This window comes from Streptomyces sp. STR69, from assembly GCF_024519455.1.
GTDB lineage: Bacteria > Actinomycetota > Actinomycetes > Streptomycetales > Streptomycetaceae > Streptomyces.
In genome coordinates this window covers 115,344-228,043 of record NZ_JALJRY010000014.1, presented here as the reverse complement: position 1 = coordinate 228,043, position 112,700 = coordinate 115,344, and the positions used below count along the sequence as shown (strand labels likewise).

Annotated in this window: 107 protein-coding genes and 3 pseudogenes (1 of these 110 only partly in view); 50 read left to right on the top strand and 60 right to left on the bottom strand. The window is 70.7% G+C overall.

From position 1 onward, the window contains the following. Positions 1-759, bottom strand: the 5' portion of a protein-coding gene (locus tag OC490_RS26410) for a LacI family DNA-binding transcriptional regulator (RefSeq protein ID WP_262060477.1). It extends 273 nt beyond the left edge of the window; only the first 759 of its 1,032 coding nucleotides appear in the window; its start codon is at positions 757-759; its stop codon lies beyond the left edge, outside the window. A gap of 157 nt (positions 760-916) precedes the next feature. On the opposite strand from OC490_RS26410, the gene OC490_RS26405 reads away from it, so the two are divergent. Beyond that, on the top strand, positions 917-1,702 hold the full coding sequence (locus tag OC490_RS26405; protein WP_262060476.1) for a TIM barrel protein: 786 nt from the start codon (positions 917-919) through the stop codon (positions 1,700-1,702). Positions 1,703-1,739: 37 nt separating this feature from the next. Next, positions 1,740-2,756, top strand: coding sequence for a Gfo/Idh/MocA family oxidoreductase (locus tag OC490_RS26400; protein ID WP_262060475.1), 1,017 nt, complete (start codon positions 1,740-1,742; stop codon positions 2,754-2,756). Between the two features lie 2 nt (positions 2,757-2,758). Here the strand turns inward: OC490_RS26400 and OC490_RS26395 are convergent, their stop codons facing one another. Beyond that, a complete protein-coding gene (locus OC490_RS26395) occupies positions 2,759-3,631 on the bottom strand; it encodes a universal stress protein (protein WP_262060474.1) in 873 nt (290 codons plus the stop codon). A gap of 176 nt (positions 3,632-3,807) precedes the next feature. Between OC490_RS26395 and OC490_RS26390 the strand changes: the two genes are divergently transcribed. The 5 genes from OC490_RS26390 (at position 3,808) to OC490_RS26370 (ending at position 11,016) form a co-directional block, all read left to right on the top strand. After that, entirely contained in the window at positions 3,808-4,344 is a 537-nt protein-coding gene (locus OC490_RS26390) for an RICIN domain-containing protein (protein ID WP_262060473.1), read from the top strand. Between the two features lie 155 nt (positions 4,345-4,499). Then, entirely contained in the window at positions 4,500-6,176 is a 1,677-nt protein-coding gene (locus tag OC490_RS26385) for an FAD-dependent oxidoreductase (protein ID WP_262060472.1), read from the top strand. Further along, positions 6,173-7,630 carry an ATP-binding protein gene (locus tag OC490_RS26380; protein WP_262060471.1) on the top strand — a complete coding sequence of 486 codons (1,458 nt, stop codon included), beginning with the start codon at positions 6,173-6,175 and terminating at the stop codon, positions 7,628-7,630. Before OC490_RS26385 ends, OC490_RS26380 begins: the two co-directional genes overlap by 4 nt. After that, the gene (locus OC490_RS26375) at positions 7,627-7,977 is read left to right on the top strand and encodes a UBP-type zinc finger domain-containing protein (RefSeq protein WP_200709027.1); all 351 of its coding nucleotides are present in this window, start codon (positions 7,627-7,629) and stop codon (positions 7,975-7,977) included. Before OC490_RS26380 ends, OC490_RS26375 begins: the two co-directional genes overlap by 4 nt. Positions 7,978-8,052: 75 nt before the next feature. Beyond that, positions 8,053-11,016 (top strand): helix-turn-helix transcriptional regulator, encoded by a 2,964-nt coding sequence (locus tag OC490_RS26370; protein WP_262060470.1) that lies wholly within the window; start codon positions 8,053-8,055, stop codon positions 11,014-11,016. A 3-nt stretch (positions 11,017-11,019) separates the two neighbouring features. Here the strand turns inward: OC490_RS26370 and OC490_RS26365 are convergent, their stop codons facing one another. Genes OC490_RS26365 through OC490_RS26350 form a run of 4 tightly spaced genes read right to left on the bottom strand, consistent with a single transcriptional unit; the run spans position 11,020 to position 17,665 of the window. After that, the gene (locus OC490_RS26365) at positions 11,020-12,234 is read right to left on the bottom strand and encodes an SGNH/GDSL hydrolase family protein (protein ID WP_262060534.1); all 1,215 of its coding nucleotides are present in this window, start codon (positions 12,232-12,234) and stop codon (positions 11,020-11,022) included. Positions 12,235-12,278: 44 nt separating this feature from the next. Continuing rightward, complete coding sequence (locus OC490_RS26360; protein ID WP_262060469.1) at positions 12,279-14,645, bottom strand: glycoside hydrolase family 95 protein; 2,367 nt, start codon at positions 14,643-14,645, stop codon at positions 12,279-12,281. A 22-nt stretch (positions 14,646-14,667) separates the two neighbouring features. Beyond that, positions 14,668-16,452 (bottom strand): alpha-galactosidase D, encoded by a 1,785-nt coding sequence (locus OC490_RS26355; RefSeq protein ID WP_262060468.1) that lies wholly within the window; start codon positions 16,450-16,452, stop codon positions 14,668-14,670. Positions 16,453-16,492: 40 nt separating this feature from the next. Then, positions 16,493-17,665, bottom strand: coding sequence for an ROK family transcriptional regulator (locus OC490_RS26350; RefSeq protein ID WP_262060467.1), 1,173 nt, complete (start codon positions 17,663-17,665; stop codon positions 16,493-16,495). A 135-nt stretch (positions 17,666-17,800) separates the two neighbouring features. Between OC490_RS26350 and OC490_RS26345 the strand changes: the two genes are divergently transcribed. Beyond that, complete coding sequence (locus OC490_RS26345; protein ID WP_262060466.1) at positions 17,801-18,547, top strand: hypothetical protein; 747 nt, start codon at positions 17,801-17,803, stop codon at positions 18,545-18,547. 51 nt (positions 18,548-18,598) lie between these two features. Here the strand turns inward: OC490_RS26345 and OC490_RS26340 are convergent, their stop codons facing one another. Next, complete coding sequence (locus OC490_RS26340; protein WP_262060465.1) at positions 18,599-20,395, bottom strand: M4 family metallopeptidase; 1,797 nt, start codon at positions 20,393-20,395, stop codon at positions 18,599-18,601. A gap of 301 nt (positions 20,396-20,696) precedes the next feature. On the opposite strand from OC490_RS26340, the gene OC490_RS26335 reads away from it, so the two are divergent. The 7 genes from OC490_RS26335 to OC490_RS26305 all read left to right on the top strand — a co-directional run bounded on the left by OC490_RS26335 (position 20,697) and on the right by OC490_RS26305 (position 29,355). Then, positions 20,697-21,953, top strand: coding sequence for a serine hydrolase domain-containing protein (locus tag OC490_RS26335; protein WP_262060464.1), 1,257 nt, complete (start codon positions 20,697-20,699; stop codon positions 21,951-21,953). A 146-nt stretch (positions 21,954-22,099) separates the two neighbouring features. Beyond that, positions 22,100-23,440, top strand: coding sequence for a CAP domain-containing protein (locus OC490_RS26330; protein WP_262060463.1), 1,341 nt, complete (start codon positions 22,100-22,102; stop codon positions 23,438-23,440). A gap of 66 nt (positions 23,441-23,506) precedes the next feature. Further along, positions 23,507-24,184: an AIM24 family protein gene (locus OC490_RS26325; RefSeq protein WP_262060462.1), complete on the top strand. Its 678-nt coding sequence runs from the start codon at positions 23,507-23,509 to the stop codon at positions 24,182-24,184. A gap of 174 nt (positions 24,185-24,358) precedes the next feature. After that, positions 24,359-25,399 carry a tetratricopeptide repeat protein gene (locus tag OC490_RS26320; protein ID WP_262060461.1) on the top strand — a complete coding sequence of 347 codons (1,041 nt, stop codon included), beginning with the start codon at positions 24,359-24,361 and terminating at the stop codon, positions 25,397-25,399. Further along, positions 25,396-26,424 carry a polyprenyl synthetase family protein gene (locus OC490_RS26315; protein ID WP_262060460.1) on the top strand — a complete coding sequence of 343 codons (1,029 nt, stop codon included), beginning with the start codon at positions 25,396-25,398 and terminating at the stop codon, positions 26,422-26,424. The genes OC490_RS26320 and OC490_RS26315 overlap by 4 nt, the downstream gene beginning before the upstream one ends. An 82-nt stretch (positions 26,425-26,506) precedes the next feature. Next, positions 26,507-27,466, top strand: coding sequence for a threonine/serine dehydratase (locus OC490_RS26310; protein ID WP_262060459.1), 960 nt, complete (start codon positions 26,507-26,509; stop codon positions 27,464-27,466). A gap of 311 nt (positions 27,467-27,777) precedes the next feature. Beyond that, positions 27,778-29,355 carry an MFS transporter gene (locus tag OC490_RS26305; RefSeq protein WP_262060458.1) on the top strand — a complete coding sequence of 526 codons (1,578 nt, stop codon included), beginning with the start codon at positions 27,778-27,780 and terminating at the stop codon, positions 29,353-29,355. Positions 29,356-29,704: 349 nt separating this feature from the next. Here OC490_RS26305 and OC490_RS26300 read toward each other — a convergent pair whose 3' ends face one another. From OC490_RS26300 to OC490_RS26285, 4 genes are all read right to left on the bottom strand, one after another. Further along, positions 29,705-30,301: a DinB family protein gene (locus tag OC490_RS26300; RefSeq protein WP_262060533.1), complete on the bottom strand. Its 597-nt coding sequence runs from the start codon at positions 30,299-30,301 to the stop codon at positions 29,705-29,707. A 29-nt stretch (positions 30,302-30,330) separates the two neighbouring features. Continuing rightward, the gene (locus OC490_RS26295; RefSeq protein ID WP_262060457.1) at positions 30,331-30,627 is read right to left on the bottom strand and encodes an aldehyde dehydrogenase family protein; all 297 of its coding nucleotides are present in this window, start codon (positions 30,625-30,627) and stop codon (positions 30,331-30,333) included. A 42-nt stretch (positions 30,628-30,669) separates the two neighbouring features. Beyond that, a complete protein-coding gene (locus tag OC490_RS26290) occupies positions 30,670-31,704 on the bottom strand; it encodes a hypothetical protein (protein WP_262060456.1) in 1,035 nt (344 codons plus the stop codon). A gap of 65 nt (positions 31,705-31,769) precedes the next feature. Next, positions 31,770-32,606, bottom strand: a complete 837-nt coding sequence (locus OC490_RS26285) for an oxidoreductase (protein ID WP_262060455.1) — start codon at positions 32,604-32,606, stop codon at positions 31,770-31,772. A 135-nt stretch (positions 32,607-32,741) separates the two neighbouring features. Between OC490_RS26285 and OC490_RS26280 the strand changes: the two genes are divergently transcribed. The 4 genes from OC490_RS26280 to OC490_RS26265 all read left to right on the top strand — a co-directional run bounded on the left by OC490_RS26280 (position 32,742) and on the right by OC490_RS26265 (position 37,254). Further along, positions 32,742-33,419: a TetR/AcrR family transcriptional regulator gene (locus tag OC490_RS26280; protein ID WP_262060454.1), complete on the top strand. Its 678-nt coding sequence runs from the start codon at positions 32,742-32,744 to the stop codon at positions 33,417-33,419. Between the two features lie 300 nt (positions 33,420-33,719). Beyond that, a complete protein-coding gene (locus OC490_RS26275) occupies positions 33,720-35,366 on the top strand; it encodes a serine/threonine protein kinase (RefSeq protein WP_262060453.1) in 1,647 nt (548 codons plus the stop codon). Between the two features lie 106 nt (positions 35,367-35,472). After that, entirely contained in the window at positions 35,473-36,495 is a 1,023-nt protein-coding gene (locus OC490_RS26270; protein WP_262060532.1) for a hypothetical protein, read from the top strand. A gap of 111 nt (positions 36,496-36,606) precedes the next feature. Then, positions 36,607-37,254: a DUF2238 domain-containing protein gene (locus tag OC490_RS26265; protein ID WP_262060531.1), complete on the top strand. Its 648-nt coding sequence runs from the start codon at positions 36,607-36,609 to the stop codon at positions 37,252-37,254. On the opposite strand, the gene OC490_RS26260 is transcribed toward OC490_RS26265, so the two are convergent. Continuing rightward, on the bottom strand, positions 37,187-37,672 hold the full coding sequence (locus tag OC490_RS26260) for a DUF6328 family protein (protein ID WP_262060452.1): 486 nt from the start codon (positions 37,670-37,672) through the stop codon (positions 37,187-37,189). The two genes, OC490_RS26265 and OC490_RS26260, sit on opposite strands and share 68 nt — an antisense overlap. Positions 37,673-37,718: 46 nt before the next feature. Then, positions 37,719-38,702 (bottom strand): aldo/keto reductase, encoded by a 984-nt coding sequence (locus tag OC490_RS26255; protein ID WP_262060451.1) that lies wholly within the window; start codon positions 38,700-38,702, stop codon positions 37,719-37,721. Positions 38,703-38,838: 136 nt separating this feature from the next. Here OC490_RS26255 and OC490_RS26250 point away from each other — a divergent pair, with 136 nt between their 5' ends. Then, positions 38,839-40,560, top strand: a complete 1,722-nt coding sequence (locus OC490_RS26250; protein ID WP_410098989.1) for a cholesterol oxidase substrate-binding domain-containing protein — start codon at positions 38,839-38,841, stop codon at positions 40,558-40,560. Positions 40,561-40,602: 42 nt separating this feature from the next. Then, positions 40,603-41,526 carry a squalene/phytoene synthase family protein gene (locus tag OC490_RS26245; protein ID WP_262060450.1) on the top strand — a complete coding sequence of 308 codons (924 nt, stop codon included), beginning with the start codon at positions 40,603-40,605 and terminating at the stop codon, positions 41,524-41,526. Here the strand turns inward: OC490_RS26245 and OC490_RS26240 are convergent. The 6 genes from OC490_RS26240 to OC490_RS26215 all read right to left on the bottom strand — a co-directional run bounded on the left by OC490_RS26240 (position 41,523) and on the right by OC490_RS26215 (position 46,724). Next, a complete protein-coding gene (locus OC490_RS26240) occupies positions 41,523-42,110 on the bottom strand; it encodes a TetR family transcriptional regulator (RefSeq protein ID WP_262060449.1) in 588 nt (195 codons plus the stop codon). The two genes, OC490_RS26245 and OC490_RS26240, sit on opposite strands and share 4 nt — an antisense overlap. Beyond that, a complete protein-coding gene (locus OC490_RS26235; RefSeq protein ID WP_262060529.1) occupies positions 42,107-43,597 on the bottom strand; it encodes an MFS transporter in 1,491 nt (496 codons plus the stop codon). Before OC490_RS26235 ends, OC490_RS26240 begins: the two co-directional genes overlap by 4 nt. A 94-nt stretch (positions 43,598-43,691) precedes the next feature. Then, positions 43,692-44,903 carry an FAD-dependent monooxygenase gene (locus OC490_RS26230; protein WP_262060448.1) on the bottom strand — a complete coding sequence of 404 codons (1,212 nt, stop codon included), beginning with the start codon at positions 44,901-44,903 and terminating at the stop codon, positions 43,692-43,694. 132 nt (positions 44,904-45,035) lie between these two features. Further along, positions 45,036-45,404, bottom strand: a complete 369-nt coding sequence (locus tag OC490_RS26225) for a roadblock/LC7 domain-containing protein (protein WP_262060447.1) — start codon at positions 45,402-45,404, stop codon at positions 45,036-45,038. A gap of 121 nt (positions 45,405-45,525) precedes the next feature. After that, positions 45,526-46,377, bottom strand: a complete 852-nt coding sequence (locus OC490_RS26220) for a hypothetical protein (protein ID WP_262060446.1) — start codon at positions 46,375-46,377, stop codon at positions 45,526-45,528. Next, on the bottom strand, positions 46,374-46,724 hold the full coding sequence (locus OC490_RS26215) for a hypothetical protein (protein ID WP_262060445.1): 351 nt from the start codon (positions 46,722-46,724) through the stop codon (positions 46,374-46,376). The genes OC490_RS26220 and OC490_RS26215 overlap by 4 nt, the downstream gene beginning before the upstream one ends. A gap of 163 nt (positions 46,725-46,887) precedes the next feature. Between OC490_RS26215 and OC490_RS26210 the strand changes: the two genes are divergently transcribed. Further along, positions 46,888-47,253 carry a hypothetical protein gene (locus OC490_RS26210; RefSeq protein ID WP_262060444.1) on the top strand — a complete coding sequence of 122 codons (366 nt, stop codon included), beginning with the start codon at positions 46,888-46,890 and terminating at the stop codon, positions 47,251-47,253. Between the two features lie 156 nt (positions 47,254-47,409). Here OC490_RS26210 and OC490_RS26205 read toward each other — a convergent pair whose 3' ends face one another. Next, complete coding sequence (locus OC490_RS26205) at positions 47,410-48,111, bottom strand: ribonuclease H (protein WP_262060443.1); 702 nt, start codon at positions 48,109-48,111, stop codon at positions 47,410-47,412. 132 nt (positions 48,112-48,243) lie between these two features. Between OC490_RS26205 and OC490_RS26200 the strand changes: the two genes are divergently transcribed. After that, positions 48,244-49,455 carry a low temperature requirement protein A gene (locus OC490_RS26200; protein ID WP_262060442.1) on the top strand — a complete coding sequence of 404 codons (1,212 nt, stop codon included), beginning with the start codon at positions 48,244-48,246 and terminating at the stop codon, positions 49,453-49,455. Between the two features lie 13 nt (positions 49,456-49,468). Here the strand turns inward: OC490_RS26200 and OC490_RS26195 are convergent, their stop codons facing one another. After that, positions 49,469-49,936, bottom strand: a complete 468-nt coding sequence (locus OC490_RS26195; protein WP_262060441.1) for a nuclear transport factor 2 family protein — start codon at positions 49,934-49,936, stop codon at positions 49,469-49,471. 57 nt (positions 49,937-49,993) lie between these two features. Between OC490_RS26195 and OC490_RS26190 the strand changes: the two genes are divergently transcribed. Next, on the top strand, positions 49,994-50,605 hold the full coding sequence (locus tag OC490_RS26190) for a TetR/AcrR family transcriptional regulator (RefSeq protein WP_262060440.1): 612 nt from the start codon (positions 49,994-49,996) through the stop codon (positions 50,603-50,605). A gap of 16 nt (positions 50,606-50,621) precedes the next feature. Here the strand turns inward: OC490_RS26190 and OC490_RS26185 are convergent, their stop codons facing one another. Next, positions 50,622-51,416, bottom strand: coding sequence for a VOC family protein (locus tag OC490_RS26185; RefSeq protein ID WP_262060439.1), 795 nt, complete (start codon positions 51,414-51,416; stop codon positions 50,622-50,624). A 283-nt stretch (positions 51,417-51,699) separates the two neighbouring features. Here OC490_RS26185 and OC490_RS26180 point away from each other — a divergent pair, with 283 nt between their 5' ends. From OC490_RS26180 to OC490_RS26165, 4 genes are all read left to right on the top strand, one after another. Beyond that, on the top strand, positions 51,700-53,142 hold the full coding sequence (locus OC490_RS26180; RefSeq protein ID WP_262060438.1) for a family 2B encapsulin nanocompartment shell protein: 1,443 nt from the start codon (positions 51,700-51,702) through the stop codon (positions 53,140-53,142). Between the two features lie 16 nt (positions 53,143-53,158). Next, a complete protein-coding gene (locus OC490_RS26175) occupies positions 53,159-54,199 on the top strand; it encodes a family 2 encapsulin nanocompartment cargo protein terpene cyclase (RefSeq protein WP_262060437.1) in 1,041 nt (346 codons plus the stop codon). 46 nt (positions 54,200-54,245) lie between these two features. Continuing rightward, entirely contained in the window at positions 54,246-55,121 is an 876-nt protein-coding gene (locus OC490_RS26170; RefSeq protein WP_262060436.1) for a geranyl diphosphate 2-C-methyltransferase, read from the top strand. Positions 55,122-55,222: 101 nt separating this feature from the next. Next, the gene (locus tag OC490_RS26165; protein ID WP_262060435.1) at positions 55,223-56,125 is read left to right on the top strand and encodes an SGNH/GDSL hydrolase family protein; all 903 of its coding nucleotides are present in this window, start codon (positions 55,223-55,225) and stop codon (positions 56,123-56,125) included. On the opposite strand, the gene OC490_RS26160 is transcribed toward OC490_RS26165, so the two are convergent. The 8 genes and pseudogenes from OC490_RS26160 to OC490_RS26125 form a co-directional block, all read right to left on the bottom strand. After that, on the bottom strand, positions 56,079-56,747 hold the full coding sequence (locus OC490_RS26160) for a TetR/AcrR family transcriptional regulator (protein WP_262060434.1): 669 nt from the start codon (positions 56,745-56,747) through the stop codon (positions 56,079-56,081). The genes OC490_RS26165 and OC490_RS26160 overlap by 47 nt on opposite strands. Next, a complete protein-coding gene (locus OC490_RS26155; protein ID WP_262060433.1) occupies positions 56,744-58,750 on the bottom strand; it encodes a CocE/NonD family hydrolase in 2,007 nt (668 codons plus the stop codon). The genes OC490_RS26160 and OC490_RS26155 overlap by 4 nt, the downstream gene beginning before the upstream one ends. Beyond that, positions 58,747-60,477 carry a dipeptide ABC transporter ATP-binding protein gene (locus tag OC490_RS26150; RefSeq protein WP_262060432.1) on the bottom strand — a complete coding sequence of 577 codons (1,731 nt, stop codon included), beginning with the start codon at positions 60,475-60,477 and terminating at the stop codon, positions 58,747-58,749. The genes OC490_RS26155 and OC490_RS26150 overlap by 4 nt, the downstream gene beginning before the upstream one ends. Then, the gene (locus tag OC490_RS26145; protein ID WP_262060431.1) at positions 60,477-61,355 is read right to left on the bottom strand and encodes an ABC transporter permease; all 879 of its coding nucleotides are present in this window, start codon (positions 61,353-61,355) and stop codon (positions 60,477-60,479) included. The genes OC490_RS26150 and OC490_RS26145 overlap by 1 nt, the downstream gene beginning before the upstream one ends. Next, positions 61,352-62,308 (bottom strand): ABC transporter permease, encoded by a 957-nt coding sequence (locus tag OC490_RS26140; RefSeq protein ID WP_262060430.1) that lies wholly within the window; start codon positions 62,306-62,308, stop codon positions 61,352-61,354. The genes OC490_RS26145 and OC490_RS26140 overlap by 4 nt, the downstream gene beginning before the upstream one ends. A gap of 2 nt (positions 62,309-62,310) precedes the next feature. After that, the gene (locus OC490_RS26135) at positions 62,311-63,894 is read right to left on the bottom strand and encodes an ABC transporter substrate-binding protein (protein ID WP_262060429.1); all 1,584 of its coding nucleotides are present in this window, start codon (positions 63,892-63,894) and stop codon (positions 62,311-62,313) included. 186 nt (positions 63,895-64,080) lie between these two features. Next, entirely contained in the window at positions 64,081-64,221 is a 141-nt protein-coding gene (locus OC490_RS26130; protein ID WP_262060538.1) for a hypothetical protein, read from the bottom strand. 77 nt (positions 64,222-64,298) lie between these two features. Next, a pseudogene (locus OC490_RS26125) lies at positions 64,299-64,511 on the bottom strand (ABC transporter permease); the annotation flags it as partial. Between OC490_RS26125 and OC490_RS26120 the strand changes: the two are divergent. After that, entirely contained in the window at positions 64,411-64,830 is a 420-nt protein-coding gene (locus OC490_RS26120; protein WP_262060537.1) for a hypothetical protein, read from the top strand. The pseudogene OC490_RS26125 and the gene OC490_RS26120 overlap by 101 nt on opposite strands. Positions 64,831-65,021: 191 nt before the next feature. Continuing rightward, positions 65,022-67,556: a beta-L-arabinofuranosidase domain-containing protein gene (locus OC490_RS26115; protein WP_262060428.1), complete on the top strand. Its 2,535-nt coding sequence runs from the start codon at positions 65,022-65,024 to the stop codon at positions 67,554-67,556. 12 nt (positions 67,557-67,568) lie between these two features. Here OC490_RS26115 and OC490_RS26110 read toward each other — a convergent pair whose 3' ends face one another. Further along, positions 67,569-68,051, bottom strand: a complete 483-nt coding sequence (locus OC490_RS26110) for a VOC family protein (protein ID WP_262060427.1) — start codon at positions 68,049-68,051, stop codon at positions 67,569-67,571. Between the two features lie 133 nt (positions 68,052-68,184). On the opposite strand from OC490_RS26110, the gene OC490_RS26105 reads away from it, so the two are divergent. The 3 genes from OC490_RS26105 to OC490_RS26095 all read left to right on the top strand — a co-directional run bounded on the left by OC490_RS26105 (position 68,185) and on the right by OC490_RS26095 (position 70,753). Beyond that, the gene (locus OC490_RS26105) at positions 68,185-69,393 is read left to right on the top strand and encodes an epoxide hydrolase family protein (RefSeq protein WP_262060426.1); all 1,209 of its coding nucleotides are present in this window, start codon (positions 68,185-68,187) and stop codon (positions 69,391-69,393) included. A gap of 102 nt (positions 69,394-69,495) precedes the next feature. Beyond that, positions 69,496-70,149 (top strand): ATP-dependent Clp protease proteolytic subunit, encoded by a 654-nt coding sequence (locus OC490_RS26100; RefSeq protein WP_315986708.1) that lies wholly within the window; start codon positions 69,496-69,498, stop codon positions 70,147-70,149. Position 70,150: 1 nt separating this feature from the next. Next, entirely contained in the window at positions 70,151-70,753 is a 603-nt protein-coding gene (locus OC490_RS26095) for a ClpP family protease (RefSeq protein ID WP_262060425.1), read from the top strand. Positions 70,754-70,762: 9 nt separating this feature from the next. Here OC490_RS26095 and OC490_RS26090 read toward each other — a convergent pair whose 3' ends face one another. Then, complete coding sequence (locus OC490_RS26090) at positions 70,763-71,155, bottom strand: helix-turn-helix transcriptional regulator (protein WP_315986707.1); 393 nt, start codon at positions 71,153-71,155, stop codon at positions 70,763-70,765. 87 nt (positions 71,156-71,242) lie between these two features. Between OC490_RS26090 and OC490_RS26085 the strand changes: the two genes are divergently transcribed. Then, positions 71,243-72,022 (top strand): class I SAM-dependent methyltransferase, encoded by a 780-nt coding sequence (locus OC490_RS26085; protein WP_262060424.1) that lies wholly within the window; start codon positions 71,243-71,245, stop codon positions 72,020-72,022. Between the two features lie 15 nt (positions 72,023-72,037). On the opposite strand, the gene OC490_RS26080 is transcribed toward OC490_RS26085, so the two are convergent. Beyond that, a complete protein-coding gene (locus tag OC490_RS26080) occupies positions 72,038-72,490 on the bottom strand; it encodes an ATP-binding protein (protein WP_262060423.1) in 453 nt (150 codons plus the stop codon). A gap of 80 nt (positions 72,491-72,570) precedes the next feature. After that, complete coding sequence (locus OC490_RS26075) at positions 72,571-73,875, bottom strand: DUF6777 domain-containing protein (RefSeq protein ID WP_262060422.1); 1,305 nt, start codon at positions 73,873-73,875, stop codon at positions 72,571-72,573. Between the two features lie 180 nt (positions 73,876-74,055). Between OC490_RS26075 and OC490_RS26070 the strand changes: the two genes are divergently transcribed. After that, the gene (locus tag OC490_RS26070; RefSeq protein ID WP_262060421.1) at positions 74,056-75,345 is read left to right on the top strand and encodes a streptophobe family protein; all 1,290 of its coding nucleotides are present in this window, start codon (positions 74,056-74,058) and stop codon (positions 75,343-75,345) included. 31 nt (positions 75,346-75,376) lie between these two features. Continuing rightward, a complete protein-coding gene (locus tag OC490_RS26065) occupies positions 75,377-75,844 on the top strand; it encodes a nuclear transport factor 2 family protein (RefSeq protein WP_262060420.1) in 468 nt (155 codons plus the stop codon). Between the two features lies 1 nt (position 75,845). Here the strand turns inward: OC490_RS26065 and OC490_RS26060 are convergent, their stop codons facing one another. From OC490_RS26060 to OC490_RS26045, 4 genes are all read right to left on the bottom strand, one after another. Next, positions 75,846-76,799, bottom strand: a complete 954-nt coding sequence (locus tag OC490_RS26060) for a serine/threonine-protein kinase (RefSeq protein WP_262060419.1) — start codon at positions 76,797-76,799, stop codon at positions 75,846-75,848. After that, positions 76,789-77,337 carry a hypothetical protein gene (locus OC490_RS26055; protein ID WP_262060418.1) on the bottom strand — a complete coding sequence of 183 codons (549 nt, stop codon included), beginning with the start codon at positions 77,335-77,337 and terminating at the stop codon, positions 76,789-76,791. The genes OC490_RS26060 and OC490_RS26055 overlap by 11 nt, the downstream gene beginning before the upstream one ends. A gap of 9 nt (positions 77,338-77,346) precedes the next feature. Beyond that, positions 77,347-79,686, bottom strand: a complete 2,340-nt coding sequence (locus OC490_RS26050) for an FHA domain-containing protein (protein ID WP_262060417.1) — start codon at positions 79,684-79,686, stop codon at positions 77,347-77,349. A 72-nt stretch (positions 79,687-79,758) separates the two neighbouring features. Next, entirely contained in the window at positions 79,759-80,169 is a 411-nt protein-coding gene (locus tag OC490_RS26045; protein WP_262060416.1) for a hypothetical protein, read from the bottom strand. 370 nt (positions 80,170-80,539) lie between these two features. On the opposite strand from OC490_RS26045, the gene OC490_RS26040 reads away from it, so the two are divergent. Next, complete coding sequence (locus OC490_RS26040) at positions 80,540-80,929, top strand: nuclear transport factor 2 family protein (RefSeq protein WP_262060415.1); 390 nt, start codon at positions 80,540-80,542, stop codon at positions 80,927-80,929. Between the two features lie 21 nt (positions 80,930-80,950). On the opposite strand, the gene OC490_RS26035 is transcribed toward OC490_RS26040, so the two are convergent. Continuing rightward, positions 80,951-81,877, bottom strand: coding sequence for an AraC family transcriptional regulator (locus OC490_RS26035; RefSeq protein WP_262060414.1), 927 nt, complete (start codon positions 81,875-81,877; stop codon positions 80,951-80,953). A gap of 104 nt (positions 81,878-81,981) precedes the next feature. On the opposite strand from OC490_RS26035, the gene OC490_RS26030 reads away from it, so the two are divergent. Then, positions 81,982-82,968: an oxidoreductase gene (locus OC490_RS26030; RefSeq protein WP_262060413.1), complete on the top strand. Its 987-nt coding sequence runs from the start codon at positions 81,982-81,984 to the stop codon at positions 82,966-82,968. 4 nt (positions 82,969-82,972) lie between these two features. Here the strand turns inward: OC490_RS26030 and mgrA are convergent, their stop codons facing one another. After that, entirely contained in the window at positions 82,973-83,965 is a 993-nt protein-coding gene (mgrA, locus tag OC490_RS26025) for an L-glyceraldehyde 3-phosphate reductase (RefSeq protein WP_262060412.1), read from the bottom strand. A gap of 125 nt (positions 83,966-84,090) precedes the next feature. Between mgrA and OC490_RS26020 the strand changes: the two genes are divergently transcribed. After that, positions 84,091-84,981 carry a LysR substrate-binding domain-containing protein gene (locus OC490_RS26020; protein ID WP_262060411.1) on the top strand — a complete coding sequence of 297 codons (891 nt, stop codon included), beginning with the start codon at positions 84,091-84,093 and terminating at the stop codon, positions 84,979-84,981. Positions 84,982-85,008: 27 nt separating this feature from the next. Beyond that, on the top strand, positions 85,009-85,524 hold the full coding sequence (locus OC490_RS26015) for a mycothiol transferase (protein WP_262060410.1): 516 nt from the start codon (positions 85,009-85,011) through the stop codon (positions 85,522-85,524). On the opposite strand, the gene OC490_RS26010 is transcribed toward OC490_RS26015, so the two are convergent. From OC490_RS26010 to OC490_RS25995, 4 genes are all read right to left on the bottom strand, one after another. Continuing rightward, the gene (locus OC490_RS26010; protein ID WP_262060409.1) at positions 85,506-86,576 is read right to left on the bottom strand and encodes an adenosine deaminase; all 1,071 of its coding nucleotides are present in this window, start codon (positions 86,574-86,576) and stop codon (positions 85,506-85,508) included. The genes OC490_RS26015 and OC490_RS26010 overlap by 19 nt on opposite strands. Before the next feature lie 51 nt (positions 86,577-86,627). Continuing rightward, positions 86,628-87,023 (bottom strand): VOC family protein, encoded by a 396-nt coding sequence (locus tag OC490_RS26005; RefSeq protein WP_262060408.1) that lies wholly within the window; start codon positions 87,021-87,023, stop codon positions 86,628-86,630. A 95-nt stretch (positions 87,024-87,118) separates the two neighbouring features. Then, positions 87,119-88,051, bottom strand: a complete 933-nt coding sequence (locus OC490_RS26000; protein ID WP_262060407.1) for a M48 family metalloprotease — start codon at positions 88,049-88,051, stop codon at positions 87,119-87,121. Positions 88,052-88,104: 53 nt separating this feature from the next. Next, on the bottom strand, positions 88,105-88,473 hold the full coding sequence (locus OC490_RS25995; RefSeq protein WP_262060406.1) for a BlaI/MecI/CopY family transcriptional regulator: 369 nt from the start codon (positions 88,471-88,473) through the stop codon (positions 88,105-88,107). Between the two features lie 107 nt (positions 88,474-88,580). Between OC490_RS25995 and OC490_RS25990 the strand changes: the two are divergent. Both OC490_RS25990 and OC490_RS25985 read left to right on the top strand, forming a co-directional pair. Beyond that, positions 88,581-88,978, top strand: a pseudogene (locus tag OC490_RS25990) (dienelactone hydrolase family protein); the annotation flags it as partial. Between the two features lie 122 nt (positions 88,979-89,100). Beyond that, positions 89,101-89,559, top strand: coding sequence for a pyridoxamine 5'-phosphate oxidase family protein (locus tag OC490_RS25985; protein ID WP_262060405.1), 459 nt, complete (start codon positions 89,101-89,103; stop codon positions 89,557-89,559). Between the two features lie 13 nt (positions 89,560-89,572). On the opposite strand, the gene OC490_RS25980 is transcribed toward OC490_RS25985, so the two are convergent. The 9 genes and pseudogenes from OC490_RS25980 to OC490_RS25940 form a co-directional block, all read right to left on the bottom strand. Further along, positions 89,573-90,478, bottom strand: a complete 906-nt coding sequence (locus OC490_RS25980; protein WP_262060404.1) for an aldo/keto reductase — start codon at positions 90,476-90,478, stop codon at positions 89,573-89,575. 42 nt (positions 90,479-90,520) lie between these two features. Beyond that, positions 90,521-91,885, bottom strand: coding sequence for an RICIN domain-containing protein (locus OC490_RS25975; RefSeq protein ID WP_262060403.1), 1,365 nt, complete (start codon positions 91,883-91,885; stop codon positions 90,521-90,523). 140 nt (positions 91,886-92,025) lie between these two features. Further along, positions 92,026-93,081 (bottom strand): NAD-dependent epimerase/dehydratase family protein, encoded by a 1,056-nt coding sequence (locus OC490_RS25970; protein WP_262060402.1) that lies wholly within the window; start codon positions 93,079-93,081, stop codon positions 92,026-92,028. 84 nt (positions 93,082-93,165) lie between these two features. After that, a complete protein-coding gene (locus OC490_RS25965) occupies positions 93,166-93,798 on the bottom strand; it encodes an SRPBCC family protein (protein WP_262060401.1) in 633 nt (210 codons plus the stop codon). Beyond that, positions 93,795-94,169 (bottom strand): ArsR/SmtB family transcription factor, encoded by a 375-nt coding sequence (locus OC490_RS25960; protein WP_262060400.1) that lies wholly within the window; start codon positions 94,167-94,169, stop codon positions 93,795-93,797. Before OC490_RS25960 ends, OC490_RS25965 begins: the two co-directional genes overlap by 4 nt. 62 nt (positions 94,170-94,231) lie before the next feature. Continuing rightward, positions 94,232-95,560: pseudogene (locus tag OC490_RS25955) on the bottom strand (aldehyde dehydrogenase family protein); the annotation flags it as partial. A gap of 106 nt (positions 95,561-95,666) precedes the next feature. Further along, the gene (locus OC490_RS25950; RefSeq protein ID WP_262060399.1) at positions 95,667-96,863 is read right to left on the bottom strand and encodes an RNA polymerase sigma factor; all 1,197 of its coding nucleotides are present in this window, start codon (positions 96,861-96,863) and stop codon (positions 95,667-95,669) included. Then, positions 96,863-97,219, bottom strand: coding sequence for a YciI family protein (locus tag OC490_RS25945; RefSeq protein ID WP_262060398.1), 357 nt, complete (start codon positions 97,217-97,219; stop codon positions 96,863-96,865). The genes OC490_RS25950 and OC490_RS25945 overlap by 1 nt, the downstream gene beginning before the upstream one ends. Positions 97,220-97,300: 81 nt before the next feature. Then, a complete protein-coding gene (locus OC490_RS25940) occupies positions 97,301-97,777 on the bottom strand; it encodes a MarR family winged helix-turn-helix transcriptional regulator (protein ID WP_262060397.1) in 477 nt (158 codons plus the stop codon). A 111-nt stretch (positions 97,778-97,888) separates the two neighbouring features. On the opposite strand from OC490_RS25940, the gene OC490_RS25935 reads away from it, so the two are divergent. The 4 genes from OC490_RS25935 (at position 97,889) to OC490_RS25920 (ending at position 103,323) form a co-directional block, all read left to right on the top strand. Further along, positions 97,889-98,971: a substrate-binding domain-containing protein gene (locus tag OC490_RS25935; RefSeq protein ID WP_262060396.1), complete on the top strand. Its 1,083-nt coding sequence runs from the start codon at positions 97,889-97,891 to the stop codon at positions 98,969-98,971. 213 nt (positions 98,972-99,184) lie between these two features. Beyond that, complete coding sequence (locus OC490_RS25930; protein ID WP_262060395.1) at positions 99,185-100,882, top strand: purine-cytosine permease family protein; 1,698 nt, start codon at positions 99,185-99,187, stop codon at positions 100,880-100,882. A gap of 91 nt (positions 100,883-100,973) precedes the next feature. Beyond that, complete coding sequence (locus OC490_RS25925; RefSeq protein WP_262060394.1) at positions 100,974-102,011, top strand: acyl-CoA dehydrogenase family protein; 1,038 nt, start codon at positions 100,974-100,976, stop codon at positions 102,009-102,011. Between the two features lie 79 nt (positions 102,012-102,090). Continuing rightward, complete coding sequence (locus tag OC490_RS25920; RefSeq protein ID WP_262060393.1) at positions 102,091-103,323, top strand: GNAT family N-acetyltransferase; 1,233 nt, start codon at positions 102,091-102,093, stop codon at positions 103,321-103,323. Positions 103,324-103,330: 7 nt separating this feature from the next. Here OC490_RS25920 and OC490_RS25915 read toward each other — a convergent pair whose 3' ends face one another. The 5 genes from OC490_RS25915 to OC490_RS49595 all read right to left on the bottom strand — a co-directional run bounded on the left by OC490_RS25915 (position 103,331) and on the right by OC490_RS49595 (position 107,604). Beyond that, positions 103,331-104,473, bottom strand: coding sequence for an LLM class flavin-dependent oxidoreductase (locus OC490_RS25915; protein WP_262060392.1), 1,143 nt, complete (start codon positions 104,471-104,473; stop codon positions 103,331-103,333). Positions 104,474-104,508: 35 nt separating this feature from the next. Further along, entirely contained in the window at positions 104,509-105,693 is a 1,185-nt protein-coding gene (locus tag OC490_RS25910) for an SfnB family sulfur acquisition oxidoreductase (RefSeq protein ID WP_262060391.1), read from the bottom strand. 5 nt (positions 105,694-105,698) lie between these two features. Then, entirely contained in the window at positions 105,699-106,253 is a 555-nt protein-coding gene (gene ssuE, locus OC490_RS25905; protein WP_262060390.1) for an NADPH-dependent FMN reductase, read from the bottom strand. A gap of 31 nt (positions 106,254-106,284) precedes the next feature. Beyond that, a complete protein-coding gene (gene sfnG / locus OC490_RS25900) occupies positions 106,285-107,406 on the bottom strand; it encodes a dimethylsulfone monooxygenase SfnG (RefSeq protein ID WP_262060389.1) in 1,122 nt (373 codons plus the stop codon). A 120-nt stretch (positions 107,407-107,526) separates the two neighbouring features. Further along, positions 107,527-107,604: a putative leader peptide gene (locus OC490_RS49595; RefSeq protein ID WP_351520955.1), complete on the bottom strand. Its 78-nt coding sequence runs from the start codon at positions 107,602-107,604 to the stop codon at positions 107,527-107,529. Positions 107,605-107,747: 143 nt separating this feature from the next. On the opposite strand from OC490_RS49595, the gene OC490_RS25895 reads away from it, so the two are divergent. Then, on the top strand, positions 107,748-108,659 hold the full coding sequence (locus tag OC490_RS25895; protein ID WP_262060388.1) for a LysR family transcriptional regulator: 912 nt from the start codon (positions 107,748-107,750) through the stop codon (positions 108,657-108,659). A gap of 18 nt (positions 108,660-108,677) precedes the next feature. On the opposite strand, the gene OC490_RS25890 is transcribed toward OC490_RS25895, so the two are convergent. Continuing rightward, positions 108,678-108,866, bottom strand: coding sequence for a hypothetical protein (locus OC490_RS25890; protein WP_262060387.1), 189 nt, complete (start codon positions 108,864-108,866; stop codon positions 108,678-108,680). Between the two features lie 180 nt (positions 108,867-109,046). On the opposite strand from OC490_RS25890, the gene OC490_RS25885 reads away from it, so the two are divergent. Next, positions 109,047-110,420 (top strand): cryptochrome/photolyase family protein, encoded by a 1,374-nt coding sequence (locus OC490_RS25885; protein WP_262060386.1) that lies wholly within the window; start codon positions 109,047-109,049, stop codon positions 110,418-110,420. On the opposite strand, the gene OC490_RS25880 is transcribed toward OC490_RS25885, so the two are convergent. Next, the gene (locus tag OC490_RS25880; RefSeq protein ID WP_262060385.1) at positions 110,409-111,392 is read right to left on the bottom strand and encodes a MerR family transcriptional regulator; all 984 of its coding nucleotides are present in this window, start codon (positions 111,390-111,392) and stop codon (positions 110,409-110,411) included. The two genes, OC490_RS25885 and OC490_RS25880, sit on opposite strands and share 12 nt — an antisense overlap. A gap of 158 nt (positions 111,393-111,550) precedes the next feature. On the opposite strand from OC490_RS25880, the gene OC490_RS25875 reads away from it, so the two are divergent. Then, positions 111,551-112,153 (top strand): sigma-70 family RNA polymerase sigma factor, encoded by a 603-nt coding sequence (locus OC490_RS25875; RefSeq protein ID WP_262060384.1) that lies wholly within the window; start codon positions 111,551-111,553, stop codon positions 112,151-112,153. Between the two features lie 90 nt (positions 112,154-112,243). Then, positions 112,244-112,684, top strand: a complete 441-nt coding sequence (locus OC490_RS25870; protein WP_262060383.1) for an SPW repeat protein — start codon at positions 112,244-112,246, stop codon at positions 112,682-112,684. The last annotated feature ends 16 nt before the right edge of the window (positions 112,685-112,700 follow it).

Genomic DNA, 112,700 nt, shown 5'->3' with positions numbered 1-112,700 from the left:
GTTGAAGGCGAGGACCGCACTGGGACGGGGATTCTCCGCGAGCAGGGTGCGGGCGGCTCGCGCGCCGTCGTCCTCGGTGAGTCCCCCGGGCAGGACACGGACGTGTTCGTCGAGGCCGTGGCGGTGCATCGCGGTGCGGTAGCCGCGGCGGCGGTCGGCGGCGCCGGGCGCCCGGCCGCCGTCGATGTGGGCGATGGTCCGGTGGCCGAGCGCCACCAGATGGTCGACGGCCTGGCGGGCCCCCTCGTCGTCGGCGGTGCGGACGACGTCCACGGCCGGCGGAGCGGGCCGCAGCCGCCGGGCCACCGAGACGACCGGGACCTGGGTGGCGAGGTGCGCGAGGCGGGTGGCCGGGACCTCGGGGCCGAGCAGGACCAGGGCCTCGCAGCGGTCGGCGAGCAGCGCCTCCACGGCCTGCCGCTCGCCGCGCGTGGGCGCCACGGCACTGAGGGCCACCTGATAGCCGGCGGGCTCGGCAGCGGCGTAGATGCCCTCCACCAGATCGGTGTGGAAGGGATGGCGCAGCCCGAACTGCACGCCGAGCAGGCGTGAGCGGTTGCTGCGCAGCACCCTGGCCCGGGTGTCGGGCCGGTAGCCGATCTCCTCGGCGGCCTTGAGCACCCGCTCCCGGGACGCGGCGCTCGCGCCGTAGGCACCGCGCATCACGATCGAGACCAGCGCGACGGAGACTCCCGCCCGGGCCGCGACATGGGCCAGGGTGGGCCGCTTGCCGTCGGGGACCTCGGGGGTGGCCGGCACGGATTTCCTTCCGGTCGAGGGGGCGTCGCCTGCCGAGATCCTAGCTGCTCGACAGGGTTCTGCAACGTTCTAGAAGCATCCCGGGCGAAGGCTTGACACACACATCCGGTAGTGGCGTACTACTGACATCTAGAACGTTCTAGAAGGGCGAGCGATCATGTACACGTTGGCGGTCTGTGCCGAGATGGTCTTCCGGGACCTGCCGATCCACGAGCGGGCGCGGCGTATCCACGAAGCCGGTTTCCAGGTCGAGATCTGGGACTGGACCCGGCACGACCTGGACGCGCTCACGCGGACCCCGGCCGAGTTCTCGTCGATGACGGGCTACATCCGGGGCAGCCTCACCGACGAGGCGGGCGCCGCCGAACTCCTGCGCACCGCGGAGGAGTCGGTCAAGGCCGCCGATCAACTCGGTTGCCCCCGGCTGAACTTGCACGGCACGGGCCTGAACTCGGAGGGCCTGCCGGTGGTTCCGGTGCGCGGTGAACCCACGGGCCCGATGTGGATCGCCGCCCACCGCACCCTGACCCGCCTCGCCGAGCTGGGCGAGAGCGCCGGGGTCACCTTCACGCTGGAGAACCTCAACTCCGCGGTCGACCACCCGGGCGTCCCGTTCGCGACGGCCGCCGACACCCTGGCCCTGGTCAAGGCGGTGGACCGCCCCGGCCTGCGGATGAACCTGGATCTGTACCACGCGCAGATCGGCGAGGGGAACCTCGTCGAACTCGTCCGCAAGGCACACCGGTTGGGCCTGATCGGCGAGATCCAGGTGGCGGACGTACCGGGCCGCCAGGAGCCAGGCACCGGCGAGATCAGCTACCCGGCGATCGCCCGCGCCCTCGCCGACATCGGCTACGACGGCACGGTCGCGATGGAGGCCTGGGCCTCGGACGACGACAGCGAACGCGCCCTGGACCGCTTCCGCACCGCGTTCACGATCTGACCTGTCACGATCCCAACCGGACGTACGGAGAACCCGCATGACCACCCAACTCCCCCTCTCCATCGGCCTGGTGGGCGCTGGCCGCATGGGTTCCTTCCATGCCCAGACCCTCGCCCACCGACTGCCCGGCGTCCGTCTCGCCGCCGTCGCCGACCCCGCGCCGGGCGCCGCGCGGAACCTGGCCGACCGGCTCGACTGCGCCACGGCGTACACCGAGATCGCCGACCTCTTCGCGGACCCGGCTGTCGACGCGGTGGTCATCGCGACACCGGCCCGCACCCACGCCGACATGGTCGAGGCCGCGGCGCGCGCGGGCAAGGCCGTCTACTGCGAGAAGCCGATGGCGACCACCCTCTCGGACGCCGACCGCGCCATCGCTGCCGCCGCCGAGGCGGACGTGCCTCTCCAGGTCGGCTTCAACCGCCGCCACGACGCCGGGTTCCGGGCCGCGCACGACAAGGTGGCCGCGGGCGTGATCGGCACCCCGCAACTGCTGCGCTCACTCACCCGCGACCCGAAACTGGCCGACCCCACCCCCGTCCCGCCGTGGACGATCTTCCTGGAAACCCTCATCCACGACTTCGACACCCTGCGCTACCTCAACCCCGGCTCCGAACCGGTCGAGGTCTTCGCCATGGCCGACGCCCTGGTCCGCCCCGACTTCAAGGACCGCGGCCTCCTCGACACGGCCGTGGTCACGATCCGCTTCGACAACGGCGCCCTCGCCACCGCCGAGGCCAACTTCCAGGCGGTGTACGGCTATGACGTGCGCGGCGAGGTCTTCGGCTCGGCGGGCATGCTCACCATGGGCGACATCCGGCGCACCCATCTGACGTCCTACGGCGCCGACGGCATCGCGGCCGAGACGATCGCCTACGACCAGGACCTGTTCCACGAGGCCTACGTCGCCGAGCTCGCCGACTTCGCGGACAGCATCCGCACCGCGCGCACCCCGTCGGCCACCGGCGAGGACGCCCGCGCCGCGCTGACGATCGCGCTGGCGGCCATCAGGTCGGTGGAGAAGGGCGTCCCGGTACGCGTCGAGGACGTCTGAGGTCAGGGAGCCGGCACCACGGCCACCGGGCACTCCGCGTGGTGCAGCACCCCGTGCGCGACCGAGCCGATCCGCGCGCCCACCGCCGTACGGTGGGCGCGCCGCCCGACGACCATCAGCTGCGCCCGCCCCGCCACCGACAGCAATACCTGCCCCGCGCTGCCCATCTCGATGTGCTCGACGACGGGGACATCGGGGAAGCGTTCCCTCCACGGCTCCAGCGCCTCGGCGAGGGCCTTCTTCTCGTACGGTTCCAGGCCGCCGGCCTCGTCGAGGAGCTTCATGGAGCCCGGGCTGTAGGCGAACACGGGTGGCAGGGTCCACGCCCGTACGGCCCGTACGGTGGCGCCGCGTGCCGCCGCGGTCTCGAAGGCGAAGCCGAGCGCGGCGGCACTGTCCTCGGGGTCTCCGTGCTGCCCCACGACGATCTCCCGCCCGGCGGCCTCCCCGGACACCTCGTCCCCGGCGCGCACGAGCACAACGGGCCGTACGGCGTCCCCTATCACCTGCTGTCCGACGGAACCGAGCAGGAACCCCACGACGGGCCCGTGCCCGCGCGAGCCGAGCACCAGTAGTTCGGAGTCGGCAGCTGCGGCGGTCAGGGTGTCGACGGGGTCGCCCTCCAGGACGTCCGTGGTCACATCCAGGCCCGGGTGGCGTTCGGCGAGCGTCCGGGCCGCCTCGGCAGCCGCATCCCGCACCCAGCGGTCCTGGGTGTCCCGGTTCCCGGTGTCGAGAACCTCGTGCGACTCGTACCGCCAGACATGCACGACACGCAACGCCAGCCCCCGCCGTACGGCCTCCCGGCCCGCCCAGGCGAGTGCGGCGAGACTCTCCGCCGATCCGTCGACCCCTGCCGTGATCGGGCGTGTCATCCCGTGGCCTCCCTGTGGTGCGGTCACATCTGTCGGACCCAGTCTTCACCACGCTGCCGCCAGGACGGTGATCGAGAGGAGTCGCCCTCTCCGTTCCGATGAGCGGCACAGCAGGCGACAGGCCGCTCACGGCGGGTCACACTCCACCCGTCTCGAACAGCTCACCTGGGGGAAACATGACCAATGTCCGAAGGCGCGCGAGAGTGCTGCTGGCCACGCTGGCGGCCGTGGTGATCAGTTGCTGGGGCGTCGTCGACGCCCGGGCCGCCGACGCCCCGTCGTCGACCGGGCTGGCCGCTCCGGCGGTGGCCGGCTCGTATTTCAAGGTGGTCAACCGGTTCAGCGGCAAGTGCATGGACATCAGGCGGGAGGAACCCCCGTTGGGGGCCCACGTCCAGCAGTACGACTGCACCGGAACGGACAACCAGTTGTGGACGGCGGTCCCCACCGGTGACGGCTACTACTTCCTGGTGAGCAAGCAGAGCGGCCTGTGCATGGCCCAGTTCGCCGGAGTCCTCTGGATGCTCAACTGCAACGGCGTGACCAGTCAGCAGTGGAGCGCGGTGGCCGCGGGATTCGAGTGGAACGAGCTGCACCATCGAAGCAGCGGTCTGTGCGCGTACGCGACCGGCACGGGCAACCTCGCGCTGGAAGAGTTGACGCCCTGCTCCGCCGGCTCGTTCAGCCAGCACTGGCAGTTCGTCACCGTGTGACAAGGTGAGCCGCGCCGCGCTCCCGGCGCCGCCGCGGCCCCGGTATCGGGTCTACCGGAGCGAAGCGGGGCGATCGAACATACGATGGTCGGGAGCCGGCGCGGTGACAACGGCGCCGCCGTGCCGTCAAGCCGACCACTCGGGGTGGGAGACGTATGGCACAGGCCGCCGAATCCGCGCGGACCGTCATCTTGACCGTGGACGACGATCCGGGAGTTTCCCGTGCAGTCGCCCGTGACCTGCGGCGGCGCTACGGCGAGTCGTACCGGATCGTGCGCGCGGAGTCAGGTGAGTCCGCGCTCGACGCGCTGCGCGAGCTGAAGCTCCGCGGGGATCTCGTCGCCGTGATCCTGGCCGACTACCGCATGCCGCAGATGAACGGCATCGAGTTCCTGGAACAGGCCCTCGATGTGTATCCCGGCGCGCGTCGGGTGCTGCTGACCGCGTACGCGGACACGGACGCGGCGATCGACGCGATCAACGTCGTGGACCTCGACCACTATCTGCTGAAGCCGTGGGACCCGCCGGAGGAGAAGCTCTACCCGGTCCTGGACGACCTTCTGGAGGCGTGGCGCAACAGCGACTACCGGCCCGTGCCCGCCACGAAGGTGGTCGGACACCGCTGGTCGGCGCGCTCCTCGGACGTGCGGGAGTTCCTGGCCCGCAACCAGGTGCCGTACCGCTGGTACTCGGCGGACAGCCCGGAGGGACTGCGTCTGCTGTCCGCCGCCGGGGAGGACGGGCAGCGGCTGCCACTCATCATCACCGCCGACGGGTCGGTGCTGGTCGAGCCGGAGGCACCCGAGCTGGCCGCGGAGGTGGGGCTCGCGACCACACCGACGGCCGACTTCTACGACCTCGTCGTCATCGGCGGCGGCCCGGCCGGGCTCGGCGCGGCCGTCTACGGGGCCTCGGAAGGGCTGCGGACCGTCCTCGTGGAACGGTCGGCGACCGGTGGGCAGGCCGGGCAGAGTTCGCGGATCGAGAACTACCTCGGTTTCCCTGACGGCGTGTCCGGGGCCCAACTCACCGACCGGGCACGGCGGCAGGCCACCAAGTTCGGCGCCGAGATCCTCACCGCGCGCGAGGTCACGGGTCTTGAGGCCAACGGGTCGGCCCGGGTGGTGCATTTCGCGGACGGTTCGGCCGTCGCCGCGCACGCCGTGATCCTGGCGACCGGGGTGTCGTACCGGCAGCTGGAGGCGCCCGGCACGCCCGATCTGACGGGCTGCGGGGTCTACTACGGCTCGGCGCTGACCGAGGCCGCCTCCTGCCAGGGGCACGACGTGTACATCGTCGGCGGTGCCAACTCGGCGGGGCAGGCGGCGATGTACCTGGCCCGGGGCGCCAAGTCGGTGACCCTGCTGGTGCGTGGTCCGTCGCTCACCGCGTCGATGTCGTACTACCTGATCCAGCAGATCAACGAGGCCGAGAACATCGCGGTCCGCACCGGCACGGTCGTCGAGGCCGCGCACGGGTCCGACCATCTGGAGCAGCTCACCCTGCGCGACACGGAGACCGGGGCGACCGAACTCGTCGACGCGCAGTGGATGTTCGTGTTCATCGGCGCGGCCCCGCTTACCGACTGGCTGGACGGCGCGGTGCTGCGCGACGAGCGCGGGTTCATCCTGGCCGGGCCCGACCTCACCGCGGACGGAAAGCCGCCCGCGGGCTGGGAGTTGGACCGGTCGCCGTATCACCTGGAGACCAACATTCCCGGCGTGTTCGTGGCGGGCGACGCGCGCGCCGAGTCCGCGAAACGCGTCGCGTCCGCCGTTGGAGAGGGAGCCATGGCCGTGATGCTCGTCCACCGCTACCTGGAGCAGTCATGAGCGGGCAGGTGCTGCCGTGCAGCCCGCAGGAGATCGGCACGCTGTTCCTGTTCGAGAAGCTGACGCCGGAGCAGCTCGGCAGGCTGTGCTGCGACGGACAGGTGGAGCAGTTCGAGGCCGGGCCCGTCTACACCGAGGGTGATCCCGCCACCTGCTTCTACGTCATGATCGAGGGCACCGTGGTGCTGTCGCGCCGCGTCGGCGAGGACGACGTGGAGGTCGCGCGGACCTCGCAACGCGGCGTCTACACGGGCGCGATGCAGGCCTACATCGGCGACCGGGTGCAGCAGGTGTACCTCAACTCGATGCGGGTGACAGAGACTACGCGGTTCTTCGTGCTGCCCGCCGAGACGTTCGCGGCCATCATGAGCGAGTGGTTCCCGATGGCCGTTCATCTGCTGGAGGGGCTCTTCTTCGGCCAGAAGAGCAGCCAGTTGGCGATCAGCCAGCGTGAACGGCTGCTGGCGCTGGGCTCGTTGTCCGCCGGACTCACGCACGAACTGAACAACCCCGCCGCCGCTGCCGTCCGGGCCACCTCGACGCTGCGGGAGCGGGTGGCGAAGATGCGGCACAAACTGCGCGTCATCTCCTCCGGCCCGTACTCGCGCGAGGACCTGGCCAACCTCATCGACATCCAGGAGCGCACGGCCGAACGGGTCGCCAAGGCACAGACGTTGAGCCCGCTGGAGGCCTCGGACCGCGAGGACCAGCTCACGGACTGGCTCGACGACCACGGCGTCACGGAGTCCTGGCAGATCGCGCCGACGTTCGTGCAGGCCGGTCTCGACGTCGAGTGGCTCGACCAGGTCGCGGCGGCCGTGGACGAGGAGATCCTGCCGGGAGCGATCGGCTGGCTCAACTACACGGTCGAGACAGAGCTGTTGATGACGGAGATCGAGGACTCCACGACCCGTATCTCCAACCTCGTGGGCGCCGCCAAGCAGTACTCGCAGCTGGACCGCGCGCCCTACCAGGTCGCCGATGTGCACGAACTCCTCGACAGCACACTGCTGATGCTCGGCGGCAAGGTCGGCGACCGCATCAAGGTCGTCAAGGAGTACGACCGTACGCTCCCGAAGATCCCGGCCTATCCGGCGGAGCTCAACCAGGTGTGGACGAACCTGATCGACAACGCGGTGTCCGCCATGAACAGCGCCGGCGGGGAAGGCACGTTGACCGTGCGGACGGCGCTGGTGCGCGATCAGTTGATGGTGGAGTTCCGGGACACGGGGCCCGGTGTGCCGCAGGAGATCCGGAGCCGTATCTTCGATCCGTTCTTCACCACCAAGCCGGTGGGCGAGGGCACGGGTCTCGGTCTGGACATCTCCTGGCGGATCGTCGTCAACAAGCACCACGGCACGCTCCAGGTGGAGTCGGTACCGGGCGACACCCGCTTCCAGGTCCTGCTCCCCCTCACCGCCACGGACAACGAGACGCCCGAGGAGTCCGCATGAACGACATCACCGGAATCGACCCCAGCGTCCCGCCGAGCGGCGCGGGCTGCGTGGAGTGCGACGCGGCCCAGGGCTGGTGGTTCCACCTCCGGCGGTGCGCGCAGTGCGGTCACGTCGGCTGTTGCGACGACTCCCCCGCCAAGCACGCCACGGCCCACTACCAGTCCACGGGACACCCGTTCATCCAGAGCTACGAGCCGCGCGAGGACTGGTTCTGGAACTTCACCACCTCCGAGCTGTACGACTCCGGTCCCGAACTCGCCGCCCCGGTGAGCCACCCCGCGGACCAGCCGGTGCCGGGTCCCGCGGGACGCGTTCCGGCGAACTGGGCCGAGACCCTGCGCTGAGCGGAGCCGCCGGGCGGGATCGTCTCCCACCCGGCGGCCAGGTGCGTTGTCAGCGGCGCGTGCCAGGATGGGGACGTGTCGCAATCCGTAGCAGCAGCGCCGCTCATCGGCAGGGACGAGGAACTCGCCCGCCTCGCCGGTGCGCTGGAGCGCGCCCGCGCGGGCACGGCCGGGGCGGTGCTGATCGCCGGGGACGCGGGCGTCGGCAAGACCCGGGTCCTCGACGAGGTGGCGGCGCGGGCGACGGACGCCGGCATGACTGTCCTGACCGGGCACTGCGTCGACCTCGGTGACGTCGGTCTGCCCTATCTGCCGTTCACCGAGATCCTCGGAGCGCTCGCCGACGACGACCGCTTCACCGCCGCCCTGGCCGCCCATCCGGCGGTCGACCGGCTGCTCGGCGCCGGCACGGACGCGGCCCGGGACGCCGGCGGCAGACTGCGCCTCTTCGAGGGCATCGCCGGACTGCTCGCCGACCTCTCCGACATCGCTCCCCTGCTGCTGGTCCTGGAGGATCTGCACTGGGCCGACCAGTCCTCCCGCGACCTGCTCCGCTTCCTGCTCAGCCGCGGCATCCTCCAGCGCCCGGCGGGCGGGGCGCCCACCCACCGCCTCGCGGTCTTCGCGTCGTACCGCGCGGACGACCTCCACCGCCGCCATCCCCTACGGCCGCTGCTCGCCGAGCTGGTCCGGCTGCCCGCCGTGGAGCGCCTGGAGCTGCGGCCCATGGGGGACGCGGAGGTCGCCCGGCTGGTGCGCGCCCTGCGCACGGGCCCGGTGCCGGACGGCACGGTCCGCCGGATCGTCGAGCGCGCCGAGGGAAACGCCTTCTACGCCGAGGAGTTGCTCGCGGCCACCGACATGGAGGCGGGTGGCGTGCCGAGCGGTCTCGCCGACGTCCTGCTGATCCGCTTCGAGCAACTCTCCGACACCGCCCAGCAGGTGCTGCGCACCGCCGCCGTAGCAGGCCGCCGGGTCGAGTACGACCTGCTGCGGGACGCGGTCCAACTCCCCGAGGACGAGCTGGAGTCGGCGTTGCGGGAGGCCGTCGAGCGGCAGCTCCTGGTCCCTTGGCACGGCGACACGTACTCCTTCCGGCACGCCCTCGCCCGCGAAGCGGTGTACGCGGATCTGCTCCCGGGCGAGCGCTCCCGGCTGCACGGCTCGTTCGCCCGCCTCCTCGCCGGGCGCGGTCACCCCGCCGAGAGCGCGGCCGAGCGCGCCCACCACTACCGCGAGAGCCACGACCTGGCCGAGGCCCTGGCCGCCTCCCTGGAAGCCGCCGACCACGCACAGCGGGTGGGCGCGCCCGCCGAGGAGCTGCGGCATCTCGAAACCGCCCTCGATCTGTGGAGGTCGGTCGATCCGGCGGCCCGGCCCTCCGGCGAGGGCACCGACAGCGTGACCCTCACCCTGCGGGCCTCCGCTGCGGCGGCGCACGCCGGGGACGCGCACCGCGCGGTCTCCCTCACCCGGTCCGCGCTCGCCGGGATCGGTCAGGACACGGACTCCGAGCTGGCCGCCCGGGTCCGCTACACGCTGGCCGGCAATCTCATGGGCGTCGACAGCCTCACCGCCGCGTTCGCCTACAGCAGCGAGGCCCTCGCGATGATCCCCGCCGAGCCGCCCTCGCGGACCTGGGTGTGGGCGGCGGCCACCCATGTGCTGACGGCACGTCAGGTCGGTGAGGACGAGATCGCCCTGCGGGTCGCCCGGCAGGCCCTGCGCATCGCCGAGGAACTCCAACTGGTCGACGCCCGGGCCGATCTGCTGATCTCGCTGGCCACGCTCGAAAAAGGCGGCCGGCGCACGAAGGAGGGCCGCGAGCGGCTCGCCCAGGCTCGCGAGCTGGCCCGGCAGGCCGGGCACGCGCCCGTGGAGATGCGCGCGCTGTTCCATCTGGCCATCGGCAACTTCGAGTCCGGGCACCTGGAGGAGTCCCTGCCCTGGCTCACCGAAGGACTGGACCGGGCCCGTCGCGCCGGACTGCTGTCCTCGCCGTACCCGCTGGAGATGCGCTACCTCCAACTGCTGGTGCTGTACACGCTCGGCCGCTGGGACGAGTGCGAGAAAGCCGCCACGAGCGACGCGAACGTGTTGCCGCGAATGGGCGGCTTCACCATGGGACCCGCACTTTATGTGGCCCTGGCACGCGGCGACTTGAGGGCCGCCGACCGGGCGCGCGCGCTGCTGGAGGGGCCGTTCGACTGGATGGCCTCCATGGTGGCGGGCATCGCCCTGACCGACACCGGCGGCCTGCGGGACGATCCGGAGGCGGCCGTGGAGGCGATGCGCACGGCTGTCGTGGCGCTCACCGACGATTCCGGCCGGCGTCCCGACCTGACGGTCCGGCTCGCCGCCCTCGCCCTCGCCCCGGTCGCCGACCGGGCCGCGGCACTGCGGCTCACGGGCGACGAGGCAGGGGTGCGCCGCTGGACGGACACCGCGACGGAACTCGTCGAGCTGGCGCGGGCCGTGGCGCAGGAGGGCGACGGCCACCGCCCGCAGGGGCCGGAAGGAATGGCCTGGCTGGCGCGCGCCGAGGCGGAGTGGACGCGGGCGACCACGGGACCGGACGCGGCGGCCTGGGAGAAGGCGGTGACCGCGTTCGACTACGGCGATGTCTATGAACGGGCGCGCTGCCAATTCCGGTTCGCCGAAGCCCTGTTGGCAGCCGACCGACGTGAGGAGGCCGCCGCCCAGGCACGTGCGGCCCGGGAGACGGCCACCCGGCTCGGTGCCGCGCCCCTGCTCACGCGGCTGGACGCACTCGTCCGCCGTGGCCGCCTCGGCGATCCGGCGGCGGACGCCGGGGAGCGCCCCTCGCCGCTGACGGCCCGCGAGCAGGACGTGCTGCGGCTGCTCGCGCTCGGCCGCAGCAACCGTCAGATCGGCGAGGAACTGTTCATCACCGGCAAGACGGCGAGCGTCCATGTCTCCAACATCCTCGCGAAGCTGGGTGCCGCGAGCCGTACGGAGGCGGTGGCGATCGCCTACCGGCAGGGACTGATCACCCCGGAGGCGAGGACGTCCGGCTGAGGTTCACCGCCCGCAGTCGAGACCGGCGAGGTCGACCGCGTCGGCCATGGCCTGCATCCCCTTGTCGTTGGGGTGCAGGTGGTCGCCGCTGTCGAAGAAGGGCAGCATCCTTTCCTGGTCGTAGGGGCTGCGGAGGATGTGGTCGAAGTCGGTGACGCCGTCGAACTCCCCGCTGTCCCTGATGAATTGGTTCACCTCCACACGTACCGCCTCGCCCGCCGGATCCCATTCGGACCAGCCCTCGAACGGCCCGACCGTGGCACCGACGACACACTTCCCGGCCGCGTGTGCCCGGTCGACGATCTCGCGGTAGCCGGCGATCAGGTCCTGGGCGGTGACGCCGCTGTGGGCCTTGATGTCGTTGACGCCTTCGAACAGGAACACCGTGCGGACACCGGGCTGCGACAGGACGTCCCGCTGCAGCCGCCTGAGGGCGCTCTGCCCGGCGCCGTCCGCGAGCACCTTGTTGCCGGAGATCCCTTCGTTCGCGACTCCCCTGACGGCCGTGCCGGCCCGCTGGAGCCGTCGGGCCAGGTAGTCGGGCCAGCGCCGGTTCTGGTCCGTCGTGCTCGCCCAGCCGTCCGTGATGGAGTCGCCCAGGGCGACCACGGCCCCCGTGTCCGCGCCCGTCCGTACGGTGACGGCGTCGAGGTAGTACCAGGCGCCGACGGTGTCGGTCCAGGCGGTGCCGCTCTCCTCGGACGTGTGGTCGCCCTGGGTCGCGTACGACGTCTGCATGGCGAGTCCGTGACCGGTCGCCGGGCCCGCCGCGTCCGGGCTGTGGATGCTGACCACCAGGTTGGTGGCGGCCGGCAGTGCCCCGGTCAGCGGGTCGCTGTAGGCGGTCGCCCCGGCGGGGACGGTGATCGTCCGTCCGCCGCCGAAGGTGAGCCGCCGGTTGGAACGGGGCACCAGCGTGGCGCCCTCCTTCTGCACGCCCGCGTAGACGCTGTCGAAGGTCACCGGCCGGTCGCCGAAGGCGTTGGAGAGCCGGATCCGCAGCTCACCGCCCGCGACACTGGTGTGCACGACCATGCGGTAGCCGCGGCCGGCCACTCCGTCGCCCATGCGGTCTGCGCTCGCTCCCCAGGTGACGACGGTGTGCGAGCCACCCGGGGCCGTCGCCGCCGTCGCCGCTGCCGCTGCCGCTGCCGCTGCCGCAGGGACAGTGGGCTCCGACCTTGCCTCCGCGGGCACGGTCTGGAGAGCCACCGCCATCATCAGGAGAGCCGGCCCACGGCGCAACCATGCCCGTCGGCCCGTCACCGGGCGAAGTCCCGCAGGGTGACGGACGCGCCCGGTGTCAGCCGCACCGTCCGGGTGGTGGCGCCGAAGGCCACTGTCGTGGTCCGGCCGTTGATACTGCGGATCTTCACCTCGGTCGGCTTCCCGTTCTTCCAGTGGAGGTCCACGACGAAGCCGCCGCGGGCGCCGACACCGGTGACGGATCCGGACTCGGCCCATGCGTCGGGGAGGGCCGGGAGGAGTTCCAGATGGCCGGGGCGGGAGTAGAGGAGCATCTCGATCATCGCGGCGGGGGTGCCGAAGTTGGCCTCGATCTGGAAGATGCCGCGGCCCACGTCGACCTGGTAGATGTCGAAGAGGTTGGAGGCGGTGCCGTTGCTGCCGTTGGTGGACGGGCGGAGGTTGTTGACGATCAGCTGGTAGGCGTTGTCGGCGTTCTTGAGCCGCGACCAGCACAGGCTGCGCCAGGCGTTGGCCCAGCCGAAGCTCTCCATGCCGCGGGCGGTGAGCAGGGCGGTGGCGCCGTCGACGATGTCCTTCGGGGTGGAGCCGTCGGGGCGGATGCGGTCGCCCGGGAAGAGTCCGATGAGCGGGGACAGGTGCCGGTGTGTGGTCTCCCCGAGGTTGTCCGGGGACATCCACTCCTCCAGCCAGCCCGTCTTGGGGCTGACCACCGGGAGATACAGCTTCTTGCGGAGCCCGGCGATCGTGCCCGCGTAGCCGGTGTCCTTCTTCAACTCGGCTGCCGCGACGCAGTAGTTGCCGAACAACGCCCACACCAGTTCCTGGGCGTAGGTGATGCCCTTCGCGTCGAGCGGACCCTGCTCGGGCGACCAGTCGCTGTCGGCGATCAGCACCTCCTTCGAGCTGCCGGGCAGCGTCGTGGTGAGCAGTCGCGCCTCCCAGAACTCGACGGCGCCCTTGAGGAGCGGGTAGATCTTCGCGAGGTGGGCGCGTGAGCCCGTGAACTCGTAGTGCTCCCAGAGGGTGTTGCTCAGCCAGGCGTTTCCGGCCGGGTGCCACCACCAACCTCCGCCGCCGTAGGGGTTGGTGGAGATGGCGACGGTCCAACCGGCGTTCTTTCCGCTGGAGTTGCGGTAGCGGTTGCGGGGGTCGTTGAAGAGTCTGCGCGTGACGTCGGTCCAGTCGGGGAGCTGGGCGACGCAGTAGTCGGTGAACGCGTCGAAGCACTGGGAGAGTCCGGCGCGGTCGGCCATCCAGTAGTTCATCTGGATGTTGATGTCGGTGTGGTAATCGCCCATCCAGTCGGGGTCGTTGCCGTCGAGCCAGTTCCCCTGGAGGCCCATCGGCAGGCTCCCCCGGGAGCCGGCGATCATCAGATAGCGGCCGAACTGGAGGTAGGCGGCTTCGAGTTCGGGGTCGGCCACGCCGTCGCGGGCTCGGGCCTGGAGCCGCTCCCAGGTGTCCAGGGCGCGCTGGTCGGCGGACGAGGTACCGAGCGCGATGCCCAACTGCCCGAACAGCGCTCCGTGATCGGCGACATGGGTGTGCAGCAGGGTGGCCGCCGTGTGCTTGGCGGCTGCGGCGACCTTGGTGCGGGCCAGCTGCTGCGGGTCGAGGGACGGATCGCGGTAGTGGGCCGCCGCGTTGGGCGCGTAGTTGGTGCCGCCGCTGACTACGACGGTGACGTCCTTGCAGCCGGTGAACGCGACGCGTGAGCCGTTCACCGTGACGCTGCCGCCGGTGCCGTACGCCGTGACGGCGGCGCCGTAGCGCAGGCCGTTGGCCAGGGTGCCGCCGAACGAGCGGGCGTCCGCGGCCGGTTCGCCGTGCGTGCCCGCGAGGTCGACGGTGCCGGTGTAGCGTCCGCCGCCGTTCTGGGTGAAGTGCAGGACGATCACGTCGTCGGGTCGGCTGGCGAACAGCTGCCGCTGGTACGTCACTCCGGAGCGGACGTACGAGGTGGTGGCCACGCCCTGTTCCAGGTCGAGGGTGCGGCGGTAGCCGGAGACCGCGCCCAGGTCGTGGTCGGGGATGTCGACGGTGAGTCGGGCCAGCAGCGTGAGGGAGCCGAAGTCGGCGCGGCCGTAGGGGAATTGACCGTCCGAGTCGAGGGTGTCGTTGAGGCCGCCGGTCCACATGGTGGCGTCGGTGACGAGGAGGACCTCGTGGCCGGGGTCGTTGCTCGCGAGGGCACCAAGCCGGCCGTTGCCGACGGGGAGGCCCTGTTCGATCATCGAGTTGTCGTCGGCGGGCGCCTGCCACCACAGGGTGTTGCGTGAAGTGCCGCCGCTGTATGTGGTGTTGGCGGGTCGCTCCGGCGTCGCCGAGGCGGTGAAGGCGGGCAGGCCGACGAGGGCGCCGGTGGCCGCGGCGAGGGCGAGGACGTTGCGTCTGGGCAGGTCGAACGGTGCACTGGACATGGGGATCTCCGAAAAGGTCGGCTCAGGAGGAGGACTTGGGCACGTCGATCCGGTCGATGTCCGGTGCGTAGCTCGAACCGCTGTCGAAGGTGATGGTGTTGGCGCCCGCCTTCAGGGCCACCGGCACGCTGACCGTCCCGACGGTCCCCCAGTCGCCGGTGGACGGGAACTTGTGGCTGGTGGCGCCGTTGCCGTTCGCGGAGATGGCCACCGAGCGGGAGTCGCCGCTGACGTAGGCGATCTTCACCTGGTAGGTGCCGGCCTTGGCGGCGACGACGTTGTTGATGGTGAGCTTGCCGCCGAGGTAGAGGTTGCCGACCTTGTGCGCACCCGAACAGGCCGAGCAGTCCGCGATGTTGGCGTTGCCGCTGAGGGTGTTGGTGGTGGCCTCGGCCTCGTAGGCGGTCGAGGTGACGGCGCTGCCGTGCGGGGTGACGGTGAAGAGGCGGGAACCGTGGGCGGGCAGGGCCTGGGTCACCTTGTTGGTGTAGGAGCCCAGGTCCTCGTGGTTCCAGAGGTCACGGACGTCGGCCTTGCCGGTGAAGCCGAGGGTCGTCCAGTTCGCGGAGACGGCGGCGGGGGCACTGGCGAGGTTGAACAGGGCGACGGTGTAAGTGCCGTTGGGGTTCTTGGCGGCCCACACCTGCTGGGCGTCGGACGGGGTGACGGGACGGGCGGGCGGCGCGTCGCTCTGGTCTACGGCGATGACCTCACGGTTGGTGAGGAAGGAGAGGCCGTAGTCGTCGAGCCGGGTGAGGTCGTCGCCGGTGAACAGCGGGGACTTGGCGACGGCCCAGAGGGTGGCGTAGCTCTGGCGTTCCGCCTTGGTCAGGCCGTCCATCGCGCCGTTGCCGACGTCGAGGGAGTCGAGGTCGTTCCAGCCGCCGGGGCCCGCCTGGCCGGTCCAGGCCGGGGCGTCGTCCCAGCGGTCGTCGACCGAATTCTCCCAGCTGACAAGGGTGTTGCAGTAGCACTCGACGTCGGTGTCGATGCGCCAGCCGTTGGAGTACTTCTTCCAGTCGGCGGCGTGGCCGTAGTCGAGGGACCAGGAGAGTTCCAGGTGGATCGGGCGTCCGGTGGCGGTGATGGCCTTGTTCCAGGCGGCCACGTCGGCAACGTTGTCGTATTGATCACCGCTCTTGCCCGAACCGGGGCCGACACCGTCCAGCTTGAGGAAGTCGTAGCCCCAGCCGGCGATCAACTGGGCCTGCGAGTCGATGTACTTCTGGGCGCAGGGCCGCGAGAAGTCGATCTTGTACGCGCTGTCCCAGCCGTTGGTGGTGCGCAGGTCGCTGTAGACGATGTCGGCGGTGGTGCAGCCGTCCGCGTTCCAGACGGGCGTCTTCCCGTCGCCGTAGGCCCCCTTCTCCAGGCCCGCGGGCAGGTAGATGCCGGCCTTGAGGCCCTTCGAGTGGATGCGGTCGGCGACGGCCTTCATGCCGCTGGGGAAGCGGACCGGGTCGGCCTTCTGGCGTCCGTACTGGTCGAATCCGGACTTCCAGGTCTTGTCCATCCACCAGCCGGCGTCGATGTTGACGTGGTCGTAGCCGTACTTCTTCAGCTTGCTGGCGAGCGCGTCCGTCTGCTTGTCGACGTTCGCCTCGGTGAGGTAGCTGTAGTCGCCGTCCGGGTTGAGGCCGGGGTACTTGGACGACTGCATGCTCCAACTCGACCAGCCCATATAGGGCTTGGCGGCGACGGCCGGCGCGGTGTCCGCGTGCGCGGTGGGGAGGTGGGTGGCGAAGCCGGCGGTGAGGGCCAGGACCACCATGGCTCTCAGGGCGCGAACAGGCGTGAGGGAGTACATCGTTGGGCTCCTCGTGCGGGTCGGAGGGTGATCGTGCGGGCTAGTCGGCGGCTCGGATGAAGGACTGGATCGCGGTGGCGGCGGCCCCGCGCGCCCACTCGTCGAAGGGCAGGGGGCGGGTGCGTACGTCGCAGCGGGCGGCGGAGCCGAAGGCGGCCTCGGCGAAGGAGTCGCGGATCTGCTCGGCGAACAGGTCGTAGGCGGCGAGCCCTTCACCGGAGATGATCACGCGTTCGGGGCCGAGCAGGTTGGCCACGGTCGCGATGCCCCGGCCGATGGCCTCCCCGGCCCGCGCGTAGACCTCGCGGGCTCCGGCGTCGCCCCGGTGGGCGAGGGCCACGGCCTCGGAGGTGTCGGCGACCTGTACGCCCGTCACCTCGCGGACGCGGGCGACGATCGCGGCGTCCCCGGCGATCGCCTCGACGCAGCCGCGGTTGCCGCAGTGGCAGCGGGGCCCGGCGGGATCGACGACGACATGGCCGATCTCCCCGGCGACGCCGTGGGCGCCGGCGACGACCCGGCCGTGTACGACCAGCCCGCAGCCGATGCCCGCGCCGACGGTCACCACGGCGAAGTCCGTGAGACCGGCGCCGGCGCCGAACCACTGCTCGGCGACGGTCAGCGCGCGCACGTCGTTGTCGACCGTGACCGGCAACCCCGTGGTCATGGCGGCCAGTTCGGCGAGCGGTACGTCCCGCCACTCCAGGAACGGCGAGTAGCGGACGACGCCTTCGCCGCGGTCCACGTCGCCGGAGACCGCGAGGCCGAGACCGACCACCTGGATGCCCAACTCGTCCGCCTCGCTGCGGAGTTCCTGGGCCAGGTCCGAGATCGAGGCCAGCACCGCCCTGGGGTCGCGGTCGGTCAGCGGCACATGGCGGGCGACCCGGATGCGGCAGCACAGATCGGTGAGCACGCCGATGATCTCGTCGCCGGCCACCTTGACCCCGATGAACAGCGCGCGCCCGCCGTCGACCCGGACGAGGTTCGCGGGCCGCCCCAGCGCCGGGGGCGCGTCCTCGTCGGCGCCCTCCGCCAGGTACCCCGCCTCGATCAGCGGCCGGACCGCCTTGGTCACGGCCGCCGCCGACAGCCCGGCCCGGCGGGCCACCTCAAGCCGGGTGAGGGGGCCGTGGGACAGCACGGTCGTGAACACCTGTGAGGCGGCCGGCGTGTGGGCCGGAAACGACTCGGTGTGGGGGATCGAGCGCATGGCCGGAACCTAGATGCCTTCTTTTCCGTCGTCAATGAAAGAAGCAGGATTCGTCCGGTCCAAGTTGACGACAGGTCTAACGGAGCTGCCCGAGGCCGGACCCGCGTTGTCAGTGGCGGGCGGCACAATCGCCGTATGACGACGATCGACTGGTCCGAGCTGACCCACGCCTACGGCAGCGCCGAGGACATCCCCGGCCTGTTCGCGCGCCTCGGCGGCTCCGAGGACGAAGCGGTGTGGCAGGAGTTGTGGGGTTCGCTGTGCCACCAGGGGTCGGTGTACGACGCGAGTTGGGCGGCGATGCCCGTGCTCGTCGACATCGCGCTGGAGCGGGCACCGGGCGGGCCGATACAGGCGGTCACCATGGCCGGGCTGATCACCACCGACCCGGACGAGGAGTGCCACCAGCGCTATGCGCGCGAGATAGGCCAACTGCTCGGCGTCGCACGCCGGTTGCGCGCCGACCCGACGCAGGACGCGCACACCTTCGTCTATCTGCAGATGGCCGTGCTCGCCTTCGAGGGCGGCGGCGAGGTGTGGGCCGAGGCCCTGGAGGGCGTGAACAGCGAGGAGTACGACCTCGAATGCCCCGAGTGCGAGGAGGGCCTGTACGTCGCGTTCGGCTCGTACGGCGTCTTCACCTCGGCCGGCGACTACGTGACCGGCGCGGGCAAGGAGGCGGACACCGAGGGGCGGACGGAGTTGATACCGGCCACGCCCGACGCGCTCGACGGCACCGGTGCGCGACTGCACGGCGAGGCGGTCGAGTTCGGGCAGACGGAGGTCGCGACCGCGTTGACGTATGTGTTCGGGAAGGCGAGTTGCCCTTCCTGCGAGGCCGTGTTCACGGTGTCCGAGGAGGTCGAGAAGCAGTGGATCTGAGGCGGCCCGGCCTCCGGGTGCCCCGCTCGTGGCGGGACACCCGGAGGGTCGTCAGTGCCTGGCCGCGGGGGTGTTGGCGACCGTGACGTTCACGGCGGCCCAGGCCTTGTCGACGGTCTGGTACGCCGTGCTGTTCGCGCCGTAGAGGTCCGCCGCCGCCTTCAGCGTGGCGAGGCGCGCGTCGTGGAAGTCGGTGGTGGACACCATGTAGCGGGTGAGCGCGCGGTAGAAGATCGCGGTGGCCTTGGCACGTCCGATGCCGGTGACCGTGGACCCGTCGTAGGTGGGCGAGTCGTAGGCGAAGCCGCCGATCGTCTTGCGTCCGCTGCCCTCGGCGAGGAGGTAGTACGCGTGCGAGGAGACACCCGAACCCGCGTGCACCTCGGCGTCGTAGGTCTGGGGCGACCAGTAGTCGATGGTGCCTTCGAGCTTGTCGAGGGAAGGGTGATCGAGGCGGCGCAGGAACTTCTGGGCGAGGCCGAGTTTCTCGCCGATGAGGTAGTTCGGCGGGTTCTTCGCGTTGTTGGCGCTGAACTCGACGTTGGAGCCGAAGATGTCCGCCAGGGACTCGTTCAGGGAGCCCGCCTCGCCGTACTGGTTGCCGTCCGCGTCGACGCGGGTCGGCTCCAGCTCGGCGGTGGCGTCCACGACACCGTGGGTCAGCTCGTGCCCCGTGACGTCGAGGACGACGAGCGGCTTCTTGAACATGTCGCCGTCACCGTCGCCGTAGAGCATGCAGTCGCAGGTCGAGTCCCAGAAGGCGTTGGCCACCTTGTTGCCGAAGTGGACCATGCCGCGCGCGGCCTTGCCGTCGTTCGCTATGCCCTTGCGGCCGAAGGTCTTCTTGTAGAAGTCGAGGGTCTTGGTGATGCCGTACTGGGCGTCGACGGCGGCGCTGTCGCGGTGCGAGACGGTGCCGTTGCCCCACTTGTCGGTGGTGCTGGTGAACGCCTTGCCGCGCGCGAAGCTCTCCAGTTCCTGCCCCTTGGCGTCGCGGGTCTCGGTGCCCCAGCGCGTCGGGTCCTTGAGGAGGTAACTGGTGCGTGCCGTGCGGGTGGTGGTCAGCGGCACCTTGCCGACGAAGAGGGAGGTGCCGGTGCCCGTGGCGGTGACCGGGTAGTGGGCCGCGCGCGCCGCAGTGGCCGCGGTGAGCGCGGTCGGCTGTGCGGCGGTGCCGGTGGCGGGGTTCAGGGGCTCGCCGCGCTCGCGCAGGGTGTCGAGCAGTTCGGGTGAGAGGAACTCGTCGCTGTCGGGGGTGTTGCTGCGGACCGTGCCGGTGACGGCGTCGATGACGACGGTGCGGGTGCCGGTGGCCTCGGCGGTGTCGCTGTCGCTGACGGGGACCTGGTAGGCGAGGGCGGCCCGGCCGTCGCGGGCGTCGACCACGAGGCGGGCGGTGCCCGCGTCGCCCTTCGCGACGGCCGCGGCCTTCGTCTCGGCCTCCGCCGCCGTCAGTTCGGGGCGGGTGGTGGCGGGTTCGACGCTGCGGTCGGCCGCCCTGGTGACTCCGGTGTAGGCGAGCCGGTGGGAGAGGTGGACGACGAGGTCGCCGCCGAGGACCGGCATGCCCTGGTGCGTACGGATGAACCGGACATGACGTGCGCCCTCGGGGTCGATCATCACGTCCTTGGCCCGGAGTCCGTCGCCCGGGACGACACCGGTCGCCGCCGCGTGCGCGAAGGCGGCGGCACGCGCGGCGGTGACGACCGACGCGGCGGTGGTGCCGGTGGCCGCCACCGCGTGGTCCGTCCCCGTGGCCGGTCCCGCGAAGGCCGTTCCGGCCAGTCCGGTGGCGGCCGTCGTCACGGCGACGGCGACCGCCAGGCCGCGTATGTGGGATCCACGCATGGGTGAGGGCTCCTCGCTTCGAGGCGGCCGGGATCGCCAACCGCCTTGAGACCGGGCGCGGTTGACAGCGCCCAGGGGGCTGGTCGGGCCCCGAGGCGAAACCCTTACGGATCAGTCATGTGCATGTAAAGCCGAAATCAACGGTTTTCGTGGCTTTCATGGCAATACTTTGCAAATCCGCGTCGCCCAGTGATCAGCGAGTGACCAACTGTGCGACACCTGTGGAGATGTGACGGGCTGCGAGAAGGTTGCCTCGCGCGACTGTGACGGATCTCGCATACAGAGAACGGGAGAGAACCGGATGGTCTCAAGAACGCTGCGCGGAGCCACGGTGTCCGCAGCCGCGCTGGTGACGCTCACGGCGGTACCCGCCCACGCCGCGACCCACGAGCCGGACACCACGGACAGCCGAGCGGTCGCACTCCCGGCGCCCGACATGGCGGGTCTCCGTGCCGTGCTGCGCACCCTGACGACACAGGGCGCACCCGGGGCGATCGCCCGCATCGACGACCGCGGCTCCGTCCGCACGGCCGCCGCAGGCATCGACGACCGCGCGACACACCGGGCCATCGACAACGCCGACCGCTTCCGGATCGGCAGCGTCACCAAGTCGTTCTCCGCCGTCGTCCTGCTCCAACTCGTCGACGCGCACAAACTCGACCTGGACGCCTCGGTCGACCGCTACCTGCCCGGCCTGCTGCCGGACAAGCGGATCACCGTGCGGCACCTGCTGAGCCATCGCAGCGGCCTGTACGACTACACGAACTCCATGTTCGCCAACTCGGTATCCGGTTTCGAGGCCGTACGCGACAAGGTCTTCACCTACCGGCAGCTGGTGCGGCTGTCCCTGAAGCACCCGCGCACCAACGCGCCGGGCGCCGCCTATTCGTACTCGAACACCAACTTCGTGGTCGCCGGGATGCTCATCGAGAAGCTGACCGGCCACTCCGTGGGGACCGAGTACCGCAACCGCATCATCAAGCCGCTCAAGCTGCGCGACACCTTCTACGTCCACCCGGAGACGAAGATCCCGGGCCGCCACGCCCACGGTTACCTCACCCAGGACCGCGCGGGCACGCAACCGGTCGACGCGACCGACCAGACGGTGTCCTGGGCCCAGAGCGCGGGCGCGCTCATCTCCACCACCCACGACCTGAACACCTTCTTCTCCGCCCTGCTCTCCGGCAGGCTCACCTCCGCCGCCGCGCTCGCGCAGATGGAGCGGTGGACTCCGGTCAACAGCACGACGCGGTACGGCCTCGGGCTGCGCCGGCGCGACCTGTCCTGCGGCGTCTCCGTGTACGGCCACACGGGCGCGGTGCAGGGTTTCTACACCTACTCCTTCACCTCGGAGGACGGCCGCCGCAGTCTCACCGCGCTGGCCAACACCTCCAACAACGGCACGGTGCTGAACACGATGGCGGGCACCCTGGAGTCGGCGTTCTGCGGCAAGCGCACCAGGACGATCGAGGGTTCACCGCTCACCGGCCGGGGCTCCTACGTGACCGAACGGCACATGGCCTACGAGGACATCGCGCCGGGCATCGCCCGCGACTGAGTGCACGCGAGGACGGGGCCCGGGAAGCGCCGCCGCCCGGGCCCCGTCGCGCCCTGCGGGAACCCTCCCGCCCCGGTGGGACGTTGAGTGGGGGACGAACTCCCCCACCGGGTACTCCCCCGGGCACGAACAGCGAGGGCGGTGCCATGGACGAGCTGGTGCCGGGCGGCAATCTGCCTCTCCCGGGCGGTGCCATGACCCTGCGGGTGCCCGGCCCGTTCGACGTGTCGGCGTTGATCACGGACGAGAGCGGCAAGGTCGGCGGTGACGCGGACTTCGTGTTCTACAACCAGCCGACCGTGACCGGAGCCCGCCTCCAGGGCGACACCCTGACCGTCGACCCGGCCCGCCTCCGCGCCGGCGCCGCCCGGGTCACCGTCGTCGTCAGCCCCGCCGACCCCGGCACACCACTGGGCCGCCTGCCGGCACCCACCCTGCATGTCGCGGACGCGGGCAGCCGTCCGCTCGCCCGTTTCACCCCGGCCCGCCCCCAGCGGGAGACCGTCCTGCTCCTCGCCGAGCTCTACCGTCGCGGCACGGACTGGAAGCTGCGTGCACTGGGGCAGGGCTACGCCGACGGACTCGCGGGCATCGCACGGGACTTCGGCGTGGACATCGTCGAGGACACACCTCCTGCCGCCGTGCGATCGGCGTCCGTGCCCGCTCCCCGCTCGGCGCCCCGCCCCGGCCTGCCCAACTCCCCGGCACCTGACCCCACCGGCTTCGTGACCCTGGTCAACTCCGCGCGTGCCAAGGCCGGTTGCCCGCCGGTGTCCCCGGACTCCCGCCTCACCTCCGCCGCACAGGCCCATGTCTCCGACATGGCCGCCGCAGGGCACCTCAGCACCGAGAGCCGCGACGGCACCTCCGTGTACCAGCGCGTGACCCACGCCGGATACACCTATCTCACCGTCGGCGAGCACCTGGTCTCGGGTCCGCGCACCCCCGCGGAGTTCGTCGACTACTGTCTCCGCACCGAACAGGCCCGACACACGCTGCTGGAGCAGGCCTTCACCCACGTGGGACCGGCCCAAGCCGTCGATCCCCGCTCCGGTGACGTCTACTGGACGGCGTTGTGGGCAACGCCGATCACCACGGGCAACCTGGCCCAGACAGCGGCGAAAGTCGTCGAGTCGACCAACGCGGAGCGGGCCAGGGCCGGGCTGCCTCCCCTGGCCGTGGACCCATTGCTCGCCGCCGCCGCGCAGGCGCACAGCACGGACATGGTGGCCCGGGCCTTCTATTCGCACACCTCCCCCGACGGCTCCCAGCCCTGGGACCGGGCCGCCGCCGCGGGCTCACGCAGGCGCACGATCGGCGAGAACATCGCCTGCGGTCAGCGCTCCCCCGCCGAGGTCGTGGAGGGCTGGATGAACAGCCCCGGCCACCGTGCCAACATCCTCAAGCCGGACTTCACCCACATAGGCATCGGCTTCGCGGGCGGCGGACAGATGGGGACGTACTGGACGCAACTCTTCGGCGCCTGACCGTCCGACGAGGTCACCCCCTCCACGATCTTGGCGGAATGAGATCTTCCGGGTCAGGATGCCCGCATGAAGGGTGATCTGTTTTCCAGTGAGCACATGGTGCAGCCGGCCACCGCGCCGGGCATGACCGTCGAGAATGCCAAGTGCATCAGGTATGCGGTCAACGGCGAGATGCTCGCCCGCCAGGGGGCGATGATCGCCTACCGCGGCAACCTCCAGTTCGAGCGCAAGGGCCAGGGCGTTGGCGGCATGCTCAAGCGTGTGGTCACCGGTGAGGGCCTGCCGCTGATGGCGGTGCGCGGCCAGGGCGAGGCGTGGTTCGCGCACGAGGCGCAGAACTGTTTCGTGGTCGAGATCGACCCCGGTGACGAGTTCACCGTCAACGGCCGCAACGTCCTGTGTTTCGACGCCTCGTTGTCGTACGCGATCAAGACGGTGAAGGGCTCCGGCATCGCCGGCGGCGGCCTGTTCAACAGTGTCTTCAGCGGGCAGGGCAAGCTGGGTCTGGTCTGCGAGGGCAACCCGCTGGTCATACCCGTCTCGCCGCAGTACCCGGTGTTCGTCGACACGGACGCGGTGGTCGGCTGGTCGGCCAACCTCCAGACCTCGCTGCACCGTTCGCAGTCCATCGGGTCGATGCTGCGGGGCGGCTCGGGCGAGGCCGTCCAACTCATGCTCCAGGGCGAGGGGTTCGTCGTCGTACGGCCCAGCGAGGTGACTCCGCAGAAGGCGCAGCAGCACTGAGGTCCGGCGAGTGATCTGCGCCTCACAGGCAACCTCGCCGACCGCATCGACGTCTTGATCCGCAACAGCAGATGACGCCCTGGCCCCCACGGCCAGGGCTGATTTTCGACGCTCTATACACCGCATGTATACACACAGTGTCTACATGCGGTGTATACAAACCGAAAGGCATCGATGTACGGCAAGGCATTCGCTCCGGAGTACCAGGGCGCCCTCACCGCCCTGTCCGTGAACTCCTCACTGGTCGACGTACTGGCCGCCGGCACCGAGCAGTTGGCGGCGGCCGAGCGGTCGGGGCAGCGCGGCGAGGCGGCCCGCTCGGGGCTCGCGGTCGCCGAGGCGCACCGGCGGCTCGGGCAGGTGCGGGAGGCGGACCGGGCGTGGAAGGCGAGTTACCGCGCGGCCCGCGAGGGCGGGGACACGGCCGCGATGGCCTGGGCCCTGTGGAGCGGCGGAACCCTGGCCCGGCAGCGCGGCGCCTTCCCGCTGGCCTGGCGGCTGTTGGGGCTCGCGGCCGAACTCGGCGAGCGCGGCGGCGACATCGTCGTACGGGGATACTCACTGGCGGGCCTCGCCGAGACCGGCCGTATCCAGGGTGACTACGAGGCCGTGGCGCGGCTGCACGAACAGTTGCTGGCCGAGGCCCGCAAGCGCGGCGAGGCCCGGCACACGGTGTGGGCGCTGGAGGGCATCGCACAGATCCATCGCAACAGGGGTTCCTACGACACGGCGTACGCGATGTTCGAGGAGGCGGCCACGATCGCGGCGGGCGCCGACGACCGGCGCGGGCACGCCTGGGCGCTGCGTGGACTCGCCGACATCGTCTCGGTGCGTGACCGGGACCCCGAGCGGGCACTCGGCCTGCTGTCCGAGGCCGAGGAGAGCTGTCGTGCGATGAATCTCTCCAGCGCGCTCGCGTACAACCACAAGATGCGCGGCAACGTCCTGTACCGCGACGGGCGTTACGCCGAGGCGCGGGACCTCTACGAGCAGGCGCTCGCCGAGTTCCGCGCGATGAGCGAGCCGCGCGGCGAGGCGCTCTCACGGCTGGGCCTGGCCAAGTCCCTGGCCCGCCTGGGCCGCGACAGTGCCGAGACAGCGGCCGAACTGGCCGATCTGGCACGGGTGTTGGAGCACATAGGGCTGCGGCACGCGCGCGAGATGGTGGCACGGGCGCAGGACGAGCTGGGCGTCGCGGTGGAGGTCGTACGGTGACGGCGCTCCCCTCAGTCGTAGCGGCACCGACCGCACCCCAAGTCCTCGACCGCTGCCGGGAGTTGGTGCACCCCGCGCTGAAGGAGACGGTCGGGCGGCTGCATCCGTGGCTGGGCGAGTTGGCGGCCTACTCGTTCGGCTGGTGCGAGGTGGGCGGTACGCCCGTCGTCGCGCCGGGCGGCAAGGGCGTACGGCAGGCCCTCGCCGTACTCGGCGCGGAAGTCACCGGTGCGCCTGCGCGGGCCGGGATCGCCGCTGCCGTGACAGTGGAACTGGTGCACACCTTCTCGCTGCTGCACGACGACATCATGGACGGCGACGAGACCCGGCGCCGCCGCCCCACGGTGTGGAAGACATACGGCACGGGACCGGCCGTTCTCGCGGGCGACGCCCTGTTCGCGCTGGCCGTGGAGACGCTCGCTGCGGCCCCGGGCGGCGCGGGCGGGTTGCGCCTGCTGTCCACGGCGCTCGGTGACCTGGTGCACGGACAGGCGGACGACCTGCTGTTCGCGGCGCGTCCCTGGACGGGGCCGGAGCGGGTGCGTCCCGACGAGTACCGGGCGATGGCCGGGGGCAAGACCGGTGCACTGCTGGGTTGTTCGGCCGCGCTCGGTGCCGTACTCGGCGGGGCGCCCCCTGCGACAGTCGCCGCGCTGGACCGGGCGGGACGGCATCTGGGCATCGCCTTCCAGCTGGTCGACGACGTCCTGGGGATCTGGGGCGACCCGGCGGTTACCGGCAAGCCCGTGCACGGCGATCTGCGGGAGCGCAAGAAGACCTTCCCGGTGCTGACCGCGCTCTCCGCCCCCGGCGCTGAGTACCTCGCCGCACTGCTGGAATCGGGTGCCGAACCCGCCGTGACTGCCGGGCTGATCGAGGAGGCCGGTGGCCGTACGGCGACGCTGGCGGAGGCCCGTCGGCACATTGCCGCCGTGGAGACGGCTCTCGCCGGCGTTCCCCTGGAGACCGGGCCGGCCGACGAGCTGCGGTCCCTGTTGGAGTTCCTGGTGCGCCGCGATCTCTGAAACGTGTTGACCTGCACGTCCTTTCCGGGTCAGGGTCGAGACGGCACGGGTCACCTGTCCCCGTGCCGGGAGGATGACTGCCTTGATCGGCATCTCGGACATCGAAGCCGCCGCCGAGCGGATCGCCGGACACGTCGTACGCACCCCGACCGTGGAGAGCCCCGGGCTCTCGGAGTTGCTCGGTGTCCCGGTCACGACGAAGCTGGAGCTGTTGCAGCGCACGGGTTCCTTCAAGGCGCGCGGTGCCACGGCGAAGCTGTTGTCGCTCGGGGAGGACGAGTTGGCGGCCGGCGTGGTGGCGGTCAGCGGCGGCAACCACGGGATCGCGCTCGCGGTCATGGCGGCGGCGCTGGACGTGAAGGCCACGGTGGTGATGCCGCGTTCGGCTCCGGCCCGGTCCGTCGCGCTGGTGGAGGCGGCGGGCGCGTCGCTGCGGCTGACCGACGACATGCCGAGCGCGTTCGCGCTGGTGAACCGGTTGCGGGACGAGGGGCTGACCCTGGTCCACCCGTTCGACGACCCGGTGGTGATCGCCGGACAGGGCACCGTGGGGCTGGAGTTGGCGGACGACGCCGGTGAACTCACCGACGTACTGGTCAGCATCGGCGGCGGTGGGCTGATCGCCGGGGTCGCCGCCGCGCTGCACGCCCGGCGGCCCGGGATCCGGGTCTGGGGTGTGGAGACCGAGGGCGCCGAGGCCATGTCCGCGGCGCTCACGGCCGGTGGCCCGGTGTCGGTCGTACCGTCGTCGATCGTGACCACGCTCAGCGCGCCGGCCGTGTCGCAGCTGACATACGACCACGTGTCGGCCCTGGTCACCGAGGTGCTGACCGTTTCCGACCAGGACGCAGTGCGGGGCTGTCTCGACCTCGCCGAGCACGGCAAGGTGTGGACCGAGCCCGCCGCGGGCTGTCTGCTGCCCGCCGCCCGGCAGGTCCTTGAGCGGGTCGGCGACGGCGCGCGGCTCGGCCTCGTGGTGTGCGGGGGCAACGCGACGGCCGGGGAGATCGCGGACTGGTCGGAGCGCTTCGGCCTGCGCTGACCTGCCGTTGACGGCCTAAGCGATGCCGCCTTCCCGCGTGAAGGGTCCCGTTCTCGACCCCACGCGCGAAGGCTTGTCGCACATCTAGCCATACCGACTAGTCGGTACTACGCTCCGCCGAACGGAAGGACCCCCACCCTCCCGCCGCTCACCCCGTCCCCAGCAGCCTCAAAGGGAGTCGTATGTCTTCCGCTTCCGCACCGCTTGACACGAGTAACCCCAGTACCGATGCGCCCGGCGCCGGCTCTCACGGCTCACTCACCGGGCTGTACCGCCGTGACCTGGCGGCGTATCCGGCCACCGGGCGACGCATGTCGTATCTGGCGATCGTGGTGGTCACGACCGTCGTGCTCTACTACATGCTCTACATCCAGTACGCGGTGGCGACGTCGATCATCACGCACTTCGACATGACCTACCGCTACTTCGTGTGGGTCTCGGTCATCGGCAACGCCTTCGGGGCCTTCGCCTCCCTCGTGGCCGGCCTCGCGGACCGCTGGGGACGGGCGAACCTCGTGGTCTACGGACTGCTGATCGCCGCGCTCCTGGTCTTCTTCGGACTGCCCAACGCGGCTGACAAGACGACGTACTTGGTGCTGTTCGCCGTCGTCAGTGTCATCGAGGGCATCGTGCTGGTCGCGACCCCGGCGCTGATACGGGACTTCTCACCGCAGCTCGGCCGCGCCACCGCGATGGGCTACTGGACGATGGGCCCGGTCATCGGCAGCCTGGTCGTCACCTCGGTGACCAGCAGCACCCTCGACTCCGCCGGCTGGCAGGACGAGCTGCGCTACTCCGGGGCGGCCGGGCTGATCGTGTTCGTCGTCGCCCTGTTCGCCCTGCGCGAGCTGTCGCCGGGGCTGCGCGACCAGATCATGGTGAGCCTGCGGGACCGGGCCCTGGTCGAAGCACGCGCCAAGGGACTGGACACCGAGGCGGTACGGCGCGGCGAGTGGCGGCAGATGCTGCGCCTGGACATCCTCGGCTCCGCCTTCGCCATCGCGGTGTTCCTGCTCCTCTACTACGCCGCCGTCGGCAACTTCGTCGTCTACTTCTCGACCACCTTCGGCTACAGCGAGCAGCGCACCAACGGCCTGGCCAACTGGTACTGGGCCGCGAACGCCCTCGCGCTGATCGTGGCCGGCCTGCTCTCGGACCGGCTGCTGGTGCGCAAGCCCTTCATGATCGTCGGCGCGATCGGCGCCGTCGTGGCGACCGCGGTCTTCGCCTCACGGGCCACCCACGCGACGACCGGCTACTACACCTTCGCCTGGCTGTTCGTCGCGATCGGCGTGTTCAGCGGAATCGCCTACGCCCCCTGGATGGCGAGCTTCACCGAGACCGTGGAGAAGCGCAATCCGGCCGCGACCGCGGCGGGCCTCGCGGTCTGGGGCTGGACGGTACGGATCGTGGTCGCCGTGTCGGCGGCGTTCATCCCGGTGCTGGTCACCTCGGTCACCCCGCTCGTCGAACACGGCGCCGAGGTCGCGGCGGCACAGAAGCAGGCCGCCCCCGCGCTGGCCGTCGTCGGCGCGCACCCCCAACTCTTCGCCGAACTGGGCAAGTACACGCCGACCACCACGCCCGCCGACCTCGCCGCCCGCGCGGTCAAGGAGGTCGGCCCCGCCGACCTGGCCGTCGTACAGAAGGCACAGCCTCAGCTCAAGGTGCTCAAGGAGTACGGGCCGAAGGTGCAGAAGGCCGCTAAGGACGGCCCCGGCGAGTGGCGCACCTGGTGGTGGATCTGTGTCGGCGGCCAAGTCCTCTTCCTGCCCTTCGTGTTCGTGATGGCAGGCCGCTGGAGCCCGAAGAAGGCCCGCGAGGACGCGCAGGCCCACCAGGACGCCGTCGATCGCGAACTGGCGGCGCTCGCCGTGAGCGAAGCCTGACGGAGGCCGACCGAAGCACCGACCGACGCTGCGGCGTGAGCGTGACAGCTCCGCCGCAGCGGATCGGTGACTGCGGCGGACCTGGTGCGGAACGGGACGTTCGGCCACCCCGCCACGACCGGAGCGCACCACCGGCCGAGTGCGTACCCTCGCGTGCGCCAGGGCAGACAAGCTCAACCCGGTTGCGCCGCCTGGCCGTTCGGGACGGTCCGACGGGCGAGTTGGGCGAACCGGCCTCCGGCATCTCCGACGCTCGCGGGTGACCCGACGGGCGTGACGCAGGGGTGGCAGGCGGCAGACGCATGGGAGGTTCCTCGGGAGGGCCCGTTTCACGGTCAGTTGGGGCGAGTCAGCTGTCGGCTTCCCGCGCCACGCGCTCCAGTCGGCTCCGGTACTCCTCCCACCACGCCTGATCCTCCGGTGGCAGGTTGTCCTTGCCCTGCACATATCCGACGGATCCGTCGAGGAGTTCCCGCACGATGTCGGCGTGACCGGCGTGCCGTTGAGTATCGGAGAGCACGCGCACGACGATGTGGTGCAGCGTCACCTCCCGGCGTTCCTCCGGCCACCACGGGACATGACCGATCGCGTCGAGTGGCAGCGTCGCGATCGTGCTGTCGGAGTGCTCCCATGCCTGGCGGTACAGCCCGACGATCAGTTCCCGCGATTCGTCCGTCGTGGCCCACATGTCCGAATTGGCCTCCGACTCCTCGGTGTACCACCAGAACGGCGGCTCCCCGTCGAAGAACGGCCGCCCGAACGTGTCGCCGAGGTACCCCAGCTCGATGCCGGCGACATGCTTGACCAGCCCCAGCAGATTCGTGCCCGTGGGAGTCAGCGGACGGCGGATGTCGTACTCCGACAGACCATCGAGCTTCCACACCAGGGCGTCACGCGCCTCTTGCAAGTACCTGAGAAGGTCCGCTTTCGGGTTCGGTTCAATCATGTCGGGCAGTTTTCCACCCGGCACTGACATCACTTGGTGCAGTGGTCCGGCAGGGCGACGCCGACCGTCTTGAGCTGGGTGTACTCGTAGAGGGCCGCGATGCCCTTCTCCCGGCCGATGCCGCTCGTCCTGTAGCCGCCGAACGGTGTCCCGACGCCCATCACGCCCCCGTTGACTGCGACTTGGCCGGCCTCGATGCGATGGGCCAGGGCCATCCCCCGGGCGGCGTCCCCGCACCACACGGCGCCGGCCAGGCCGTACTCGGTGGCGTTGGCGAGGGTGACGGCCTCGTCCTCGGTGTCGAAGAGCCACTTCAGTGTGCGCATCGGCTGTCTGCCCTCAACTCGCAACGTGATGGCCGGGCACAACTAGCGCGCGGTTGAACGGGAGTTGCGCACCCGCCCGCGCACGATCTCGGCCAGCCGGGCGGCCTGCTCGTCCGCGGCCTGGGGTCCGTTGCCGGTCAGCAGGGAGTGGTCGGCGTCCCAGATCACCTTGGCGGCCGAGGGGTTGAGGGTGAGGTTGACGTCGTAGCCGGCCTCCTTGAGTGCCACGTCGACGTAGTAGATCAGGCGCGTTCGTTCGCCGGGCACCTTGGGGTACTGGAACGCGAGCATCGCCTTCTCGCCGTACTTGGGCACGGTGGTGATCCGCGCGCCCTTGAAGGCGTGCTCCGGATCGGTCGTGACCTTCCCGTCGCCGTCGACCCGGTAGCACGCCGAGGTGAGGGCGATCGGGGCGTGGCAGATGAGGGAGATCGGGACGTCGACCTCGCGCAGTGTGTGGAGCAGCTCCCCCATCCACGGGTTGTCGTGGAAGTCGACCATCGGGGGGTGTCCGCCGGGCATGTGCACGAAGGCCAGGTCCGCCAGCGAGAAGTCGGACGCGGGATCACGGTGCCGTTCGATGAGCTGCTGGATGGACAGGTACTCGCGCTGCGGCAGTGCGTCTAAGCCGGCGACGACATCGCCTCGGACGGAGATGGCCTCCGCGTCGGTCCTGGGAAGCGGATCCGAGACCAGGATGCGGCCCAGAAGCCGGTGGGCGAGGGCGAGTTCGGTCTCGCGGCGCTCGAGGAGGTCCGGGTTCCTCTCGCGCAGCTTCTCGGGGCCGAGCCGCTCGACTCCGATCTGCATGGTGGTACGGGCGGTGGCAGGGCCCAGGTTGGCGCCCGCGTGGAAGTTGAGAGCGAGTCCGTTGACGTCGAGCTGCGGCAGTTGGCCGTCCGGTGTGGCCAGGATGAAGTCGTATTCGCCCTCGAACTCCGCCATGACGGCGGCGAGTTCGACGAGGAAGAACCCGGTCGGTATCCCGGGGTGGCCGGCGGGCTCGCTCAGGGGGAGCAGCCGTGCCGAGGACAGGACGATCAGGGCCTTGGGCCGAGGGCTGGTGGATTCGGGCACGGTCTTTCCTTCGCTTGTGAACTGGTGGTGGATTCTTCGGAGTTGCCGGTGTCAGAGCGGGGCGTTCACGCCGGTACGCCGGACGAGCGTTTGATGAGCGCGTCGAAGGTGCGGTCCGGCAGCAGCCTGCTGAGGAAGATCAGGGGGCGCGCTCCGAACCCGACGCGATAGCGGGTACGCGGACGCCGGGCGGTCGCCGCCGTAGTCACGGCCTTGCCGATGACGGTGGCGGGTGAGGTCATGCGGGCGCCGGGCCGCGAGCTCCGCTCAAGGGACTCGGCCATCGCGTCGGCCTGCTCGGCGTACGGCCCGTGGCCGGAGGCGGCACGCAGTTTGCCGGCCGCGATCGCGCCCCACTCGGTCCGGACGGAGCCGGGCTCGATGAGGACGACGTCGATGCCGAACCGCTTGGTTTCCAGGCGCAGCGCGTCGCTGAGACCTTCGACGGCGTACTTGCCGGCGTGGTACCAGGCCCCCATGGGCGTGGCGAACCGGCCGCCCATGGAGCTGATGTTCACGATGGTGCCGCTTCGCTGGGCGCGCATGTGCGGAAGGACCAGCTGGGTCAGCCGCGCCAGGCCGAACACATTCACCTCGATCTGTGCGCGGGCCTCCTCCATGGGTACGTCCTCCAGCGCGCCGTAGGAGCCGTAGCCCGCGTTGTTGACGAGAACGTCGATGCGTCCCTCTGCCGTGATGATCTCGGCGACCGCCTTCTCGGCCGAGGCCTCGCTGGTGACGTCGAGCGCGAGCGTGCGTACGCCCGACGCCGCCAGGCCGCTCATCCGCTCGGTGCGCCGGGCCGCGCCGTAGACGACGAAGCCGGCCGCCTGAAGCTGTCGGGCGGCGGACTCGCCGATGCCCGAGGAGGCACCGGTGACCAGGGCTATCTTCTTCGTCATTGCTGACTCCCGCTCTCAGAATTTGTAGGACCTGACACTCGACCGACCCGACCCGCTTAACAGACCGGCGGCCTCTTCGAGCATAAGAGACCTCCGGTCTCTACACAAGGGACCGGAGGTCTGTAACATGTGGGCATGAACACGTTCCAGCGCGCCAGAAGCGAGGAGCAGCGCGAGGTACGCCGCCGGAGCATCCTGGAGACAGCGGCGACCATGCTCAGCGAGATGCCGGTATCGGCCCTGAGCCTCAATGAACTCAGCCGCCGCGTGGGACTGGCGAAGTCCAACGTCATGCGCTATTTCGAGTCGCGAGAGGCGGTCCTCCTGGACCTCCTGGAGAGCCTGACCCGCGACTTTCTGACCGAGGTGGTCGATCAGCTGCCCGCCTGCGTCGACCGGACGGCTTCCGCGATCGAGAGAGCGGAGTCGGTGGCATCGGGCCTGGCCGCGTCGTTCGCGTCCCGGAAGATGCTCTGCGAACTGCTCAGCGCCCAGGCCGGCATCCTTGAGCACAATGTCTCCGCCGAGGTGGCCGCGAGGTACAAGCGGGGTGCCCACGACGGACTCACCGGTCTGGCGGGCATGCTGCGGGAGATCCTGCCGGAGCTCGGCGACCAGGAGGCCGCCGAGGCGGCCAGCATGACGATCGTTCTCGTCGGAGCGCTGTGGACGCACAGCCATCCGGCGCCGGCCGTGCGCAACGCCTACGCCAACGACCCGAGTCTCGTATTCCTCCGCACCCCCTTCGCCGCGACCCTTGAGCGGTCGATCACGGTCTTCCTGATCGGCCTGCTGACCACTTCCGACCGCTGACCCGACGGCCGATCTGAACTCCCGGGAACAGCAAGGTAGCGGCGGGAAGTCCCCTAGCGCAGGGATCGGCCCGGCCGGGGCAAGAGGGCCTGGTCAGGGCGCCAACGCCGGGAAAGTTGCCCGTTACCGGTGGTTACCGCCAGGTCGGGGCAGGGATATTCCCGTCAACATTTCCTCGCACCCCTGCCCTCCGCGATTGAATAAAAGGCAAGAACCGTCGGCCATTGGGATTCCTTTGAACCAGCCCATCACAACCGCCGTACTTCTGGGAAAGGTGAGAGCCAGGGGTTTCAGCGAGGGATGGCCATGGTCGAGACACACGTCTCCGTACACGAGTCAGTCGCCGGCAGATACCGACCCATGGAGGTCGTGCATCGCGAGACGAACCGTGTCACCTGGTACGGCGAGGACATGGCCGCCGAACGCCCGTGCCTCCTCACGCAGGTGACACTGCCCGGCGCGCTGGACGAGGAGAGTGCCCGCCGGACCACCGCCGCCATCATGCGCACCTCCGAGATCATGGTGCTGCTCAGTCCCACCCGGGTCGCCCAGGTCATGGACGCCGTCGAGGACGCCGGCACCCTGTGGACCGTCACCGACTGGATCGACGGCACACCGCTCGGCCAACTCCTCGCCCAACAGGGCACGTTCCACTATGTACGGGCGGCCCGCATCGGCCTCGAACTGCTCGACATCCTGGAGGCGGCGCACAACGAGGGCATCACCCACGGCGAACTCAGCCCCGGCCAGGTGTTCGTGCGGGACCGGGGCACCGTCGTCCTGACCGGCTTCGGACTCGCCGGCGCCACCCTCGTCCCCCGGCTCACCGAGCCCTCGTACGCCTCCCCCGAACAGGCCCGCGACGAGCGCATCGGACCGGCCGCCGACCTGTGGGCGCTGGGCGCCATCCTCTACACACTGGTCGAGGGACACCCGCCGTTCCGGGACCGGGGCCGCCCCGAGGCGACCCTGAAGGGCGTGGACCGGCTCCCCATGCGCAGCCCGTCGCGCGCGGGACCGCTGGCGCAGGTCATCCTGGGGCTGCTGCGCAAGAACTCCCGCGAGCGGATGACCCGCCCGGTGGTCCGCGAGGCTCTCACCCGCATCCTGCACGAGGACCCGTACGCGGACCGCGAGCCCGTCCCGCTGCCCCGGCTGCGGCGGGCCTACGACACGTTCCGCGGCGCGGGCACCACCTGGAGCGGGCGGGGCATGGCCGTCGGGACCGCCCTGGCCGTCGGCACCGTCGCGGTCGCCGTCCTCGCCGCCACCCACCAACTCCCCGGCACCAAGACCTCGTCGGCCACCTCCCCCTCCTCGCCCCTCCCGTCCGCCTCCGCCGCGGCCACCACCCCCGGCGAGAACGTCGACGGCCATGCCTACAGCCCCTCCGCCACGCCCTCACCGACATCCCCGACCTCCCCCGCGGCGTCCGCCTCAGCCTCGGCCGGCGCGTCCCCGTCCCCCACCGCCTCCGTGCTGCCCGCCGGCTTCCGGGTGTTCAAGGCACCGGAGGGCTTCTCCGTCGCGCTCCCCAAGGGCTGGAAGGTGCTGGACACCCAGCGGGAGACCGACGTCGCCTATCGCGTCACCTTCGGTGCCTCGGGCGACCCGCGCACCCTGGCCGTGACGTACAGCACTCAGGCGGGCCCGGACCCGGTCGCCATCTGGCGCGACGACGTCCTGCCGGGGCTGAAGCAGACCGCGGGATTCCAGCAGATCGGCGACATCAGGGCCACGACGTACCAGGGGGACAAGGCGGCCGACCTGGAGTGGTTCTCCGGGACCGGCGACGCCAAGGTGCGCACGCTCGGGCGCGGTTTCCTGCTCGGCGGCGGGCGCAGTTTCTCGCTACGGTGGACGACGCCCGCCGACGAGTGGAACGACGCGGCCAACCGCCAGGCGCTGCAGACCTTCTTCAAGACCTTCCGGCCGGAGGCGAACTGACGGCGACGCGAGGGCCGGGCACTCAAACCAGCGGCAATGGGTGGATATAGGCTGCCTGTTCGCACCATGCCTCATCTCAAGCCCAGGAGAGTCCGCCTTGACCGTAGTGATCGACCAGGCCGAGACGTCCTTCACCGCCCTCGACGACGCCGGCCTCGTCGCCCGGGACGCGCACGAGTTCGGAGCCTACGCCCGCACCGGCGGCTGGGCCTTCGGCCTCAAGGTGGCACGCAGCGTGCGGCCCGGCGGGCAGGGCGCGGACGAGACGCCGAAGGTGTCCGCGAAGGAGTTCGCCGAGCTCGCCGACTGCTCCCCCGAGCGGGTCATGCGCTACTACAAGGCCTGGGACCGGGCCGCGGACGACGGTCTCGTCCCGCACTTCGAGGAGCTGGCCCCCGGCCAGGAGGTCGAACTCCCGGACGCGGACGTGTGGTTGAACTACTACGTCTCCCGCTCCAGCGCCACCTCCGAGCGCGGCACCGCCATCTCCGAGGCCGCCGAGGCCGAGGGCATCCGCCCCACCAAGGCACTCGAGGTCGCCGAGAACCCGACCGCGCTGCGCGCCGCGATCCTCGCCGACCCGTCCACCGCGCGGGCGGCCCGGCAGGCGCTGCTCGACCGGGTGCGCGAAGACCCCGAGCTGCAGGCCGAGTTGGCCCGCGACGTGGTCCGCACCGACGACCTGAAGAAGGCCGTCGCGACGGAGAGCCGCTCGGCGGACCGGATCGGCTACGTCCGCCAGATCGCCGAGTCGGGCCAGATCAAGACCCCCGCCGGACAGACCGTGGACGCGCCCCTCGACGTACGCCAGGAGGCCGAGCGGCATCTGTCGCTGCTCGACGAGCTGGAGGACGGCGAGGACACCGGCGAGTGGGCCACCGAGGCCTACGACACCATGAAGAACCTGGTCGTCGAGACGGTGGAGGCGGACCCCGAACTGCGTGTCCAGGAGCGGCGGACGAAGTTCTACAGCAGCCTCCAGAAGGCGACGAAGGCGTTCGAGGAGCTGACCTTCGACGACGCCCAGGACTTCTACGAGGACGACATGGTCCAGCGTCTTGAGGAACTCCAGCAGGCCATCGACAGCTGCCTCACCGCGCTGCGCAAGACCACTACGCCGGCTGAGTAGCCGTACTCATGTAGCGGCTTCGGCCCTCCGACACGATGGGGCTCCCCACGACAAGGGAGCCCCATCGTGTCCGTCGTTCCTTCCGCGCCCCGGCGCCGACTGCCGGCCCTGATGGTCGCGCTGGTGGTCGCGGGCCTGGCCGTCTCGGCCTGGCATCCGCACGACCGCACGACCTGGTTCCTGGAGACCGTGTGGGTCTTCGTGGGACTGCCGGTGATCGTCCTGACCTGGCGGCGCTTCCCCCTCACCGGCCTCCTGTGCTGTCTGCTCGCCGCGCACGCGCTGGTCCTCGCCGTGGGCGGCCACTACACCTACGCGCAGGTGCCGATCGGCGACTGGGTCCGGGACACGTTCGGACTCAGCCGGAATCCCTACGACCGCTTCGGGCACCTCATGCAGGGCTTCGTACCGGCGCTCCTGGTACGGGAGTTGCTCATCCGCACCTCCCCCCTGCGGGGCAGCCGCTGGCCGGCGCCGCTCACGGTGTGCGCGTGCCTAGCCTTCAGCGCCCTCTTCGAGCTGTTCGAGTGGGCGGCGGCCGTGATCGGCGGACACAGCGCGGACGCGTTCCTGGCCACGCAGGGGGATGTGTGGGACACCCAGTGGGACATGTTCTGCGCGCTGATCGGCGCCACGGTCTCGGTGCTGGTCCTGAGCCGGGTGCACGACCGGCAGATGGCGCGGCTCGGGGTCATCGGGTCGTATCGCGCTGCCGTGCCCACAGCGGCAGTACGAACCAGCACAGCAGGTACCAGGTGACGACCCCCGCGACCAGCCAGGGCACATACGCGTCCTGGGTGGCGACCCGGAGAACCAGCAGCAGCGCGGCGGTCATGGTCGCGAGCAGCAGGACGAGGCCGACGAAGGTCAGCCGGGACGCCCAGCGCACGGCCCGGGGTTTCACGCTCCGGCCGGAGACCAGGCGGTGCAGGGAGACCGGGCCGATCAGCGCTCCGGTGGCGGTGGCGCCGAGGACGACGGTCACGACGTAGAGGATCTGGTTCGCGTGCTCCAGCTGGTCGTACTTCGGGGTGAAGACGACTGTGAGGAGGAACCCGAAGAGGATCTGTACGCCGGTCTGCGCGACCCGGACCTCCTGGATGAGCTCGCCCCACATCCGGTCCGCGCGCTCCTCGTCGGACTCGTCGCGTCCCGTCCGCCGGTCTTCCTGGGTCATGCGGTCCGTGTAACCGGACCGCCGACCCTTCAAACAGCGCCGGGGGCTACCAGCGGCCCTCCACCTGGTCCTTGATCCGGTGGTCGTAGAGGTCCCGGATCGCGGTGAGCGTGGTCTCGGACAGGGCGGGCAGCTCGGCCGCCGCCGCGTTGGCGCGGGCCTGTTCGGGTGAGCGGGCGCCGGGGATCACCGTGGTGACACCGGGCTGGTCGATGATCCAGCGCAGGGCGAGCTGGGCCGGGGTGTATCCCTCGGGGGCGAGGGCGGAGAACTCGGCGGCGGCCTCGACGCCCGTCGAGTAGTCGACGCCGGAGAAGGTCTCGCCCTGGTCGAAGGCCTCGCCGTGCCGGTTGTAGGTGCGGTGGTCGTTCTCCGGGAAGAACGTGTCCTTGGTGTACTTGCCGGACAGCAGGCCGGAGGCGAGGGGCACGCGCGCGATGATGCCGACGCCCGCCTCCTGCGCTGCAGGGAGGACCTGGAGCAGGGGCTTCATGCGGAACGCGTTGAGGATGATCTGCACGCTGGTCACGTTCGGCCGGGCGATCGCGGTGAGGGCTTCCTCGCAGGTCTCGACGCTGACGCCGTACCGGGCGATGCGCTCCTCGGCGACCAGGGTGTCGAGGGCGTCGAACACCTCGTCCGAGGAGTAGACCGGCGTGGGCGGGCAGTGCAGCTGCACGAGGTCGATGCGGTCGACGCCGAGGTTGCGGCGCGAACGGTCGTTCCACGCGCGGAAGTTGTCGAGGACGTAGTTCTCGGGGATCTGGTCGACTCGGCGGCCCATCTTCGTCGCGACCAGGACATGCAGATCGGGCCGACCGGCGAGGAAGGCGGCGATGGTCTGCTCGCTGCGCCCGTCGCCGTACACGTCGGCCGTGTCGAAGAAGGTCACTCCCGACTCCGCCGCCGCCTCCAGCACGGCGAGGGCCTCCTTGTCGTCGACGTCTCCCCAGTCGGCGCCCAGCTGCCAGGTGCCGAGCCCGACGACGGATGCCTGCTGCTGCGACCTGCCGATTACACGTTCGTCCATGTCATCAGTCTGTCATCCGGCACCGACATACGCGGAACGGGCTCCTCCGGGCCGCCGACTGTGAATCGTTCACTCACACGGGTGAACCGCTTCGACAGGCTGCCTACTCGTGTCAACTCCCGCCTAGCGTGTGCGCGTGACCGATCATGTGGCGAACAACCTCCAACCGGGGAACGGCAGTTCCGCTCCCTGGACCCGTCGGGGCTTCCTCCTCTCGGCGGCGGCCCTGGCCGCCGTACCCGTCCTCCTGACGGCCGATCCGGCCCTCGCCGCGGCCGAGCTGCCCGACTTCCCGGCCGAGGTCGACCTCTACCGCTCGGCGTACCGCAACTGGGTCGGCGAGATCACCGCCGACGGGCTGTGGGCCTGTGCGCCGACCGACACCGACCAGGTGGTGTCGGTCGTCAACTGGGCCTGGCAGCACGGCTGGCGGGTCCGCGCCCGCGGCTCCTCGCACGGCTGGTCACCGCTCACGATCGAGTCCGGTACGACCTCCGAGGCACCGGTGCTGCTGGTCGACACCGCCCCGCACCTCACCGGCCTGACCCTGGACTCCGCCTCGACCGTCCGGGCCGGCACCGGTGTCACCCTGGAGGCGCTGCTCACCTACCTGGAGGGGCACGGCCTCGGTCTCACCGCCTCGCCCGCTCCCGGCGATCTGACGCTCGGCGGTGCCCTGGCCATCGACGCGCACGGCACGGCCGTACCGGCGAAGGGCGAGGAGCGGACGGCCGGGCACACGTTCGGGTCGCTCAGCAATCTGGTGCTGTCGCTGACGGCGGTGGTGTGGGACGCGGACACCGGCGCGTACGTCCTGCGGACCTACACCCGTGACGAGGCGGACTGCGCGGCGCTGCTCACCCATCTGGGGCGTGCGCTGGTCACCGAGGTCGTGCTGCGGGTGGGGGCGAACGCCAATCTGCGCTGCGTCAGCCGTACGGACATCCCGGCGACCGAGCTGTTCGCGGCGCCCGGGTCCGGCGGGCGTACCTTCGCGAGTTTCCTGGACGAGGCGGGGCGGGCCGAGGCGATCTGGTTCGCGTTCACCGAGTTCCCCTGGCTGAAGGTGTGGGGTGTCGCGCCGACGAAGCCGTTGCCGTCGCGGCGCGTCTCGTCGCCGTACAACTATCCGTTCTCCGACAATGTCCCGACGCTGGTCGCGGATCTCGTCGGGCGGATCCTGTCCGACGGCGCGTGGTATCTGGCGCCAGTGCTCGGCAACGCCCAACTCGACGTCGCCGCACTGGGGTTGACGGCGACGCTGTCGGCGGACATCTGGGGGCCGTCGAAGAACACGCTGCTCTACGTCAGACCGACGACACTGCGGGAGACCGCCAACGGCTATGCGGTGCTCACCAGCCGGGCCCAAGTGCAGGGCGTGGTGCACGAGTTCACGGAGTTCTACCGGGAACGGCTCGCCGCGTACGCCGCGCTCGGCCGGTTCCCCGTCAACGGCACCGTAGAGATCCGGGTGACCGGCCTCGACCACCCCGCGGACGCCGAACTCACCGGGGCCCGCGCCCCGTTGCTGTCCGCGCTGCAGCCGAGTGCCGAGCATCCCGAGTGGGACACGGCGGTCTGGCTGGACGTCCTGACGCTGCCGGGGACGCCGTACGCGGAGGAGTTCCTGCGGGAGTTGGAGCAGTTCCTGTTCCGCTCGTACGACGGCACCCGGGTCGAGTGGTCGAAGGGCTGGGCGTACACCGAGCAGGCCGCGTGGAGCGACGAGGAGGTGCTGGGGACAGCGGTCCCGGGCTCGTTCGGGGAATCGGTGTGGGGGCAGGCGGCCGGGACCTTCGACCGGCTCGACCCGCACGGGGTGTTCGGGAACGCCTTCCTGGACCGGCTGTTCGGCTAGCAGTCACTAGGCTGTGTCCGGGATCTTGACACAGGGAGAGTTGTGACCGGTTGGCCGACCGCGCTGACGAAGGCGGGCATCACCGACCCGCGGCTACGGAGCGCCTACGACGCCCAGCACGGGATCGTCCGCAGATACGCGCTGCACGAGTACGTGGCGGTGAGGCTGTTGCTGCCGGCGGAGCTGCATCCGCCGGTCGTCGCCGCGGTGGCCTACATGCACACGACCGACGAACTGATCGACACCGGCGACGCGGACGCGCGTACGGCGGCCCTCGCCGCCTGGGACGCCGAGACCTCGGCAGCCCTGGAGAGCGGCGAACCACCCGACCAGGACACCCTGTTGGCGCTCTGGGACACCGCTCGCCGTCACCCTCACATGGCGTCCCGGGTGCGGGCCTTCCTCGACGGCGCTCCCGTCGAGGCGAGTTGGACCGGCTTCGAGACGGAGGCCGACTTCCAGGCGTACGTGGACAGTTACTCGCTGCCCGCCCTGATGCTGACCGCGTCCCTGCTCGCGCCGGCCGACTCCGAGGCGTACGAGTCGTACGTCAGAGGCTGCCGGGATCTCATCGACGGCTGGCAGCGCAGCGATTTCCTCGCCGACCTCCGCGAGGACGCCGAGAGCGACCGCATCGGCATCCCTCGGGACGAACTCGCCCGGCACGGGCTGAGGTTCGAGAATCTGCGGAGCAAGTCGGAGGCGTGCGTGCCCGCGCTGGACCGCGTGGTCCGGGCGCAGGCCGACCTCGCGGAGGCCACGCTCGCGGGCTGCCGTGCGCTTCCCACTCTCGTCGCGGCGGAACACCGGCCGTTCCTCGACGCCTTGATCGCCGTCCAGGAACTGCGCCTCGGCGCGGTGCGACGCGCAGGGGGCAGGGTCCTGCTTCATGACACGGGGCCGTCGGCGTTCGCCACGCTGCGGGTCCTGGCCCGGCAGTACCGAAGGGCACGCCGATACGCCTAGGACTCCAAGTGGGCCTGCACAGTGGGCCCGTACCGGTCCACGATGGTGTCCGTCGGCGTCTCGCGCAGCCGGGTGCCGCGGGCGATGCCGTACATCACGCCGAGGCCGAGGATGGTGGAGACGGCCAGTTCGGCGCGCAGGGCCGCGTCGGGGCCGGGGAGCCGTCCGGCGAGGCGGTCGACCACCTGGGCGCGGAAGTTGACGCGCAGGATGTCCCCGTGGTCGCCCTGCAGCGGCGCGAACGCGATGCGCAGCAGCGGGTCGGCGCCCCGCTCGCGCTGGCTGACCAGGACGTGCCGGACCATGTGGTGGCCGAGTTCGTCGAGCGGGGCGTCCAGCAGGGCCTCCGCGTCCGTCTCGAAGGACATCACGCGGGCGAAGAGGGCTTCCTTGTTGCCGAAGTACTTGAGGATCAACGGGGCGCTGACACCGGCGCGTTCGGCCACGGTCTTGAGGGTGATGTCGGCGTGCGCGTTCCGGGCGAGAAGGTAGCGGGCCGCCCTGAGGATGGCCGCCTTGGTCGCCTCGGCGTCCCGGCGTGCGGGCGGGGACGCGGTGGGTGGAGTGGTGCTCACGGCACTCATGCTCCCTCCAACGCCTCGTCCCGCGCGCCCTCGGCGCGGTCCCGGGTGGTCCGCGTGTCGTCGGGGGTGGGGTCGCCCGGGATGGTCAGTGCCGCCGCGCTCGCGACCAGGGCGATCACGCCCGCGATGCCGAAAGCCATCAGGTATCCGTGCAGCGTGGGCAGGGGGAGCCCGCCGACGAGGCTGGTGTGGTGCACCAGGACGGCGGCCACCACGGCGCTGGAGACGGCCTGGCCGATGGTCCGCATCAGGACGTTGACGCCGTTCGCGGACGCGGTCTGGCCCGCCGGGACGGCGCGCAGGATGAGCGTGGGCAGCGCCGAGTAGGCGAAGGTGGTGCCGGTGGCCACGACCGTCGCGCCCAGGATGATCGTCCACAGGTCACGGCTGTCGGCGATGCGCACCACGTAGCCGAGCGCGATGATCGCGGCCCCGAGGGCGAGCGTGATCCGCGGGCCGCGCGCCGCCGAGATCCGGGCCGAGACGGGTGAAAGCAGCAGCATGGTGATGCCGCCGGGCAGCAGGCACAGGCCGGTCTGGACGATGGACAGTCCGAGCCCGTACCCGGTGGCCTTGGGCGCCTGCACCAGTTGGGCGGTGACCAGGGAGTTGGCGTAGAACGCGAAGCCGGTCAGCAGAGCCGCCACGTGGGACAGGCCCACCCGGGGCCGGGACACCAGCCGCAGGTCCACCAGGGGCTGTTCGACGCGCAGTTGCTGCCACCACCACAGGCCGAACACGACGACCGTGGCGAGGAACAGCGCCAGGATCCGCGGACTCCCCCACCCCCACTGTCCGCCCTGGGACACCCCGAGGAGGAGACACACCAGTCCCACGGCCAGTCCCAGGGTGCCGAGCACGTCGAAGCGGCCCGGCTCCCGGACGGGCGACTCGCGCACCGCCCACCAGATCCCCGCCACGCCGAGCGCGCCGAGCGCGCTGGTCGCCCAGAACATGACGTGCCAGTCGGCGTACTGGACGATCAGTGCGGCCAGCGGCAGTCCGAGGGCGGCGCCGATGCCGACCGTGGAGCTCATCAGTGCCACCGCGCTGCCCCGGCGCTCCGGGGGCAGTTCGTCGCGCAGGATGCTGATCGACAGGGGGACGACGGCGGCCGCGGCGCCTTGCAGGGCGCGGGCGGTGATCAGTACGCGGATGTCGGAGGACAGGGCGCACATGACCGAGCCGACGGTCATCAGGGTCAGGGCACCGATCAGGACCCGCCGTTTGCCGTACATGTCGCCGGCCCGGCCCAGTACGGGGGTGAGGACGGCGCCGGAGAGCAGGGTCGCGGTGACCATCCAGGAGACGGCGCCCGCGGAGGAGTGCGTCAGCCGGGGCAGGGACGGCAGAAGCGGGACGACCACGGTCTGCATGACCGCCATCAGGATCCCGCCGAAGGCCAGCACCGGCACGGTGAGCCGGTCCCGCAAGGGGGTCCGCCCGGTGGCACCGGGCGGGTCGGGTATCGGCACGGGCTGGCCCATGGGCACTCCAGCGGACATGTAAAAGAAGGTGAATGGCTATTCACCCTATCCGGTGAATAGCCATTCACCCAATGTGCCGGGGAGGCCCGGCGCCCTACTTGCGGGAGGCGAGCGCCCGCGCGTGGACGGTGCGCGCCACCCTGGGGCCGAGCCAGCGCTTGAACCGGCGCAGCGCCTCCAGCCGTCCGGCCGCCTTGTCGATGCCGTAGTAGACCTGCGGCGGGACGTACGGCAGCAGCGGCGAGTGGCGCTGGCCGAGCAGGGCGAACATGCGGTGCGGGGGCAGGTGGATGTAGCGCTGGAGGTTCTCGTACCACTGGGCGCTGTAGCGGGCCGCGCTCTGGATGGACAACAGGGCGGATTTACGGCGCTGTTCGTAGGCGGCGAGGGCCTGTGGGAGTTCGGTGTGATCGCGCAGGGCGTCGGCGAGCGCGATGGCGTCCTCCAGGGCGAGGGTGGTGCCGGCGCCGATCGAGTAGTGGGTGGTGTGGGCGGCGTCGCCGAGCAGGACGAGGTTGTCGCGGTGCCAGGTGCGGTTGGTGAGGGTGCGGAAGTTGAGCCACTGGGCGCTGCCGTCGGCGGAGGCCCGGCCGATCAGGGAGTGGCCGTCGAGGAGGTCGGCGAAGAGCTTCTCCAGGAGGGCGAGTCCGTCGACCTCGGCGGCGGTGTCGAGGCCGAGGCCGGTCCAGGTCTCGGGGGCGCACTCGATGACGCAGGTGCTGCCCTCGGGGCCGAACGCGTAGCCGTAGCACCAGATCCAGCCGTGGTCGGTCTCCACGAAGGCGAAGGTGAAGGAGCCGAAGACCTTGCTGGTGCCGAGCCAGATGTACTGGTTGCGGCCGGGCTTGAGTTCGGCGCCGAAGTGGTCGGCGTGGCGGGTGCGCAGCGCGCTGTTCACGCCGTCGGCGGCCACGATCAGATCCGCGTCGGGCAGGTCGTCGGCGGTGATGTCGTGATCGAACTCCAGCCGTACGCCCAGGGATCTGGCCCGTTCGGCGAGGATCTTGAGGAGGCGGTGGCGGCCGATGCCGTGGCCCTCGTCGCCGGGCTGGGTGGTCGTGAGGTCCCGGATGCGGGCGACGCCGTCGCTCCAGCGCACCGAGTGCTCGTCGACGGCCTGCGCCGACTCGGGGTCGTACGCCCGGAGTTGGTCGAGCAGTCCGCGCCAGTACGTGACGCCCCAGCCGTAGGTCGAGCCCTCGGGGTTGCGCTCGTAGACGGTGATGTCGTGGGACGGGTCCTGCCGCTTCAGCAGGATCGAGAGATACAGGCCGGCGGGCCCGCCTCCGACACAGGCGACCTTCACGCGCACACCCCTGGGTTTTACTCAAAGTGGTCAAGTGGATCCGCAGAGTAGCAGGATGGGGCGGCACGGAATTCGCGTCACCCCCGCACAGGACCGATGAGAGGACCGGGACGGCTCAGACGTCCCTGCCGATCAGACGTCCTTGTCGAGGTGGCGGCGGAGTTCCGCCGTGAGTGCCGGGATCTCACGGCGGAAGGCCGCTTCGTCGAGGCCGTCGTCGGCCACCACGGCGAGCAGCGCGCGGTCTCCGACGGCCGTCACGATGACGTGGCCCGTGCTGCCCCGCGCGGTGATCTCGCGGAGGTGTCCCGCGCCGCCGTGGTCGGCGAGCCGGTGGCCGAGTGCGAGGCCCGCCGCCGCGAGCGCGGCCATGGACTCGGGGTGGGTCTTGTTCGCGTCGCTGGCCACGACGAGCCCGTCACTGGTGGCCAGGGTGGATTCGGTGACTCCCATTACGTTGTCCCGCAGGGCGATGAGGAGGTCGGTCACGGGGTCACTCATGGCGTCTTCTTCCTGTTGCGTGCAGGCGGTGGGACAACGAGGCGGGAGGGGATCCGGTCACGTCGGGCCCGGTGCGTCCGCGGGGCGTCTCGGCGCGGGCGGACGGGGCAGGGCGGGTCGTTCAGTCGTGGGGCCGGGGCTCAGGTGCGGCATTCCGACCGGGGCGGCGGCGCGGGAGCGGTACGGAGTCGGGTGCGGCGGACGCCCCGGCTTGGGGCGCGGTGGGTGCGCCGCGTGCCGCCGTGCTGGGCCTGTTGTCAGGCGAGGGTGTGTGCGGTTGGACGAGACCGCGGTCCAGCAGGTGTCTCAGGTCCATCATCACGGCGAAGAGACCTCGGCCGAGGGCGAAGGCGATGTCCCTCGCCGTGCCGCGTCCGTCCGCGTGGGCCAGAACCTCGTGGTGCCGGGCGGGAAGCCCGCCGACGGTCCCGGGCAGACCCGCGGCGGACACCGACCGGACGCGGGTGCGGGCGAGAGCGGCGACCGAACCGGGCTCCCCGGCAAGGAGGTTGATCCGCCGGGACACCTCGTCGAGGAGTCGCTCGGGGGTGACACCGTCGTTGCGGTACAGCGCCGGTACGGGATCGGCGACCTCCCAACTGCCGGGTACGGCGAGGGAGAGCGCGAAGGCCGCGTCGAACAGGGCGCTCAGGCTGATGACTTCGAGCTCCCCGGCGCCGACCAGCCCGCGCTCCACGAGCTCGGCGGCGAGGTGTTCGTGGGTGGTGTCGGAGGCCCGGACCGCCGACCACGCCTCCTCACTGATCCGGCCCGACCTGAGCAACAGGCCCTCGATACCCGGTGCGCCGGGCGTCTCCATGGCCACCACGAGCCCGTCGCGCACGTGGATGGAGCCGCCCGGGGTGCCGGTGACGCGCACGGTGCAGGAACGCGCCCGGTCCCGGAGAGCCGACAACAGCGCCGGAACGTTGCGGGAGTCGGCGAGCGGTTCCTCGGTGCCGGCCTGGGTCATGCCAGCAACTCGTCGGCGTACCGGTGCAGTTCGAGCAACGCCCAGGTGAGGTTGGTGCGTTCGCGGTCGACGGTCGCGCACAGCAACAAGGGGTCGCCCCGCCGCGCGAGTTGGAGCGTCACGAGATGACGGCTGGAGGTGGTCACGATGACGCTCTCCAACTCCCCCGACGCACCGGCCCGGATGAGGCGGGTACGGGCGATCTCCGCTATTTCGCAGGAATCCTGACTGCCACTCACCTCACCCGACTCCGCATAGGAGAGGCCGGTGACGGCATCGACCAGCATGGCTCCGCTGATACCGGGCGCGCTCAGGGCGCGGTCCAGCGCGGCGTCGAGCGATGACAAAGGCCCCCCCTTCAGTCACTCTGGCGAGCAGACTACTTTATTTGCCAACTATCGCAACACTGACCAAAGATGGTGTTGTCTGTTACCCGCACGGTTCGCATTGAGACCGTTTTCATGGCGAGACGCACCGTCTTGCCGGCTCGTGAGGGAAACGAGGCACCACGTGAACATTGAGGCGACGCTCAAGGAAGCGATGACTATCGACGGGGCCCTGGGGGTGTCCCTTGTCGACTACGAGAGCGGCATGACGCTGGGGGCGCTGGGCGGCGGTCCGCATCTGGACCTGGAGGTCGCGGGGGCGGGCAACACCGAGGTCGTGCGGGCGAAGCAGCGCACGCTGAAGTCCATCAACGTGGACGACCGGATCGAGGACATCCTGATCACCCTCGGAAAGCAGTACCACCTGATCCGACCGCTGACGAGCACACGCGGCTCGCTCTTCCTGTATCTCGCGCTGGACCGGGAGCGCAGCAATCTGGCGCTGGCGAGGCACAACCTGAAGCGCCTTGAGTCGAGTTTGGAGATATGAGCGCGTCGCGGCATATGACAATCGAATAGTCGCGCCCTCGGGACGGTCTCGGCGCGTCCATATCCGCCGAGACCGGCCCGACTATGACGTCCGACCTTTGCGGAGGCTGAATTCCCGGACGGCGCACGGCGGTTAAAGCGGACGGACCATAATTGTCTAGTCCACTTTCTCGGTACGGCACTCCGGGTGGCCCCAGCCCTGGCCGTTCTTGCTGATCGGTTCACCGGCCGCATAGGCGCGCCCGCACAGACAGCGGCCGGGAAACTTCGCCTTGATGGTGCGTGCCGACGAACCGCCGCTCTTGCGGGGCGACTTGGCACCGCCGGCGGGCCGCGCGGACTTCTTCGGGGTGTCGGGCGAAGCGGGCGGTTCCGGGGAGCCGAGTTCGCTGCCCGCGGGCTCCTGGACGATGGCTGCCTGGCTTGCGGCACGGTCGGCGAAGTCGTTCAGCGGGTCGCCGTCGACCTGGTGGGCGGGAACGTAGCGGAACTCGACCGAGCGGCCGTCGAGCAGTTCGTCGATGCGGACGACCAGTTCCTGGTTGGCGACCGGCTTGCCGCCGGACGTCTTCCAGCCGTTGCGCTTCCAGCCGGGCAACCAGGTGGTGACCGCCTTCATGGCGTACTGCGAGTCCATCCGGATCTCCAGCGGCACGTCCGGTGCGGTCGCCGTCAACAGGCGCTCCAGCGCGGTCAGTTCGGCGACGTTGTTGGTGGCCCTGCCGAGCGGTCCCGCCTCCCAGCGGGCCGGGCTCTCCTCGTCGTCCGACACGACCCAGGCCCAGGCCGCGGGCCCGGGATTTCCTTTCGAAGCCCCGTCGCAGGCGGCCACCACACGTTCACGCATGCGCCCGATCATGCCATGACCGCACCACACGCTCCGCGCCGCCCCGGACCCGCAGAACGCCCGGGCCGGTGTCGCGGACCACCCCGCGACCCGGCCGCGCGCCCCGTCCGGCAATCGGACCGCTCGGCCCTCTACGCTGCGCGCATGACCTCGCGACACGAGCAGCGGGTCCGGCTGCGCCACCTGTTGTGGCTGCCTCCGCGCCCTCACGGTGAACAGCCGCGCGAGCGGGTGGTCGGGCCGCTCGAACTCTTCTACGACCTCGTCGTGGTCGTGCTCGTCGCCCAGGCCGCCCACCACCTGGCCGGGGATCTCGACTGGCACGGAGTGGGCCTGTTCGCCGCGGTGTTCGCGCTGGTGTGGATCGCGTGGCTCAACGGCAGCCTGCACCACGAGCTGCACGGGCACGAGGACGCCCGGGGCCGGAGCATGTTCCTGCTGCAGATCCTGGTGCTCGTGCCGCTGGGCGCGTTCATCCCGGAGGCGGGCGACGCCCGCGGTGCCGCGTTCGCCGTGGACGCGGGGGTGCTGTTCGCGGTCCTGGCGCTGCTGTGGCTGCTGGCCTCGCGGGGCGACACTCCCGAATTCCGGCGCCCCAGCGTGCTGTTCGTGACGGGGACGGTCCTGTGCTCGGTCGTGCTGGCCGTGAGCGCCGCGCTGCCCGCGGACGCCCGGGTGCTGACGTGGGGTGTGCTCGCAGTCGTCTACCTGGCGGGGTTCGTGTTCGTGCTCGGCAGGGCGATTCCGGAGCGGGTGGTCGGGTTCAGCGTGACCGACGCGCTCGCCGAGCGGTTCGGGCTGCTCATCATCATCGTGCTCGGCGAGAACGTGACCGGCGTGGTCGACGGACTGTCCCACGAGCCGACCAACGCGCTCACCCTCGCCGTCGGCCTGGTCGCCGTCGTGGTCGGCTTCGGCGGCTGGTGGACGTACTTCGACTTCGCCGGACACCGGCTGCCGCGGCCCACGCGGGCGAGCGCCCTCCAGTGGATGATGATCCATCTGCCGCTCACGGCCGCGGTGGCCGCCATGGGCGCCGCGATGGTGAGCCTGGTCGAGCACGCCCACGACGGCCGGACTCCGGCGGCCACAGCCTGGGTGCTCTGCGGGGGCACGGCCGTCGTGCTCTGCGCGACGATGGTGCTCGCGTCGTCCCTGCGCGTGTGGAGTGAGGACCTGGGCCTCTACCGGCCGCTGGCCCGGACCTGTGTCGCCATGGCCGTCGTGTGCGTGGCCCTGGGCGCCCTGCGTCCGGCTCCGCTCCTCCTGGGTCTGGCCCTCGTGGTCGTGCTCGGCGTGCCCTGGGGACTGGCCGTGGCGCACCGCGTGTCCCACGAAGGGGAACCGGCCGTGTGACCGCGCGGGGGTGTCAGGGCGTCGAGGGGCGGGTCTCGGTCCAGTCGACCATCAGCCGGCGCTCGGCGAAGTACCAGTCGCCGTCCCGCTTGGTGAACTCGTCGAGGTAGCGGATGGACGCGATCATGAGCGTGCGCTGCCCCGACTCGTCCACCGAGACATGGTGGGCCAGGCAGTAGCTCTCGCCGCTCGCCCGGTCCCCGTCCAGGGTGATCGTGCTCTGGCCGTTGAAGTGCGTGGTGGCCCGGTAGGCGTTGAGGTTGTCGAAGACCGGGGCCAGGGACTCGCGGCCGTGCAGCTCCTGTGTCGGCTCCGTCGCGGTGGCGTCCATGAACACCAGGAAGCGGGTGTCCTCGGTGAACAGGGCCATCTGCCCCTTGGCGTCCCGCCGGTCCGCGCAGTGCGCGTAGGCGTCGACCAGCTCGCGGACGGCCAGCCGGTCGGCGGCCTCCTGGGGTGAGATCGCGGTGTGCGAGGCCATGACCGTTCCTTTCGCCGCACTATTTGACATGTGTATAAAATCACTCGTCATGGCAGAGTGCAATGTGAACCCCAGGAGGGCGGAGCGCTGAACCAGCGGATCGATCCACGCGTCACCCGCACGACGCGGGCCTTCGAGGAGGCCGTCGTGGAGCTCGCCTCGCAGCGGTCCGTCTCCCGGATCTCCGTCGCCGAGCTGGCCGACCGCGCCGGGGTCACCCGCGCCACGTTCTACAACCGCTACAGCTCCCCGCTGGACCTGCTCATCCAGGTCCTCCAGGCCGATCTGGACCGCGGCCACCGCCGGGAGGCCGAGGCCCGCGCAGAGGGCGGGCACTCGGCCGCCGCACTGCTCAGGCTGGCCACGGCGGGGGTCGCCGACCACGTCGAGCGGTATCTGCCGGTCTACCGGCACGCCCTCGCGGATCCGGCGGACAGCGGTGTGTACGACGCGCTCGTGCGCCACTTCGGCGACTACACGCTGTCCTTCATGGCCGACGGCGACCGCCCGGGGCTTCCCGAGGCCAATCACCGGGTCGTCGCGCAGTTCCTGGCCCACGGCTTCGCGGGCGCGATCAGGGCATGGCTGGAGGACCCGGCGGTCACCAAGGACGACATGGTCGACGCGGCCGTGGCCTGCGCCCCCGCCTGGTGGACGGCCGCCGACTGACGGACGACCTGCCCGGTCAGACGTCCGTCATCTGCGGCATCTCGCCCTGGGTCGTGCTCATGTCGATCACCGAGAACGAGGCGCCCTGCGGGTCGCTGAGGGCCGCGAACCGCCCGAAGGGGCTGTCCATGGGGCCGAAGCGGAGGATCCCGCCGAGCTTGGTGGCCGTGGCGACGGCGTCGTCGCAGTTGTCCACGGCGAAGTACACGTTGACGTACGACGGGATCTCGGGCGGGAACTCGTCGCCCATCTTCATCCGGCCCAGGACCGGGTTCCCGCCGAGGTTGTAGACGCGGAAGTCGACGGCGGTGTCGTCCACCTGCTGTGCCGTGTACGGGAAGACCGCCGGGAAGAACCCGTCCGCCTTCGCGGGCTCGCGGGTGAAGACCTCGGCCCATGCGTATGCGCCGGCCACGCCCGACACCTCGAAGCCCTCGTGGATACCGCCCTGCCAGACACCGAACACGGCGCCGCTGGGCTCACGGGCCAGGCACATCGTGCCGAACTCGCCGACCTGCATCGGCTCCATCAGCACCTCGCCGCCGTTCTCCCGGATCTTCGTCGCGGTGGCCGCCGCGTCCGGCGAGGCGAGATAGAGGCACCACTGCGACTGCCCCTCCTGGCCGGGCATCGGCGGTACGACGGCCGCGACGGCCTTTCCGTCGACGTAGGCCTGTGTGTAGTTGCCGTACTCCGACGACGACTCGCCGAAGGTCCAGCCGAGGACGTCGCCGTAGAAACTCTTGGCTCCCTCGACGTCGCCGAACATCGCGTCGGCCCAACAGGGGGTTCCCTCAGGTTGTACGGCCATGGTTGCGGCCCTCTCCGGTAGGTCGGGTTGGCTGGATCGAGTTGTCCGAAATCTCACGCTAGTCACCCGGGGAGTGGGGCGCGCGCCGAACTCCGGAATCGGCTGCCCGCGCCCCGCACGCCGGGGTGCGGGCACGAGTCCTCGCCGTCCCCGACTCGAACGGCGGGTTTACGACCTCCGGGACGTGAAGCCGCCCCTTTCGCGCGGTTACCGGCCCTGGGCAGGACTGTTTGGCTTGTAAACCGACGACGCGCTCACCCCTGTTCACCTCCCGGGAGGGAATGTGTCCACACCGGAAAGCGTCAACGGACCGGCCACCGACGACTCCGCCCCCGAGCCACCCGGCAACGGACCACTCACCAGCCTCAGTACGGTCGCGGCCCGGCAACTCGCCACGACCACCAAGTCCGAACCGCAGATGCAGGCCATCACCTCGCGCTGGCTGCTGAAGATGCTGCCCTGGGTGGACGTCAAGGGCGGCGCCTACCGGGTCAACCGGCGGCTCCAGCTCAGCGTCGGCCGCGGCCGGGTGCGGTTCGAGCAGAACGGCGCCGACAACGTCAAGGTCATCCCCCAGACGCTCACCGAACTGCCCGTGCTGCGCGGGTACTCCGACCCGGAGGTCCTGAAGGAGATCGCCGGCCGGTTCCGCGTCCGGGAGGTACGGGCGGGCCAGGTCCTGTTCGAGGCCGGACAACCCGTCACCGAGGCCTACCTGGTCGCCCACGGCCGCTTCACCCGCTACGCCGCAGGACCCTACGACGAGGAGGAGATCCTCGGAGTCGTCACGGACGGCGACCAGATGGGGGACGAGGCCATAGGGCAGTCCGACCCGCTGTGGCTGAGTTCCGTCCGCGCCGAGACCGCGGGCGTACTGCTCGTCCTGCCCTGGGACGTCGTATCCGAATTCACCGATCGCGTACCGTCGTTGGCCGCCCATCTGGAGGCGTACGCCGAGCGGCAGCGGCTGCCGATGAACCGCAAGGGCGAGGCCGATGTGCCGGTGCAGGCCGGCCATGTGGGCGAGCCGACGCTGCCCGGTGGCTTCGTCGACTACGAACTCGCCCCGCGCGAGTACGAGTTGTCCCTCACCCAGACCGTGCTGCGGGTGCACACCAGGGTCGCCGATCTCTACAACGATCCGATGGACCAGACCCAACAGCAACTACGGCTCACCATCGAGGAGATCCGCGAGCGGCAGGAGTGGGAGCTGGTCAACAACCGGGAGTTCGGGCTGCTGCCCAGCATCGACTACACCCAGCGCATCAGCACCTTCACCGGTCCGCCGACCCCGGACGACCTCGACGAACTGCTCGCCATGCGACGCAAGACCAAGCTGTTCCTCGCCCATCCGAAGGCGATCGCGGCCTTCTTCCGGCAGTGCAACAGGCGCGGTCTCGTGCCGGGCACGGCGAACATCGACGGACACGAGATCCCCGCCTGGCGCGGGGTGCCGTTCTTCCCGTGCAGCAAGATCCCGATCTCACCGCAGCACACCAGCAGCATCATCGCGCTGCGCACCGGTGAGGCCGACCAGGGTGTCGTCGGCCTGTTCCAGACCGGTATCCCCGAGGAGTACCAGCCCGGTCTGAACGTCCGCTTCATGGGCATCGACTCGGCCGCGATCATCCGCTACCTCGTCACCGCGTACTACTCGATGGCCATCCTGGTCCCCGACGCGGCGGGAATCCTGGAGAACGTGCAGATCGGCCGGACCGCCGAGTGACGGCCTGGAGAAGCTCATGACCACATCCCTTTCGCTGCCGGGTCCGCCGAACCTGACCGGCACCATGCGGGCCCGGCGCACCGGGGCGATCCCCGGACTCACCTACCGGCCGGCCGCGCCCGCCGACCCGGAGAAGGCCGCGGAGCTCGACCGCAGACTGGAGACCTGGGCGCGCGGCCTCGACCTGTTCCCGGCCGCGTGGGACGGGGACTTCGCCGGGTTCCAGCTCGGCCGGGCCGTGGTGCTCCAGCATCCGGGGGCGGCCGACCTGGAACGCCTGACCGCCGCCGGCAAGCTGCTGCTCGCCGAGAACATCGTCGACAGCTGCTACTGCGAGGAGGACGAGGGCAAGGGTGGCGCGCACCGCGGCCTCGGCGGCCGGCTGATCATGGCCCAGTCGGCGCTGGACCCCTACCACGGCACCCCCGAGCTGGAGGCGGAGTGGCGGCAGGGCATGCAGGCGGACGGCCCGCTGCGCTCGTACCACTTCGCGATCCAGGACTACGCCCTCCTCGCCACCCCCAGCCAGACCGACCGGATCGTGCACGACCTCGCGCGGCTGCACCTCGGCTATCTCGCCGAGGCCGCGTGGGCCGAGATCCGGTACAAGCCCCGGGTGTGGGAGTACCTGGTGATGCGGCAGTTCAACAACTTCCGGCCCTGTCTGTCGATCGTGGACGCGGTCGACGGCTACGAACTGCCCGAGCAGATCTACGCCCGGCCCGAGATCCAGCGGGTCACGGCCCTGGCCTGCAACGCCACCACCATCGTCAACGACCTCTACTCCTTCACCAAGGAACTCGCGAGCGACCCGGACCACCTCAACCTCCCGCAGGTCGTCGCCGCCAACGAGCGGTGCGGGTTGAAGGCCGCCTATCTGAAGTCGGTCGAGATCCACAACCGGATCATGGACGCCTTCGACGAGGAGTCCGCGGCGCTGTCCGCCGCCTCACCCCTCGTCGGGCGCTACACCGAGGGCCTGGCCGCCTGGGTGTCCGGCAACCACGAGTGGCACGCGACCAACACCCACCGCTACCGCCTGCCCAACTACTGGTAAGAGTCCGGTCCCTGACGTCTCGTCAGACGCACGCTAGGAGTCACCGTTGACCACCACCGACGCCGGCACCACAGCAGCACCGGTGCCGACCCAGTCCACGTACCAGAGCCGTGTCGCGGACTACTGGAACGCCGAAGAGAACCCGGTCAACCTCGACCTCGGACAGATCGACGACCTGTACCACCACCACTACGGAATCGGGGGCGCCGACGATTCCGTGCTCGACGAGCCCGACCCCGTCCGGCGCCGCGAACGGCTCACCGCAGAACTGCACCGCCTGGAGCACGCCCAGGCCGAAATGCTCGCCTCCCACCTCGGCCAACTCACCCCGGACGATCGGGTGTTCGACGCCGGCTGCGGTCGCGGCGGGGGCAGTGTGGTGGCGCATCTGCGCTACGGCTGCCGGGCCGACGGGGTCACGATCTCCGCCAAGCAGGCCGAGTTCGCCAACGCGCAGGCCCGTGCCCGGGGCATCGACGGCAAGGTGCGCTACCACCACCGCAACATGCTCGACACCGGCTTCCCCACAGGGGAGTTCGCCGCGTCCTGGAACAACGAGTCCACCATGTACGTCGAGTTGGACCTGCTGTTCGCCGAGCACGCCCGGCTGCTGCGCCGCGGCGGACGCTATGTGGTGATCACCGGCTGCTACAACGACACCTACGGCCGGGCCTCGCGCGAGGTGTCCCTCATCAACGCCCACTACATCTGCGACATCCACCCCAGGTCGGAGTACTTCCGGGCGATGGCCCGCAACCGGCTGGTGCCCGTCCACGTCCAAGACCTCACCGAGGACACGATCCCCTACTGGGCCCTGCGCAGCCGGGCCGACCATCTGGTCACGGGCATCGAGGACACCTTCCTGACCGCCTACCGCAACGGCAGTTTCCAGTATCTGCTGATCGCGGCCGACCGGGTCTGAGGCTCAGCACCCATCGCCGTACAGTCGTGCGTCTTCCTCCTGCCGCCCGGCTGTGCTTGCCTGAGGGGCTGTTTGCCGGTGCCCGGGGCGGGAGTCGCCGTATGCGGAAGCCGTGGATCGTGGGTGTGCTGCTGGCCGGAGTGCTGCTCGGCGCGTGCACGGACCCGGCGTCCGGACCCGAGGTCGCCCCACCGACCCCTTCGGTGCCGACCGCCACACACCGGCAGGCCCCCGCGGCCCCGGTGAAGTCGGCGCCGGGTGTGCTGTATCTCGGGGACTCCCTGGCGATGGAGAGTCAGCGGGTGCTCGGGCAGGAACTTCGCGGCACGCTGGACGCGACGTACACGAGTGCCCCGTACTCGGGCACCACGCTGTGCGACTACCTGGAGGGCACCGGGGCGAGTTCCCTGGTGCCGGACGCCGACAAGGCGGCGGCCCTGGTGCGCGCGCTGCACCCGGACTTCGTGGTGCTGCAGTTCTGGGGCAACGCGTGGGGCTACACGCCCTGCATGGACGGCATCACCTACGCCGCCGACCGGCAGACGTATCTACGGCGGTACGCGGCCGACATCAGGAAGCTCACCGCGCAGATCGCGACCGCCGGAGGCACCCAACGGCCCACGATCGTCTGGGTGTTGCAGGGGCCGGACCCGATCACCCCCGAGCGCGTCCGGGCGGTGAACGCGCTCTACGAGACGTCGGCCGGGTCCGCCGGTGACATCGTCGCCGACGCCGGCCGGACCGTGAGCGCGGCCGGCGCCCGCTACATCTGGACCCAGTACGTCCCGTGCACCGCGTACGAGCGCGCCCACCCCGACTACTGCACCCAGCCGGGCAACGGCCGTACGGCCCTGCACCGGGACGACGACTACCTGCACTTCTGCCTGGCGCCGACGACCTCGACACCGAGACCGTGTCCGGTCCGCTCCCCCGGCATCCTGCGCGTGGCCCGGGAGATCACCCGCGTGATCGGCTCCCGAGCTCAGTCTCGATCAGGCGGTTGAGGTGGCGGCGGGCGTCCTCGGTGCTCAACGGGGGTGCCTGGCGCAGCCGTTGCAGGGCGAGGCCGTCGGCGAGGGCGGCGAAGCGGACGGTGAAGCCGTCGAGGTCGTCGGAGCCGAACTCGCCGTCGGCGACGCCCCGTTCGGCCAGCGCGCGGATCTGCTGGTGCCAGCTCTCGTACCGCCGGGCCTGACCGCCGCTGAAGGCCACGTCGGTACCCTGCTCGCCCGCGTTCCAGTAGTCGAACCACATCCGCCAGTGCCGGTCGGTGTCCTCGGTGAACAGCGCGTCGACCAGCAGCCGCAGCGCCTGAGCCCCACTGGTCGCCTGCTCGGCGGCCTCGTTCAACTCGGCGTAGTAGCGCTCGATGTGCAGGACCATCGCCTCGGAGAGGATCTCCTGCACACTGCCGAAGTGGTAGGTGACGGTACCGACGGAGACCCCGGCGGCAGCGGCCACGTCCCGCACGCCGACCGAGGCGTAGCCGCGTTCCGCTATCAGCGGGACGGCCGCCTCGACAATGAGCCGGCGCCGCACCTCGGTGGGCTGCCGGGTACGGTCTGCCGCGGCGACGGCACGACGCGGGGACTTGGCGGCCGACTGAGGCTGCTTGGCGGCCGTCATCCCGACGTCCTCGGGGTGGTGCGGTGCCATGCGCGCTTGGCCACTGTCTCTCCGTTCGCCCGTGCTTCGACGCGACTGTCCATGACGAAGTCCGCGGCCGTGGCGCGCAGCTCCGTCCGCGCCATGATCTCAGCGTCCCACTCGTCCCCGCGCCGCAACCGGATGCGCCACTCCGACACGGCGTGCGCGGACAGCGGGTCGTCACTCCGGATGCGGTAGGTCTCCCGCGCGCCCTCCTCGTAGCGCAGCCCGTCCGGATACGTCCGTGAGCCCCCGTAGTTGGGGTCGACCTCCAGCGTCCACTCCCCCTTGGCCACGTCGTGCGTGACCAGCCGCTCGGGGGTCGGCTCGGCGGGCCGGTCATAGGTCACGTCGAGCGGGACCGCCTGCTCGGGCTCCTCGAAGCGGATCGGCGGCTCCGATCCCCTTTCGCGCACGGGCAGTTGGACGGCGCTCCCGGCCGGAACGACCCGCAGCTCGCCGCGCCCACCGTGCGGCCACACCCACGGCCAGTACGTGTCGGAGACGGCGACCCGGATCCGATGCCCGGGAGGGACCGCGTAACCGATGCCGGTCAGCTCGAACTCGACGTCCTCGTACGTCCCCGGGGTCCACTCGACGGCCCGGTCCCGGCCGTGCCTGCTCAGGAGGTTGAGCACGCCACGGGTGACGAGCGTGGACGAGCCGTCCGGGGCCACATCGCAGAGCCGGGCGACGACATGGGCGCGCGGGGTGGCGCTGTCGAGGCGGAGCCTGACGCGCGGACGGCCAAGGATCTCGACGCGCTCGGTGAGCGGGTCGGAGTCGAAGCACACCGAACGGCCGTCCTCCTCGCGCTGGTCCGGCGGCAGGTCGCTCGCGTTCCCGAAAGGGAAGAAGCGCCCGGCGTCGAGCCCGGTGTGCTGCGGGGACCGCACGAGGACGGGCTCAGCGCCTGCGCCGAGGGGCCTTGAGTCCCAACTCACCTTCTGACTCGGCCACTTGGCATCCCCCACCCAACGGCCGGGCAGTACGTCGTACGATGTCGCCGGCGGGACCGGGTCGGTGATCCACGCCCGGAGCAGTGGCTCCCCCATCACTCCCGTGTCGATGCCCTTGAGGTGCTGGTCCCACCAGCGGAGGGTCTCCTGGAGGAAGCCGATCGCGGGCCCTGGCGGCAGTCCCCGGTCGGGGTACTGGTGCGACCAGGGGCCGACGATCCCCCGGACGCGGTCGCCAGGCAGGTGCTCGACGAGCCGCAACACGGTGTCCCGGTACGGGTCGTTCCAGCCGCCGACCGCGAGGACGGCCGCGTCGATCGCGGTGTAGTCCTCGCAGACGCTGCCGTGCTTCCAGTAGTCGTCGCGCTGTTGATGGTCGAGCCAGGTGTGCAGGAAGGGTTCGAGGGCGTCGAGGCGTTCGCGCCACATGGGCAGCCAGCGGTCCGCGCCTACGCTCGCCGGGTCCGGCGGGCGGGCGGCGAAGGCGAGCATGGTGCCGGCCCAGGCGAGCATGTCGATGCCGAGGACGGCGCCGCCCGTGTAGTGGACGTCGTTGTCGTAGCGGTCGTCGGTCGAGCAGACGGTGACGATCGCCTTGAGCGGTTCGGGAGCGAGCGCGGCGATCTGGAGGGCGTTGAAGCCACCCCAGGAGATGCCGAACATGCCGACCTTGCCGGTGCACCAGGGCTGCGCCGCAAGCCAGTTGACGACGTCGACACCGTCGGCGAGTTCCTGGGCGTCGTACTCGTCGCCGGGCAGGCCCTCGCTGTCGCCGTGCCCACGGATGTCGACGCGGACGGAGGCGTAACCATGCCCCGCGTACCAGGGGTGGCGCTGGGCGTCGCGGGGCGCGGTCCAGTCGCTCTTGCGGTACGGGAGGTATTCGAGCAGCGCGGGCACGGGGTCCGACTCGGCGTCATCGGGCCGCCAGACGCGGGCATGCAGCCGGGTCCTTCCGTCCCGGGTGGGGATCCAGACGTCCTCGCGGACGACCCGGCGCTCGAACTGCTCGCGGTACTTCACAACGCTCCTTCTGCCACGGGGGCGTTGAGGGGGCGCCAACGCCGGACGCGGTGACCGTCGTCCCCGTGGTCGGTCCAGATGCCGTCCCCGTCCGCCGCGTCGGCCCAGTCGGCGGTGTCGTCGACGTAGGGCTGCGCGTCAGGGTCGGGTTCGAGGGCAGCGGCCATCAGTTGGCGGGTGTAGGGGTGGCGGGGGTCGGCGAACACCGCTTCCGTCGGGCCCTCTTCGACGACCACTCCGTGGCGCAGTACGACAACCCGGTCCGCGATACCCCGTACGACCGCCAGGTCGTGGCTGATGAACAGGCAGGCGAGATCGCGTTCGCGCCGGAGGTCGTCGAGGAGGCGGAGCACGTCTGCCTGGACGGAGACGTCCAGGGCGGTGGTGATCTCGTCGGCGATGAGGACGTCCGGCTCACCCGCCAACGCCCTTGCGATACCGATGCGTTGACGCTGACCGCCGGAGAGCTGTGCGGGGAGGCGGTCGGCGAGGGCGGGGTCGAGGCGTACGTCCGCGATGAGTTGTCGGGCCCGATCAGCGGCCTCCGCGCGATCGGTCGCCGTGCCGAAGAACCGCAGGGGGTGGCGGACCGCGTCGCCCACGGAACGGCGGGGGGTGAGTGAGGTGTCCGCGTTCTGGAAGACGAGTTGCACGCGTCGCCGCAGGGACAGCGGCCGTTGCTGGGCCGGCAGGGCCAGGTCGCCGTCCTCGTGGCGCATGGTGCCGCCGGACGGGGTGCGCAGTCCGGCCAGGGTCCACGCGAGGGTGGACTTGCCGCTGCCCGACTCCCCTACGAGCGCGAGGACTTCGCCGCGCCGGACGTCGAAGGAGACGCCGTGCACGGCACGCGTACTGCCGTAGTCGATGGTGACGTCCTGCGTGGAGACGGCCACGGGCGCGTCGGCGGGCACCTCGGCCTTGGGCCTGACCTCCCGCTCCCCCGCCTCGCCGACGACCGCGAGCCCGGCGTCGTCGAGGCGCGGCACGCTCGCCAACAGGCGGCGGGTGTACGGGTCTTGGGGCTGGGCGAAGAGCTGCCTGGTGGACGCCGATTCCACCACCCGGCCCGAGCGCAGGACGGTCACCTCGTCCGCCATGTGCGCGACGACTCCGAGGTCATGGCTCACCAGCACTGCGGCGAGGCCGAGTTCGTCGCGCAGGGCGGCGATCAGGTCGAGGACGCTGCGCTGGGTGACGACGTCCAGGCCGGTCGTCGGTTCGTCGAGGACCAGGACCCTGGGGCGGGCCGCGATGGCCATGGCGATGGCGACGCGCTGCTGCTGGCCGCCGGAGAGTTCGTGCGGGTAGCGCCGGGCCAGGTCGGCGGGGTGCGGCAGCCGGACCTGTTCGAGGAGTTCCACGACGGGGACATCGCCGCCGGCCTCCGCGATCTGGCGTCCGATGCGCATGGAGGGCGTGAGGGCGTGGCCGGCGTTCTGGCCGACCATCGCGACCGTGCCGCCGCGCAGCCGTCGCAACTCCCTTGCGGGCAGGGCGAAGACGTCGGCTCCGCCCACCTCGACGGAACCGCCGGTGATGCGCGACCCGTGCCGCAGATGCCCGAGGAGGGTCGCGGCGACGGTCGACTTGCCGCTGCCCGACTCACCGACCAGCGCGTGGGTGCGCCCCTCGGCGACCTCAAGGGACACCTCGTGCACGACGGGCACGTCCCGGCCGCCCGAACGATAGGCCACGGACAGGGAGTTGACGGAAACGATGGGGGTCATCAGGAGCCCTCCCTGATCCGGTCGACGCCCCACGCCTTGGACAGGCCGTCGGCCGCGAGGTTGAGCCCGACCACAAGGGTGGCCAGGGCGATGATGGGCGCGATGCTCGCCATCGGGACGACGGTGATGGCGGTGCGGTTCTCGGCGACCATCAGTCCCCAGTCCGGAGTCGGCGGGTCGGCGCCGAAACCGAGGAAGGACAGCGAGGAGATCAGCAGGACGACCCAGGAGGCCCGCATCGCGAACTCCACGCACACCACGTCCGTGATGTTCGGCAGGATCTCCCGGCGCAGGATCGACCAGGTGCTCTCGCCTCGGGCGCGGGCCGCGGTCACGTAGTCGGCGGGGACGACCGCGAGGGCGGCGCCGCGCACGACACGGACGACCTGCGGGACGTAGACGATCGCGACGGCGAGGACGATGACCGCCGGGCCGGTGCCGAGGGCGGTCACGACGACGAGCAGGGCGAGGATCGACGGTACGGACAGCACCGCGTCCAGGACCCGGCCCAGTACGTCGTCGAACCAGCCGCCGCGCAGGGCCGCCGCGCAGCCGATGACCGTGCCGAGGGCGACGGTGAGGAGGGTGGCGGCGACGGAGACGCCGAGGGCGTACCGGCCGCCGTAGAGGACGCGGGCGAGGACGTCGCGGCCGTACTGGTCGGTGCCGGCCCAGTGGCTCCAACTGGAGCCGAGCAGGGCGTGGTTGGCGTCGTTGGCGATCGGGTCGTAGGAGGTGAGGAGCGGGGCCAGCAGGGCGATCAGGACGTGTACGGCGACGATCGCGAGGCCGACGAGCGCCGTGCGGGAGGTGCTCAGGGTGCGCCAGGCGCGGGTACCGCGTGCGGCCAGGGTCGGTGCGGTGGCGAGCGTGGTCATCGGGTCCTCCCTCGGGTGCGGAGCCTGGGGTTGAGGGCCATGGTGGCCAGGTCGGCGGCGAGGTTGCAGACGACGTAGACGACCGCGCTGATCAGGGCGATGGCCTGGATGGTGGGCAGGTCGCGGTTCTGCACGGAGGAGAGCATCAGTTTGCCGATGCCCGGGTAGTTGAAGACGTTCTCGACGACCGCGACCCCGCCGACCAGCCACGCCACGTTGAGCGCGATGACGTGCAGGGTGGGCAGCAGGGCGCTCGGCAGGGCGTGCCGGGTGACGACCCGCCAGGTGGAGAGGCCCTTGAGGCGGGCGGTGGTGACGTACTCGGTGGCCATCACGTCGATGACCGAGGTGCGGGCCATGCGGACGATGTACGCGGCCATCACCACGGCGAGGGCGAGGGCGGGAAGCCATACGGCGGGCAGGAGTTGGCCGATCGTGGCGTCGGGGCCGTAGAGGACGACTGCCGGGAACCACGGGAGGGCGACCGAGAAGCACAGGACCAGGACGGTCGCCACGACGAACTCGGGGACGCTCATGCCGACGAGGCTGACGGTGGAGATGAGGTGGTCGGGCCAGCGGTCTCGGTAGAGGCCCGCGAGGATGCCGAGGACGATCGAGCCGGTGACCGCGAAGAGGACCGTGACGAGGGCGATCAGCGCGGAGTTGGCGAGGTACGTCCCCACTTCGCTGCCTACGGCTTTGCCGGAGACGAGGGAGGTGCCGAAGTCGCCGTGGAGCGCGCCGCCCACCCAGTCGAAGTACCGCTCCCAGGCGGGCTTGTCGAGTTTCAGTTTCTCCCGCAGGGCGGCCACCGCGTCCGGGGTCGCGTCCTTGCCGAGGATCTGGGTGGCGACGTCGCCGGGCAGGGCCTGGACGGCGAGGAAGACGAGGACGGAGGAGAGGAAGAGAGTGCCAACTGCCGCCGCGATACGGCGGGTGATGAAGGAGAGCATGGTCAGGCTCCCTTCAGGCCGATGCCCAGGTAGTCGAACTCGAAGCCGTGCTCGGCGTATCCGCGTACCTTGCGGGAGATGCCGACGAGCCGGTCGGCGAACATCGGGGTCATCGCCCCGCCCTTCTCGATCACCAACGTCTGTGCCTCGCCGTACAGTTCGCGCCGCTTGGTGTCGTCCAGCTCGGCGCGGGCCCGGTCGAGGACCGTGTCGAATTCCTTGTCGGACCAGGCGGTCTCGTTGTACGAGGAGCCGCTGCGGAAGATCTGCGTGAAGAGCTGGTCGACGGGCCGGCCCGTGAACCAGTAGGTCGCCATCAGCGGCTTCTTCATCCAGATCTGCGTGTAATAGGAGTCCGCGGAGGCCGTCTTGACCTTGATACGGATGCCGGCCCGCTTCGCGGAGTCCTGGTAGGCGAGCGCCATCGGCGTGAACAGCGGGTCGTAGGAGGAGGTGTAGAGGTCCATCGCCAGGCCCTCGTGGCCCGCCTGCTTGAGCAGGTACTTCGCCCGCTCCGGGTCGTGCTTCGGGTGCGCGGAGATGTACGCCGGGTCGCTGGGCGGCACCGGGTTGTCCCAGCCCGCCGTGCCCGCGCCCTGGAGAGCGACCTGCACGACGTGTTCGGGGTCGTAGGCGAGCTTCATGGCCTGGCGGACGCGGACGTCGGTGAAGGGCTTCTCGGTGGTGAGCATCGGGAGGACGTACCACTGGGCGTTCTTCACGCGGGCGATGGTCGCGCGGTCGGAGGCGGCGACCACACGGGCGGTCGCGAAGTCGAGGTTGGTCTGTGAGAGCAGGTCGACCTGCCCTGCCAGCAAGGCGTTTGAGCGGGCGGACATGTCGGCGACCGAGTAGAAGGCGATCGCGTCGAGGACCGGGCGGCCCGCCCAGTGGTCGGCGTACGCGGTGACGCGGCCGGGGCCCGCCGGGGCGAACGACTCCAGCTTGAAGGGGCCGGTGCCGATGCCGGTGCGGCCGATGGACTTCGCGCTGCCGTCGGGGACGACGTAGCAGTTGTAGTGCGTCAGCAGGCTCGGGAACTCGGCGTTCGGGGTCTTGAGGGGGACGACGAGGGTGTGGGCGTCGGGCGTGCCCAGCTTCGCCGGGTCGATGAGCGGGGCGAGGACCGCGGCCTGCGGGGACGCCGTCGCTTTGTCGAGGATGTGGCGCAGGGTGTAGGCGGCGTCGGCGGAGGTGAAGGCGCGGCCGTTGTGGAAGGTGACGCCCTGGCGGAGGTGGAAGGTCCAGGTGCGGGCCTTGGCGTCGGGTTCCCAGGACACGGCGAGGTCGGGGGCCAGCTCGCCGTTCGTACCGATGCGGACGAGCCGGTTGTAGAGGGCGCCCAGGTATTCGTACGCCGACAGGGAGCTCGCGGGGTCGAGGGTCTCGGCGTCGGAGGCGGGCGGCCGGGCGATGCGCAGGGTGCCGCCGCGGTCGGGGGCGCCCTTCGCGGCGGCGGCCGGCAGGACGGGGGCGGCCTCCGCCCCGGCACAGCCGGTCAGCAGCCAGGACCCGCCGAGTGCCGCCGCCGAGGCGAGGCCCGCGGTGAGCACCGACCGGCGGCCCGGGTGGTGGATGTCGGACATGTACCGACCGTCCTTGTCGCTATTCGTTCAGCTATTCGTTCAGCGGAACGATTGAGTGAAGTGCGTGAACGATAACGAGGCGATGGTTTCCCGCCAACCCTTTGGGCGCGGAAATTAACGTCCGAAACGCACTGGTTACCGGGAGGCGTCGCGCAGGGGGCGCCAGGACGGGCCGAGGGTGGTCGCTCAGCCGGTGGTCTCGCGGGCCCAGGGCAGCAGTGCCCGCTCAGCGAGGACGACGGCGTGGAAGAGCAGCACGCTGATGGCGCTGAGCAGGGCCATCGCGGCGAACGCGAGAGGGGTGTCGGCGTTGCCGCCGGAGGCCACGATGACTTAGCCCAGGCCCCCTGGTCGCCGCCCGCGAACTCGCCGACGACCGCGCCCACGACGGCGAGGGTCACGCCGAGGCGCAGGCCGATGAAGACCTGGGGCAGGGCCCAGGGGATACGGAGCTTGCGGTAGGTCTGCCAGCGGGACGCGGTGCGGGAGTGGGCCGGCTCGGTCAGTTCCAGGGGGATGGAAGTCAGTCCTGCCATCGTCGACACGACCACCGGGAACCAGGCGAGCAGGGCCACCATGAACACCTTCGGGGCCGTGCCGAAACCCAGCCAGACCACGAGGAGCGGTGCCACCGCGATCTTGGGTACGGCGTTGACGGCGACGCTCGACGCGCTCACCCGGGACGAGTTGTGCGCCGAGTTGCAGCGTACGCACCGCGAGCATCCGTCGACCGTCGTCCTCGTCACCCACTCCGTCGACGAGGCGGTCATGCCGGCCGATCGGGTGGTGGTGCTGACGCCCCGCCCCGGCCGGATCCGTACGGTCCTCGACATCACCCTGCCCCGGCCGCGCACCCGCGCCAGGGCCGAGCAGGCAGAGCAACTGGCCCGGCGGGCCGCCGAGTTGCACGCACTGCTGCTGGACAGCGACACCTGATCCCCGGATCCCTTCCCGCCCTCACCGTCAACTGCCGTCCCTCCACGCCCTGTTGACATCACACAGCGGGCGCCTAGCGTGTCCAGCGCACAGCATGTCGCACGACATTCGGGATCTCGAACCGGAGTGGAGCGGTGGAGGGACACCGCCGCACCGACTCCCAACTCCTCGACATGCGAAGGACATTGGTGATGACCCCACCCCTCGGCAGACGTCAGCTGCTCGCCGCCGCAGGTGCCACCTCGGCCGCCCTCGCCCTCACCGGCACGGACGGCACGGCGTACGCCGCCACGGACCGCGCCACCGCCGAACCCACCGCGGTCCGCCCCTTCCCGCTCACCGCCGTGACCCTGCTGGACAGCCCGTTCCGGGACAACCAGCGCCGCAACTCGGCCTATCTGCGCTTCGTCGACCTCGACCGGCTGCTGCACACGTTCCGTACCAACGTCCGCCTGCCCAGCACCGCGCAGCCCTGCGGCGGCTGGGAGGGACCCGACGTGGAACTGCGCGGCCACTCCACCGGCCATCTGCTCTCCGGACTCGCGCTCGCGTACGCCAACACCGGCGACACGGTCCTGCGCGACAAGGGCCGGACCCTGGTCGCCGAGCTGGCGAAGTGCCAGGCGGCCTCGCCCGCCGCCGGGTTCCGCACCGGCTATCTGTCCGCGTTCCCGGAGAGCTTCTTCGACCGGCTGGAGGCCGGGACCGGGGTGTGGGCGCCGTACTACACGATCCACAAGATCATGGCGGGACTGGTCGAGCAGTACCGGCTGGCCGGGAACGAGCAGGCCCTCGACGTGGTGCTCCGGCAGGCACGCTGGGTCGAAGCGCGCACCGCGGGACTGTCGTACGAGCGGATGCAGCGGGTGCTGGAGACCGAGTTCGGCGGGATGAACGACGTGCTCGCCGATCTGCACGCCCTCACCGGCAACACCACCTGGCTCGATGTCGCCGAACGCTTCACCCACGCCCGGGTGTTCGACCCCTTGGCCCAGGGCGAGGACCGGCTCGCCGGACTGCACGCCAACACACAGATACCGAAGATGGTCGGCGCGCTGCGGCTGTGGGAGGAGGGGCTGCCCGAGCGGTACCGCACGATCGCCGCCAACTTCTGGGAGATCGTCACCGGCCACCACTCGTACGTCATCGGCGGCAACAGCAACGGCGAGGCCTTCCACGAACCGGACGTCGTGGCAGGGCAGTTGTCGGACAACACCTGTGAGAACTGCAACAGCTACAACATGCTCAAGCTGACCCGGCTGCTGCACCTCCACGCCCCGGACCGCGTCGCGCTGCTCGACTTCTACGAACGGGTCCTGTTCAACCAGCTGTTGGGCGAGCAGGACCCGGACTCCGAGCACGGCTTCAACATCTACTACACCGGTCTGGCGCCGGGTTCGTTCAAGCGCCAGCCGTCCTTCATGGGCGCGGATCCGGACGTGTACTCCACGGACTACGACAACTTCTCCTGCGACCACGGCACCGGCATGGAGACACAGGCCAAGTTCGCCGACACGGTCTACACGCACGACGAACACGCCCTGCTGGTCAACCTGTTCGTGCCGTCCCAGGTCGTCTGGCGCGAGCGGGGCATCACCTGGCGGCAGACCACCGGCTTCCCCGACCGCCCCAGCACCACCCTGACGGTCGTCGCGGGCCGGGCCGCGCACCGGCTCCGTGTCCGTATCCCGTCCTGGGCCTCCGGAGCCCGCGCCACCCTCAACGGCCGTGCCCTGCCCGACCGTCCGAAGCCCGGCACCTGGCTCACCCTGGAGCGGACCTGGCGCGCCGGCGACCGGGTCGAGGTGTCGCTGCCGATGCGTACGGTCGTGCAGCCGACCCCCGACGACCCCGATGTGCAGGCCGTGCTGCACGGTCCGGTGGTACTGGCCGGGGCGTTCGGCGACCGGGCCGATCCCTGGCTGTCACGCCTGGACGCCGACTCCGTGCGTCAGGAGTCCTCGGACCCGCTGCGCTTCACCGCCCGCGCGGACGACACGGACGTGACCCTGCTGCCGATCGCCCGCGTCCACCACCAGCACTACTCGGTGTACTGGCTGACCGGCGAACCCCCGCCCCCACCTCCGGAGTTCGCCGCCTGGCACCGCTTCGACGAGACCTCGGGCACGGCGGCGGCCGACGCTACGGGCAACGGACGTACGGCCCAACTGGTCGGCGGGGCCGCATGGTTGACGGACGGCCGCCTAGGTGGCGCGGTCGCCCTGGACGGTGTGGACGGTCATGTCACCCTCGCCGAGGACCTGTTGGCGGGCGCCGCCGCCTACTCGCTCGCCACGTGGGTACGGCTGGACGGTCGACCCGGCACCTGGAGCCGGATCTTCGACCTCGGCACCGGCGTCACCGCCAACATGTTCCTGACCCCGCTGAGCGGCGACGGCACCCTGCGGTACGCGATCACCGCGGGCGGGGCGGGCGCCGAGCAGCGCATCGACGCCGAGCCGCTGCCCACCGACCGCTGGGTGCATGTGGCGGTGGCCTACGGCGAGGGGTCCGCCGTCCTGTACGTGGACGGCGTGGAAGCCGGCCGCAACGCCGCCGTCACCGTGGAGCCGCGCCGCTTCGGCAACCACATCCGGGCCGGATACGTCGGCCGGTCGCAGTACGCCGACCCGTATCTGAAGGGCGCGGTCGACGACTTCCGGGTCTACGGCAGGGCGCTGAGCGCCACCGAGGTGGCGACGCTGGCGCAGCCACCGTCGACGTGACCGACCCGCGTGTCACTCCCCCGCGAAGGCCTTCTCCAGCGCGGCGATGTCGAACTTGCCCATCGCCATGAAGGCCTTCGTCGCGCGGGACGCCTTCTCCGGGTCCGAGTCGTTGATCATGTCGATGAGGTGCGCGGGGACGACCTGCCAGGACAGGCCGTACCTGTCCTTGAGCCAGCCGCAGGGGCCGGGCTCGCCGCCGCCGTCGAGGAGCTTGGTCCAGTAGTAGTCGATCTCCTCCTGGTCGGCGCAGAAGATCTGGAAGGAGACCGACTCGTTGAACGTGAACTGCGGGCCGCCGTTGAGCGCGACGAACTTCTGGCCGTTGGCCATGAACTCCACCGCCAGCACCGAGCCGACGGGGCCCGCGCCACCCTCCACGTTGCGGCCGACGCGTCCGATGCTGGAGTTCTTGAAGATCGAGACGTAGTGCTCGGCGGCCTCCTCGGCCTGTCCGTCGAACCAGAGGCATGTGGTGAAACCGTCGGTGGTCATGAGCTCCTCCATGGGCTCCGGGGGCATCGAACACGGTCATCTGTATCGACCGATCCTCGCCGCGAAACTCATCGGTCGCACGGCCGGATAATCCGGGTGGCCGATCCACCGTCCAGAACTAGGCTCCGTTTCCATGACGTCCTCGCAGGCAGACAGCGTCCACCCGTTCCGCATCGACATCCCGCAGGCCCACCTCGACGATCTGCACGCCCGGCTCGACCGCACCCGCTGGCCCGACGACTTGCCCGGCACGGGCTGGGCGTACGGCGTGCCGGACGGCTATCTGCGGGAGCTGGTGCGGTACTGGCGGCACGAGTACGACTGGCGGGCGGCCGAGGCCGAGCTGAACGCATGGCTGCAGTTCACGACCACCATCGACGGGTCCAACGTCCACTTCGCGCACATCCGCTCCCCGGAACCGGACGCCACCCCGCTGATCATCACGCACGGCTGGCCGGGGTCGATCGTCGAATTCGTCGACATCGTGGGCCTGTTGACCGATCCGGCGGCCCACGGCGGCGACCCCGCCGACGCCTTCCACGTGGTCGTGCCGAGCATCCCCGGCTTCGGCCTGTCCGGGCCCCCTGCGGACACCGGCTGGGAGGCGGGCCGCATCGCCGACGCGTGGGTGGAACTCATGCGCCGCCTCGGCTACGAGCGGTTCGGCGCGCAGGGCGGCGACTGGGGCGCGGCGATCTCCCGCGAGCTGGGCCGTGCCCACCCCGACCGGGTCATCGGCGTCCATCTCAACCTGTTGCCGGGTGCGCAGGCCCTCACCGAGCCCACCCCCGAGGAACTGGACCCGCTGAGCCCCGAGGAGCGGGCGGACGCTCTGGAATCCTGGCGCCGCTGGACCGCGTGGTCGCGCGAGGGCACCGGATACGCCGTCCTGCACGCCACCCGCCCGCAGACCCTGGCGTATGCCCTCACGGACTCGCCGGTCGGCCAACTCGCCTGGATCGTCGAGAAGTTCAGGAAGTGGACCGACTCGGAGGAGCTGCCGGAGGAGGCCGTGGACCGGGACCGGCTGCTCACCGACGTGATGCTGTACTGGCTGACGGGGACCGCCGGTTCGGCCGCCCGCATCTACTACGAGCGGGCCCACGCCACCGGCGCCCGGGCCGCCGCGCCCACCCTCCCGTCCACCACCCCCACCGCGCTCGCCGTCTTCCCCGCCGAGATCCAGATCCCACTGCGCCACAAGGCCGAACGGACCGAGAACATCGTCCGCTGGACCAAACTCGACCGGGGCGGCCACTTCGCCGCCATGGAGGAACCGGACCTGCTGGCCGAGGACGTGCGGGCCTTCTTCCGGCAGCTGCGCGAGAAGGCCGCGGAGTGAGCGCTCTGCCCACGGCGAATCTGCTACCAGCCTAGAAACCCGCAGTTCGGGGGGTCCCCGGTCGACAGTGGAGACACCACACAGCCTCGACAAGGAGTGCCGATGTCTTCACTCACGGCCGGCTTCGCGCCGGCCCTCATGCCTCGTGCCGAGGAGGGCGACACCCCGCCCTCCCGCTTCGACGACCACCTCGCCGCGCAGCTCCTCGCCCAGCGGATCGTCCTCCTCGGCACCCAGGTCGACGAGGTCTCCGCGAACCGCGTCTGCGCCCAACTCCTGCTCCTGTCGGCGGAGGACCCGCGCACGGACATCAGCCTGTACGTCAACAGCCCCGGCGGCTCGGTGACGGCGGGCCTCGCGATCTACGACACGATGCAGCTGATCCCGAACGACGTCTCGACGCTGGCGATGGGCTTCGCGGCGAGCATGGGCCAGTTCCTGCTGACCGTCGGCGCGCCCGGCAAGCGGTACGCCCTCCCCCACGCACGCGTCATGATGCACCAGCCCTCGGCGGGCATCGGCGGCACCACCGCCGACATCGAGATCCAGGCGGAGAACCTGGAGCACACGAAGAAGACCATCGAACGCCTCACCGCCCAGCACACCGGCCAGAGCGAGGAGACCATCTCCCGCGACGGCGACCGCGACCGCTGGTTCACGGCCGAACAGGCCCAGGAGTACGGCATGGTGGACCAGGTCGTCGCCTCACTGGCCGACGTGCGCCCGGCCGCCTCGAAGCGACGGATGGGGCTCTGACATGGGTACGTACACGATTCCGAACGTCGTCGAGCGGACCCCGCAGGGCGAGCGGTCCTACGACGTGTTCAGCCGGCTGCTGTCCGAGCGGATCATCTTCCTCGGCACCGAGATCGACGACGGCGTCGCCAACGTCGTCATCGCACAACTCCTCCATCTGGAGTCGGCGTCCCCGGAGAGCGAGATCGCGATCTACATCAACTCCCCCGGCGGCTCGTTCACTTCACTCATGGCGATCTACGACACCATGACGTACGTACAGGCCCCGATCTCGACGTTCTGCGTCGGCCAGGCCGCCTCCACGGCGGCCGTGCTGCTCGCGGGCGGCGACCCCGGACGCCGGTTCGTGCTGGAGCACGCGCGGGTGCTGCTGGGCCAGCCGGCGAGCGGCGGGCAGCGCGGCATGGTCTCCGATCTCGCGCTCCAGGCAAAGGAGATGGTGCGGATCCGCTCCCAGGTCGAGGAGGTGCTGTCGCGGCACACGCACCACGACATCGCGACGCTGCGCGCCGACATGGACCGCGACAAGGTGTTCACCGCGCCGGAGGCCGTGGCGTACGGCCTCGCCGACGAGGTGGTCAGCCGACGCCTCGTCGCGGTCTGAGCGACACCGTCAGGCGGCGACCAGGCACAGCTGCCCGTTGTACGGCGAACTCACCCGGCCCTGACGCCTGTTGCGGTGCTGGGTGAATTCGTTCCGGGTCAGCGACAGCAGGTCACCGAGGTCGAGACCGAGAGCGTGGGCGGCGGCTGCGAGGACCTCCGAGGAGGCCTCCTTGCGGCCCCGCTCCACCTCCGAGAGGTACGGCATGGAGATCCGGGCGGCGTCGGCCACGTCCTTCAAGGTGCGTTCCTGGGCGAGGCGTTCGCGTCGTAGGACGTCACCGACCAGGTCGCGCCACAAAGGTTCCTTGGGCGCGGGAACCGCCGGCTCCGGTAGGTGAGGGGCCGGCTCGTGCGGGCGCAGGGGGATCACGCGGGCGTGGTTCGGCGCTTGATTGCTCACCCCCTCAGACTAAAAGGCTTGGACGCGAGGGCAAGGGATCAGCATTCTGCCCTGGGTGGAATCTCCGATCCGAAGGGTGCGGGAAGGGTGCTGCGCGACACGTTCGACGGGGCTGCCGAGCGGTACGACCGGGCCCGGCCCCGGTATCCGCGCCCTCTCGTGGCGGAACTGGCCCGGGTAGCGGACCTCGGGCCGGACAGCCGGGTGCTGGAGGTCGCCCCCGGCACCGGTCAACTCACCGTCCCGCTGGCCGAGTTCGGCTGCCGGCTGACCGGCGTCGAGCTGGGGCCGTCCCTGGCGGCGGTGGCCCGGCGCAACTTGAGCGCGTTCCCGCGGGTGACCGTGGAGGTGGCGGACTTCGAGCGGTGGGAACTGCCGGACGAGCCCTTCGACCTGGTGGTCGTCGCGACGGCGTTCCACTGGTTCGACTCCCGGGACTTCATGGCGAAGGCGGCGTCCGCCCTGCGTCCCGGCGGGCGGCTCGCGGTCGTCACCACCCACCATGTGGCGGGCGGCACCCAGGAGTTCTTCGACCGGATGCAGCGCTGCTACGAACGCTGGGACCCGGCCACCCTGCCCGGCTTCCGGAGTCCCACCGAGGACGAATCGGCCACGGACACCGGGGAGTTCGAGCGCTCCGAGCACTTCGATGACGTCACGGTGTGGTGCGGTGCGCAGGAGATCACGTACACGACCGACGAGTACCTCGACGTCGTGCTCACCTACTCGGGCCATCTCGCCATGGAGGAGCCCGCGCGCCAGGGCCTCCTGGCCTGCCTCCGGGAACTGCTGGAGACCCGGCACGGCGGCCGGGTCACCAAGCGGTACTTCCACGAGTTGATCACGGCCACCCGGGCCGCGACCTGACGGCGCCCGGCCGTCCTAGCCGCTCAGCTCCACGACGGCACGCACCTGCTTGCCGACCGGTACGCGTTCGACGGTCACCCGGGCGGCCAGGGCGTGCACGATCTCCAGGCCGTGTCTGCCGATCCGCTCGGGGTCGCGGGCGAAGAGGCGGGGCAGGGCGACACTGCTGTCACAGACCGACACCGTCACCGCGGCGTCCGTGCCCTCCAGCTCCAGGATGTACGGGCCGTTGCTGTGCCGGTCCGCGTTGGTGACCAACTCGCTCACCACCAGCAGCAGTTCGCCCTCGGACCGGTCGTCGATCGTGGCGCACCACTCGGTTCTGAGCTGTTCGAGGAACTGGTGCGTGAAGTGCCGTGCCGCGGCGATGCAGCCCGGTTCCCCGGTGTAGTGCACCGCCCGCCTCAGCGGTTCCACGGGCACGTCGAAACGAGTCGGTATCACTACCCCGTCCCGGTGGTCGATCATGCGTGTCTCTCTCGAAGGCGGGCGGCGGCCTGTTGCTGTCGCACCAGTGCTCGTACCCAGCCCCACGCCGGGCAGTCCCCCTAGGAGAGTGACGGTGAACTCGTTCCCGGGGAAACCGGCGCGCTGAAGCTCGACAGCGAAGCCGAGGCGGAGTTCGACGCGGACGTCGTCGTCGCACTTGAGGCGACCGATTCGGGCGCGGAGGACGAGGCCGACGAGGCTGCCGAGGACTCGGTCGACGGCGGCTCGGAGGACGGCGATTCCGAACTCGGGGACGACGAGGACGGAGCGGACGGCGACGAGGAGGACGAGGACGGGGAGCTCGACGTCGGCGGGCACGGGCTGGTGGACGGACCGGGCGTGCCCGGCGTGCCCGGCGTACCCGGAGTGCCGGGGGCCGTGGAGGCGCACGCCGACGGGGAGTCGGAGGACGGCGAGGTCGGCGGGGACACGGTCACCGAGGGGCTGGCCGGGTTCAGCGGCGGCGGGGTCCGGTGGTCGTGCCGGCCCGTGTCGCCGTGGTGGCGGCCGAACCAGTGCCCGTTGTGGGGGTCGTAGATCACGAAGATGTTGATGATCTGCGGTGCGGGCGTGACCACGACCACGTTCTGCGGCCGGTACGACGACCAGGTGTCGCCGGTCTGCTTCGGGGTGGTCTGCTGGGCGACGGGCGGGGACAGCGGGTTGCCGCAGGCGCAGCGGACGCGGGGCACCCCATGGCTGTCGACGAGGACGGCGGTGCCGGCCTGGAGCACGGCCTGATAGCTGGTGGCGACGCCGTCGCGGTAGCCGTGGTTGGTGACGCGGGTGTCCATGCGCAGCTGCACGGGGGTCAGGGAGCGCAGATAGGCGGGGACTCCGGCGGGCTGGACGCCGACGACGGACGCGAACGCCTTGTTCTTCGACGGGTTCGCCTGGAGCGCCTTGATCTGCTTCTCCACGTCACAGCTGGCGACGTTCTGGGTGCCGCCGTAGAGGCCGGGGGCGCCGCCGTCGACACCGCGCACGGCGTTCGCCGGTTCGGAGGCGGTGGGTGAGGCGGAGACGGGCGGGGCGGAGCTCTGGGTGGCGCTGGACCCCGTGAACGGGGCGGGACCGGTCTTCGCCGCGGCCTGCAGAAAGACCTCGCCCTTGCTCGCCGTACCGGACGAGCCGCCGTTGGAGCGGGTGAAGACGAGGGCCAGCACCACGGCGGCCACCACGGCGGTGGTCAGGATCGCGACGCGTGGCGCCGACTTCCACCAGGGGCGGTGCGGCTCCGGCGCTCCGGCGCCGCCGCTGCCCGTGGGCTGCGAGGGCGGGCCCGAAGGCGGCTGGGAGGGTCCCGACAGCGGGCCGGAGGGCGGTCCGGTGGGGCGGCCTGAAGACGGAGGTTCGACGCTCACGAGCTCTTCTTCCCGACGCGGCTCTGGCGGCGCTTCACCGATGCGCGAAGCTTTGCACCGATTCACACCGCTTTATCCACAACACACCCATTGTGTGCTCCGGTCCCGGTCCGCCCGCAAGCCGACGCGGACGGCCCTCCCGGCGGGCGCGCTCCTCCGGCGCTGCTTAGCGTGGCAGGTGTGACCTCCCGAACCCCCTCTGACCAGGCAGTCGCCCGCCACGGCTGGGTCCAGGCCCTGAGCACGGTGCTGGCCGGGCTGCTCACCATGGGCGTGGTCGCCGCGCTGGGCCTGTCGGCAGCGGGCGCGACGGACCTCCCGGACGGCGCGTTCCCCCGGGTCGTCACGGCGACCGTGGTGACGGCCGTGGGTGGCACGGTGAAACTCTCCGGCAACGCGGGCGCACTGGCCGACACGAAGGCGGGCCTGACGGTCATCCCCCTCTCGGTGACCCTGGCCGGCGCCCTGGCAACCGCTGCCGCGTTCCTACGGCCCCTGCGGCACCGCGCGGTCGCCTCGGCCGCGGAGCTGGCCGGCTGGGCCGCCCGAATCTCCGTGCTGTGGCTGCTCGGCCTGATCGGACTGGCCCTGGGCGCACGCCAGAAGTTCTCGATCTCCCTCGGCAGCGGGACGCTCGGCGACATCGGCGACCTGATCGGTGCCTCGCCCGAGGTCGGCTTCGAGGCGGACGTACCGCAGACGGTGCTGTTCGGTCTGCTGTGGCTGGCCGGGGTTCTGGTGCTGGCCCTCCTGGTGTCGCCGGGCGCGCCCCTCCCCGCCGGGTTGCTGCGCTTCCACGCCTCCGTCCGCCCGGCCGCGTACGCCGTGGTGGCGCTGCTCCTCACCTACGTCGCGCTCGGCGTCCTCATCGCCCTGCTGACCGCGGCGACACGCGGCCATGCCGTGCAGACCTTCGCCCTGATCCTGCTCGGCATGCCGAACCTCGTCTGGCTCACCCTCACGATCGGCCTGGGCGCCACCTGGAACGGCCGGGTCGACGGCCCCTTCGGCCTGCCCATGCCCCACCTGCTGGACGAGGTCCTGCGCACCCCGGACATCTCCACCCTGAACCTCAACTCCATCGCCGCCTACGACGGCAGGGTGTGGTGGCTCCTGGTGGTGAACGCGGTCCTGCTCCTGTCCGCCGCGTTCCTGATGGCCGTCCGCTCACCGGCCCGCACCCGCGCCTGGCAGCACGCCGTCCACCTGGCGGTCGCCTTCGCCCTAGCGGTCCTGATGATCTGCCTCGTCGGACGGATCTCCGCCCACTACGGCCTCTCCCTCCTCGGCATCGGCGACGTGGGCGGCGGACTCTCCGGAGACCTGTTCCTGAAGCCCGAGTTGTGGTCGGCGGTGGGGTTGGCGGCGCTGTGGGGGTTGGTCGCGGGCTTCCTGGGGGCACTTCTGGCGAAGCCGGTTCGCCGGCACGGCGAGGTCGAAATTCCCGAGCAGTCGAAGCGCCCGGCATGAGAGTGTGCGCCCAGCCGACGAAAGGGCAGACATGGCGCTGGCTCTCGAAGACCGCCTGGCCATAACGGAGTTGATCGCACTGCACGGCCACTTGGTCGACGAGGGCGAACTCGACCGACTGGCCGAGGTGTTCACCCCGGACATCGAGTACGACCTCGCGGACTTCGGTCAGGACACGGTCATCGGTCTCGCCCGACTCGTGGACGCGTCCTTGGCGTCGGGCCCCGCGAACCCCGTCGCGCATCTCGTCACGAACGTGGTGATCGAGGACTCGACGGAGGAACGGGTCCGGGTCCGTTCAAAGGGCCTGGGGATCCGGACGGACGGCTCGTGCGGTTCGGTGACGTACGAGGACACGGTGGTGCGCACGGGGGCCGGCTGGCGGATCTCGCACCGCAGGGTGTCGGCGCGGCGAGTGCCATTGAAGGGGACGCGCAGCGTCCCTTCAGGGGCGCGAGGAACTGCGCGCCCAGCCACGACCGACCCGCAGCCGACATAAGTCAGTTGCCGCCCCTGAACACCGGCGCGGCCCACGTCGGCGGCGCAGCCACCCCCACATCCACCTCGGTCGCCGCATGCCCGGACACCCCACCCCGCAACTCCGTGACAAACGCCAGACACGACTCGTACCGATCATCGGGACTCTTGGCCAGCGCCTTCGCGAACACGGCGTCAACATGCCCCGGCAGATCGGGCCGGGACTCGGTGACCGCCGGAGGCATGTCGTACTGGTGCGCCCACAGCAACGCCATGTCGTCGTCCCGCCGGAACGGCGGACGCCCCGCGAGGCTCTCGTAGGCCACGCAGGCGAGCCCGTACACATCACAGCGCCCGTCAACGGGTCGGCCCGAGATCTGCTCGGGAGCGACGTAGTCAAGTGTGCCGACGAACTGCCCGACCGTCGTGAAACCGGTCAACGACAGCGACTTCTTCGTCAGACCGAAGTCGGTGAGATACACGTGCTCGGGATGGTCGTCGTCGGTGCCGCGTGCCACCAGGATGTTGCCGGGCTTCACGTCCCGGTGGACCAGCCCGTGTTCATGGGCGGCGTCCAGCGCGGACGCGACCTGACCGACGATGCGCACGGCCGTCGAGAGCCCCAACGGGCCTGCCCGGTCCAGCAGATGGCGCAGGTCGCTGCCGGAGACGTAGCGCATGGCGATGTACAGGACGCCGTCCGTCTCGCCCGCCTCGAAGACCGGCACGATGTGCGGGTGGTCGATCGCGGCGGCGACCCGGGACTCGTGGGTGAATCGTTTGCGGAAGGTGTCGTTGCGGGCTAGTTCGGGGGCGAGCAGTTTGAGGGCGACCGTGCGGTCCAGGCGCAGGTCGTGGGCGCGGTAGACGACCGCCATGCCGCCGCGGCCGATCTCGTCCTCGATGCGGTAACCGGCGATCTGCTTGCCGATCAGTTCGGAGGGCCGCCCGGAGAAGCGGCTCGCGTCACGGGCCATCGGGGCTCACGACCTGGGTGGGGGCGTGGCCGGGGTCGGCCGGTTCGGCGCGGGGTCCGTCGTCGGTGGCGTAGGTACTGAGCCGGATGCCGTCGCCGTGGACCCAGCGCTCGTGGTCGGCGTCGTAGAGCCAGACGGAGGCTCCGTCGACCACCACCCCGATCCGCAGGCCCTTGGTGCGGGCCTCGAAGGAGGCGCCGTCGAGGCCGCCGCCCGCGAGCTCCTCCACCGCGCTCCGGTAGCGGGCGAGGGCCTGTTCCGCGCGGGCGAGGAGCGGGCGCGGGTCGGCGGTCCGGGCCTGCGGGGCGCCGGCGGCGGGCGGGTCCTGGGAGACGGAGATGAGGTGGCGGCCGTCGACCCAGGCCGACCAGCCGTTGGAGCACAGGGTGTGGGCCCAGTCGCCGCGCCGTTCGAGGAGCTGCACGGGGAGCAGCGCGTCGAGGGGCACGGTGGGGCGGGCGGGGTCCGGGGCCTCCCAGGCGGGCATCCCGTGCTCGGGGACGACATGCGTGGGCCGGAAGCCGGGGGTGGTCGTCATCGTGGCGCCCTATTTCCGCATCACGGCGGGTTCGTGCCGGCGCAGCAGCCGGGACACCAGGAAGCCGAAGAGCAGGGACAGCACGATCAGCATGCCCATGTTGAGCAGCCAGGCCCCGGCCGAGTGCCGGAACAGCGGATCGCCGGTCAGTTCGCCCGGCACGATCCGGGCCAGCCCGATGGTGCCGGCCATGCCGCCGAGCGCCCACCGCGAGGGCACGAGCCAGGAGAGCTGTTCCAGGCCGGGTACGCCGTGCAGTTTCAACAGGGCGCCGCAGAACACCACTTGGACGATGGCGAGCAGCACGAGCAGCGGCATCGTCACCTCCTCCTTACGCACCATTGCGGAGACCAGCAGGCCGAGCATCATCGCCGTGAAGGCCAACAGGGCGACGGCCACGGTGATCTCGATCAGGGGTGGCATCAACACCCCTTTTCCACGGGGTGCGTTGAGGTCGACGCCGAACAGCCCGACCAGGGTGAGCACCACGGCCTGTGCCACGGTGATCGCGCCCAGCACGACGACCTTGGAGAGCAGGTACGCCGATCTGGACAGGCCGACGGCTCTCTCGCGCCGGTAGATCGCGCGTTCCTTGACGAGTTCGCGCACGGCGTTGGCCGCGCCGGTCAGCACACCACCGACGCAGAGGATGAGCAGCGCGTTCATCGCCGTCTCCTGCGTCAGCTTGCTCCCGGCGAGCGCGCGGGCCATCGCGCCCATCACGAACGGCAACGCGATCATGATGGCGAGGAAGGTCCGGTCGGCGGCGAGGGCGGCGGCGTAACGCCGTACCAGCGTGCCGAGTTGCGCGCTGCGACTGCGGGGCCGGGGCGGTGGGGCCACGGCGACCGGACCGGAGCCGAGCAGGTGGGGCTGTGCGGTGGAGTTGCGGATGTACTGGCGTTGGAAGGGGGACTCCTTGAACTCCCCCGCCCAGTCCCGGTCCTGATCACGCTCGAAGGACTCGAAGGCCTCCGGCCAGTGCTCGAAACCGAAGAACGCGAGGGCGTCCCCGGGCGGCCCGTAGTAGGCGACCTTGCCGCCGGGCGCGAGCACCAGGAGCCTGTCGCAGACGTCGAGGCTGAGGACGCTGTGGGTGACGACGATGACGGTGCGGCCGTCGTCGGCGAGGCCGCGCAGCATGTGCATCACCGAGCGGTCCATGCCGGGGTCGAGGCCGGAGGTCGGTTCGTCGAGGAAGAGCAGCGACGGCTTGGTCAGCAGCTCCAGGGCCACGCTGACCCGCTTGCGCTGGCCGCCGGAGAGGCTGTGCACGGGCTGCTCGGCCCTCTGCTGCAGGCCCAGTTCGCGGACGACCTCCTCGACCCGGGCCTGCCGCTCGGCCTTCGCCGTGTCCTGCGGGAAGCGCAGCTCTGCCGCGTAGGACAGGGCGCTGTGCACGGTCAGCTGGGCGTGCAGGATGTCGTCCTGCGGGACCAGTCCGATGCGCTGGCGCAGTTCGGCGTAGTCGCGGTACAGGTCGCGGCCGTCGTAGAGGACGGTGCCGCGGTCGGCGGGGCGCTGACCGGTGAGCGCGTTCAGGAGGGTGGACTTGCCGGCGCCGCTGGGGCCGACGACGGCGAGCAGGCATTTCTCGCCGACCGGGAACGACACCTGGTCGAGGAGGACCTTGCGGCCGTGGTCGACGGCGACCGTGAGGTCCTGGACGTCGAGGGAGACCTCGCCGGTGTCGACGTACTCCTGCAGCTGGTCACCGACGAGACAGAACGCGGAGTGTCCGATGCCGACGATGTCCCCCGGACCCATGGGGGCGCGGGCGACGGGCTGGCCGTTGAGGTAGGTGCCGTTGTGGCTGCCGAGGTCGACGATCTCGTACGTCCCGTCCGCGAGGGCGCGCAGTTCGGCGTGGCGGCGGGAGACGATCAGGTCGTCGACGACGAGGTCGTTGTCGGCGGCCCGGCCGATGCGGACCGTGCGCGCGGGCAGCGGCCGTACGGTGGTCGGCTGCCGGAAGGTGCCGGTGAAGGCGGGCATGGACACGGCCGAGGGGCGTTCCGGGGCGGGGGCCGGGCGGTCGGCCAGGGTGACGCACGGGCCGTCGGCCGCACTGCCGAAGCGGATCACGCTGCCGGGGCCGACACCCCACTCGTGGACACGGCGGCCGTCGGCGTAGGTGCCGTTCGTGCTGTGTTCGTCCTCCAGCGTCCAGTGGTCGGCGTCGGGCCGCAGTACCGCGTGGTGCCAGGAGACCCGGGCGTCGTCGATGACGATGTCGCTCAGTGGATCGCGGCCCACGTGGTAGTCGCGGCTCGGGGTCATGACCGTGGAGCCCGACTCCGTCTCCAGGAGGAGTTCGGGCGCGGTGGGCGCCATCGGCCGCTCTGGCATGCCCCGAATTCTACCGATTGGTTCACCTGGGCGCCCGGCCAGCGGTCAGGGGTGTGCGACGGGCGACACGTGTCATGCGACAGGGACGACCAGTGCGGGAACGGTTCGCTGCATACGGAGGGCGTCCACCGATTCGGCGAGCAGCTCGTACTCGGTGGTCTCGTCACTGATGGCGATCTGCACCAGCCTGCCGGCCGCCAACTCGTAGGCGACCTGCTCCTGGTGGCCGACGTCGCGGGCCCAGATACGTAACGCCTTGGGCACGTCGGGCGCCGTGTCGGCGACCGGTACCAGCGCTCCCCGGGGGAAGCGCGGGTTCTCCGGCTGCGGGTCGAGCCGGTCGGCCATCCACACCGCGCGGTCCCGTAACCACCACAGGGCGAGCGCCAGTGTGGGAGCACGGTATGTGCCCAGGGGCACACCGACGCGCTGTCCGCCGCAGGTACCGTACGCGGTGACATGGCACAGGAATTCGTCGTGCACGATCACTCCCCCGTCGCGTGTCTCGATTGCCGGTCGGGCCTCGCTTTCCATGCGGCTCTGGCTGGCGGCTCGGGTGGCTCAGGTGGTGCGCACGATGGCGGATTCGCATCGTGAAGTTGTGCTCTAGCAGACGAGTATGTTCACTCCTGAAACACTGTCACCACGACTTTTTGGCCAGTCTCTTGGCATATTCACAGTCTCTTGTGGCCGAAAAGCTTCGGGGTCCCTTTTGTGGTGATCCCCGGCCGTCATTACCCGAGGGGTAATCGACGCTCCGCGCGGGCCCCGGCATGGTGGAGTCACCGGGTCGGCACGCATCGAGATCCGGGCCCTGACCAGTACGAACGACCTCGACGGAGGCTGATTCACCATGTCCGAGAACACCGATCGATACGAGAATGCCGTCGCCCGCTACTTCGAGGCCTGGAACGCGGGCGACCCGGAGGCACTGACGAAGGCGGTGGCCACCGCCTGGTCCGTCGAGGGTACTTATACCGACCCATTGGCGGCAGTCACCGGCCACACGGAGATCGCCGGACTGATCGCCGGGGCGCACGCGCAGTTCCCGGGGTTCGCCTTCCGTCCCCTCGGGACGGTGGACGGGCACCACGACACCGCGCGGTTCGCGTGGGAACTGGTGAGCGAGAGCGACGGCTCGGCGCCCGTCGCCGGCTTCGACGTGATCACGCTGGACGCGGACGGCCGTATCCGCTCCGTGCTCGGTTTCCTGGACCGGGTGCCGGCCGGGGCGACCGGGTGACCCTACGGCTCCAAGAGCGGCTCAGCTGCCGGCCAGGGCCTCTTCGCGGTACCGCCTCGGCGCCACCCCGACCGCGCGCTTGAAGGCGTTGCTGAAGGCGCTCTCGGAGGTGTAGCCGACGGACCGGGCGAGCGCGCCGACCGGGGCGGTGTCCTGGCGGAGGGCCCGGGCGGCCAGGTTCATGCGCCAGTTCAGCAGATACGTCAGGGGCGGCACTCCGGCCGCCTCCTTGAACCGTACGGCGAACGTGGTGCGGGACATCGCCGCCGCCCGGGCCAGCTCCTCCAACTGCCAGGGGTGGGCCGGGTCGCCGTGCATCAGGCGCAGGGCGGGGGCGAGCCGTTCGTCGGCGAGGGCGCGCAGCCAGCCGGGCGGCAGCCCGTCCGCCTCGGCCAGGCACACTCGCAGCACCTGAACGAACATCAGCTGCGCGAGGTGCGCCGAGACGAACTCCACCCCGGCCCTGCGCGTCCGCATCTCGGCCGCCAACTGCCCGATGAGCCACCGCAGTACACCCGCCTCGGGCGAGTCGGCCCGGACGTGCACCAGCTCAGGCAGCGCCCGGCGCAGCAGGTCGCCGCGATCACGGCTCAGGTCGATGTGCCCGGACACGCAGGCGACGTCCACCGCATCCCCCTGCCCAAGGCGGCCCATCCGGGTCTCCGGGTCCATGACGACGTCGTCGGAGTCGGTCGGCTCGACACCGGGCCGGCTGCACAGCGTGTACGGCTGTCCGCCGTCGGAGATCACGACGTCACCCTCGGCGAGCCGCAGCGGTTCGCCGCCGTCCCGGACCAGCAGGCAGCCGCCCTGAAGCACGGCGTTCACCTTCAGCCGGTCGCGCCCGCGCAGCTGGATGGCCCAGTCGCCGCCGGCCGTGAACCCGCCGGAGAACACACTGCGGGCATCGGCGACAGCGAGGGCGTCGGACAGGGGATCCGCGGTCACGCTCGAACTATCACGCAAGTAATGCGGATTCTCAAGTATTCATCGTACGGATCGGTCGACCTACGGTGGTCTCACCAGCTCAAGCTGACAAGGAGAGCGCAGACATGACCACCACCGCACAGCAGCCCCTGAACTCCGGCTTCGGCGCCGCGTCCACCGCCGAGGAGGTGATCAAGGGCATCGACCTCACCGGCGAGGTCGCGATCGTCACGGGCGGCTACTCCGGGATCGGTCTGGAGACGGCCCGGGTGCTGCGCGCCGCCGGCGCCGACATCGTCGTACCGGCGAGGGACGTGGAGCGGGCGCGGACGGCGCTGCAGGCCGTCCCCGGAGCCGAGGTCGAGTACCTGGACCTGCTGGACCCGGCGTCCATCGACACCTTCGCGGAGAAGTTCCTCGCCTCCGGGCGCCCGCTGCACCTCCTGGTCAACAACGCCGGGATCATGGCGACCCCGCTGGCGCGGGACGCGCGCGGCTACGAGGCCCAGTTCGCCATCAACCACCTGGGGCACTTCCAGCTCACCACCCGGCTGTGGCCGGCTCTGGTAGCGGCGAAGGGCGCGCGGGTCGTCGTCCTCTCCTCGCGGGGCATCCGCTTCGCCGGCGTCGACTTCGACGACCTGAACTTCGAGCACCGGACCTACGAGCCGTTCCTCGCCTACGGCCAGGCGAAGACGGCCAACGCCCTCTTCGCCGTCGAGGCGGACCGGCGCGGCAAGGAGCTCGGCATCCGTGCCTTCGCCGTGCACCCGGGCCTGATCATCGACACCGGGCTGGTCAAGCACATCGACCCGGCGATGCTCCGGGCCGCGGGCGCGCTCGACAGCGCGGGCGAGCCGATCCGCGACCCGGAACGCCAGATGAAGACCGTGCAGCAGGGCGCGGCCACCTCCGTCTGGTGCGCGACCAGCCCGCGGCTCGACGGTCTCGGCGGGGTCTACTGCGAGAACGTCGACATCACCCCGCTGGTGACCCCCGAGAACGAGGCCGCCTGGGCCACCGGGGACACGATCCCGGGGGTGCTCCCCCGCGCCGTGGACCCGGAGGCGGCGACCCGTCTCTGGGAGGTCAGCGAGCGGCTTGTCGCGTAACCGCCTACGGCCTGACGATCGCGTCGATGCGGGCCAGTTCGTCGGCGTCGAAGTCCAGGTTGCGGGTGGCCGCGACGCTGTCCTCGATCTGCTGCGGGCTGCTCGCACCGACCAGGGCCGAGGTGACCCGCCCGCCGCGCAGCACCCACGCCAGGGCCAGCTGGGCGAGGGTCTGACCGCGTCCCTTGGCGATGTCGTCGAGGGCGCGCAGCTGACCGACCAGGTCCTCGGTGACCGCGTCCGAGTTCAGGAACGGGCTGTCGCTCGCCGCCCGGGAACCCTCCGGGATGCCGTCGAGGTAGCGGGAGCTGAGCAGCCCCTGCTCCAGCGGGGAGAACACGATGGAGCCGACCTGCAACTGGTCGAGGGCGTCGAGCAGCCCCTCGTCCTCGGGGCGGCGGTCGAGCATCGAGTAGCGCGGCTGGTGGATGAGCAGCGGGGTGCCCAGCTCGCCGAGGATGCGGGCGGCCTCCCTGGTCTGCTCCGCCGAGTAGTTGGAGATGCCGACGTAGAGCGCCTTGCCCTGCTGGACCGCCGAGTGCAGGGCGCCCATCGTCTCCTCAAGGGGAGTCTCCGGGTCGGGGCGGTGCGAGTAGAAAACGTCGACGTAGTCCAGGCCCATACGCGTGAGGCTCTGGTCGAGCGAGGACAGCAGGTACTTGCGCGAACCCCACTCGCCGTAGGGGCCGGGCCACATCAGATAGCCGGCCTTGGTGGAGATCACCAGCTCGTCGCGGTACGCCCCGAAGTCCGCCTTCAGCGCCTCGCCGAGGGCGGACTCGGCGGCGCCGGGGGGCGGGCCGTAGTTGTTCGCCAGGTCGAAGTGGGTGACGCCGAGGTCGAAGGCGCGGCGCAGGATCGCGCGCTGCGTGTCGACCGGGCGGTCGGGCCCGAAGTTGTGCCACAGGCCGAGCGAGATCGCGGGGAGCTTCAGACCGCTGCGTCCGGTGCGCCGGTAGGGCAGGTCCGTGTAGCGGTCGGGGTGTGCGGTGTACAACGCGACTCCAGAGGGGTTGGCACACGGGATACCGGTTCCAGGTAACCGTCGCCCACTCTGTCCGACCTGCGGGCAGTGGTCCAACAGAAGAATCCGATGGAATTCAGCGGCTACGCTTCTCAATCATGGAGCTGCGTCATCTTCAGCATTTCATCGCCGTCGCCGAGGACCACCACTTCACCCGGGCGGCGGAGCGGTTGATGGTGTCCCAGTCCGGTCTGTCGGCGTCGATCCGTGCCCTGGAGCGGGAGTTGCAGACCCCGCTGTTCGTCCGCACCACCCGCCGGGTCACGCTCACGGAGGCCGGCCGGGCGCTGCTCGGGGAGGCGGAACGGATCCTGGCGCAGGTGCGCTCGGCGCACGAGGCGGTGGCCGCGGTGCAGGGCGTGCTGCGCGGCACGCTCTCCCTGGGCACCGAGCAGTGCATCGCAGGGGTGCATGTGGCGGGGTTGCTCGCCGCGTTCCGGCGCCGGCATCCCGACGTGGAGATCCGGCTGCGGCAGGCGGGTTCCGGGGCGCTGGCGGAGGAGGTCGCGGCCGGGCGCCTCGACCTGGCCTTCGCCTACCGGACCCAGGCGGACACCGACCAGCTGCGCTCGGTCTCGCTCACCAGCGAGCCGATGACCGTGCTGTGCCATCCCAGCCACCGGCTCGCCCGGATCGGCGCGGCGGTCACTCCGGACGACCTCGGCGGCGAGGTCTTCGTCGACTTCCACCCGGACTGGGCCTCGCGCCGCACCACGGACGCCGTCTTCGCCGCGGCGGGCGTACGGCGGACGGTCGCGCTGGAGGTCAACGACGTGCACAGCCTCCTCGATCTGATCGACGAGAACCTCGGCATCGCGGTGGTCCCCCAGCACTTCCGTCACAAGCGAGAGCCCCTCACCGCACTGCCCCTCAAGGGAACCGGCGAGGAGGTGTACGAGACGGTGGCCCTGTTGCCGCCTCCGCAGGCCACCAGTCCGGCGGCCCGCGCCCTGATGGCCCTGCTCGAAACCGGGACTCCGGCCGCATGAGCGACGGCGATGCGCGATGGTGGTCGGATGCATGCCAACGACATCCTCATTGACGCCTACGGCCGCGTCCAGGAAGAAGTCCATGCCGCCCTCGACGGCCTGACACCGGACCAACTGCACGCGCGCGTGGCCGCCGACGCCAACTCCATCGCCTGGCTGATCTGGCATCTCACCCGAGTCCAGGACGACCATGTCGCCGACGCCGCAGGCCTCGACCAGGTGTGGCTGACCCAGGGCTGGGAGAAGCGCTTCGGACTCGATCTGCCGGCCCGGGACACCGGATACGGCCACACCTCCACCCAGGTCGGCAAGGTGCGCGTCGAGTCGGCCGGCCAGCTGACCGGGTACTACGACGCCGTGCACGAGCAGACCTTGGAGTATCTGCGCGGGCTGGCCCCGGAGGACTACGAGCGGATCGTGGACGAGCGCTGGGACCCGCCGGTCACCCTGGGCGTACGGCTGGTCAGCGTCCTGTCCGACGATCTGGAGCACGTCGGACAGGCCGCGTATGTGCGGGGGCTGCTTCAGAGCGCGGAGGCGTAACCCGGCAGGACGACGTCCTCGATGAGGGCCTTGCGCTCGTCGTACGGGATGAACGCGCTCTTGAGGGCGTTCACCGTGACCGTGCGCAGGTCCTCGACCGTCCAGCCCGCCTCCTCGACCAGGAGGGACATCTCGCGCGTCATCGTCGTACCGGACACCAGTCGGTTGTCGGTGTTGAGGGTGACGCGGAAGCCCAGGTCCTTCAGGGCGGTGATCGGGTGCTCGGCGATCGAACCGGCCGCGCCCGTCTGGAGGTTGGAGGTCGGGCACATCTCCAGGGCGATACGGCGGTCCCGGACCCAGCCCGCGAGGCGGCCGAGCTTGCCGTCGACGATGTCCTCGGTGATGCGGACGCCGTGGCCGATGCGCTGGGCGCCGCACACCTGGAGGGCCTGGTGGATGCTGGGCAGGCCGTGCGCCTCGCCGGCGTGGATGGTGAACGGGACGCTCTCGCGGCGCAGGTGCTCGAACGCGGCGAGGTGGTCGGCGGGCGGGAAGCCGTCCTCGGCACCGGCGATGTCGAAGCCGACGACACCGGCGTCCCGGAAGGCCACCGCGAGGTCGGCCGCCTCGGCGACCCGATCGAACATCCGCATCCCGCACAGCAGCGTCCGCACCTGGACCGGGGTTCCGGCTGCCGCGGCCTTGGCCATTCCGGCCGCGAGCCCCTCCTGGACGGTCTCGACGACCTCGCTCATCGTGAGCCCGCCGTTGGTGTTCAGCTCGGGGGCGTAGCGCACCTCGCCGTAGACGACACCGTCGGCGGCCAGGTCCAGGACGTACTCCTCGGCGACGCGCAGCAGGCCCTCGCGGTTCTGCAGCACGGCGAGCGTGTGCTCGAAGGTGGCGATGTAGCGCACCAGGTCTCCGGAGTTGGCGGCGTCGAAGTACCAGGCGGCGAGCTCGTCCGGGTCGGTGGTGGGCAGAGTGTGCCCGACCGTCTCCGCGAGCTCCACCACGGTGGCGGGGCGCAGGCCGCCGTCGAGGTGGTCGTGCAGCACGGCCTTGGGGAGCCGGCGGAGGGTGTCGGCGTCTATGCGCGTAGATGACATGTGCGGTCGTTCCTCGGTCGTTCGGTGAGCGGGGTCGGGCGGTACCGGAGTTCAGGCGGCGGGCTGGAGCAGGTCCCAGCGGTTGCCGTACAGGTCCTGGAAAACGGCGACCGAGCCGTACGGCTCGTGGCGCGGTTCCTCCAGGAAGGTCACGCCCGCGGCGAGCATCCGTGCGTGGTCGCGGGCGAAGTCGTCGGTGTGCAGGAAGAACCCGACGCGCCCGCCGGTCTGGTCACCGATCCGGCCGCGCTGGTCCTCGCCCTTGGCGCGGGCGAGCAGCAGGCCGGTACCGGGTCCGTCGGCGCCGGGCGGCGCCACGACGACCCAGCGGGAGCCGTCGGGGCGGGCCTCGTCCTCGACGAGCCGGAAGCCCAGGGCTTCGGTGTAGAAGCGGATCGCCTCGTCGTAGTCGTCGACGACGAGGGTGACCAGGGCGATACGGCTCATCGGGGGGTCTCCGTGCGGTTCCGTTCGACGGGATATTGACGGGTGAGGTTATACGTAAAACGTGGCTCGCGCCAGTCGCCCGCCGGACCCGTCCCTCACCCGGCCTCCTCGCCCTGCGCCACCTCAACCCGGTGGTGGACGTCGATCATCTCGGTGGCCGCGGCGGCGAAGGAGAGCGCCGCGCAGGTGATCAGCAGGGCGGCGAGTCCGCAGGCGGCGGTGCGGTGGGTGCGGCGCGGGGCCGCGAGGAGGGCCTTGACGCGCTGCGGGACCGGGCCGTTCGTGGCGCCGGGGACGAAGTCCGGGCGACGGGAGCGGGCCGACTGTCCGGCGAGGGCGGCGCGGGCGATGGCACGGGCGATCAGGCGCCGGTCACCGACCGCGGTGGCGGCGGCCTCGTCGGCCGCTCGTTCGGCCGCGAGCCGGATCGCGTCGCGGACCGGTCCGAGCGCGGGATGGCAGCGGGCGGCGAGTTCTGCGGCCACGAGGAAGTAGTGGTGGCCGCCCGCGTTGTGGGCCCGCTCGTGCGCGAACAGCGCCTCGCGTTCGGCGGCGTCGAGGCTGCGCAGCATCCCGGTGGAGACGACGATGCGGTGCGGTCGCCCCGGCAGGGCGTACGCGTCCGGGTGCGGGGAGTCGACCACGCACAGGTCGCCCGCGACGGGCCCGCGCCCGGCCTGGGTACGGGCGACGCGCAAGGCACGGGACTGGCGCAGCGCCCACCGGCCCAGCGACCAGGCGCACACGACCAGGGCACCGGCGGACAGCACGGCCGCCGGCGGGACGAGGCCGCCGTAGGAGGTGCGCAGTGGGTGGATCAGTTCGCCGAGCGACGCGAACAGCGGCAGCCGGAGCAGACCGGTCAAGGCCAACGCGCCGAGTGCGGCGAGGGTGCAGCCGGCCGCGATCACCGCGGAGCCGGTGAGCAGCCACAGGGCCGTGACCGGCGTGAGCCGCTCCAGGGCGCGCCGGGCCGGTGGCCGTAGCGCGAACGGCAGCACGAGCGGGAGGAGCAGCAGGGCGATCATCGGTCACCGGATTTCATCGCACCCAGGATTCCACGTCCCACTGCGCCGCACTACTACTCACCGGATTCGAGGAGGTCGCGCAGCACGCGTTCGTCGTCGGGGCTGAGCTGGGCGACGAAGCGGGCGAGGACGGTCTCCCGGTCGCCGTCCCGGTCGAGTTCGGTGTGCATACGGCGGGCGGTGAGGCCCTGCGCGTCCTGGACCGGGAAGTAGGCGTAGCCGCGGCCCTGGCGCAGGCGGTCGACGACGCCCTTGTCGTGCAGCCGGGTCAGGATCGTCGTCACCGTGGTGCGGGCCAGGCCCGTGCCGAGGCTCAGCTGCACCTCTCCCGGGGTCTGCGGGTCGCCGGCGGCCCAGAGGGCGGCCATGACGGTGGCCTCCAGCTCACCCGCCGGTCGGCGTTCGTCCTTCGCGTCGGCCATGGGAACGATCCTCACCCCGTCCTCGTCTATACAGTCCAGCAGACCGTCTACAGAATTGTAGTCACCAAGGTGCCGTATCGTCACGGCGCCCGTGTGCCCGTTCCCGCGTGCCCCTTGCGGAAGAGGTCGCCCCGGCCCGGCAGAACGTCGCCTTTCCCGGCGCCGCGGGCACCGCCCGCGGCTACCTCGCGCTGCCGCCGTCCGGGAGCGGGCCGGGCGTGATCGTCATCCAGGAGCGGTGGGGTCTGACCGACCACATCGCCGACGTGGCCGACCGGCTCGCCCCGAGGTCACCTTGGACACGGTCGGCGCGGTCGGCTTCTGCATGGGCGGCGGCTTCGTCCTGTACCTGGCGGCGGCCGACCCGAGGGTGAGCGCGGCGGTGCCGTTCTAGGGCGTGATCCAGGGCGAGTTCCCCGACTGCTCCGGGCCGAAGGCTCAAATCCTCGGCCACTACGGCGAGTCGGACGAGAGCACCCCCACGAAGAGCATCGCCGCCCTGCGCCCGGGCGAGCACGGTGCCCTTCCTGCACGCCCAACTGGGCCGACGCCACGGCGCCCTCGGTCCGAGGTCCTACGACCCCGGCCCGAGGCGCCGCGCGGGCGCCGCCGGTAGCGTCCCCGGGCATGAAGATCACCGTGCCGCCACGCGGCCCCGAGGAGCGCAGGCGCGACGTCCTGGCGCGGCTGGAACGGGAGTTGGACATCTGGGTGGCCTCGGCCGACGCCGACGGGCTGCCCTGTCTGGTCCCGCTGTGGTTCGTCTGGGACGGGCAGGCCGTCTGGTTGTGCACCCGGCCCACCAACCCCACCGGCCGCAATCTGAGCGACGGTCGGCGGACCCGGCTGGCCTTCGCGGACACCCGGGACGTCGTGCTCATCGACGGCGAGGCCACGGCCTTCACCGCCGAGGACGTCCCGGCCGCCGCTGCCGACGCCTTCCACGCGAAGTACGGCTGGGATCCCCGGGAGGACCGCGCGTCCTACTCCTTCTTCCGGATACCGCCGCTGGCCGTCCAGGCGTGGCACGAGGTGCACGAGCTGCGCCAACGCCATCTGATGCGGGACGGCGTCTGGCTGGTGTGAGCCCTGCCCTGGCTCAACCGGCCTTGCTGTGCAGCTCGTTGAGCCCGGCGAGTTCGTCGTCGGTCAGGCGGATCGCGCCGGCCGCCACGTTCTCGGCGAGGTGGTCGGGGTTGCCCGTGCCGGGGATGGCGAGGACGTGCGGGCCCTGGGCCAGGGTCCAGGCCAGGCGGATCTGGGCGGCGCTGGTGTCATGGGCGTCCGCGGCGGCCAGGACCTCGTCGTCGTGGGCGGTGGTCGCGCTCCTCGCCCCGCCCGCGCCCGCGATGGCGAAGAACGGCACGAACGCGATGCCCTGTTCGCCGCAGATCCGCAGCATGTCGTCGGTCTCGGCACTGTACGAGTCGAGCGCGAACCGGTTCTGCACGCTCACCACCGGGGCGATCCCCTGCGCCTCGGAGAGGTGGCGGGGTTCGACGTCGGAGAGCGCGAGGTGCCGGACCAGGCCCTCCTCCTGGAGTTCGGCGAGCGCGCCGAAGTGTTCGGCGATGGAGTCCTGCCCCATCCGGCGCAGATAGACCACGTCCAGCTGGTCGCGCCCGAGCTGGCGCAGGTTCTCCTCGACATGCCCGCGCAGGTCGTCGGGGCGTGCCGAACTGCTCCATTCCCCCGAGTAGTTGCGGAAGGGCCCAACCTTCGTGGCGATCACGAGGTCGTCCGGGTAGGGGGCGAGCGCGGTGTTGATGAGTTCGTTGGCCGACCGCAGCGACGAGAAGTAGAAGGCGGCCGTGTCGATGTGGTTCACACCGAGCTCAACTGCCTTGCGCAGCACGGCGATCGAGCGGTCGCGGTCGCTCGGTGTGCCGTGGTTGAAGGCGGCGCTGCCCGTCAGCCGCATCGCGCCGAAGCCGAGGCGGTTGACGGTCAGGTCGCCGAGTTCCCAGGTGCCCGCGGCTGCGGCGGTGATCTTCGCTGAGGTCATCAGCGGAGTTTCGCACACACGCGCGCCGCAGCCGCCCGCACTTTACGGATACGTGTAGCTGTTCAGGCTGTTCACGGCCGACGCGGGGTTGCCGAGGTCGTAGCGGTCCACGGCGAGGAAGTTGGGCTTCTTGCGGGCGGCCGGCTGGCAGAACCGCTGGGCCCGGTCGAGGACCTTGGTGTTGTCGGTCTGCGCCGTCCCGGCGATGGTGGCGTCCCGGAAGTGGTTCATGACGAACAGCGGGCGGAACCCCGAATACGTCTGCGTCAGCGGGACGTTGAGGTCGCTGCCGTACCAGCGGCTGTAGCAGGACCAGTCGGAGGAGCTCGCGCCGGAGCCCATGGACCAGTAGTTCTCGACGGTCCACTCGCGCTGGTACATCACACCGAAGCTGTCCCGGGTCAGTCCGGCGGACTGGTCGGAGGCACGGCTGTGGTCGGTGAAGATCAGCAGGCGGTGGTTGGCGGCGATCAGGTCGGCCATCTTCGGCCAGCCGTTCTGCTGCACACCGGTCTGGTCGGGGCGGTACAGCACGTCGTACAGGCCGTTGACGCGGGCGAGTTCACTGCGCAGGACGCCCGGGTCGACGTAGTCCTCCAGGAAGACGGTGACGAACTGGTCGGGGTGCGCCTTGAGGAAGTCCACCATGCGCTGGAGGTCGACGTTCAGGGCGACCGGGCTGCTGACCAGGGTGCAGCTGTCGTGGCAGAGGATGGCGCCGTCGGAGGTCTGGTGGATGTCCAGCATGAACCCCCTTACGCCGTCGGAGAGTTGCTGGTTGATGCCGCGGGCCTGGTTGGGGAAGAAGTTCACGAAGGGCGGGGCGAAACCGCCGTCGACTCCGTTGGCGTAGGCGTTGTGCGCGGTGAGGAACGTGACCTGGTCCAGGGTGCGTTGGTCCTGGGCGGGGATCGGTTTGGTGGGTGAGGTGATCGGGGTCAGGTACCAGGAGGCGAGGCTGCCGGAGGAGCCGATGGCGAGCTGGGCCGGGTAGTTGGCGCCGGAGGGCTTGGCGGCCACGGTCAGGTAGCTTGCGGTGCCAGGCACTTGGAGGGTGTATTGGTCACCGCCGGTCGCGGTGATCTGCCAGGCGGCGTCGGCGCTCGTGCAGGCGACGGTTTTCGCCTGGGCACCCGAGCGGCCGAGGCAGCTGCCTGCCGTGTCGGTGCTCTCCAGGACGTACGAGGATCCGCTCGCCTTGAGGTTCCACTGCTGGTGGTCCTCGTTGCCCTTGGGGTTGTGCTGCTCCACCGCTCCCCCCTTGTCGGCCGCGTTGAGCCCGGTGGTGGCGCTCTGGACGTAGTAGGTGCCGGGGGCCGGGACCGCGTCGGCGGCGCCGGCCGGTGGAGAGACGAGCGTCGCGGCCAGCGCTGCCGTGACGGCCAGCAGGGCGTGGGGGGTTCGCATGGGTGCCCTTCGGTTGAGCGTTGAGGTGGTCAGGCTCATGACACCGGAAAGGTGATCGGGCCACACCCAAGCGCCTTTGGTCTGAACCAGTCAAGAGGGGGGAACGGTCTGCCGAGTGAACGGCGAAGAACGGGCGACGGTCAGCTCGATTCCCTCAACTGCCGCCACGCCAGGTAGTGATCGACCAGAGTCTCCTCCAACGGCCGGTAGTGGATGCCCAGTTCTTCCACTCCGCGCCGGTTGTCCACCGTGAACCTGATCCCGAGGTGCTTGCGGATGTAGTCCTGGGTGAGCCCGAACGCGGGCCCCAGGATGCGTACCGGCCAGTGCGGGAGGCCGTGTCCGGGCAGCCGGTAGTTGCGCGGGAAGCGCTGCCGCAGGGCTCGTGACATGTCGAGGAAGGACGCCATCCGGGTCGCGGCGACGATGTAACGGCCGTGCGCGTCGGGGCGTTCGGCCGCCGCGATGTGCGCGCTCGCCACGTCCCGCACGTCGACGACGGTGAAGCTGAAGTCGGGTGCCCCGTAGAAGAAGTAGCCCTTGAAGAGTTCGTCGAGGAGGAACAGGCTGCCGGAGTCCGAGGCCGGGGTCAGTGAAGGCCCCAGGATCAGGCCGGGGTTGACGGAGACCATGCGCCAGCGGTCCTGTGCGTGTGCCGCGTCCCAGGCGGCACGTTCGGCGACCGTCTTGGCGTAGTGGTACGGGTTGTTCTCGACCGTGCTGGTGGTGTTGACGTAGTCCTCGGAAAGGATCTCGTCCTTCATCGCCCGTACGTCGGCGTAGTCCCCGAAGATCGCGCCGACCGTCGAGGTGAACACCAACTTCTCGACGGTGGGCGTGCGTTCGATGCCGGCGAGGACGTTGCGGGTGCCGGTGAGCGCGGGTTCGACGACGTCCCTCCGACCGTCCTTGATCTTCTCCGGCATCAGGAACGGCGAGGCCACATGGAACACGACCCGGCAGCCGTCCATCGCCGCGTCGAAGGAGCCCTCCGCCAGCAGATCGGCCTCGAACAGCTCAAGCGCGCCCGGGAATTGGGCCTGCATCGCCCGCAGCGGCGCGACCTTCGCCTCGTTGCCGAGGGACCGCACGGTGGTGTGCACACGGTAGCCGCGCTCCAGCAGCTGCCGGACCAGATGGCTGCCGACGAATCCGCTGCCGCCGGTCACCAACACCGTCTCGCCGCCGACACTCATCCCTGGCTCCGATCACCCGTGACGTCCAGCGCGCACGCTACAACGGTGATCGGTCCCGGGTCAGCGCTTCGGTCGCTGTGACTCTCAACTCCCGGTTCCCGTATAGGCGGCTGTGGTCCGGTCGGCGGACGCGCGGGCCACCGCCTCGTCCTCGCCACTCGCGACGTCGGCCGCGTACCAGGCCTCGCTGCTCGCCGTCACGAAGCGGCGGCCCTCCTCGGAGGCCAGCCAGGCCATGGCGTCCTCCGGCTTCACGGGACTGGTGCCGGACAGGTTGCCGTCGAGCCCCAGGAGGATCGAGTCCCAGCCGACGCCGACCGCGCCGGGCCCGAACTCCGCCCACTTCGTGTCGTCGACATGGGCGATGTGCTCCAACTCGAAGCGCGTCCCGTCGCCCTCGGGCGTCAACCGCAGCTCGATCCAGCTGACTTCACCGCCGAACTCCCAGGTGGCGAAGAAGCTGTTGGGCGGGTCGCAGCGCTCGACGGTGCCGCCGGCGTTGCCCTGCAACTGGTACTTGCCGCCCGGCCGCAGTTCGCCGGTGACCGGCAGGAACCAGCGCGGGATGCGCTCGGGGTTGGTGCAGGCGTCCCAGACGTCCTCGGGCGGTGAGTCGTAGGACTGGCCGATGGTGATCACGCGGGCCTCGCCGGCCCGGAAGTCGCGGCGGCCGACGCGGCGGCTCACGGAGTTGATCTGCTGGGTCACGTCGATCATGGGGTGCTCCTCGACTCGTCGGGGCTGTCGTCGGCGGCGCCGCGGAGCCGGCGCTCACGCTTGCCCCGGGCCAACTCGGTTGCCAGGGCGTCCAGATGCGGGGTCCAGTAGCGGCGGAACCGGTCGAGCCAGGCGTCGATGTCCCGCAGCGGCTCGGAGTTCACGGCGTACAGGCGGCGGGTGCCGTCCGGCCGTACCGTCGCGAATCCGTTCTCCCGCAGCACCTTCAGATGTTGGGAGACCGCGGGCTGCGATATCCCGAACTCCCGCCGGACGACATCGCTGACCGTCCCGGCGGGCTGCTCACCCTCGGCGAGCAGTTCCAGGATGCGGCGGCGCACGGGGTCTCCGAGCACATCGAAAGCGTGCATGAGCGCCAAAATATCACCGGTCGCTTATATAAGCGACCGGTGATACATGCGGGGGTGGCAGGTCAGGCCAGAGGCTTCTCCAGCAGGGCCTTGCGGTGGCTGAACGTCTCGATGGAGTAGCGGCCGTGGTAGTTGCCCATGCCGCTCTCCCCCACGCCGCCGAACGGCAGGTCGGAGACGGTGAGATGGGCGAGCGGGAGGCCGTAGCCGACGGCGCCGGAGGAGGTCTCGGCGGCGATCCGGGCGCGGGTGTCGTCGGAGTCGGTGAACACGTACAGGGCGAGGGGCTTGTCGCGGTCGTTGATGAAGTCGATGGCCGCGTCGATCCCGGGGACGGTGACGATCGGCAGGATCGGGCCGAAGATCTCCTCCGCCATGACGGGCGCCTTCGGGTCCACGTCGGCGAGCACGGTCGGCGCGATGTACTTGTCGCCGCGGTCGCTGCGCCCGCCGACGACGACCCGGCCGGAGTCGAGCAGCCCGGCGAGCCGGTCGAAGTGCCGCTCGTTGACGATCCGGCCGTACTCGCCGGAGGTCTGCGGGTCGGCGCCGTAGACCTTCTCGACCGCGGTCAGCAGCAGGGGTTCGAGCGCGGCGGCGGTCTCCGGGTCGGTCAGCACATAGTCGGGGGCGACACAGGTCTGTCCGGCGTTGAGGAACTTGCCACGCGCCAACCGGTCGGCGACGACGGCGAGATCGGCGTCGCGGTCGACGAACGCCGGTGATTTGCCGCCGAGTTCGAGGGCGACCGGGGTCAAGTGCTCGGCGGCGGCACGCAGGACGATGCGGCCGACGGCGCCGTTGCCGGTGTAGAAGATGTGGTCGAAGTGCTCGGCGAGCAGGGCCGTGGTCTCGGGGATGGCGCCCTCGACGACGGCGACCGCGTCGGTGTCGAGGTAGGCGGGCAGCAGCCGGGCGATGGCGGCGGAGGTGGCCGGGGCCAGCTCGCTGGGCTTGACGACCACCGCGTTGCCCGAGGCCAGCGCGCCGACGACCGGGGTCAGAAGCAACTGCACCGGGTAGTTCCAGGGGGCGATCACGAGGACGACGCCGAGCGGGTCGTACTGCGTCCAGGCGGTCGCGTCCGTGCCGAGGTGGGCCGGTACGGGGGCGGACTCGGGGCGCAGCCACTCTTCGAGGTGGTCGAGGGTGTGGTCGATCTCGCGGATCGTGAAGCCGATCTCGGTGCGCTGGGACTCGGCGGCGCTCTTGCCGAGGTCGGCGTGGAGGGCGGCGGCGAGGTCGTCGCCGTGCTCGGTGAGCAGGTCGCGGAGGCGGCGGAGCTGGGCGGTGCGCCACTCGACAGGCTTGGTGCGGCCGGTGCGGAAGGTGGCGCGCAGCCGGGCCACGATATCGGCGGGCTGCTCGGGACTGGGCTGGTTCACGGTGCCTCGCTGCTGGTGCGTGGGAGTTCTCTACGGTCAGGTGTATATAGCAACCATTCATACACCGGAGAAAATTCCGGTGGGAACATGGTCACTCCCCACGTGACGGCTGTCACATCCGCACGAGTTCCCGGCAGCGGCGTTCCAGGTAACCGCGCTCGGCCGCGCTCTCCGTCCGGGCGAGGGCCGCCTCGTACGCCGTTACCGCCTCCGAGTGGCGGCCCAGGCGCCGCAGCAGATCGGCGCGCACCGCGTGCAGCACGTGGTAGTCGTCGAGGTCCAGCGCGTCCACGAGGTCGAGGGCCTTGCGGGGGCCGTCCACCTCGGCGACGGCGACGGCCCGGTTGAGGGCGACGACCGGGCTCGGCGCGACGGCCATGAGCTGGTCGTAGAGCTGGAGGATCTGTCCCCAGTCCGTCGCGTCCGCCGTCCACGCGTCGCTGTGCACGGCGTTGATCGCTGCCTGGATCTGGTACGGCCCGGGGTTGTTCAGCCGCAGGCACCGCCGGACGAGTGACTGGCCGTCGGCGATCAGCTCGCGGCCCCACCGGTCGCGGTCCTGCTCGGGCAGCGGCACCAGCTCGCCGTTCGCGCCCTCCCGGGCGGCCCGGCGCGACTCGACGAGCAGCATCAGCGCGAGCAGTCCGGTGACCTCGGGCTCGTCCGGCATCAGCTCGGAGAGGAGGCAGCCGAGGCGCAGGGCTTCGGCGCACAGTTCGGGCGAGTCGGTGTAGCCCTCGTTGAAGATCAGGTAGACGACGGCCAGCACGCCCTTGAGCCGGTCGGGGAGGTCGGCGTCGCGGGGCACCCGGTACGGGATTCCCGCGTCGCGGATCTTGGCCTTGGCGCGGACGAGACGCTGGGCCATCGTCGGCTCCGGCACCAGGAAGGCGCGGGCGATCCGGGCGGTGGTGAGCCCGCCGAGCAGCCGCAGGGTGAGCGCGACCTGCGCCTGGGTGGCGAGTGCCGGGTGGCAGCAGGTGAAGATCAGACGGAGCCGGTCGTCGCGCACGGGTCCCTCCTCGGCGGGCGCGTCGGACGCGTACAGCAGGGCGGCCTCGCTGTGCCGGGCCTCCCGGGAGGACTCCCGGCGCAGCCGGTCGATCGCGCGGTTGCGTGCGGTCGTGATGATCCACCCGGCCGGACTCGGCGGCACACCGGTCTCCGGCCATTTCTGCACGGCCGTGGTGAAGGCGTCCTGGACCGCTTCCTCGGCGAGGTCGATATCGCCGAGGAAGCGGACCAGGACGGAGACCGCGCGCCCGTACTCGGTACGGAAGACGGCCTCGATGTCGGTGTCGAAAGCCATCAGCCCTCGGACGTATTCATGAAGGGGCGCACCTCGATGGGCAGGGTGGTGGCCCAGGTCGCCCGCTTGCCCCACTCCAGGGCCGCGTCCAGGTCGGCCGCCTTGATCAGGCAGAGTCCGCCCAGATACTCCTTGCCCTCGGCGTACGGGCCGTCGGTGATCAGCACGTCGCCGTCCTTGGGGCGCAGCACGGTGGCCGTCTCCGGGCCGTGCAGTCCGCCGGCGAAGACCCAGGCACCGGCGGCCTGGAGTTCGTCGTGGAAGATCTCCAGCTTGCGGACGATCTCCGCCATCTCCTCGGGCGAGGGCATCTGTCCGTCGGTCGGCGTGATCACACTGAGCAGGTAGTGCTGCATAACGTCCTCCATGGCGCAGGGGGTTCTCGGGGTACTTCCACCTCCTACACGAACGCCATGCTCCCGGATCGACACCGCGTCTCAGGAAACCGGCAGGATTTTCTCCGCGTGCTCGTCACCGTTCTCTTCCGCTGGCTCCTGGTCCAGCACCGCCGTGAGCCTCGCGAGCAGTCGTACGAGGTCGCCGTGGTCGTCGATCGCGTCGAGCAGCCGGGTCTGGTCGGTGAGGAGGCGGTGCGCGGCGCGCTGGTGGAGGGTGCGGCCCCGGGCGGTGAGGTGGAGCAGGACGCGGCGGCGGTCGGCCCGGTCGGGGCGGCGGTGGACGAGGTTGTCGGCGACCATCCGGTCCACCAGCTTGGTCAGGCTCGGTGCTGGCATCAGGACCTGGTCGGCGATCTCGGTCATCGGATGTCCCCTGCCGTCCGCGATGATCGACAGGACCCGCCACTGCTCGACCGAACACTCCTCCTCGGCCAGCACGACGGCCATGCGCCGGCCCAGGCGCCGCTCGGCGTGCGCGAGCAGATGGGCGAGGCCCGGCGACGGTACGGACGACATTGCCGCTGTCCTTCCGGTAGGTCTACTGTGCGGTTCAGATTACGAGCCTCTGCGAGGGCGCCGGGGCCGGGACCGGTTTCCGTGCCCTCATGCCCTCACGGAGGTGGTCTGGTGCGTTCCCTGCCGCCCGGGCGGATCAGCGGCCCGATCAGGACTCTGGTCGTGGCACTGGTCGTCCCGCTGCGGGGTCCCGCGGGCGTCTTCGGTCCGTCCTGCGAACTGGCCGCGCAGCTCGCCGTGGAGGAACTCAACGCCGCCGGCGGGGTGTTGGGCCGCGAGGTCCGGCTGATCGTGGTGGACGGCGGCGCCCCGGCGGAGCAAGTGGCCGCCGAGGTCGAGGTGTTGGTGTCGATGCGCGCGGTCGACGCGGTGGTCGGCTGGCACACCTCGGCGGTCCGCAAGGCGCTGGTGCCGCGCATCGCGGGCCGGGTGCCGTACATCTACACCGCGCAGTACGAGGGCGGCGAGCGCACCCCCGGCGTGTTCCTGACCGGCGAGACCGACGCGGCCCAACTCCTGCCCGCCATGCGCCTGTTGACGGAGGAGACCGGCGCGCGCCGCTGGTGCACGGTGGGCAACGACTACGTGTGGCCGCGCGTCACCGCACGGGCGGCCCGCCGCTACGCCCGGGAGTGCGGCGGCCGGGTGCGCGACGAGATCTTCGTCCCTCTCGGCACTTACGAGTTCGGCCCGGTCCTGCGCCGCGTCGAGCAGTGCGAGGCGGACGCCGTACTGATGCTGCTCGTCGGCGACGACGCTGCGCGCTTCAACAGGGTGTTCGCCGCACGCGGGTTGCACCAGCGGTGTCTGCGGCTGAGCACGCACATGGACGAGAACATCCTGCTGGCCACGGGCGCGGAGGCCACCGAGGGCCTGTGGGCGGCGGCCGGCTACTTCGAGACCCTCGCCACCGCCGAAAGCCTTGATTTCAGCGGGCGTTACGCGGCTCGCTTCGGCGTGGAGGCACCTGTCGTGGGCAGCCTCGGAGAGTCGTGCTTCGAAGGCGTACGACTGCTGGCGGCACTGGCGGAGCGGGCACGGTCGCTCGATGTGGGCGCCATGTGCGCGGTGGGCGGCACGGTTTCGTACGAGGGCCCGAGAGGCGTACTGCGTCTGCACGGCAACCACCTCCGCCAACGGCTGTATCTGGCGCGGGCGGACGCCTTCGACTTCGACATCGTCGCCCAACTCTGACCTCCCCCACCTGCCAGGACCCAGGCTACCTTCCCGCAGAAATAGTTTCCACAGGAAGTATCAATTAAATCTACGCGCGTCGCCAAAAGAATTTTGAAAGCTCCCTCATTTAAAGCGGGCGAAACGGCCGGGAAACAATTCGGCGTGACTCTTCCGTCCAACTCCCCCGGGCCGTCCGGGAGATGACCCACACCCGTGGAAGAGGGAAGTGTCGTGACGGAGATCGTCGACAAAGAGGCGCCGGCAACGGCTGCCGGACGGACCTACAACGACTGGGCGCAGAACGACACGCTGGAGGACTACTCGCTGCGCTACGCGCCGAAGTCCTTCCGTCGCTGGACGCCGTACGTGGTGGCCACCACCGCTCTCGGCGGCATCGCGTACCTCGCCGACTTCGCCATCGGCGGCTCGATCGCGATCTCGAACGGCTTCTCCAGCGCCATGGTGGCGATCCTGGCGGCGGCGGTGACGATCTTCCTCACCGGCATCCCGATCTCGTACTACTCGGCCAAGTACTCCATCGACATGGACCTGTTGACCCGGGGCGCCGGCTTCGGCTACCTCGGCTCGACCCTCACGTCGGTCATCTACGCCAGCTTCACCTTCATCTTCTTCGCCCTCGAAGGCTCGATCATGGCCCAGGCGTTGGACCTGGGCCTGCACATCCCGCTGGCCGTCGGCTACTTGATCTGCTCGCTGATCATCCTGCCGCTGGTGATCTACGGCATGACCGCGCTCTCCAAGATGCAGGTGTGGACGCAGCCGGTGTGGCTGGTGCTGATGGTCGCGCCGTTCGTGTCCATCGCGATCCAGGAGCCGGGCAAGTTCTCGCAGTTCACCCACTTCGCGGGCAACTCCCCCACCGGTTCGAGCATCAGCATGCTCGGAGTCGGCGCGGGCGCCGGTGTGGCACTGTCGCTGATCGCGCAGATCGGTGAGCAGGTCGACTATCTGCGCTTCATGCCCGACAAGACCCCGCAGAACGCCAAGAAGTGGTGGGGCGCGGTGCTCTCCGCCGGTCCCGGCTGGGTGATCCTCGGTGCGGCGAAGCAGATGGGCGGCGCGTTCCTGGCCTTCTACATCGCCGGCAGCGTCGGCCTGGCCAAGGCCAACGAGCCCATCCAGCAGTACGTGCACGGCTTCAAGACCTTCGCCGCTCCAGTCGCCCTGGGCCTCGCCACGTTCTTCGTGATCCTCTCCCAGATAAAGATCAACTCGACGAACGCGTACTCCGGTTCGCTGTCCTGGTCGAACTTCTTCTCCCGTCTGACACACCGTCACCCGGGCCGCGTGGTCTACATCTTCCTCAACGTGGGCATCGCCCTGGCCCTGATGGAGGGCGGCGTCTTCGGCTTCCTCAACACGGTCCTCGGCTTCTACTCCAACGTGGCGATCGCCTGGATCGGCGCGGTCGTCGCTGACCTCGTCATCAACAAGCCGCTCAAACTCAGCCCGTCCTACATCGAGTTCAAGCGCGCCCACCTGTACAACTTCAACCCGGTCGGCTTCGGCTCGATGCTCATCGCCTCCGCCGTCTCGATCGCCGCGTACTTCGAGGCGTTCGGCGACTACGGCAAGGCGTACTCCCCCTTCATCGCCCTGTTCCTGGCGATGGTCCTCTCGCCCCTGTTCGCGTACCTCACCAAGGGCAAGTACTACATCGCCCGCCTCGACGATCTGGACGAGCCGCTGCTCGGCCCCGACGGCCTGCCCTCGGCCGTGGAACTCACCTGCACGGTCTGCGCGACGGCCTTCGAGCGCCCCGATGTGGCGAACTGCCCCTTCCACTCCGGCCCGATCTGCTCCCTCTGCTGCAGCCTGGACAAGGACTGCCACGACTCCTGCAAGACCGGCCCCGGCGCGACCGGCCCGGTCGACCTCGCGATGCCGGCCGTACGCTCGGCCGACTGACCACCGCGTCCCCACCGCTCCGGCCCGCGTCCTGCGACACGGGCCGGAGCGTCGCGCGTGACCGGCCCGGCCGATCGGGAGAATCACCCGCATGACCTCCCACGATCTCGTCGCCCGCGCCCACCGGCTGGCGGACGGCCTCCTCGCCCCGCACGCCGAACAGGTCGACCAGGAGGGCGTACCGGCGAGCCACATCGAGGCCGTCAAACGCTCCGGCCTCCTGGGCCTGAGCGCCCCCGTGGCCTACGGCGGCTCGGCGGCACCCGGCGCGGTGGCGAGGGAGACGGCGGAGATCCTGGCCGGGGCATGCTGCTCCACGTGGTTCGTGCAGACGCAGCACCACACGCCCGTCATGACGTTGGCGAAGAGCGAACTGCCGGTACGGGAACGCCTGTTGGGACCGCTCTCGCGAGGCGAGCTGATGTCCGGGGTGGCGTACGCGCATCTGCGGGCGTATCCCCGCGTCCCCGTCCGGGTGTCGCGGGAGCGGGGCGGCTGGCGGTTCGACGGGACGGTTCCCTGGTACACGGGCTGGGGCCTGAACGACGTGATGCTGCTGGCGGGGGTGACGGACGCGGACGAGGCGTTGTTCGCGTTCACGGACGCGCGGGAGCAACCCGGCCTTCGCCCATCAACTCCGATGCGGCTGGCGGCACTTACCGCTTCCCGGACCGTGTCGCTGGAGCTGGACGGCCTGTGGCTCCCCGAGGAGGCGGTGGCCGTGCGCGCGCCGTACGCGGTGTGGGCGAAGGACGACCGCCCGAAGCCGACGAACGCGTCCCCGGCGGTGTTCGGAGTCGCGGCGGCGGCACTCGCCCTGCTGGACGACGACACCGCCGACCCGCTCCGCACCCGCCTCGACGAGGTACGCGAACAGGCCTACGCCCTGGCCGAACACCCGGTACCGCACGAGCACCTGGCCGAGCGGCTGGCCCTCAGGACACAGGCGTACGAAGTGCTGATGACGGCCACGACGGCGGCCGTGGTGGCCGGCGGCGGCAGATCCCTGTCCTTGACGAACAGGGCCCAACGCCTCGCGCGCGAGGCCCTGTTCCTGCTGGTTCAGGGCCAGACGGCGGAGTCGAGAGCCGCCCACCTGAAGGCACTGTCCGACTCGAAATTCGTTTGACCCGGTCGCGGAGCGACGCTGCACTGTGGCGGGGCATCACGGGACGTGGTGCCGGCATCCCCGGGAGGCAGCGACAGTGGTGGAGATCCGTCCCACGACCGACGAGGACCTCGACGTGTTCGTCGACACACTCCATGCCGCCTTCGGACTCTTCCCGGAAACCCCGACCGACGGGGGCGGTCTCTGGTGGTCCGCGCTCGAAATGGACCGCTGTCTGCTCGCCACGACAGCGGACGGCCGGCCCATCGGGACCGCCGGCGCACACTCCTTCGAGCTCACTCTGCCCGGCGAGACCGTCGTCCCGGTCGGCGGGGTGACCGCCGTCGGCGTCCTGGCCTCGCACCGACGTCAGGGTGTGCTCAGCGCGATGATGCGGCACCAGCTCACCGAGCAGCGGTCCCGCGGGGAGTCCCTCTCCGTGCTGCTGGCCTCCGAGGCCCTGATCTACCGCAGGTTCGGCTACGGACCGGCGACCTACACCCAGCGCCTGACGGTGCCGCGCCACCGGGCCGCCCTCGCCCCGCCCCGGGCGCGCGACACGGCCGGCGGCCCGGCTTCCGACTCGGCTTCCGGCTCGGTCGAGTTGCTGCCCCGCGCCAAGTGCGGCGAGATCCTGGAGGAGGTCTACGACCGCTACCGCCGCGCACAGCCCGGCGCACTGTCCAGGCCGCACCGCTGGTGGGCCCTGCGCGCGGGACAGCCCCCGATCTCTCCTAAGCCTCGCTACGTCGCCGTCCACCGTGACGCCGACGGGGTCCCGGACGGCTACGCCAGCTATGCGCTCGGTGAATCCCAGACCCTGACCGTGGACGAGACCATCGCCACCGACGACGCCGTCTTCACGGCGCTGGCCCGGTTCGTGCTCGGCCACGACCTGGTCGGTCAGGTCGTGTTCAAGCACTTCCCGCCCGGCCATCCGCTGCGCTGGCAGCTCACGGACTTCCGCGCCGGAGAGGTGAGCGGTGACACCGACTGGCTCTGGGTGCGGCTGCTGGACGTCCCGCGTGCGCTGACCGCGCGCGGCTGGTCGACGGACGGGGAGCTCGTCCTCGCCGTCGACGACCCGTTCCTCGACGAGCACGGCCGCTATCTGCTGACCGTCCGGGACGGCAAGGCCGAGTGCGTCCCGACGGGCCGGGAGCCCGACCTGTCCCTGGACATCACCGACCTGGGCTCGGTCTATCTCGGCGGCACCGCTCCGAGCACGCTGGTTCGAGCCGGACACATCCTGGCCCACCGCCCGGGCGCGGCAGCCCTCGCCGACGCGCTCTTCCGGGCCGATCGCTCCCCGCACTGCCTGCACTGGTTCTGACCACGGCTCAGCCTGCGAACGGCACCTGTGCCCCAGCAGGCTGCTGCCCGCCGACCGGGTGCCGCCAGATTCCCTCTGCGGCCAGCCTCGGCAGCACCCCTTCCCCGAACCAGTACGCCTCCTCCAGATGCGGATATCCAGAGAGCACGAACTCCTCGATCCCCAGCGCCGCATACTCCTTGATCCGCTCGGCGACCGCTTCATGGCTGCCGACCAACGCCGTTCCCGCCCCGCCACGGACCAACCCGATCCCGGCCCACAGGTTGGGGTGGATCTCCAGCCCGTCCCGGCTGCCCCCGTGCAGGGCCAGCATCCGCTGCTGCCCTTCGGACTCACTTCTCGCGAGCCCCGCCTGCACGGACTTCACGGTGTCCGAGTCGAACCCTTCGAGCAGCCGGTCCGCCTCGGCCCAGGCCTCCGCCGACGTGTCACGCGTGATCACATGCAGCCGGATACCGAACCGAAGCGTCCGCCCCTCCTTCGCCGCCAGCCCCCTGATCCACGCGATCTTCTCGGCGACCTGGGCCGGCGGCTCGCCCCACGTCAGGTACACGTCCACGTACTTGGCCGCGATCTCGCCCGCGATCGGCGACGATCCCCCGAAGTACACCTCGGGCACCGGCTCCGGCAGCCGCGCCAGCTTCGCGTCCTCGACCCGCAGGTGCTCCCCGGCCAGGTCGACGGTCTTGCCGTCCCACAACTCCCGTACGATCTGGAGGAATTCGCCGGTACGGCGGTAACGGTCGTCCTTGTCGAGGAAGTCCCCGTAGGCCCGCTGCTCGTGGCTCTCGCCCCCGGTGACGACGTTGAGCAACAGCCGTCCGCCGGACTGCCGTTGGAACGTCGACGCCATCTGCGCGGCGAGCGTCGGGGAGACGAATCCGGGCCGGAACGCGACCAGGAACTTCAGGCGTTCGGTGTGCTGGCTGACCATCGCGGTGGTCAGCCACGCGTCCTCGCACCAGGCGCCGGTGGGCGTGAGCGCGCCCACGAATCCCAGGTCCTCCGCCGCGCGGGCGATCTGGCTCAGATAGGCGACCGTCGGCGGCCGGTCCCGTCCGGAGGCGGTGGCGGGGGTGCCGTGACCGCCGCCGACGACATGGCGGCTGTCCCCGTTGGTGGGGAGGAACCAGTGGAAGGTGAGGGACACGGTGGGGTCTCCGATCCGGGCTGTCCTGCAGGGGGTTAGAGGAGGCCGTGGCGTGGTGGCCTGGTGCCGTTGAGCACGTATCTGCCGATGTGCTGGATCTTCCAGCGCGCCGGGTCGTGCAGCGTGTGGGTGCGGGCGTCCCGCCAATGGCGGTGCAGGTTGAGCGAGTTGAGGGCGGAGCGGGTTCCGGACACCTCGAACAGGGCGCCCGCCACCTCCACGGCCGTCTGCGCCGCGTGCACCTTGGCCGCCGCGACCGCGATGGAGGCCTCCGCCGCCGAGTCGTCGGTCAGGTTGGCGCGTGCCGCGTCCACCGCCCGGGCCGCCTGGATCAGCAGGGCCTCGGACGCCCTTACCTGGATGGCGAGTTCACCGAACCGCTGGATCAGCAGCGGGTCCTCGGCTGCGGTCTCCACCCCGCTCTCGAACCACGGGCGGCTCTTCGTCCGCACGAACTCGGCCGCTTCGGCCAGCGCTCCGCCGGCGATTCCGGCGTCGATGGCCGCGTGCAGCAACTGGGCCACGGCACCGTGGAGTTGGGGGCCCTCGAAGGTGAGATGGTGGGGCAGGACCCGGTCGGCGGGAACGGCGACCGCCGCCAGCCGGACCGTGCCGCTGGCCGTCGTGCGCTGGCCCATTCCGTCCCAGTCGTCGACGACCGTGACGCCCTCGGCGTCGCTCGGGACGTAGGCGACGTGCAGGTTGTCGTTCTCGGCGCGGGCGAGGACGGGGATCCAGTCGGCGAAGAGGGCTCCGGTGGAGTAGTGCTTGACACCGGTCAGCTCGTAGGAGCCGTCGGGCTGAAGTGTCAGCCGGGTGCGGATGTCCTGGACGTGTTTGGTGCCCGCCTCCGACTGCGCGTTGCCGAAGCGGCGGCCGGCGAGCAGTTCGGTGAAGAAGAACTTCCGCTGGTCCGGGGTGCCCTGACGGCGGATCACATTGACGTAGGCGAAGTGGCTCTGCGGGATCTGGGCGAGGCTGCCGTCGGCGGAGCCGAGCAGACGGAAGATCTCGGCGAGGGTCTCCGAGCTCACGTCGGCGCCGCCGTACTCCGCGGGTACGGTGACGGCGAGCAGCCCGGAGTCGGAGAGCCGGTCCAACTCGGCGCGCGGGAGCCTGCGTTCGCTGTCGCGGGCGGAGGCTCCGGCGCGGAACTCGTCGGCGAGTGCGCTGGCCAGGACGAGGGCCTCGGCGTCGTCGGCGATCACATGGGCGGTCATGGTGGTCAGCTCGCCGCTGCCAGGAGCGGGGTGCGGCCGAGGGCCGCGGAGAACTGGTCCACCACCTGGGTGAGCGCCTCGGTGGTGCCCGGGGCGACGGTGAGCGAGCCGTCCTCGTGGGCGGTGATGTCCTTGTCGAGGGTGAACCAGCCCTGGACTATGTGCGCGGCACCCATGGAGTTCAGCACCGGGCGGAGCGCGTAGTCGATGGCCAGCACATGTGCGGTGGACCCACCGGTGGCGAGCGGCAGCACGGTCTTGCCGGTGAGGGCGTACTGCGGGAGCAGGTCGAGCAGCGCCTTGAGGACTCCGGAGTAGGAGGCCTTGTAGACGGGGGTGCCGACGACCACTCCGTCGGCGAGGGCGAACAGTTCGGTCGCCTCGACGATCGCCGGGTGGCGGAAGTCCGCGCCGAGCAGGGCCTCGGCGGGGATGGTGCGGACGTCGAGCGGGATCACCTCGTGCCCCTGGGCGATCAGCCGCTTGTCCAGGTGGCGCAGGAGCCGGTTGGTACGGGAGGAGACGGAGGGGCTGCCGGAGACGGACAGGACGGTGGCCATGGGTCCTCTTTCTGGTCTGCTGCGTGGGCGATCAGGCGTGCACGGAGACGGACTCGACCTCGGCGTCGGGGAGTTGGGCCTCCAGTTCGCGCACGAGGGGCAGTACCCGCTTGCCGAAGTACTCGACCTCCTCGTGGTAGTGCAGGAAGCCCAGCAGGAGAAGGTCGACGCCCAACTTCCGGTAGGCGACGATCCGTTCGGCGATCTGCTCCGGGGTGCCGATGAGCCCCGTACGGAAGCCGTCGTTGTACTGCACCAGGTCCTCGAAGGTGGAGTCCTGCCACATGCCCTTGCCGTCGGCCGAGGACTGTCCGGCCTGCTTCACCGCGGTCCCGAAACCTTCCACGGCCTCGCGGTCGGCCTTGGCGACGATCTCGCGGAGGGTGTCGCGGGCCTCGGCCTCGGTGTCCCGGGCGATGAGGAAGCCGTTGAGGCCGAACTTCGGTGCGGTGCGGCCGACTTGGGCCGCCGAGTGGCGTACGTCGGCGATCTGCTCGGTGACGCCGTCGAAGTCCTTGCCGTTGGAGAAGTACCAGTCGGAGACGCGTCCGGCCATCGCCCGGGCGGCGGTGGAGTTGCCGCCCTGGAAGATCTCGGGGTGCGGTCGCTCAAGGGTGTTGAGGGGCTTGGGCTTGAGGGAGAAGTCGCGCAACCGGTAGAAGTCTCCGGCGAGTTCGGTGTGGTCCTCGGTCCAGATCTGGCGCAGCGCCCGGATGAACTCCTCGGAGCGGCGGTAGCGCTCGTCGTGCTCCAGCCAGGGTTCGCCAAGTGCGGTGAACTCGCCCTTGAACCAGCCGGACACGACGTTGACCGCGAAGCGGCCGTTGGACAAGTGGTCGGCGGTGGCGCCGAGTTTGGCGAGAACGCCCGGGTGCCACAGGCCGGGGTGGACGGCGGCGATGACCTTCAGGCGCTGGGTGGCGAGGAGGAGGGCGAGACTGAAGCTGGTCGACTCGTGCTGGAACTCGGCGCCGTAGCTGGCCATGTACCGGACCTGGCTGAGCGCGTACTCGAAGCCGTTGTTCTCGGCGAGGACCGCGAGTTCGCGGTTGTACTCGTAGCTCCAGTCGGTGCGTTGCTCGATCTTGCTGGTGACGAGTCCCCCACTGACGTTGGGGACCCAATAGGCAAATTTCACGGGCGCTGTGGGCATGGCGAACTCCTGTTGCGGAATTTGTTTCCGGGCACGCCGAATCCGGCCGGAGCGATATCCGGCGAATGTCGGGCGGAGACGGAAGGAGAGCGGCGGATCGGGAGTGAGAAAAAAGGGGGATCAGGCCGCGGTGCAACAGGAGGCACTGGAGACGCGCGCGAGGTCGACGTGGCGTCGCCGCGTGAGGTCCAGTCGCATCTTCATGCCGTCGATCGTGGCAGCCGTCCGCGAGGACCGTCAAGGAAAACCCGACCGGTCTCGTATCGCGGACCATTGAATTTCACGAAGGTGTGACAGGGAAACCCTTGAACGGCCCCGGAAATCGGCCGCATTCTGCGGGCATGCGGACCGAACAGCTGGAATACATCGCGGCCGTGACCCGGCTCGGCTCCCTGCGTCGGGCTGCCGAGGAACTCCGCCTGTCGCAGCCCGCGTTGAGCGAGACCGTAAGGAATCTCGAACGCGAACTCGGAGTCGACCTCCTGGAGCGCAAACGGACCGGCGCGACGATGAGCGCGGCGGGCCGGGAGCTGCTGCCGAAGATCGTCGATGTGCTGGACGCGGTGGACCGGCTGCGGGCCGCGGCGGGCGAGCGGCACCGGATCAGTCGCATGGTGCGGGTGGGCACGGTGAACGCGGCGACCGTGCCGCTGCTGCTGCCCGTAGTCCGGGAGTTCCGCGCCTCGCATCCGCTCACCCAGGTCGAGGTGGTCGGCGCGCAGCAGACGGACATCCATCGGGCGCTGGCGGAGGGCGGTTTCGATCTCGGGCTGGTCAATCACCTCGACGGTGACGACATGCCGGCCGACTTCGAGTCCACCGAGCTGCTGTCCGGGCTGCCGGTGGTGTGCGTACATCCCGACAGCCCGCTGGCGGCCCGGCCGACCGTCACTGCGGACGACCTGCTCACCGAGCCGCTGATCGGTATGCGCTCCGGCTATGTGATGCACCGCTATGTCCACCGCCTGCTTCATGGGCGGGGACCGGCTTTCGCGTACTCGACGGATGGCGCCGAGATGGGCAAGCTCATGGTCGCGGAGGGCCTGGGGGTGACGGTCCTGCCCGACTTCAGCGTGATCGGGGATCCGCTGGAGCGGCTGGGCGCGATCACCTACCGGCCGATCGCCGACGACACCGCCCGGGTGCTGCTGATGCTGCGCCGCCGACGCGCGGAGTCCGTGCCGCAGGCGGCCGGTGATCTGTACGAGGCGTTCGTGCGCCGGGCGCGCGAGCTGGGCGGAACACAGCCTTGAGGCAGGTACGCCGTTCGGTCAGTCCTCGTCACCCACCGGGACCACCACGAGGAACGCGTCGGACTTCAGATCCATGACGACCCTGGCGGGCTGGCCCTCGGCGCGGCGCCGGGCCGCGAACTCCTCGGCGGGCCATGATCCGCGCGGGGCTCCCGCCGGAAACCGCTCCAACACCCTGGCGACCATGTCCGCAGACACCTCCAGCATCCACCTTCGGCTCCCCACCGGGACCGTCGTAACCGTGCGTCTGCCCCCGATCGGCGTGGACATGCACATCACCGCGGCGCCGAGGGGACGTAGCCCGGTCGAGTGACAGCCGCATCCGTCGGGCGTGCCCGGCCGGAAGCACCTCACGGCCGCCTTTCCCCGTCTCCCGGAGTGCGCACCATGAACGTCTCGGTCGTCCTGTTCACCTCGGACCTGCGTCTGCACGACCATCCCGCGCTGCGGGCCGCCGAAGGGGCCCGCCAGGTGGTGCCCCTGTTCGTGCGCGACCGGGGTGTGGCGGACGCCGGGTTCACCGCGCCCAACCGGCTGGCGTTCCTCGCAGACTGTCTGCGCGATCTCGACGCGGGCCTGCGCGAGCGGGGCGGCCGGCTTGTGGTCCGCTCCGGTGACGTCGTCGACGAGGTGTGCAAGGTGGCCGCCGAGACCGACGCGGACGAGGTGCACATGGCGGCCGACGTCAGCGGCTACGCGCAGCTGCGCGAGCAGCGGCTGCGGCGGGCGCTGGAGGCGGAGGGGCGGCGGCTGCACGTCCACGACACCGTGACCACGGCCGTCGCCCCCGGTACGGTGACCCCCGCCTCCTCGGACCACTTCGCGGTCTTCACGCCGTACTTCCGGCAGTGGTCCGGGGTCCAGCTGCGCGCCCCGCTCGCCGCGCCGCGCACCGTGCGGGTCCCGGAGGGTGTCGGTTCCGAGGAGTTGCCTTCCCGCGCCGGTGTCGCGGGCCTCTCGCCGGGCCTGGCGACCGGCGGGGAGACGGAAGGCCGCAGGGAGTCGAGCCGTTGGCTGCGCAGCGGGATCGCCGCGTACGAGGACATCCACGACGACCTCGCCGGGGACGCCACCTCCCGCCTCTCCCCGCACCTGCACTTCGGCACCCTCTCCCCCGTCGAACTCGTCCACCGGGCACGGCGGTTGGCCGGACCGGGCGCCGAGGCGTTCGTACGGCAGCTCGCCTGGCGGGACTTCCACCGCCAGGTCCTGGCGGCCAGGCCGGGGGCCGCGAGCTCCGACTACCGTACAAAACACGACCGTTGGCGGTCCGAGGTCACGGCCCGCGCGGACATCGCGGCCTGGAAGGAGGGCCGTACCGGCTATCCGCTGATCGACGCGGCGATGCGCCAACTGCGCCACGAGGGCTGGATGCACAACCGGGGACGGCTGCTGACGGCGAGCTTCCTCACCAAGACGCTCTACGTGGACTGGCGGATCGGCGCCCGGCACTTCCTCGACCTGCTGGTCGACGGCGATGTGGCGAACAACCAGCTCAACTGGCAGTGGATGGCGGGCACCGGCACCGACTCGCGCCCCAACCGCGTGCTCAATCCCGTGACTCAGGCGAAGCGGCACGACCCGGACGGCGTGTACGTCCGCCGCTGGGTGCCCGAACTCGCCGAGCTGGAGGGGCCGTTGGTGCACGAGCCGTGGAAACTCAAGGGACTTGAGCGGGTCGCGATCGGCGACTATCCCGATCCGATCGTCGAACTCGCCGACGGGCTGGCGCGGTTCCGGCGGGGTCGGTCAGGTGACTGAGGTCCCGTACGCCCCCGCCAGAAGGTCCACTGCATCGGTGAGCGTCGCCGGCCGTACGACGCCCCGCGCCGAAGTGCCGGACCAGCCCGGGCCGGCCAGCACCACCGATGGGTGTCGCCGGGCGCCCCGCAGTCCCCAGCTGAGGTCGGCGAGGTGGCGGGCCAGCGGCGGGCTCGCCGTGGAGCGTGCCTGTGCCCACAGGACGACGGCCGCCGGTCCCAGCCTCCGCACCGCCGCGGTGAGTGCCTCGGCGGGTACGGCGGCGCCGAACATCCTTGTGGGCACGGCGAGTTCACCCAGCGCGGCGTTGAGTGCCTCGATCGGCAGGGTGTGCTGTTCGCCGGGTACGCAGGCCAGGACGACGGGCGGGGCGTTCGTCTGCCCGCCTGAAGCCGGAGTGTGCCGGCGCAGCGCGGTGGAGACCTGCCAGGACAGCAGATGCTCGACCTCGACGTAACGGTCCCCGGACGAGGCCCACTTGCGTCCCACCGCGTGCAGGGTGGGCACCATCACCTCCTGCCAGGAGACGACGACCCCGTACCGGTCGACGGCGTCGGCGAGTTGGCGTTCGACGGCCGGTGCGTCGAGCCGGACGGCGGCACGGGCGAGGCCCCGGCACTCCTGGCGCACATCGCCGAGCGGCAGAGGGCCGGCCGCCCGCGAGCGGCCGGAGGTCCGCGCCGGGCGCTGCGCGTGCGCGCCGACCGCCTGCCCGGCCGCGTGGGCGGCTTCGGCCGGGGGCACACCCGACGAGGTCAGCCGGCACATCTCCTCCAGCAGCGCCACGTCACGTGGGGTCCAGCGCCGGTGCCGCCCCTCGGCACGGACGGCGGGCCCGATGCCGTAGCGGCGCTCCCAGGACCTCAGCGTGGTGGGTGCCACGCCGAGTCGGCGGGCCAACGCGCCGGTGGTCAGGGGGAGTTCGGCGGCGGACCGGTTGGCCGCGTCCCGGTCGGCGGGCAACTCGCTCATGTCGTGACTATACGACGCAGAATCGATGCGAGTTGATGGCCTTGATCCCCGGCTCCCAGGATGGACGAACCGGGGCATGTCCCGGCAGACATGCCTCACCGCCATGGCGCCGAGTACTCGACGCGGGCGGTCGCCGTCCGACGTGAGGAGCCGTCGTCATGGGCCCGCAGCACAGCGCCGTCCGTCCGAGCCCGGTGGCGGAGACGCGCACCGACGAGGAACTGGCCAGGGGGCTGGTGGCGGGCGACGAGACCTGTCTGGCCGCCGTGTACCACCGCTGGTCGCCTCTCGTACACACACTGGCCCGGCGCTCGCTGGGGGACGCCAAGGAGGCCGAGGACGTGACGCAGCTGGTGTTTCTCGGGGTGTGGCACGGGCGGCTCGGCTTCCGCCCCGAGCGAGGCACGATCGGCGGCTGGATCGTCGGCATCACGAAACGCAGGATCGCCGATGCGCTGTCCGCCAGGACCCGCCGACTGCACCTCGTGGCCGCCGCCGGGGCCGCCCTGCCCCTCGCCGATCCCGCCGGCCACGGGCCCGACGCCGTTCTCGACCGCGTCCTCGTCCTGCGTGAACTGGCCCGACTGCCCGCACCCCAGCAGCGGGTGCTGCGGCTGACGTACTACGAGGACCTCACCCAGACCCAGATCGCGCGGCGCACCGGCTGGCCGCTGGGCACGGTCAAGAGCCATGCCCGACGCGGGCTGTACCGGCTGCGCCGCAGTCTCCGGCACGACGAACAGGCTGACCACTACACATAAAGGGCGAATAAGAGCAGAATGGAGAGAAGCGGCTCTTACCGCACACCGCACCAGACGCGGTCAGGCCAGCCAAGTCAAAGGAGACGAGTCATGGCCAACGTCTCGCACACCAGAGGTGACATAGCGAGCCACCCTGATGTCTCCGAAATGCAGGCGCGCTACGCCCGCATGCTCGGTGGACGCGATGTGGCGCTCGTGGACGGACCGGTGTTCCTGCTCGGTCTGTACTGCGCCGTATCCCCGTGGATACTCCACTACACGACGAGCCAGCCGGCGCTCGTGCCGCACAACCTGATCGTCGGCATCGCGATCGGCCTGCTGGCCCTCGGGTTCACCAGGGCGCCGGAGCGCATGTACGGCCTCAGCTGGGCGATGAGCGCCCTGGGTGTCTGGATGATCGTCTCGCCGTGGATCGTCGGCAGCAGCCCCGACAAGGGCGTCATCCTGAACAACGTCATCATCGGCGGACTGGCCGTGCTCTTGGGCATCGTGTGTGCCGCCACGTCGGCGCGGAGCACTCCCAAGCCGTAGCGAGCCCGGAAGACCG

Bases quoted from the DNA above. Each gene is read 5' to 3' on its own strand.
- OC490_RS26320 (WP_262060461.1), top strand. From the start codon at position 24,359: ATGTACGGCAAGGCATTCGCTCCGGAGTACCAGGGCGCCCTCACCGCC.
- OC490_RS25940 (WP_262060397.1), bottom strand. From the start codon at position 97,777: ATGTCGTCCGTACCGTCGCCGGGCCTCGCCCATCTGCTCGCGCACGCC.
- OC490_RS26185 (WP_262060439.1), bottom strand. From the start codon at position 51,416: ATGGCCGTACAACCTGAGGGAACCCCCTGTTGGGCCGACGCGATGTTC.
- OC490_RS26305 (WP_262060458.1), top strand. From the start codon at position 27,778: ATGTCGTATCTGGCGATCGTGGTGGTCACGACCGTCGTGCTCTACTAC.
- OC490_RS26055 (WP_262060418.1), bottom strand. From the start codon at position 77,337: ATGACGACCACCCCCGGCTTCCGGCCCACGCATGTCGTCCCCGAGCAC.
- OC490_RS26340 (WP_262060465.1), bottom strand. From the start codon at position 20,395: ATGCGTGGATCCCACATACGCGGCCTGGCGGTCGCCGTCGCCGTGACG.
- OC490_RS26135 (WP_262060429.1), bottom strand. From the start codon at position 63,894: ATGTCCGACATCCACCACCCGGGCCGCCGGTCGGTGCTCACCGCGGGC.
- OC490_RS26120 (WP_262060537.1), top strand. From the start codon at position 64,411: ATGGAAGTCAGTCCTGCCATCGTCGACACGACCACCGGGAACCAGGCG.
- OC490_RS26065 (WP_262060420.1), top strand. From the start codon at position 75,377: ATGGCGCTGGCTCTCGAAGACCGCCTGGCCATAACGGAGTTGATCGCA.
- OC490_RS25970 (WP_262060402.1), bottom strand. From the start codon at position 93,081: ATGAGTGTCGGCGGCGAGACGGTGTTGGTGACCGGCGGCAGCGGATTC.
- OC490_RS26375 (WP_200709027.1), top strand. From the start codon at position 7,627: ATGAACGACATCACCGGAATCGACCCCAGCGTCCCGCCGAGCGGCGCG.
- OC490_RS26110 (WP_262060427.1), bottom strand. From the start codon at position 68,051: ATGACCACCGACGGTTTCACCACATGCCTCTGGTTCGACGGACAGGCC.
- OC490_RS26105 (WP_262060426.1), top strand. From the start codon at position 68,185: ATGACGTCCTCGCAGGCAGACAGCGTCCACCCGTTCCGCATCGACATC.
- OC490_RS26060 (WP_262060419.1), bottom strand. From the start codon at position 76,799: ATGGCCCGTGACGCGAGCCGCTTCTCCGGGCGGCCCTCCGAACTGATC.
- OC490_RS25945 (WP_262060398.1), bottom strand. From the start codon at position 97,219: ATGCAGCACTACCTGCTCAGTGTGATCACGCCGACCGACGGACAGATG.
- OC490_RS26265 (WP_262060531.1), top strand. From the start codon at position 36,607: ATGGTCGCGCTGGTGGTCGCGGGCCTGGCCGTCTCGGCCTGGCATCCG.
- OC490_RS26145 (WP_262060431.1), bottom strand. From the start codon at position 61,355: ATGACCACGCTCGCCACCGCACCGACCCTGGCCGCACGCGGTACCCGC.
- OC490_RS26335 (WP_262060464.1), top strand. From the start codon at position 20,697: ATGGTCTCAAGAACGCTGCGCGGAGCCACGGTGTCCGCAGCCGCGCTG.
- OC490_RS25885 (WP_262060386.1), top strand. From the start codon at position 109,047: ATGAACGTCTCGGTCGTCCTGTTCACCTCGGACCTGCGTCTGCACGAC.
- OC490_RS25965 (WP_262060401.1), bottom strand. From the start codon at position 93,798: ATGATCGACGTGACCCAGCAGATCAACTCCGTGAGCCGCCGCGTCGGC.
- OC490_RS25985 (WP_262060405.1), top strand. From the start codon at position 89,101: ATGAAGATCACCGTGCCGCCACGCGGCCCCGAGGAGCGCAGGCGCGAC.
- OC490_RS26195 (WP_262060441.1), bottom strand. From the start codon at position 49,936: ATGGCCTCGCACACCGCGATCTCACCCCAGGAGGCCGCCGACCGGCTG.
- OC490_RS26360 (WP_262060469.1), bottom strand. From the start codon at position 14,645: ATGTCCAGTGCACCGTTCGACCTGCCCAGACGCAACGTCCTCGCCCTC.
- ssuE (WP_262060390.1), bottom strand. From the start codon at position 106,253: ATGGCCACCGTCCTGTCCGTCTCCGGCAGCCCCTCCGTCTCCTCCCGT.
- OC490_RS25870 (WP_262060383.1), top strand. From the start codon at position 112,244: ATGGCCAACGTCTCGCACACCAGAGGTGACATAGCGAGCCACCCTGAT.
- OC490_RS26115 (WP_262060428.1), top strand. From the start codon at position 65,022: ATGACCCCACCCCTCGGCAGACGTCAGCTGCTCGCCGCCGCAGGTGCC.
- OC490_RS26175 (WP_262060437.1), top strand. From the start codon at position 53,159: ATGACCACATCCCTTTCGCTGCCGGGTCCGCCGAACCTGACCGGCACC.
- OC490_RS26350 (WP_262060467.1), bottom strand. From the start codon at position 17,665: ATGCGCTCGATCCCCCACACCGAGTCGTTTCCGGCCCACACGCCGGCC.
- OC490_RS25890 (WP_262060387.1), bottom strand. From the start codon at position 108,866: ATGCTGGAGGTGTCTGCGGACATGGTCGCCAGGGTGTTGGAGCGGTTT.
- OC490_RS26380 (WP_262060471.1), top strand. From the start codon at position 6,173: ATGAGCGGGCAGGTGCTGCCGTGCAGCCCGCAGGAGATCGGCACGCTG.
- OC490_RS26160 (WP_262060434.1), bottom strand. From the start codon at position 56,747: ATGACGGCCGCCAAGCAGCCTCAGTCGGCCGCCAAGTCCCCGCGTCGT.
- OC490_RS26400 (WP_262060475.1), top strand. From the start codon at position 1,740: ATGACCACCCAACTCCCCCTCTCCATCGGCCTGGTGGGCGCTGGCCGC.
- OC490_RS26345 (WP_262060466.1), top strand. From the start codon at position 17,801: ATGACGACGATCGACTGGTCCGAGCTGACCCACGCCTACGGCAGCGCC.
- OC490_RS26165 (WP_262060435.1), top strand. From the start codon at position 55,223: ATGCGGAAGCCGTGGATCGTGGGTGTGCTGCTGGCCGGAGTGCTGCTC.
- OC490_RS26005 (WP_262060408.1), bottom strand. From the start codon at position 87,023: ATGAGCCGTATCGCCCTGGTCACCCTCGTCGTCGACGACTACGACGAG.
- OC490_RS25995 (WP_262060406.1), bottom strand. From the start codon at position 88,473: ATGGCCGACGCGAAGGACGAACGCCGACCGGCGGGTGAGCTGGAGGCC.
- OC490_RS26275 (WP_262060453.1), top strand. From the start codon at position 33,720: ATGGCCATGGTCGAGACACACGTCTCCGTACACGAGTCAGTCGCCGGC.
- OC490_RS26000 (WP_262060407.1), bottom strand. From the start codon at position 88,051: ATGATCGCCCTGCTGCTCCTCCCGCTCGTGCTGCCGTTCGCGCTACGG.
- OC490_RS26150 (WP_262060432.1), bottom strand. From the start codon at position 60,477: ATGACCCCCATCGTTTCCGTCAACTCCCTGTCCGTGGCCTATCGTTCG.
- OC490_RS26050 (WP_262060417.1), bottom strand. From the start codon at position 79,686: ATGCCAGAGCGGCCGATGGCGCCCACCGCGCCCGAACTCCTCCTGGAG.
- sfnG (WP_262060389.1), bottom strand. From the start codon at position 107,406: ATGCCCACAGCGCCCGTGAAATTTGCCTATTGGGTCCCCAACGTCAGT.
- OC490_RS25880 (WP_262060385.1), bottom strand. From the start codon at position 111,392: ATGAGCGAGTTGCCCGCCGACCGGGACGCGGCCAACCGGTCCGCCGCC.
- OC490_RS25910 (WP_262060391.1), bottom strand. From the start codon at position 105,693: ATGACCGCCCATGTGATCGCCGACGACGCCGAGGCCCTCGTCCTGGCC.
- OC490_RS26020 (WP_262060411.1), top strand. From the start codon at position 84,091: ATGGAGCTGCGTCATCTTCAGCATTTCATCGCCGTCGCCGAGGACCAC.
- OC490_RS25980 (WP_262060404.1), bottom strand. From the start codon at position 90,478: ATGACCTCAGCGAAGATCACCGCCGCAGCCGCGGGCACCTGGGAACTC.
- OC490_RS26225 (WP_262060447.1), bottom strand. From the start codon at position 45,404: ATGAGTGACCCCGTGACCGACCTCCTCATCGCCCTGCGGGACAACGTA.
- OC490_RS49595 (WP_351520955.1), bottom strand. From the start codon at position 107,604: ATGCGACTGGACCTCACGCGGCGACGCCACGTCGACCTCGCGCGCGTC.
- OC490_RS25950 (WP_262060399.1), bottom strand. From the start codon at position 96,863: ATGGCTTTCGACACCGACATCGAGGCCGTCTTCCGTACCGAGTACGGG.
- OC490_RS26200 (WP_262060442.1), top strand. From the start codon at position 48,244: ATGACCTCGCGACACGAGCAGCGGGTCCGGCTGCGCCACCTGTTGTGG.
- OC490_RS26010 (WP_262060409.1), bottom strand. From the start codon at position 86,576: ATGTCATCTACGCGCATAGACGCCGACACCCTCCGCCGGCTCCCCAAG.
- OC490_RS26325 (WP_262060462.1), top strand. From the start codon at position 23,507: ATGAAGGGTGATCTGTTTTCCAGTGAGCACATGGTGCAGCCGGCCACC.
- OC490_RS26030 (WP_262060413.1), top strand. From the start codon at position 81,982: ATGACCACCACCGCACAGCAGCCCCTGAACTCCGGCTTCGGCGCCGCG.
- OC490_RS26235 (WP_262060529.1), bottom strand. From the start codon at position 43,597: ATGGGCCAGCCCGTGCCGATACCCGACCCGCCCGGTGCCACCGGGCGG.
- OC490_RS26365 (WP_262060534.1), bottom strand. From the start codon at position 12,234: ATGGCGGTGGCTCTCCAGACCGTGCCCGCGGAGGCAAGGTCGGAGCCC.
- OC490_RS25895 (WP_262060388.1), top strand. From the start codon at position 107,748: ATGCGGACCGAACAGCTGGAATACATCGCGGCCGTGACCCGGCTCGGC.
- OC490_RS26240 (WP_262060449.1), bottom strand. From the start codon at position 42,110: ATGAGTGCCGTGAGCACCACTCCACCCACCGCGTCCCCGCCCGCACGC.
- OC490_RS26300 (WP_262060533.1), bottom strand. From the start codon at position 30,301: ATGATTGAACCGAACCCGAAAGCGGACCTTCTCAGGTACTTGCAAGAG.
- OC490_RS26080 (WP_262060423.1), bottom strand. From the start codon at position 72,490: ATGATCGACCACCGGGACGGGGTAGTGATACCGACTCGTTTCGACGTG.
- OC490_RS26280 (WP_262060454.1), top strand. From the start codon at position 32,742: ATGAACACGTTCCAGCGCGCCAGAAGCGAGGAGCAGCGCGAGGTACGC.
- OC490_RS26140 (WP_262060430.1), bottom strand. From the start codon at position 62,308: ATGCTCTCCTTCATCACCCGCCGTATCGCGGCGGCAGTTGGCACTCTC.
- OC490_RS25875 (WP_262060384.1), top strand. From the start codon at position 111,551: ATGGGCCCGCAGCACAGCGCCGTCCGTCCGAGCCCGGTGGCGGAGACG.
- OC490_RS26395 (WP_262060474.1), bottom strand. From the start codon at position 3,631: ATGACACGCCCGATCACGGCAGGGGTCGACGGATCGGCGGAGAGTCTC.
- OC490_RS26260 (WP_262060452.1), bottom strand. From the start codon at position 37,672: ATGACCCAGGAAGACCGGCGGACGGGACGCGACGAGTCCGACGAGGAG.
- OC490_RS26255 (WP_262060451.1), bottom strand. From the start codon at position 38,702: ATGGACGAACGTGTAATCGGCAGGTCGCAGCAGCAGGCATCCGTCGTC.
- OC490_RS25960 (WP_262060400.1), bottom strand. From the start codon at position 94,169: ATGCACGCTTTCGATGTGCTCGGAGACCCCGTGCGCCGCCGCATCCTG.
- OC490_RS25925 (WP_262060394.1), top strand. From the start codon at position 100,974: ATGACCTCCCACGATCTCGTCGCCCGCGCCCACCGGCTGGCGGACGGC.
- OC490_RS26205 (WP_262060443.1), bottom strand. From the start codon at position 48,111: ATGATCGGGCGCATGCGTGAACGTGTGGTGGCCGCCTGCGACGGGGCT.
- OC490_RS25975 (WP_262060403.1), bottom strand. From the start codon at position 91,885: ATGCGAACCCCCCACGCCCTGCTGGCCGTCACGGCAGCGCTGGCCGCG.
- OC490_RS26220 (WP_262060446.1), bottom strand. From the start codon at position 46,377: ATGACCCAGGCCGGCACCGAGGAACCGCTCGCCGACTCCCGCAACGTT.
- OC490_RS26040 (WP_262060415.1), top strand. From the start codon at position 80,540: ATGTCCGAGAACACCGATCGATACGAGAATGCCGTCGCCCGCTACTTC.
- OC490_RS26405 (WP_262060476.1), top strand. From the start codon at position 917: ATGTACACGTTGGCGGTCTGTGCCGAGATGGTCTTCCGGGACCTGCCG.
- OC490_RS26330 (WP_262060463.1), top strand. From the start codon at position 22,100: ATGGACGAGCTGGTGCCGGGCGGCAATCTGCCTCTCCCGGGCGGTGCC.
- OC490_RS26390 (WP_262060473.1), top strand. From the start codon at position 3,808: ATGACCAATGTCCGAAGGCGCGCGAGAGTGCTGCTGGCCACGCTGGCG.
- OC490_RS26015 (WP_262060410.1), top strand. From the start codon at position 85,009: ATGCATGCCAACGACATCCTCATTGACGCCTACGGCCGCGTCCAGGAA.
- OC490_RS26385 (WP_262060472.1), top strand. From the start codon at position 4,500: ATGGCACAGGCCGCCGAATCCGCGCGGACCGTCATCTTGACCGTGGAC.
- OC490_RS26355 (WP_262060468.1), bottom strand. From the start codon at position 16,452: ATGTACTCCCTCACGCCTGTTCGCGCCCTGAGAGCCATGGTGGTCCTG.
- OC490_RS26100 (WP_315986708.1), top strand. From the start codon at position 69,496: ATGTCTTCACTCACGGCCGGCTTCGCGCCGGCCCTCATGCCTCGTGCC.
- OC490_RS26295 (WP_262060457.1), bottom strand. From the start codon at position 30,627: ATGCGCACACTGAAGTGGCTCTTCGACACCGAGGACGAGGCCGTCACC.
- OC490_RS26285 (WP_262060455.1), bottom strand. From the start codon at position 32,606: ATGACGAAGAAGATAGCCCTGGTCACCGGTGCCTCCTCGGGCATCGGC.
- OC490_RS26095 (WP_262060425.1), top strand. From the start codon at position 70,151: ATGGGTACGTACACGATTCCGAACGTCGTCGAGCGGACCCCGCAGGGC.